The 112326-nt window shown below is 68.5% G+C and carries 104 protein-coding genes, 3 tRNA genes and 5 pseudogenes (2 of these 112 only partly in view); 56 read left to right on the forward strand and 56 right to left on the reverse strand.

The genetic code is table 11. The annotated features are described in order from the left end of the window. The 4 genes and pseudogenes from QSU92_RS02525 to QSU92_RS02540 form a co-directional block, all read left to right on the forward strand. Positions 1–1207, forward strand: partial view of a sugar ABC transporter substrate-binding protein gene (locus tag QSU92_RS02525; protein ID WP_289264619.1) — the 3' portion only. It extends 53 nt beyond the left edge of the window; the window shows 1207 of its 1260 coding nt (coding positions 54–1260); its start codon lies beyond the left edge, outside the window; the stop codon is at positions 1205–1207. Between the two features lies 1 nt (position 1208). Then, positions 1209–2305 (forward strand): annotated as a pseudogene (locus QSU92_RS02530) (carbohydrate ABC transporter permease). Continuing rightward, entirely contained in the window at positions 2302–3216 is a 915-nt protein-coding gene (locus QSU92_RS02535; RefSeq protein WP_289264620.1) for a carbohydrate ABC transporter permease, read from the forward strand. The pseudogene QSU92_RS02530 and the gene QSU92_RS02535 overlap by 4 nt, the downstream one beginning before the upstream one ends. After that, a complete protein-coding gene (locus QSU92_RS02540; RefSeq protein WP_289264621.1) occupies positions 3213–5135 on the forward strand; it encodes a glycogen debranching N-terminal domain-containing protein in 1923 nt (640 codons plus the stop codon). The genes QSU92_RS02535 and QSU92_RS02540 overlap by 4 nt, the downstream gene beginning before the upstream one ends. A gap of 12 nt (positions 5136–5147) precedes the next feature. Here the strand turns inward: QSU92_RS02540 and QSU92_RS02545 are convergent, their stop codons facing one another. Beyond that, positions 5148–5624: a YbaK/EbsC family protein gene (locus QSU92_RS02545; RefSeq protein ID WP_289264622.1), complete on the reverse strand. Its 477-nt coding sequence runs from the start codon at positions 5622–5624 to the stop codon at positions 5148–5150. 71 nt (positions 5625–5695) lie between these two features. Between QSU92_RS02545 and QSU92_RS02550 the strand changes: the two genes are divergently transcribed. Together QSU92_RS02550 and QSU92_RS02555 are read left to right on the forward strand one after the other, a co-directional pair. Further along, entirely contained in the window at positions 5696–6133 is a 438-nt protein-coding gene (locus tag QSU92_RS02550; RefSeq protein WP_289264623.1) for a pyridoxamine 5'-phosphate oxidase family protein, read from the forward strand. A 131-nt stretch (positions 6134–6264) separates the two neighbouring features. Continuing rightward, entirely contained in the window at positions 6265–7338 is a 1074-nt protein-coding gene (locus QSU92_RS02555; RefSeq protein WP_289264624.1) for a Glu/Leu/Phe/Val dehydrogenase family protein, read from the forward strand. A 141-nt stretch (positions 7339–7479) separates the two neighbouring features. On the opposite strand, the gene QSU92_RS02560 is transcribed toward QSU92_RS02555, so the two are convergent. The 6 genes from QSU92_RS02560 to QSU92_RS02585 form a co-directional block, all read right to left on the reverse strand. Then, positions 7480–7555: transfer RNA gene (locus QSU92_RS02560), tRNA-Ala, on the reverse strand. 65 nt (positions 7556–7620) lie between these two features. Further along, a complete protein-coding gene (locus QSU92_RS02565; RefSeq protein WP_289264625.1) occupies positions 7621–8520 on the reverse strand; it encodes a large exoprotein in 900 nt (299 codons plus the stop codon). Between the two features lie 60 nt (positions 8521–8580). Then, a complete protein-coding gene (locus tag QSU92_RS02570; RefSeq protein ID WP_289264629.1) occupies positions 8581–9447 on the reverse strand; it encodes an LLM class F420-dependent oxidoreductase in 867 nt (288 codons plus the stop codon). Between the two features lie 193 nt (positions 9448–9640). Then, complete coding sequence (locus QSU92_RS02575) at positions 9641–11011, reverse strand: HNH endonuclease signature motif containing protein (protein ID WP_289264631.1); 1371 nt, start codon at positions 11009–11011, stop codon at positions 9641–9643. 141 nt (positions 11012–11152) lie between these two features. Next, positions 11153–11782 carry a GNAT family N-acetyltransferase gene (locus QSU92_RS02580; RefSeq protein ID WP_289264634.1) on the reverse strand — a complete coding sequence of 210 codons (630 nt, stop codon included), beginning with the start codon at positions 11780–11782 and terminating at the stop codon, positions 11153–11155. A 36-nt stretch (positions 11783–11818) separates the two neighbouring features. Then, complete coding sequence (locus QSU92_RS02585) at positions 11819–12631, reverse strand: UTP--glucose-1-phosphate uridylyltransferase (RefSeq protein WP_289265794.1); 813 nt, start codon at positions 12629–12631, stop codon at positions 11819–11821. Positions 12632–12798: 167 nt separating this feature from the next. On the opposite strand from QSU92_RS02585, the gene QSU92_RS02590 reads away from it, so the two are divergent. Genes QSU92_RS02590 through mscL form a run of 3 tightly spaced genes read left to right on the forward strand, consistent with a single transcriptional unit; the run spans position 12799 to position 14231 of the window. Further along, complete coding sequence (locus QSU92_RS02590) at positions 12799–13395, forward strand: 5-formyltetrahydrofolate cyclo-ligase (RefSeq protein ID WP_289264635.1); 597 nt, start codon at positions 12799–12801, stop codon at positions 13393–13395. Positions 13396–13427: 32 nt separating this feature from the next. Further along, positions 13428–13754 carry an FmdB family zinc ribbon protein gene (locus tag QSU92_RS02595; protein WP_289264637.1) on the forward strand — a complete coding sequence of 109 codons (327 nt, stop codon included), beginning with the start codon at positions 13428–13430 and terminating at the stop codon, positions 13752–13754. A 36-nt stretch (positions 13755–13790) separates the two neighbouring features. Continuing rightward, the gene (gene mscL, locus QSU92_RS02600) at positions 13791–14231 is read left to right on the forward strand and encodes a large conductance mechanosensitive channel protein MscL (RefSeq protein WP_289264639.1); all 441 of its coding nucleotides are present in this window, start codon (positions 13791–13793) and stop codon (positions 14229–14231) included. A 14-nt stretch (positions 14232–14245) separates the two neighbouring features. Here the strand turns inward: mscL and QSU92_RS02605 are convergent, their stop codons facing one another. Beyond that, complete coding sequence (locus tag QSU92_RS02605; RefSeq protein WP_289264641.1) at positions 14246–14440, reverse strand: hypothetical protein; 195 nt, start codon at positions 14438–14440, stop codon at positions 14246–14248. 4 nt (positions 14441–14444) lie between these two features. Beyond that, on the reverse strand, positions 14445–18143 hold the full coding sequence (locus tag QSU92_RS02610; RefSeq protein ID WP_289264643.1) for an AAA family ATPase: 3699 nt from the start codon (positions 18141–18143) through the stop codon (positions 14445–14447). 199 nt (positions 18144–18342) lie between these two features. Between QSU92_RS02610 and QSU92_RS02615 the strand changes: the two genes are divergently transcribed. After that, positions 18343–18864: a methylated-DNA--[protein]-cysteine S-methyltransferase gene (locus QSU92_RS02615; protein WP_289264644.1), complete on the forward strand. Its 522-nt coding sequence runs from the start codon at positions 18343–18345 to the stop codon at positions 18862–18864. Positions 18865–18946: 82 nt separating this feature from the next. Here QSU92_RS02615 and QSU92_RS02620 read toward each other — a convergent pair whose 3' ends face one another. Further along, positions 18947–20578: a solute symporter family protein gene (locus tag QSU92_RS02620; RefSeq protein ID WP_289264647.1), complete on the reverse strand. Its 1632-nt coding sequence runs from the start codon at positions 20576–20578 to the stop codon at positions 18947–18949. Beyond that, entirely contained in the window at positions 20575–20928 is a 354-nt protein-coding gene (locus QSU92_RS02625; protein WP_289264648.1) for a DUF485 domain-containing protein, read from the reverse strand. The genes QSU92_RS02620 and QSU92_RS02625 overlap by 4 nt, the downstream gene beginning before the upstream one ends. A gap of 192 nt (positions 20929–21120) precedes the next feature. On the opposite strand from QSU92_RS02625, the gene QSU92_RS02630 reads away from it, so the two are divergent. From QSU92_RS02630 to QSU92_RS02645, 4 genes are all read left to right on the forward strand, one after another. Next, complete coding sequence (locus QSU92_RS02630) at positions 21121–21927, forward strand: LuxR C-terminal-related transcriptional regulator (protein ID WP_289264650.1); 807 nt, start codon at positions 21121–21123, stop codon at positions 21925–21927. A 61-nt stretch (positions 21928–21988) separates the two neighbouring features. After that, positions 21989–22336, forward strand: a complete 348-nt coding sequence (locus QSU92_RS02635) for a histone-like nucleoid-structuring protein Lsr2 (RefSeq protein ID WP_289265795.1) — start codon at positions 21989–21991, stop codon at positions 22334–22336. Positions 22337–22460: 124 nt separating this feature from the next. Further along, positions 22461–22745: a Fe-S cluster assembly protein HesB gene (locus QSU92_RS02640; RefSeq protein ID WP_289264651.1), complete on the forward strand. Its 285-nt coding sequence runs from the start codon at positions 22461–22463 to the stop codon at positions 22743–22745. Positions 22746–22822: 77 nt separating this feature from the next. Further along, positions 22823–22894, forward strand: a tRNA-Arg gene (locus tag QSU92_RS02645). Positions 22895–23113: 219 nt separating this feature from the next. Here the strand turns inward: QSU92_RS02645 and QSU92_RS17455 are convergent. Continuing rightward, positions 23114–23360, reverse strand: a pseudogene (locus QSU92_RS17455) (tyrosine-type recombinase/integrase); the annotation flags it as partial. 51 nt (positions 23361–23411) lie between these two features. Next, positions 23412–23594, reverse strand: a complete 183-nt coding sequence (locus QSU92_RS17460; protein WP_333783438.1) for a hypothetical protein — start codon at positions 23592–23594, stop codon at positions 23412–23414. 412 nt (positions 23595–24006) lie between these two features. Between QSU92_RS17460 and QSU92_RS02655 the strand changes: the two genes are divergently transcribed. After that, a complete protein-coding gene (locus tag QSU92_RS02655; protein WP_289264655.1) occupies positions 24007–25185 on the forward strand; it encodes a restriction endonuclease in 1179 nt (392 codons plus the stop codon). A gap of 123 nt (positions 25186–25308) precedes the next feature. On the opposite strand, the gene QSU92_RS02660 is transcribed toward QSU92_RS02655, so the two are convergent. The 8 genes from QSU92_RS02660 to QSU92_RS02695 form a co-directional block, all read right to left on the reverse strand. After that, positions 25309–26376, reverse strand: coding sequence for a PD-(D/E)XK motif protein (locus QSU92_RS02660; protein ID WP_289264657.1), 1068 nt, complete (start codon positions 26374–26376; stop codon positions 25309–25311). 8 nt (positions 26377–26384) lie between these two features. Then, the gene (locus QSU92_RS02665; RefSeq protein WP_289264659.1) at positions 26385–28925 is read right to left on the reverse strand and encodes a Z1 domain-containing protein; all 2541 of its coding nucleotides are present in this window, start codon (positions 28923–28925) and stop codon (positions 26385–26387) included. Between the two features lie 265 nt (positions 28926–29190). Further along, positions 29191–31104, reverse strand: a complete 1914-nt coding sequence (locus QSU92_RS02670) for a DUF262 domain-containing protein (protein ID WP_289265796.1) — start codon at positions 31102–31104, stop codon at positions 29191–29193. A 27-nt stretch (positions 31105–31131) separates the two neighbouring features. Next, positions 31132–32616, reverse strand: coding sequence for a DNA cytosine methyltransferase (locus QSU92_RS02675; protein ID WP_289264660.1), 1485 nt, complete (start codon positions 32614–32616; stop codon positions 31132–31134). Positions 32617–32655: 39 nt separating this feature from the next. Continuing rightward, the gene (locus tag QSU92_RS02680; protein ID WP_289264661.1) at positions 32656–33645 is read right to left on the reverse strand and encodes a hypothetical protein; all 990 of its coding nucleotides are present in this window, start codon (positions 33643–33645) and stop codon (positions 32656–32658) included. Continuing rightward, complete coding sequence (locus QSU92_RS02685) at positions 33642–34160, reverse strand: hypothetical protein (RefSeq protein ID WP_289264664.1); 519 nt, start codon at positions 34158–34160, stop codon at positions 33642–33644. Before QSU92_RS02685 ends, QSU92_RS02680 begins: the two co-directional genes overlap by 4 nt. Before the next feature lie 29 nt (positions 34161–34189). Further along, positions 34190–35188, reverse strand: a complete 999-nt coding sequence (locus QSU92_RS02690; RefSeq protein ID WP_289264665.1) for an IS481 family transposase — start codon at positions 35186–35188, stop codon at positions 34190–34192. A 79-nt stretch (positions 35189–35267) separates the two neighbouring features. Then, positions 35268–35807, reverse strand: coding sequence for a ParB N-terminal domain-containing protein (locus QSU92_RS02695; protein WP_289264667.1), 540 nt, complete (start codon positions 35805–35807; stop codon positions 35268–35270). Between the two features lie 611 nt (positions 35808–36418). Here QSU92_RS02695 and QSU92_RS02700 point away from each other — a divergent pair. Further along, positions 36419–38965: an NB-ARC domain-containing protein gene (locus QSU92_RS02700; RefSeq protein ID WP_289264669.1), complete on the forward strand. Its 2547-nt coding sequence runs from the start codon at positions 36419–36421 to the stop codon at positions 38963–38965. 201 nt (positions 38966–39166) lie between these two features. Beyond that, entirely contained in the window at positions 39167–39661 is a 495-nt protein-coding gene (locus QSU92_RS17545; protein WP_422880429.1) for an HD domain-containing protein, read from the forward strand. 972 nt (positions 39662–40633) lie between these two features. Here the strand turns inward: QSU92_RS17545 and QSU92_RS02705 are convergent. After that, entirely contained in the window at positions 40634–41149 is a 516-nt protein-coding gene (locus QSU92_RS02705) for a general stress protein (RefSeq protein WP_289264671.1), read from the reverse strand. A gap of 174 nt (positions 41150–41323) precedes the next feature. On the opposite strand from QSU92_RS02705, the gene QSU92_RS02710 reads away from it, so the two are divergent. From QSU92_RS02710 to QSU92_RS02745, 8 genes are all read left to right on the forward strand, one after another. Continuing rightward, positions 41324–42709, forward strand: a complete 1386-nt coding sequence (locus tag QSU92_RS02710) for an LLM class flavin-dependent oxidoreductase (protein WP_289264672.1) — start codon at positions 41324–41326, stop codon at positions 42707–42709. Positions 42710–42841: 132 nt separating this feature from the next. Further along, the gene (locus tag QSU92_RS02715) at positions 42842–44404 is read left to right on the forward strand and encodes a sulfatase-like hydrolase/transferase (protein ID WP_289264673.1); all 1563 of its coding nucleotides are present in this window, start codon (positions 42842–42844) and stop codon (positions 44402–44404) included. Between the two features lie 133 nt (positions 44405–44537). Then, positions 44538–45203: a peroxiredoxin-like family protein gene (locus QSU92_RS02720; RefSeq protein WP_289264674.1), complete on the forward strand. Its 666-nt coding sequence runs from the start codon at positions 44538–44540 to the stop codon at positions 45201–45203. Positions 45204–45232: 29 nt separating this feature from the next. After that, a complete protein-coding gene (locus QSU92_RS02725; RefSeq protein WP_289264675.1) occupies positions 45233–46060 on the forward strand; it encodes an isocitrate lyase/PEP mutase family protein in 828 nt (275 codons plus the stop codon). Continuing rightward, on the forward strand, positions 46033–46464 hold the full coding sequence (locus QSU92_RS02730) for an SRPBCC family protein (protein ID WP_289264676.1): 432 nt from the start codon (positions 46033–46035) through the stop codon (positions 46462–46464). The genes QSU92_RS02725 and QSU92_RS02730 overlap by 28 nt, the downstream gene beginning before the upstream one ends. A 61-nt stretch (positions 46465–46525) precedes the next feature. Continuing rightward, on the forward strand, positions 46526–46696 hold the full coding sequence (locus QSU92_RS02735; protein ID WP_289264677.1) for a hypothetical protein: 171 nt from the start codon (positions 46526–46528) through the stop codon (positions 46694–46696). Between the two features lie 46 nt (positions 46697–46742). Next, entirely contained in the window at positions 46743–47468 is a 726-nt protein-coding gene (locus tag QSU92_RS02740; RefSeq protein WP_289264678.1) for a VIT1/CCC1 transporter family protein, read from the forward strand. Positions 47469–47574: 106 nt separating this feature from the next. Next, positions 47575–47853: a hypothetical protein gene (locus QSU92_RS02745; protein WP_289264679.1), complete on the forward strand. Its 279-nt coding sequence runs from the start codon at positions 47575–47577 to the stop codon at positions 47851–47853. A gap of 16 nt (positions 47854–47869) precedes the next feature. On the opposite strand, the pseudogene QSU92_RS02750 reads toward QSU92_RS02745, so the two are convergent. The 7 genes and pseudogenes from QSU92_RS02750 to QSU92_RS02780 all read right to left on the reverse strand — a co-directional run bounded on the left by QSU92_RS02750 (position 47870) and on the right by QSU92_RS02780 (position 57689). Beyond that, positions 47870–51281: pseudogene (locus tag QSU92_RS02750) on the reverse strand (error-prone DNA polymerase). A gap of 21 nt (positions 51282–51302) precedes the next feature. Continuing rightward, positions 51303–52871, reverse strand: a complete 1569-nt coding sequence (locus tag QSU92_RS02755) for a DNA polymerase Y family protein (protein WP_289264681.1) — start codon at positions 52869–52871, stop codon at positions 51303–51305. Continuing rightward, a complete protein-coding gene (locus QSU92_RS02760) occupies positions 52871–53587 on the reverse strand; it encodes a hypothetical protein (protein ID WP_289264683.1) in 717 nt (238 codons plus the stop codon). The genes QSU92_RS02755 and QSU92_RS02760 overlap by 1 nt, the downstream gene beginning before the upstream one ends. Before the next feature lie 108 nt (positions 53588–53695). Beyond that, complete coding sequence (locus QSU92_RS02765) at positions 53696–54958, reverse strand: endo-1,4-beta-xylanase (protein WP_289264684.1); 1263 nt, start codon at positions 54956–54958, stop codon at positions 53696–53698. 75 nt (positions 54959–55033) lie between these two features. Continuing rightward, positions 55034–55531 (reverse strand): HNH endonuclease, encoded by a 498-nt coding sequence (locus QSU92_RS02770; RefSeq protein ID WP_289264685.1) that lies wholly within the window; start codon positions 55529–55531, stop codon positions 55034–55036. A gap of 356 nt (positions 55532–55887) precedes the next feature. Then, the gene (locus tag QSU92_RS02775) at positions 55888–56799 is read right to left on the reverse strand and encodes a M23 family metallopeptidase (RefSeq protein ID WP_289264686.1); all 912 of its coding nucleotides are present in this window, start codon (positions 56797–56799) and stop codon (positions 55888–55890) included. Positions 56800–56972: 173 nt separating this feature from the next. Next, on the reverse strand, positions 56973–57689 hold the full coding sequence (locus tag QSU92_RS02780; protein WP_289264688.1) for an iron-dependent transcriptional repressor DtxR: 717 nt from the start codon (positions 57687–57689) through the stop codon (positions 56973–56975). Between the two features lie 130 nt (positions 57690–57819). Between QSU92_RS02780 and serC the strand changes: the two genes are divergently transcribed. Next, entirely contained in the window at positions 57820–58932 is a 1113-nt protein-coding gene (gene serC / locus QSU92_RS02785; protein ID WP_289264689.1) for a phosphoserine transaminase, read from the forward strand. 23 nt (positions 58933–58955) lie between these two features. Here serC and QSU92_RS02790 read toward each other — a convergent pair whose 3' ends face one another. Together QSU92_RS02790 and QSU92_RS02795 are read right to left on the reverse strand one after the other, a co-directional pair. Then, positions 58956–59534 carry a DUF3027 domain-containing protein gene (locus QSU92_RS02790; RefSeq protein WP_289264691.1) on the reverse strand — a complete coding sequence of 193 codons (579 nt, stop codon included), beginning with the start codon at positions 59532–59534 and terminating at the stop codon, positions 58956–58958. After that, positions 59518–59901 (reverse strand): cold-shock protein, encoded by a 384-nt coding sequence (locus QSU92_RS02795; protein ID WP_124293764.1) that lies wholly within the window; start codon positions 59899–59901, stop codon positions 59518–59520. Before QSU92_RS02795 ends, QSU92_RS02790 begins: the two co-directional genes overlap by 17 nt. 153 nt (positions 59902–60054) lie before the next feature. Here QSU92_RS02795 and QSU92_RS02800 point away from each other — a divergent pair, with 153 nt between their 5' ends. Genes QSU92_RS02800 through QSU92_RS02820 form a run of 5 tightly spaced genes read left to right on the forward strand, consistent with a single transcriptional unit; the run spans position 60055 to position 64976 of the window. Next, positions 60055–60321, forward strand: coding sequence for a multidrug ABC transporter ATPase (locus QSU92_RS02800; protein ID WP_289264692.1), 267 nt, complete (start codon positions 60055–60057; stop codon positions 60319–60321). After that, positions 60321–60587 carry a hypothetical protein gene (locus QSU92_RS02805; RefSeq protein WP_289264693.1) on the forward strand — a complete coding sequence of 89 codons (267 nt, stop codon included), beginning with the start codon at positions 60321–60323 and terminating at the stop codon, positions 60585–60587. The genes QSU92_RS02800 and QSU92_RS02805 overlap by 1 nt, the downstream gene beginning before the upstream one ends. Continuing rightward, positions 60584–62053, forward strand: coding sequence for a helicase-associated domain-containing protein (locus tag QSU92_RS02810; protein ID WP_289264694.1), 1470 nt, complete (start codon positions 60584–60586; stop codon positions 62051–62053). Before QSU92_RS02805 ends, QSU92_RS02810 begins: the two co-directional genes overlap by 4 nt. A 57-nt stretch (positions 62054–62110) precedes the next feature. After that, positions 62111–63754, forward strand: a complete 1644-nt coding sequence (locus tag QSU92_RS02815; protein WP_289264695.1) for a DNA repair helicase XPB — start codon at positions 62111–62113, stop codon at positions 63752–63754. A 7-nt stretch (positions 63755–63761) separates the two neighbouring features. Further along, a complete protein-coding gene (locus QSU92_RS02820; protein WP_289264696.1) occupies positions 63762–64976 on the forward strand; it encodes a saccharopine dehydrogenase family protein in 1215 nt (404 codons plus the stop codon). 19 nt (positions 64977–64995) lie between these two features. Here the strand turns inward: QSU92_RS02820 and QSU92_RS02825 are convergent, their stop codons facing one another. Continuing rightward, positions 64996–65892: an alpha/beta fold hydrolase gene (locus QSU92_RS02825; protein ID WP_289264697.1), complete on the reverse strand. Its 897-nt coding sequence runs from the start codon at positions 65890–65892 to the stop codon at positions 64996–64998. A 96-nt stretch (positions 65893–65988) separates the two neighbouring features. Between QSU92_RS02825 and QSU92_RS02830 the strand changes: the two genes are divergently transcribed. The 6 genes from QSU92_RS02830 (at position 65989) to QSU92_RS02855 (ending at position 72372) form a co-directional block, all read left to right on the forward strand. Beyond that, entirely contained in the window at positions 65989–66537 is a 549-nt protein-coding gene (locus QSU92_RS02830) for a TetR/AcrR family transcriptional regulator (RefSeq protein WP_289264698.1), read from the forward strand. Positions 66538–66622: 85 nt separating this feature from the next. Next, the gene (locus QSU92_RS02835; protein ID WP_179560582.1) at positions 66623–67315 is read left to right on the forward strand and encodes a response regulator transcription factor; all 693 of its coding nucleotides are present in this window, start codon (positions 66623–66625) and stop codon (positions 67313–67315) included. A gap of 113 nt (positions 67316–67428) precedes the next feature. Beyond that, complete coding sequence (locus QSU92_RS02840) at positions 67429–69120, forward strand: sensor histidine kinase (protein ID WP_289264699.1); 1692 nt, start codon at positions 67429–67431, stop codon at positions 69118–69120. Between the two features lie 127 nt (positions 69121–69247). Continuing rightward, on the forward strand, positions 69248–69535 hold the full coding sequence (locus QSU92_RS02845; RefSeq protein WP_179560583.1) for a WXG100 family type VII secretion target: 288 nt from the start codon (positions 69248–69250) through the stop codon (positions 69533–69535). A 147-nt stretch (positions 69536–69682) separates the two neighbouring features. Then, positions 69683–71410, forward strand: a complete 1728-nt coding sequence (locus tag QSU92_RS02850; protein ID WP_289264700.1) for an AMP-binding protein — start codon at positions 69683–69685, stop codon at positions 71408–71410. Further along, positions 71407–72372, forward strand: a complete 966-nt coding sequence (locus QSU92_RS02855; protein ID WP_289264701.1) for a bile acid:sodium symporter family protein — start codon at positions 71407–71409, stop codon at positions 72370–72372. Before QSU92_RS02850 ends, QSU92_RS02855 begins: the two co-directional genes overlap by 4 nt. Before the next feature lie 58 nt (positions 72373–72430). Here QSU92_RS02855 and groL read toward each other — a convergent pair whose 3' ends face one another. The 5 genes from groL to QSU92_RS02880 all read right to left on the reverse strand — a co-directional run bounded on the left by groL (position 72431) and on the right by QSU92_RS02880 (position 76505). After that, the gene (gene groL / locus QSU92_RS02860) at positions 72431–74050 is read right to left on the reverse strand and encodes a chaperonin GroEL (RefSeq protein ID WP_289264702.1); all 1620 of its coding nucleotides are present in this window, start codon (positions 74048–74050) and stop codon (positions 72431–72433) included. 156 nt (positions 74051–74206) lie between these two features. Then, positions 74207–74407 carry a cold-shock protein gene (locus QSU92_RS02865; RefSeq protein WP_124293776.1) on the reverse strand — a complete coding sequence of 67 codons (201 nt, stop codon included), beginning with the start codon at positions 74405–74407 and terminating at the stop codon, positions 74207–74209. Between the two features lie 130 nt (positions 74408–74537). Beyond that, positions 74538–75140, reverse strand: a complete 603-nt coding sequence (locus QSU92_RS02870; protein WP_289264703.1) for a LytR C-terminal domain-containing protein — start codon at positions 75138–75140, stop codon at positions 74538–74540. A gap of 78 nt (positions 75141–75218) precedes the next feature. Then, on the reverse strand, positions 75219–75470 hold the full coding sequence (locus QSU92_RS02875; RefSeq protein WP_141939308.1) for a DUF3263 domain-containing protein: 252 nt from the start codon (positions 75468–75470) through the stop codon (positions 75219–75221). 9 nt (positions 75471–75479) lie between these two features. Beyond that, a complete protein-coding gene (locus QSU92_RS02880; RefSeq protein WP_289264705.1) occupies positions 75480–76505 on the reverse strand; it encodes a DUF2332 domain-containing protein in 1026 nt (341 codons plus the stop codon). Positions 76506–76625: 120 nt separating this feature from the next. Here QSU92_RS02880 and msrB point away from each other — a divergent pair, with 120 nt between their 5' ends. After that, the gene (msrB, locus tag QSU92_RS02885; RefSeq protein ID WP_289264706.1) at positions 76626–77033 is read left to right on the forward strand and encodes a peptide-methionine (R)-S-oxide reductase MsrB; all 408 of its coding nucleotides are present in this window, start codon (positions 76626–76628) and stop codon (positions 77031–77033) included. Between the two features lie 5 nt (positions 77034–77038). After that, positions 77039–77599: a nitroreductase family protein gene (locus QSU92_RS02890; protein ID WP_289265797.1), complete on the forward strand. Its 561-nt coding sequence runs from the start codon at positions 77039–77041 to the stop codon at positions 77597–77599. 19 nt (positions 77600–77618) lie between these two features. Here the strand turns inward: QSU92_RS02890 and QSU92_RS02895 are convergent, their stop codons facing one another. Further along, positions 77619–78566 carry a DMT family transporter gene (locus QSU92_RS02895; protein ID WP_289264707.1) on the reverse strand — a complete coding sequence of 316 codons (948 nt, stop codon included), beginning with the start codon at positions 78564–78566 and terminating at the stop codon, positions 77619–77621. Positions 78567–78639: 73 nt separating this feature from the next. Here QSU92_RS02895 and QSU92_RS02900 point away from each other — a divergent pair, with 73 nt between their 5' ends. Beyond that, a complete protein-coding gene (locus QSU92_RS02900) occupies positions 78640–79302 on the forward strand; it encodes a hypothetical protein (RefSeq protein ID WP_289264708.1) in 663 nt (220 codons plus the stop codon). 201 nt (positions 79303–79503) lie between these two features. Here QSU92_RS02900 and QSU92_RS02905 read toward each other — a convergent pair. Beyond that, a tRNA-Thr gene (locus QSU92_RS02905) sits at positions 79504–79579 on the reverse strand. A gap of 58 nt (positions 79580–79637) precedes the next feature. Beyond that, positions 79638–80600 carry a DsbA family protein gene (locus tag QSU92_RS02910; protein WP_289264709.1) on the reverse strand — a complete coding sequence of 321 codons (963 nt, stop codon included), beginning with the start codon at positions 80598–80600 and terminating at the stop codon, positions 79638–79640. A gap of 260 nt (positions 80601–80860) precedes the next feature. Between QSU92_RS02910 and QSU92_RS02915 the strand changes: the two genes are divergently transcribed. After that, positions 80861–81967 carry an ABC transporter ATP-binding protein gene (locus tag QSU92_RS02915; protein ID WP_289264710.1) on the forward strand — a complete coding sequence of 369 codons (1107 nt, stop codon included), beginning with the start codon at positions 80861–80863 and terminating at the stop codon, positions 81965–81967. Between the two features lie 67 nt (positions 81968–82034). Next, complete coding sequence (locus QSU92_RS02920; RefSeq protein WP_289264711.1) at positions 82035–83342, forward strand: DUF4032 domain-containing protein; 1308 nt, start codon at positions 82035–82037, stop codon at positions 83340–83342. 8 nt (positions 83343–83350) lie between these two features. On the opposite strand, the pseudogene QSU92_RS02925 reads toward QSU92_RS02920, so the two are convergent. The 3 genes and pseudogenes from QSU92_RS02925 to QSU92_RS02935 form a co-directional block, all read right to left on the reverse strand. Beyond that, a pseudogene (locus tag QSU92_RS02925) lies at positions 83351–83991 on the reverse strand (NAD(P)-dependent oxidoreductase). Between the two features lie 60 nt (positions 83992–84051). Further along, the gene (locus QSU92_RS02930) at positions 84052–85353 is read right to left on the reverse strand and encodes a dihydrolipoamide acetyltransferase family protein (protein WP_289264712.1); all 1302 of its coding nucleotides are present in this window, start codon (positions 85351–85353) and stop codon (positions 84052–84054) included. Next, positions 85353–87542 (reverse strand): alpha-ketoacid dehydrogenase subunit alpha/beta, encoded by a 2190-nt coding sequence (locus QSU92_RS02935; RefSeq protein WP_289264713.1) that lies wholly within the window; start codon positions 87540–87542, stop codon positions 85353–85355. The genes QSU92_RS02930 and QSU92_RS02935 overlap by 1 nt, the downstream gene beginning before the upstream one ends. Before the next feature lie 177 nt (positions 87543–87719). On the opposite strand from QSU92_RS02935, the gene QSU92_RS02940 reads away from it, so the two are divergent. Beyond that, entirely contained in the window at positions 87720–88220 is a 501-nt protein-coding gene (locus QSU92_RS02940; protein WP_289264714.1) for a VOC family protein, read from the forward strand. Further along, positions 88217–88900, forward strand: a complete 684-nt coding sequence (locus QSU92_RS02945; RefSeq protein WP_289264715.1) for a GntR family transcriptional regulator — start codon at positions 88217–88219, stop codon at positions 88898–88900. The genes QSU92_RS02940 and QSU92_RS02945 overlap by 4 nt, the downstream gene beginning before the upstream one ends. Here QSU92_RS02945 and QSU92_RS02950 read toward each other — a convergent pair. Next, positions 88893–89918 carry a ketopantoate reductase family protein gene (locus tag QSU92_RS02950; protein ID WP_289264716.1) on the reverse strand — a complete coding sequence of 342 codons (1026 nt, stop codon included), beginning with the start codon at positions 89916–89918 and terminating at the stop codon, positions 88893–88895. The genes QSU92_RS02945 and QSU92_RS02950 overlap by 8 nt on opposite strands. 125 nt (positions 89919–90043) lie before the next feature. Here QSU92_RS02950 and QSU92_RS02955 point away from each other — a divergent pair, with 125 nt between their 5' ends. Then, entirely contained in the window at positions 90044–90400 is a 357-nt protein-coding gene (locus QSU92_RS02955) for a Dabb family protein (RefSeq protein ID WP_289264717.1), read from the forward strand. Positions 90401–90405: 5 nt separating this feature from the next. Continuing rightward, entirely contained in the window at positions 90406–91524 is a 1119-nt protein-coding gene (locus QSU92_RS02960; protein WP_289265798.1) for a zinc-dependent alcohol dehydrogenase, read from the forward strand. Here QSU92_RS02960 and QSU92_RS02965 read toward each other — a convergent pair. Further along, positions 91446–92156, reverse strand: a complete 711-nt coding sequence (locus QSU92_RS02965; RefSeq protein WP_289264718.1) for a cupin domain-containing protein — start codon at positions 92154–92156, stop codon at positions 91446–91448. The two genes, QSU92_RS02960 and QSU92_RS02965, sit on opposite strands and share 79 nt — an antisense overlap. Before the next feature lie 17 nt (positions 92157–92173). Continuing rightward, positions 92174–92881 (reverse strand): SDR family NAD(P)-dependent oxidoreductase, encoded by a 708-nt coding sequence (locus tag QSU92_RS02970; protein ID WP_289264719.1) that lies wholly within the window; start codon positions 92879–92881, stop codon positions 92174–92176. Positions 92882–93060: 179 nt separating this feature from the next. On the opposite strand from QSU92_RS02970, the gene QSU92_RS02975 reads away from it, so the two are divergent. The 3 genes from QSU92_RS02975 to QSU92_RS02985 all read left to right on the forward strand — a co-directional run bounded on the left by QSU92_RS02975 (position 93061) and on the right by QSU92_RS02985 (position 96803). After that, positions 93061–94443 carry a M24 family metallopeptidase gene (locus QSU92_RS02975; RefSeq protein WP_289264720.1) on the forward strand — a complete coding sequence of 461 codons (1383 nt, stop codon included), beginning with the start codon at positions 93061–93063 and terminating at the stop codon, positions 94441–94443. Continuing rightward, positions 94440–95309, forward strand: coding sequence for an NAD(P)-dependent oxidoreductase (locus QSU92_RS02980; protein WP_289264721.1), 870 nt, complete (start codon positions 94440–94442; stop codon positions 95307–95309). Before QSU92_RS02975 ends, QSU92_RS02980 begins: the two co-directional genes overlap by 4 nt. A 66-nt stretch (positions 95310–95375) precedes the next feature. Further along, positions 95376–96803: an amidohydrolase family protein gene (locus QSU92_RS02985; protein WP_289264722.1), complete on the forward strand. Its 1428-nt coding sequence runs from the start codon at positions 95376–95378 to the stop codon at positions 96801–96803. A 64-nt stretch (positions 96804–96867) separates the two neighbouring features. Here the strand turns inward: QSU92_RS02985 and rlmB are convergent, their stop codons facing one another. After that, the gene (rlmB, locus tag QSU92_RS02990) at positions 96868–97866 is read right to left on the reverse strand and encodes a 23S rRNA (guanosine(2251)-2'-O)-methyltransferase RlmB (protein ID WP_289264723.1); all 999 of its coding nucleotides are present in this window, start codon (positions 97864–97866) and stop codon (positions 96868–96870) included. Then, the gene (cysS, locus tag QSU92_RS02995; RefSeq protein WP_289264724.1) at positions 97859–99265 is read right to left on the reverse strand and encodes a cysteine--tRNA ligase; all 1407 of its coding nucleotides are present in this window, start codon (positions 99263–99265) and stop codon (positions 97859–97861) included. The genes rlmB and cysS overlap by 8 nt, the downstream gene beginning before the upstream one ends. 80 nt (positions 99266–99345) lie before the next feature. Between cysS and QSU92_RS03000 the strand changes: the two genes are divergently transcribed. Both QSU92_RS03000 and QSU92_RS03005 read left to right on the forward strand, forming a co-directional pair. After that, a complete protein-coding gene (locus tag QSU92_RS03000; protein WP_289264725.1) occupies positions 99346–100275 on the forward strand; it encodes a DMT family transporter in 930 nt (309 codons plus the stop codon). Further along, positions 100275–100739: a GNAT family N-acetyltransferase gene (locus QSU92_RS03005; protein ID WP_289264726.1), complete on the forward strand. Its 465-nt coding sequence runs from the start codon at positions 100275–100277 to the stop codon at positions 100737–100739. Before QSU92_RS03000 ends, QSU92_RS03005 begins: the two co-directional genes overlap by 1 nt. A gap of 20 nt (positions 100740–100759) precedes the next feature. On the opposite strand, the gene ispD is transcribed toward QSU92_RS03005, so the two are convergent. Next, complete coding sequence (gene ispD / locus QSU92_RS03010) at positions 100760–101962, reverse strand: 2-C-methyl-D-erythritol 4-phosphate cytidylyltransferase (RefSeq protein ID WP_289264727.1); 1203 nt, start codon at positions 101960–101962, stop codon at positions 100760–100762. A gap of 16 nt (positions 101963–101978) precedes the next feature. Beyond that, positions 101979–102461 carry a CarD family transcriptional regulator gene (locus QSU92_RS03015; RefSeq protein WP_124293803.1) on the reverse strand — a complete coding sequence of 161 codons (483 nt, stop codon included), beginning with the start codon at positions 102459–102461 and terminating at the stop codon, positions 101979–101981. A 163-nt stretch (positions 102462–102624) separates the two neighbouring features. Between QSU92_RS03015 and QSU92_RS03020 the strand changes: the two genes are divergently transcribed. Next, entirely contained in the window at positions 102625–103149 is a 525-nt protein-coding gene (locus tag QSU92_RS03020) for a DNA modification methylase (protein ID WP_289264728.1), read from the forward strand. A gap of 15 nt (positions 103150–103164) precedes the next feature. On the opposite strand, the gene QSU92_RS03025 is transcribed toward QSU92_RS03020, so the two are convergent. Together QSU92_RS03025 and QSU92_RS17600 are read right to left on the reverse strand one after the other, a co-directional pair. After that, positions 103165–103848 carry a response regulator transcription factor gene (locus QSU92_RS03025; protein WP_289264729.1) on the reverse strand — a complete coding sequence of 228 codons (684 nt, stop codon included), beginning with the start codon at positions 103846–103848 and terminating at the stop codon, positions 103165–103167. Then, a pseudogene (locus tag QSU92_RS17600) lies at positions 103845–105081 on the reverse strand (sensor histidine kinase). The gene QSU92_RS03025 and the pseudogene QSU92_RS17600 overlap by 4 nt, the downstream one beginning before the upstream one ends. Positions 105082–105256: 175 nt before the next feature. Between QSU92_RS17600 and phoU the strand changes: the two are divergent. After that, on the forward strand, positions 105257–105940 hold the full coding sequence (gene phoU / locus QSU92_RS03035) for a phosphate signaling complex protein PhoU (RefSeq protein WP_124293807.1): 684 nt from the start codon (positions 105257–105259) through the stop codon (positions 105938–105940). Between the two features lie 64 nt (positions 105941–106004). Here phoU and QSU92_RS03040 read toward each other — a convergent pair whose 3' ends face one another. Further along, complete coding sequence (locus QSU92_RS03040) at positions 106005–106757, reverse strand: phosphoglyceromutase (RefSeq protein ID WP_289264730.1); 753 nt, start codon at positions 106755–106757, stop codon at positions 106005–106007. Positions 106758–106813: 56 nt separating this feature from the next. Here QSU92_RS03040 and QSU92_RS03045 point away from each other — a divergent pair, with 56 nt between their 5' ends. Next, positions 106814–107638, forward strand: coding sequence for a class I SAM-dependent methyltransferase (locus QSU92_RS03045; RefSeq protein ID WP_289264731.1), 825 nt, complete (start codon positions 106814–106816; stop codon positions 107636–107638). Between the two features lie 48 nt (positions 107639–107686). Here QSU92_RS03045 and ygfZ read toward each other — a convergent pair whose 3' ends face one another. The 3 genes from ygfZ to QSU92_RS03060 form a co-directional block, all read right to left on the reverse strand. Continuing rightward, entirely contained in the window at positions 107687–108793 is a 1107-nt protein-coding gene (gene ygfZ / locus QSU92_RS03050; protein ID WP_289264732.1) for a CAF17-like 4Fe-4S cluster assembly/insertion protein YgfZ, read from the reverse strand. A gap of 1 nt (position 108794) precedes the next feature. Then, a complete protein-coding gene (locus QSU92_RS03055) occupies positions 108795–109403 on the reverse strand; it encodes a nitrobindin family protein (protein WP_289264733.1) in 609 nt (202 codons plus the stop codon). A gap of 153 nt (positions 109404–109556) precedes the next feature. Continuing rightward, the gene (locus tag QSU92_RS03060; protein ID WP_289264734.1) at positions 109557–109847 is read right to left on the reverse strand and encodes a hypothetical protein; all 291 of its coding nucleotides are present in this window, start codon (positions 109845–109847) and stop codon (positions 109557–109559) included. Between the two features lie 145 nt (positions 109848–109992). Here QSU92_RS03060 and QSU92_RS03065 point away from each other — a divergent pair, with 145 nt between their 5' ends. Both QSU92_RS03065 and QSU92_RS03070 read left to right on the forward strand, forming a co-directional pair. Then, entirely contained in the window at positions 109993–110709 is a 717-nt protein-coding gene (locus tag QSU92_RS03065; RefSeq protein ID WP_289264735.1) for a winged helix-turn-helix domain-containing protein, read from the forward strand. An 83-nt stretch (positions 110710–110792) separates the two neighbouring features. Beyond that, positions 110793–112326, forward strand: partial view of an RNA degradosome polyphosphate kinase gene (locus QSU92_RS03070; protein WP_289264736.1) — the 5' portion only. Its footprint extends 632 nt past the window's final position; the window shows 1534 of its 2166 coding nt (coding positions 1–1534); its start codon is at positions 110793–110795; its stop codon lies off the right edge, out of view.

Below are 112326 nucleotides of genomic sequence, written 5' to 3' on the forward strand. Positions count from 1 at the left end.
CGGAGCGCTGGTGCTCACCGGATGCGGCGGTGGAAGCTTCGACGACGACGGCGGCGGCGGAGCCGCGGCCGACGGCGAGCTGACCTCCTCCGACGACCCGATCACCGTCCTCATCGCCTCGAGCGGCGAGGCCGAGGCCACCGCCGTCGAGGACGCCGTCGCCGCGTGGTCGGCCGAATCGGGCGTCGAGGCGAGCGTCGAGATCGCCAGTGACCTCAACCAGCAGCTCGCTCAGGGATTCGCCGCGGGGTCGCCGCCCGACCTGTTCTACCTCTCCCCCGACGCCCTCGCCGGCTACGCCGACAACGGCTCGCTGCGGGCGTACGGCGATGAGCTCTCCAATGCCGGCGACTTCTACGCGCCGCTGGTGGAGAACTTCACCTACGAGGACGAGTTCTACTGCGCCCCGAAGGACTTCTCGACCCTCGCGCTGATCATCAACACCGACCTGTGGGAGGCCGCAGGACTGACCGAGGACGACGTGCCCACGACGTGGGACGAGCTCGCCACCGTCAGCCAGACCCTCACGACGGGCGGTGTCACCGGCCTCGCCTTCGGTCCCGAAGTGCAGCGTGTGGGCGCCTTCATGGCGCAGGCCGGCGGCGGACTCGTCACCGACGGCGCAGCGACCGCGAACAGCGACGAGAACGTCGAGGCGCTCGAGTACGTCAAGACCAACCTCCAGGGCGGCAACTTCGCCTACGCCACCGACATCGGCGCGGGTTGGGGCGGTGAGGCGTTCGGCCTCGGCTCCGCCGCGATGGTGATCGAGGGCAACTGGATCGAGGGGGCCATGCGCAACGACTACCCCGACGTGAACTACCTCGTCGCCCAGCTCCCCGAGGGCCCCGGCGGCCCCGGCACGCTGCAGTTCACCAACTGCTGGGGCATGGCCGCCGACAGCCCCAACCAGCAGGGTGCGCTCGAGCTGGTGGAGTACCTGACCGCCTCCGAGCAGCAGCTGGCCTTCTCCGAGGCGTTCGGCATCATGCCGTCGCTGGAGACCACCGCCGATGCGTGGCGCGAGGCCAACCCCGACCTCGCCGCCTTCATCGACGGCGCGGAGTACGCGCAGTTCCTGCCGACGCAGGCCGACGCCGCCGCGGTGATCACCGACTTCAACGCTCAGCTGGAGTCGCTCGCCGAGTCCGACCCCGCGACCATCCTCGACTCGGTCCAGGGCAACCTCGAGGCCGTGGTCGGCTGACATGACCGCCACGGTCACCACCCCCCGCGCCGGGTCCCGGAACAACGGGATCCGGCGCGGGGAGGCCGCCGCGGGGTGGGTGTTCGTCCTCCCCGTCATCCTGATCCTCGGGCTGTTCCTGCTGATCCCGGTGCTGATGGCGCTCTGGGTGAGCTTCTCGGACTGGGCGGGACGGGGAAGCCCCTGTCGGGGACGGTGAATTTCGTCGGCCTGGAGAACTATGCGTCGGTGACGACCGGCGGCGGGCTCGCCGAGCGCGACTTCGGCATCTCGCTGCGCAACATCGCCTGGTACGTCCTGCTCGTCGTGCCGCTCCAGACGGCGCTGTCGCTCTTCCTCGCCGTGCTGGTCAATCGTGCGGTGCTGCGCGGGCGCGGCTTCTTCCGCACCGCCTTCTACTTCCCCTCGGTCACCTCCTCGGTGGCGATCACGATCCTGTGGCTGTTCCTCTTCTCCCAGACCGGTGTGGTCAACGCCGTCCTCGCCTGGATCGGGATCAGCGGGCCGAACTGGTTCCAAGAGCCGAGCGGCATCGTCCACAACGCCCTCACGGGGCTCGGGATCACGAGCGGTCCGCAAGCCCTCACCCAGACAGACGTGCTCGGCGTGAGCCTGTGGGAATGGCTCGCCGGCCCCTCCGTCGCGCTGTCGGCCTTCATCCTCATGGCGGTCTTCACCACCAGCGGCACCTTCATGCTGCTCTTCATCGCGGCCCTGCAGAACGTCGGCGGCGAGCTCGGAGAGGCCGGGATGATGGACGGCGCCAACGGCTGGCAGCGGTTCTGGCAGATCACACTCCCGCAGCTGCGCCCGACGATCTTCACCGTCGTGACCCTCGGGGTCATCGGAGGCTGGCAGGTCTTCGATCAGATCTACACCGGCACCGAAGGCGGGCCGGCCAAGACCACGGTGACCCCGGCGTATCTGTCCTACGAGGCGGCGTTCACCCGTCAGGAGTGGGGCGAGGGGTCGGCGATCGCCTTCCTGCTCTTCCTCATCATCATCTTCTTCACGCTCATCCAGCGCTGGGTGCTGCGTGAACGCGGGGTCTCCAAGCGACGCGCCGCACGCTACGAAGTGAAGGGTGGCCGGTCATGAGCGAAACGGTCCCGCCGCAGGCGAAGGTCGCCCAGGTCGATCCCGACCGGTCCGCCCCCGCGCCCCGCACCCGGCGGGGCCTCTCCCGCCGGGTCAGCGGTCAGATCTTCCTGTACGCGCTGCTGGTGATCCTGGCGATCATCTACATCTTCCCGTTCCTCGTGCAGGTCGCGACGTCGTTCAAGACCGATTCCGAAGCGGCCAGCAACGCCCTGTCGCTCATCCCGCAGACGGTGACCTTCGCCGCCTACGAGACGCTCTTCGGTCGAAGCGACTTCCCGCTCTGGTTCGTCAACTCCACGATCGTCACGGTGGTGGTGACTCTCGGCCGGGTGTTCTTCGTCTCCCTCGCCGGCTATGCTCTCGCGCGGCTGCACTTCCGGGGCCGGGGTGCCATCTTCGCCCTCGTCGTGGCTGTCATGGCGGTGCCGGCGGTGGTGCTCCTCATCCCGAAGTTCCTGGTGCTGAACCAGATCGGCATCTACGACACCTACGCGGCGATGATCCTGCCGCTCCTCGTCGACGCAGCCGGGGTGTTCATCATGAAGAACTTCTTCGAGTCGATCCCGGTTTCGGTCGAAGAGCAGGCCCGTATCGACGGCGCCGGCGCGTTCCGTGTGTTCTGGTCGGTCGTGCTGCCGATGGCGCGGCCCGCCCTCATCACCATCGTCATCCTGTCGTTCCAGGGGTCGTGGAACGAGCTCAGCCACTTCATCGTCGCCACGCAGTCCCCGGAGCTGACCGTGCTCACCAAGGGTGTCGCGTCACTGGCATCCGGTCAGCTCAGTCAGGGCACGCAGTACCCGATCAAGCTCGCCGCGGCGCTGATCATGACGATCCCGGTGGCCGTGCTGTTCTTCATCTTCCAAAAGCGCATCATGAACACCAGCGAAGGAGCCGTCAAAGGATGAACCCCCTCACCGAGCCCGCGACCCGCACACGCCAGCCTCTGCTCGACGACGCGGTGATCGCGCTGCGCGCCCCCACGCAGGTGTGGTCGCGCGAGACCGGCGACGCCGGTGCGGGGGCGATCGACGGCATCTACCACGGCGACGTCCGCCACGTGCGCGACCTGGAGCTGACCTGCGACGAGTCCGAGATCGAATGGATCTCCGTCGCCCCCGACGGCCCGTCGCGGGTGGTCTTCACCGCGGTGCTGCGCGGCCTGGATGACGACACCCCCGACCCCAAGGTGCGGCTGCTGCGCGAGCGGGTGGTCACCCCGGGCAAGGTCAGCGAGATTTGGACGCTGCGGTCAGCGCGGGACGAGCCGGTCTCGGCGACTCTCCGGCTGCGTGCCGGCGCCGAGTTCGCGTCCCTCCACGACGTCAAGGGCGGCGCTCCCGAGGCTGCGGTGTCCGACGTCCACGGGACGGATGCCACGGCATCGGCCCGCTCGCAGACGGCGTCGTTCATTCTCGAGGCGGCCGGCGGCGTCGTCGAGACGAGCGGATCCGACATCCGGGCGGCATGGTCGATCGCCCTCCCCGCCCGCGGGGAGGGGACGGTGTCGTGGCGGATGGTGCTGGACGACACCACCCTGGTCGTCCGGGGGGCGGCCCGCCCGACCCGCGTCGACACGAACGCCGCGATCGCGGCCGCCCAGGGCGGCGATCCGCGTCTCGGCCGGTGGCTCGAGGTGGCCCTCGGCGACCTCGACGCCCTGCGGCTCACGCTTCCCGACGAGACCGGCGACGCGTTCTACGCGGCGGGCGCTCCCTGGTTCTTCACGCTGTTCGGGCGGGATTCGCTGTGGGCGGCACGCCTCGCCCTTCCGCTCGACGTCGGCATGGCGGCATCCACCCTCCGTGTCCTCGCCCGGCTCCAGGGTGATCGGGACGAGCCCGATTCGGCGCAGGAGCCGGGGAAGATCCTCCACGAGCTGAGGGCGACCACGCTCGAGCAGCCGGGCGAGGGGATCGCCCTCCCCCCGCTGTACTACGGCACGGTCGACGCGACCGCGCTGTGGGTGTGCCTCCTCGCCGACGCGCGGCGCGCGGGCATGCCCGAGGCCGAGGTCGCCGCCCTCGTGCCGGCCCTCCGCGCGGCGCTGAGATGGCTCGTCGACCACGGCGACAACGACGGTGACGGCTTCATCGACTACCTCGACCGCACCGGCCACGGCCTCGCCAATCAGGGGTGGAAGGACTCCGGCGACTCCATCCAGTGGCGCGACGGCCGCCTGGCGGAGGGTCCGATCGCGCTGTGCGAGGTGCAGGGCTATGCGTACGAGGCCGCTCTGGCCGGGGCCGAGATCCTCGAGGGCCTCGAGGGGGACGACGAGGAGGCTGGCCGGCTGCGCACCTGGGCCGCCGATCTGCGCGAGCGCTTCGCCGCGTCGTACTGGGTCGACACCCCCGAGGGGCGGTACCCGGCGGTGGCCCTGGACCGCCACAAGCAGCCCGTGGACACCCTGACCAGCAACATCGGTCACCTCCTCGGAACGGGCATCCTCGACGCCGACGACGAGGCGCATGTCGCGCGGCTCCTTCTGGACCCCTCGCTGTCGAGCGGATTCGGCATCCGCACCATGTCGACCGGAGCCACCGGGTACTGGCCGCTGTCGTACCACGGTGGGAGCGTTTGGACCCATGACACCGCCATCGCCGCGCACGGGATGCTGCGGGCCGGCCTCCGCGCGGAGGCCGAGCAGGTCGTCGCCGGCCTGCTCGCTGCGGCGGAGGCGTTCTCGTACCGGGTTCCCGAGCTTCACTCGGGCGACCCGGTCACCGAGACGTCTCGCCCCGCGCCCTACCCTGCGGCCTGTCGTCCGCAGGCCTGGTCGGCAGCTGCGGCCGTCGTCGCACTGACGGCACTGCAGGGACGCTGACGCGGCGCCCGCTCAATCGACCTTGCTGACCGTTCCGCCGGTGAGGCGCACCAGCTCGTCGAAGGTGAGCGGGAAGACGGTGTGCGGCGTTCCGCCGGCGGCCCAGATCTCGGGGTACTGCGCGAGATCCTCATCCACGACGGTGGTGAGCGCGGCCGGGTGACCGGTGGGGGCCACTCCCCCGATCGCCTGGCCCGTGGCATCCCGCACCTGCTCGGGGGTCGCACGCTTGATGCTCTCTCGACCGAGGCGGGCGGCCAGCGCGGCGGTGTCGACACGGTGCGCGCCGCTGGTCATCACCAGGAGCGGTTCGCCGTCGCTCCAGAACACCAGGCTGTTCGCGATCGCCCCCACCTCGACACCCAGCGCCTCGGCGGCGAGGACCGCGGTGGAGGCGGCGTCGGGGAGCACGACGATGTCACCGGCGATTCCGGCGGCGCGGAGGGCGTCATGGACCAGGCGGCTGCGGGCGGGAAGCGAGGACGTCATGACCGCCAGCCTAGGGTCGGAGGTCGCCGATACCGTGACGGCGATCTGACCCAGACGAGACAAGGAGCACGATGATGGCCCTTCTCACTCCCGGAGACCCGGCGCACGACAAGGCACGACGACTGCTGACCTCCGAGCTGATCGCGTGGTTCACCACGGTCGCGGCCGATGGCACCCCCCATGCCGTGCCGGTGTGGTTCCTCTGGCACGACGAGGCGGTGTGGGTTCTCACGCGTCACGACTCGGTGAAGGCCCGGCACGTGAAGCACGGTTCCCGGGCGCTCGTGCACCTGAACACCCAGGGGCGGTTCGGGGCGGATGTGGTCGTTCTGACCGGTTCCGCCGAGATCCTGGAACAGTCGGCCGCCGAGTGGATCACCCCGGTGCGCGACACCTGGGAGGCGAAATACGCCGAGGGGATCGAAGACTTCGGGATGCCGGCGGACACCATCCTGGAGGAGTTCTCCGCAGTCATCCGCATGCAACCGGAGAAACTGCTCACCTGGTGACCTCGTGGCGAGCGTCGTCGCGGCGCGGCGTGGTTGAACCGCGGCGTCGGCGGTGATGCAATGGAGTCGGATGCGGCGAAGCGGCCGCATCCGAAAGAGCATGCCCACAAGGCCCGCCGAAAGAGGACGCGATGTCGCACACCCTGCCCCTGCCCGATTTCACCCACGAGCGCGTGGAGGTGATCACGGGGCGGCGGAGCGGTCTGTTCCTCGCCGTGGCCCTGCATTCCTCCGTGCTCGGTTCCGCGCTCGGCGGCGCGCGGCTGTGGACGTACCCGCACTGGAGCGACGCCCTCGGCGACGCCCTGCGCCTCTCCGCGGCGATGACGCTGAAGAACGCCGCGGCCGGGCTCGATGCGGGCGGCGGCAAAGCAGTCATCGCCCTCCCCGAGGGGACGATGCTCGACGCCGATCGTCGCCGCGCGGCCTTCCTCGACCTCGGCGACGCCGTCGAGTCGCTGAACGGCCTGTACCGGACCGCGGAGGACGTCGGCTCCACCACGGAGGACATGCTCACGGTCCGCGAGCGCACGGAGCACGTCGTCGGCCTCCCCGATGCCGTCGGCGGCTCGGGTGAGCCGGCAGGACCCACGAGCCTCGGTGTCTACGCATCGCTCCAGGCGACGCTCGAGCGCGTGACCGGCAGTGCGGATGTCGCGGGCCGGCGCATCACGATCTCCGGCCTCGGACAGGTCGGCAGTCGCCTCGCCCTGCGCCTCGCCGCGGAGGGAGCCGTCCTCACGGTGACCGACGTGAACCCCGCCAAGCGCGACCTCGCCCGCGAGCTGCAGGCATCCTGGAGCGAGCCCGGATTCGAGCACCTCGTGCCGGCCGACGTCTTCGTGCCCGCGGGGATCGGCGGCATCCTCACCTCCGAGGTGATCGACGACCTCGACACTCAAGCGGTGTGCGGCCCGGCGAACAACCCGCTGGCCGAGCACGCCGGCGCCGACCGGCTCGCGGCGCGCGGCATCCTCTACGCTCCCGACTTCGTCGTCAACGCCGGCGGGGTGATCTACCTCGACCTCGAGGCGAAGAAGCTCGGCACGAGGGCGGAGATCATGGACCGGGTCGCCGGCATCGGCGACACCCTCCGCCGCGTGTTCGACGACGCCGCCGAGCGTGGCATCACCCCGCTCATGGCCGCCGAGGGTCTCGCCGCGCAGCGGCTGTCCGTCGGCCACCGAGCACCGGCACTGGCCTGACCCGCGCCCCGCGCGGGCCCGCCGCGACCCGTCAAGAAATGCTGCCTCCTTCGAATCCGAGCAGCAGTTTTTGACGGGTCGCGGCAGATGCTGCCGTCGAACGAAAGAAGAGCCCGCCCTGCGGGCGAGCTCTTCTCGGATTGGTGGACCTGAGGGGATTCGAACCCCTGACCTCTTCATTGCGAACGAAGCGCGCTACCAACTGCGCCACAGGCCCGAGAACCTCCGTTACATTATCACCCTCGTCGGGCAGCCGACGAATGCGGCCGGTCGCTTGGGCGGTCAGGCGCCGGCGGCGCGACGCTCGAGCAGCCGACGGACGTGATCCTCGATCTCGGCATCGTCGACATAGCCCATCCGGGCGAAGTCCGGACCCGCCTGCGCGGCGCGCGCCGCGCGCGCAACCTCGATCGACGGGGGCCGCTGAGCTTCTGCGCGCATCCGCGCCGCCTCGGCGACCGCGGCTTGACGGAGCTCCTCGCGGGCATCCTCGACATCGCGCACAGCAGCGGCCTGCGAGCCGGCCGACACGGTGAGCGGCTTCGGCAGCTCGCGCGGCGCCCATGCCGTCCGTTGGCGGGCCGCCGGCAGCGCGACATCCTGGACAACCGGCGCCTGACGGACGGCAGGAGCAACGGATGCCGCGGACCGGCGTGCCACGCGAGCGGCGACACGGGCCATCTGCGCCAGGACCGCGAGAGACACAACGACGAGGCTCAGACCGCCGATGAGTGCGCCGACCGCTCCGGTCGCGACGGTCAGCCACGCGCCCCATCCGGCGAGACCCAGCCCGCCCAGACCCAGCGACGTCGCGACGAGCCGCACGCGGCGACGAGCGCGAGCCTGCCGGGCTTCCGGAGCCGCCTTGGCTGCGGCCTTCTCGGCGCGTGCCCGTTCGAGATCGATGCGGGCCTGCTCGAGTGCGGCCTCCTCGCGTTCGGCCATCGCGCGCTTCGCGAGTTTCTGCTGCGCTGTTGCCGTACGGGCGGACAGCTCAAGGCGGACCTCGGCCGGCGTCTCACTCGTCTCGGCGAGGACGCGCAGAGCCTGGTTCAGACGGACGGCGTTCCGCTCCGCAGCGTCGAACTGACGACGGCTGTGCCATGAGGGCAGGAGGTAGACCATCCACAGCAGCACCGCCACGAGCACGATCACCCCGCCGCCCAGCACCTGTCCGCCCATGCGCCTAACGGTATGCGACGGTGGCACCCGTTCCCGGCAAGGCGGTTGCGTGTCGTCGCCTCAAATCTGCGCGAGGGTGGGCAACACCTCATCGGCCAACCGCGCCACCTGGCCCACCGGGTCGGCCGGGCGCACCCCGAGAACCACCTGTGTGATGCCGAGCGCAGAAAGCTTCTCCATCTGCGTGAAGAACCCGGGGTCGTGCGGATCCGAGAAGGCACTCACCACCGTCTTCTCGATGGCGTCGTAGTCGGTGCCGAGACGCTCGCAATGACCGCGCAGGACGTCGAGCAGGTGGGCGACGCGCTCAGGGTCATCGGTCGTGAGGTTCACGATCTGGGCGTACTGCGCCACCAGCCGCAGGGTCTTCCGCTCGCCCTGGCCGCCGATCATGATCGGCGGGTGCGGCCGCTGGATGGGCTGCGGGCTCGACAGGGTCTCCGCAAGCTCGTAGTGGGTGCCCCGGTAGGGCCCGTTGTCATCGCTCCACATCTGCTGGGCGATCTGCAGTGTCTCCTCGAGCCGCTCGAAACGTTCTGCGATGGGCGGGTAGGGCACTCCCAGCCCGTGGTGCTCGCGGTCGTACCAGGCGGCCCCGATCCCGAGCATCGCGCGACCCGTGCTCAGCACATCGAGGGTCGTGACGATCTTCGCCAGCAGACCGGGATAGCGGTAGGTGACCCCGGTGACGAGCGGACCGATCCGCATCGTATGGGTGTGAGCCGCGACGAACCCCAGGGTCGTATAGGCCTCGAGCATCGGCTCTTCCGCCGGGGCGACTCGCTCCATCTGGAACCAGTGGTCCATGACGGTGAACTGCGAGAACCCGCCCTGTTCGGCGGTTCGAGCGGTGCGAGAGAGCACATCGGGGATGGTGTCGGGCGCGCCGGGGATCGAGAAATTCCAGAAGTGGAAACCTGCCTGCATGGCGCCACGCTACGACGGCAGGGCGGCATGCGGGCCGGGTTTCGAAGAGTTTCCCCAGACGTTCACCGTCGGCGAAACGAATCAGGCGGACCCACGGTCGCAGGATCGGTTCGTGTGCCGCACTCCACAGTACGACGCACCCGCAGGTACGCCGCACTGCGCGGTACGCCCCGAGCACCAGCTCGCCGATCGCTCAGAAGGGTGCGGGTTCGTAGGGGTTGTCGGTGGGTTCGTCGGTGATCCGGAACTCCAGACCCGGGTTCGTCCACTTCGCCCACAGATCATCCGGGAGATCCTCTTCCGGGGTGAAGTGCACCCCGTGACCGGGTGGGTTGTCGGTGTAGATCCGCCCGGTGGGTGAGGTCCACTCCATCACTCCACCGGGGAGTTGTCGGACTTTCCAGGCGGTGAACTGTTTCATGCTGTGGTGTCTTTGGCACAGGCAGCAGAGGTTGCAGATCTCGGTTTTCCCGCCGAGGGCGGCGTCGTGGTTGTGGTCGACTTCGCATTTGCGGGCGGGCATGCGGCATCCGGGCCACCGGCAGTGTTTGTCCCTGCCTTTCAGGAATCGGTCCATCGGTTTGGTGCGCTGGTAGGTGTCCACCGCCATCGTCAACCCGGTGATCGGGTGGGTCAGCAGCCGCTCCCACGTCCCGTGACTGTTGCCTGCGAGCAGCCGGGCGGTCTTCGCGTCGATGGGTCCGACCCCGGCGAGGTCGCAGGGGACGTCGCTTCGTCCCATGAGGGCCATGACGGGGATCACGACCTGCACCTTCGCCGTGATCGCCCCGAGCCCTCCCGGCTGGTCGCCGGTGGGGTCGATCGCGGGAGTGGAGGTGAGGAGCATGTCGGTGAACAGGTCGGCCCGGACCTCGTCCAGGGACCGGGTGTCGCCCGATCCCGGTTCCCGGGCGGCGATGACCTCATTCGCCTGGTCGGTGACCCGCTGGAAGATCCCCTCGATCAGCACCGTGGAATGCACAGACCGCAACTCCGACATCCCCTCCCCGATCGAGTACCGGACGATCTTCCGCTGCCGGAACGCCTCCCCATGCCGTTCGGTGAGCGACCTGGGGTGCATCCGCTCGGCGATGATCTCCAAATCCGCACGAGCCCGCCCGGGGGTCTCGTCCAGGCAGATCTCCGCAGCGAGCTGATCGAACTCGCCCTTCAGCTCCAGCGGCAGCCGCCGGCCGACGTCCTCGACCACCGCGACATGCGCGCGGGTGATCAGACCGTCCTCCAGGCAGTGCACCGTCGCCGGGTAGTCGTTCACCAACGCGAACGCACTATCGATCTGGCGCTGCACCGACCGGTCCGAGAGCCGCACCGCTGCGGCGATCTCGGCCGCGACACCCCGGAGCGCCATGTCCCGGTCTCGCACCACCGCCGACGACCCCTCGGCCAGCCGTGCGGCGAACGCGCCCGCCTCAGCCAGCGCACGCGTCTGCTCCGCCTCCGCCGCGGCAAGCGCCTCTTGAGCGGCTTCCACCCGCGTGAGCACGCCAGTCAGCTCAACCCGGTCCTCCTCACTGAGGAGGGTGAGCCGCGGGTTCGAACGCATGTATGAAGCATCCCACCCACCTCCGACATTCGACGTCGAAACCTTGAACCACAGGTTGAAGCAGATCGGCGACGGCAGGGGCGGCATCGGGACACCATGCACGCCGTGGGCGGAGGCGGCACGAACCGCAGGCGATCCGGATCAGGCGTGCAGCCGATCCGCCGGCGGAATCGTCGCCGCGTCCTGCGGCACCCGCCCCTCGACCCAGCGAGCGAGCACGCCGCCCGGCACCTCCTCGCGCACCAGCGCGAAGCAGTAGTGGTCGCGCCAGTCACCGTCGATGTGGATGTACCGGCGCCGGAGACCCTCGTAACGGAACCCGAGCTTCTCCACGATCCGCAGACTCGCCCGATTCTCGGGCCGGATGCAGATCTCCATCCGGTGCAGCCGCGCCTCGGTGAAGCACACGTCGGTCGCGAGCGCCACGGCGGTGGGCGTGATCCCGCGTCCCGCGAAGCGTTCGCTCACCCAGTACCCGATGGTGGCGGTCGCCAGCGAACCCCGCGCGATGCCCCACACATTGAGCTGACCGGCGATCTCACCGTTGTACTCCATGACGAAGGGGACGCCGGTGCCGTCACGGTACTGCTGCAGCAGCCGGCGGATGCCCGAGCGCATGTCGAACGAGACCGGACCGTCAGGACTGGTGGCCTCCCACGGCCGCAGCCACGACCGGTTGCTCAGCAGCTCGTTCTGCACGACCCGCGCGTCGCGCTGGCGGATGAGCCGGATCGCGATCGGGCCGTGGTGACGAGGGGCTGACAGGTCCACACACCCCCCTCGCTACGGCGATGGCGCCGTGTCAGGTCACAGCTTCGCCGCGAACTCCTTGAACCAGGGACGCAACTCCGGACCGAGGTCATCTCGGTCGGCGGCGAGCTGCACGATGGCCTTGATGTAGTCCACTCTATCGCCGGTGTCGTAGCGCCGGCCACGGAAGACCACGCCGTAGACGCCCGGTCCCTCGGGGTCGGCAGCCATCTCCTGGAGGGCGTCGGTCAGCTGGATCTCGCCGCCCTTGCCGGGCTCGGTGCGCTCGAGGATCTCGAACACCGACGGCGAGAGCACGTAGCGCCCGATGATCGCGAGATTCGAGGGCGCGTCCTCCTTCGCGGGCTTCTCGACCAGCCCCGTGACCTTCACGACACCGTCGTCGTCGGTCGCTTCGACCGCGGCGGCGCCGTAGAGGTGGATGGAGTCGGGATCGACCTCCATGAGCGCCACGATCGCCGCGCCACGCTTGGTGTGCTCGTCGAGCATCTTGGTCAGCAGCGGATCGCGCTCATCGATGAGGTCGTCACCCAGGAGAACGGCGAAGGGGTGGTCGCCCACGTGCGCCCTGGCACGCAGGACCGCGTGACCGAGACCCTTCGGCTCGCCCTGGCGGACGAAGTGGATGTCGGCAAGGTCGCTGGAGTGCTGCACCTTCGCGAGCTTGGAGTGGTCACCCTTTCGCTCGAGCGTGGATTCCAGCTCGGGAACCGAGTCGAAGTGGTTCGACAGGTTGTTCTTGTTCCGCCCGATGATGATCAGCACGTCGTCGATGCCGGCCGCGGTGGCTTCCTCGACGACGTATTGGATCGCCGGTTTGTCGACGACGGGGAGCATCTCCTTGGGCATCGCCTTGGTGGCCGGAAGGAAACGCGTTCCGAGTCCAGCGGCGGGAATCACGGCTTTGAAAGAGCTACGAGGCACGCCCCCGATTGTAGGGGGTGGATGTTTCCGGGAAAGCACGAGCCGGGCCCGATCGCCGCGCTTCGCCAGGGCCGTCCGCCTAAGATCGACCCATGTCAGACGCGATCGCCGATGCCAAACGGGCGCTCCGCGCCGACCTGCGTGAGCGCCGGAACCTGATGTCGTCGGCCGCTCGGGAAACCGCAGAACAAGGCATCGCCGCGCAGCTGGACGCCCTGGTCGAGCGCTTCGGTGTCCGGTCGATGTCGTGCTTCCTCTCCACGACGACCGAGCCGGGTACGCGGCGATTCGTGTCCGAGGCGGTGCGCCGCGGCATCCGGGTGCTCCTCCCGATCACCCGCACCGACGGGCTGCTCGACTGGGCGGTCGCCACGCCCGACCTCGACATCGCCGAGGGGATGTTCGGCCTGCCCGAACCGGTCGGCGATGTACTCGGCCCCATCGCCGTCAACGACGTCGACCTCCTCGTCATCCCTGCGGCTGCCGTCGGACAGGACGGGATCCGCCTCGGCTGGGGTCGGGGGTTCTTCGACAAGACGATCGGGTCGATGGAGCGCTGCCCTCCGGTCTACGCCGTCATCTACGACACCGAGCTGCTCGACGAGGTGCCGCGCGACGTGCACGACCAGCCGGTGACGGGTGTGGTCACTCCGACGCGTACGATCGATCTCGCGCCCGCCCGACGCTGACCCCCGGCGCACCCCTGACGAAAGACACCGCCATGCCCACCTACGCCTACGCCTGCAAGCAGTGCGGGCACCGTTTCGACGCCGTGCAGTCCTTCGCCGACCCGGCCCTGACGACCTGCCCCGAGTGCGAGGGACCGCTGCGCAAGGAGTACGGCTCGATCGGCGTCACCTTCAACGGCTCGGGTTTCTACCGCACCGACTCGCGTGCCGGCGGCGGCGAGGGCTCCAAGAGCGAGGGCACCAGAAGCGAGAAAAAGAAGAGTGAGAGCGCACCGGCGAGTTCCGGTGGCGAATCGAGCGGGTCTTCGACATCATCGAAGTTCGAGGCGAAGGCCTCCCCCGCGTCCAGCGGTTCGTAGCCCGGCGGTGGCCGGCGACATCGGAAGGCAGCATCGATGATCAAAGGCTTCAAGGAGTTCATCCTCCGCGGGAATGTGATCGACCTCGCGGTCGCCGTCGTGATCGGCGCTGCGTTCACCGGCATCGTCAACGCGATCGTCTCCGGTCTGATCAACCCGTTGATCGCCTTGATCTTCCAGGCCGAGAGCCTCAACGACGTCGTCATCGCCATCCCGAACATCCGGGGCACGACCACCGACTTCGGCATCGGCCTCATCATCGGCGCGGTGATCAACTTCCTCGCCGTCGCCGTGGTGGTCTACTTCGTCTTCGTCATGCCGATGAACCACTGGAAGAAGCGCCAGGAGGCACGCGCCGGGACGGCGACCGAGGCCGCAGCCGACCCCGTGCCGACCGAGCAGGAGCTGCTCATGCAGATCCGCGACCTGCTCGCGTCGCAGCCCGGCACCGGTTCGACCCGCACCCCGACCCCGTAGGCGCCGGGCCCCGCTCAATAGTGGGGCGGCTTCTCGCGCAGCATCCGTTCGTCATTCGGCCCGGAAAGAGCATCGGATGCCGCCGGCGCGGCGTCTTCGCTCTCGTCCGCACTCGCGGGCTCGGCCACCGTGTCGGGCGCGGGCGTCAGCCGCGCTCGTCGCGACCCGGGAACCCGTTCGATGCGCTGGCGGGGCTGGTCCTCGGGCATCGACTTATTCGATGAAGTCGACCGGCTGCGTGTCGGGGTCGGCGGTGATCGCCGGCGCCCCGAGCAGCTCCGCGATCCGCGCGGCGACCCCGGCCGGATCGCTGTACAGGTCGAACGAGTGCACGCGCACGTAGTGCCATCCGAGACGCCGCAGAATCTGCGGGCGGAGGCGCAGCGCCTCACGCAGCGACTCCCCACGGGTTTCGGGGTCGGTCTCGGCGACCACGGCCTTGCCGTTGTACTGGGCGACGAGGGGCAAGAGCCCCCGGTACTGCACGTCGACCGAGACGCCGAGGCGGCGAAGCTCGCGGGCGAGTGACCGGGTGAGCGGGTCGGCGAGATCCTCCAACCGCGCTTCGCGCGCACGGGCGGCGAGGCCGCCGAGGATGCCCATGAGCGTGGCCGCCCCGTGCTCGAGCCGTCCCTCGTCGAACGCGGAGGGACGGATGGATGACACGATCACCATCGACCGGCGCGCACGGGTCATGCCGACCGTGAGGAGACGCTCGCCGTCGGGGGTCGAGAGGTCGCCGAAGTCGCTGAGCACGCGACCGTGCTTGGTGAGGCCGAATCCGAGCGAGAAGATGACGCGGTCGCGGCTCTCGGCCACCGACTCCTCGAGGCTGAGCACGGCGAACGGCTCGGCGGTGTCGCGTCCGACGAAGTCGGCCACATCGGTTCGTCCGGCGAAGGCGGCTCCGACCGCGGCACGGATGCGCTCGGCGTGACGCCGGGACGCCGTGACGACCATCAACGACTCCGACGCCCGGTTCACGGCGTGCTCGACAACCAGGGTGACCACGCGGGCCACCTCGGCGTCGGGGCTCTCGACGGCGCCGCTGATGGGGTCGGGCGCGCCCGTGCCGCCCTCGACGTAGTCGACACTGAGGCTCCCGCGGCCGAGATACGACCCCGCCCAGGGCAGCGACACGATCTCGCCGCCGTAGAAGGCGTCGTTCACCAGCGCGGCGAGGTCTTCGCCCCCGGCGCGGTAGCTGCGGGTGAGAGTCTCAACGGGGAACAGCTCGGAGAGCCGGACGAAGACGCTCTCCTCGTCGAACGGCTCGTCGGGCGCGTCGGGATCGTCGGTCGGGATGGCGGATGCCACCCGGAACGGCGTGGGCTTCTGGGTCACCGGGTCGCCGAAGACCACCAGCTGACCGCCGCGCCGGAGCGCCGGTGCCGCCTCGGCGAGACAGAGCGCCCCGGCATCCGCGATGATCACGACATCGAAGCGGAGGGAGTCGGGAATCAGCGGCACGTCGTAGGGCGAGGCGAGCCACACCGGCGCCAGGGCGCGGGAGAGGGTGGGCGCGGCATCGACGAACTGGGCCGGGCTGATGTCGCCCGACTTCAACGCGCTGCGCAGCGCCGCAGCCTCATCGGCCTCGTCGACGATGCCGATGCGCCACTGGGTGGCCAGCTGCGACGCCAGGAGCGGGCCTGAGGCGCCGGTGTGCGCCTCGTCGACGAGCCTGAAGTCGCGCTCGAGACGATCGACGACGGCCGTGTTGGCACCCAGGAGCGCACGGTCGGTGCGCAGCAGATACTCAAGGGCCGACTGCCACCACGCCCACTCGAGCTCGGCGCCGACCTGATCCTCGGGAACGTGCCGCACCGACAGCTCGGTCAGGAGCGGCTCGAGGCCGAGGGCGGCCAACGCCGAACGCAGCGTCGCGCGTTCGACGAGGTTGTCGAAGACGTCGGACTCGGCGGCGAGTTCGGCAAGCGTACGCACCAGCTGCGACACCGGAATCGACGCGAGCGCGTCGGCACCCGAGCGCCCGAGCACCTCGTCGAGCTCCGCCAGATCGGCGTCGACCCGCTGCCACGCGACCTGCACGTCGGCCAGACCGAAGGGCACCTCGGGAATCACGCCGGCCTCGACATACCGGTGCCACTCGGTGCGCTGCTGCTGCACGCGCAGCAGGGCCTCGTGCATGTCGACGATGTGGACTCCGGGCCGGATGTACTCCCGCGACAGCCGCTTGAGCCGGCGGCGGTTGGCCGCGTTCATCGACGCGGCGTCGCGACGCGGACCGTGGGCCTGGATCAGCTCGCCGAGAGGCCGCTCGAACACGGTCGGACTGAAGCGGTCGAGCGAATCGCGGATGCCCGAGAGCAGGCGCAGCTGCACACCGAGCTCGGCGATGCTCTGGAACGGCCGCATGTGGGTCTGACCCACCACCGCATAGCCGCGCTCGAGGAGGGCCGGAACGTCGGTGCGATGAAGACGGGCGGCCAGGCCGTGGGCGCGACGGGCGTCGGCGGTGGTGGCGAACGAGACGCCGAACCACGGCGAGTCGTGCGGACCGAAGCGGAACTCCCCCAGCCGGGCGACGGCGGCGAGCTTCGCCGCGGCGTCTCTGCGCTTTCCGGCCAGGCGGATGAGCGTGCTGACGTCGAAGCGCGCGGCGGTCGAGGGCGCGGGCGTCAGCGCCGAGAGCTCGGCGAGCCTGCGCAGCACGTCGAGGGTGCAGACGCCGAGGTCGGAGTGCGTCGTCGTGAGCGCGTGACGGTAGTCGCGCAGCACGGTGCGGAGGCGCACGAGAGCGTCATCGACCTCGGCGACGGACGGCTTCTCGGCCTTCTCGTTGCGCCCGATCGCGCGGATCAGATCGCGACGCACGTGACGGGGCGAGACGGTGAGGCCCGGCAGGCCCACCCCGGCGAGGCGGTGTCGGACGCCCTCGAGGGTGGCACGGCGAGCGCTCACGACCAGGACGCGTCGCCCGTCGCGCACGAGCGATCCGACAGCGTTGATGACGGTCTGGGTCCCGCCGGTGCCGGGGAGCGTGTGCACGACGAGTGACTGACCCGACGCGATCCGTGCGAGCACCCCCTCCTGCTCGGCGTCGGCGTCGAGCAGCAGCGCGTCAGCGGCGGGGGGACGTTCGTCGGCGGGGAGGATCGAGGGGACCTCGCGACGGTGCATGACCCGTTCGCGATCGGCAGGATGCCCCGCCAGGGCGTTGAGCACAGGGTGATCGAGGTGCGCGGCGTCACGCGACATGACCGACGCGACGTCGGCGAAGGTCGACACCACCAGTCGCGGCTGCACCTTCACGTTCGGGAGCGAGGCGGTGAGCGCTCGCAGGTGGTCGATCACGGGCTGCGGCTTGAAGACGCCTCCGTCGTACGCGAGCGCGGCGAGCGCCCTCGCATCGACGGTGATGCCGAAGTGGGTCTTCAGCGCCCGGATGAGCTCGGGGTTGACGTGGAACGAGCCGCGCAGCTTGAGCTCGAAGTCGGAGTGGTGCCGCCGGATGGCGAGCGGTCGCAGCAGAACCGGTGCGGTGCAGGCGAGCCCGCCCAGTCGCCAGGAGGCGAGGCCCACCGCGAGGTGAACGGCGTCGATTCCCCGCGACGTGCGCAGCTCGACGTTCTTGGCGGTGATGCGCTCAGCGGCGAGTCGGGCGTTTCGCAGCGCCACCTCGTCGCGGAAGAGGCCCGACAACAGGGTCGAGCGTCCGGTGATGAACTGCGGAAGGCTCCCGGGGTGGGCACCCGTGATCTCGATGCCCTCTTCGCGGGAGTCGCTGTAATGCAGCAGCGTCGATCGTCCACCCAGCTGCGACGCTTGGCGACGCAGTCTCTCCCGCGCGGGGTCGGCGATATGCGCGACCGTGACACCCGGTTCGGAAAGACCGAGGTCGCCGGGGTTCACGGCCGCACCGGGCACGGTTCCTCCCCGGTTCTCCATGACATCGGACTCGACTCGCCACACGACTGCCACACTAAGCGTCCACCTCCCTCCGCGCCGTTAGGCGAGGCGGGTTTTCACGGTATTGGCGACACGCCGAGTGATCGGCCTTTCCTGCACAGGAGCCCGCGATGACCGATCACTCACAGATGGGGCCCCGGCACCCGCGGGCCGGGGCATGACGGGCGAGGATGTCGTCATGATCGCCGCCCTTGCTCCCCGGTTCCTTTTGCACCGCTCCCCCATCGGCGAGGTGCTGATCGTGACGTCGGATGAGGCCCTGCTCACCGTGCATCCGATCCATGGGCCGGCAGAGCCGGAGCTCGAGGGCCTCGCCCGCCGATACGGCGATGTGGAGCACGGCCCCGATCATCCACTCGCCCTGCGAGCCGCCGATCAGCTCGACGAGTACTTCGCCCGTGAGCGCCGGCAGTTCGACCTGCCTCTCGACCTCGGAGCGACGACGGGCTTCACCCGGCTCGCGCTGGAGGCGATCCGGCGGATCCCCTACGGCGAGACCGCCGGCTACGGCGAGGTGGCCATTGCCGCGGGACGCCCCGGCGCGGCACGGGCGGTCGGCACCGCCTGCGCGACCACGCCGTTCTCGATCGTCATCCCGGTGCACCGGGTGGTGCGGGCCGACGGGTCGCTCGGCGAGTACGGCGGCCATCCCGAGGTGAAGCGGTTCCTCGTCGACCTCGAGCGCGCGGCCGGCGTGTAGGCCGCCGGTCGCACGCAGCGGCCCCGCGGGAGTTTCCTCTCCGTGGGGCCGCCGGTCCTGTGGCATCCGTATCGAAGACGCCCTAGTGGCTCGTCGCCTTCTCGGCGCCGAAGCCGGTGAGCGAGCGGACCTCCATCTCGGCCGCCTTCTTGCGGTCTTCGCTGCGACGCGAGGTGACCGAACCGAGCCAGCCGAGGAAGAACCCGAGCGGGATCGACACGATCCCCGGGTTGTTCAGCGGCCAGATCGCGGTGCCCACCTTGAACACGCTCGTCTCCGTTCCCCAGAACACCGGCGAGAGCACGATGAGGATGATCGCGGCGGCGAGTCCGCCGTACATGCTCCACACCGCGCCGCGGGTGGTGAACTTCCGCCAGAACAGCGAGTACAGGATGGTCGGGAGGTTCGCCGATGCCGCCACGGCGAACGCCAGCGCCACCAGGAACGCGACGTTCTGACCCTGGACTGCGATACCGCCGAGGATGGCGAGGATGCCGATCACGATGACGGTGCGCCGGGCGACCTTCACCTCTCCGTCGGGAGGCACGTTCCCCTTCTTCACCACGTTGGCGTAGATGTCGTGCGCGAACGACGCCGCCGCGGTGATCGTGAGCCCCGCGACCACCGCGAGGATCGTCGCGAAGGCGACCGCGCTGATGAATCCGAGGAGCAGCGGTCCGCCGAGCTCGAGCGCAAGCAGCGGTGCGGCCGAGTTGACCCCGCCGGGCGCCGAGGCGATCCGTTCCGGACCGACGAGCGCTGCAGCGCCGTAGCCCAGCACGAGGGTGAGCAGGTAGAACAGGCCGATCAGCCAGATCGCCCACACCACGGAGCGACGGGCCTCCTTGGCGGTCGGCACCGTGTAGAAGCGCATCAGCACGTGTGGGAGGCCCGCGGTGCCGAGCACCAGCGCGATCGCGAGGGAGATGAAGTCCCATGGGTTGCCGCCGTACTGCAGGCCCGGGCCGAGGATCGCATCCGCCGGCTCGGTGACCGAGGCGGCGACGGCGTTCTCGAGCAGCGTGTTCAGGCTGAAGCCGTTGATCGCGAGCACCCAGATGGTCATGATCAGCGCGCCGCCGATGAGCAGGAACGCCTTGACGATCTGCACCCAGGTGGTGCCCTTCATGCCGCCGACGAGGACGTAGACGATCATGATGACGCCGACGACGGCGACGACCACCGACTGCCCCACCGCTTCGTTGATGCCGAGGAGCAGGGCGACGAGGCCACCGGCCCCCGCCATCTGTGCGAGCAGATAGAAGAAGCACACCGCGAGGGTCGTGATCGCCGCGGCCATGCGCACGGGGCGCTCCTTCAGGCGGAAGGAGAGCACGTCGGCCATCGTGAACTTGCCGGTGTTGCGCATCAGCTCCGCCACGAGCAGCAGGGCGACGAGCCACGCGACGAGGAACCCGATGGAGTAGAGGAAGCCGTCGTATCCGTTGATGGCGATCGCGCCGCAGATCCCCAAGAAGGATGCTGCGGAGAGATAGTCGCCCGAAATGGCGAACCCGTTCTGCGGGCCGGTGAAGGAGCGTCCGGCGGCGTAATAGTCCGCGGCGGTCTTGTTGTTCCTACTCGCGCGAATGACGATGAACAGCGTCACCGCGACGAAGGCCCCGAAGATCGAGATGTTCAGCACGGGATTGTTCTCGGCGGTGTCGACCGCGGCGCTGACCGCCGACCCGACGGAGGCGAAGAATTCGTTCATGCGCCGGCCGCCTCTCGCTGCTCGAGTTCTTCACGGATCTCTTCGGCGATGGGGTCCAGCTTCCGGTTCGCGAACCAGACGTAGAGCATCGTGATGCCGAAGGTGGTGACGAATTGGCCGAGCCCGAACAGCAGGCCGACGGTGATGTCACCCCACACGCGCTGCGACATGAAGTCCACCGCGAAAGACGACAGCAGAACGTAGGCGAAGTACCAGACGAGGAACGCGATCGCGAAGGGAAAGATGAAACTGCGTTGCCGCCTCTTCAATTCACCGAAACGCGGCGATTCCTCCACCGCGATGCAGTCGATTCCACCCGGCGGGGCGGACTCGGTACGTCGATCGGACATGTGGCCTCCTTGCACACAATCCCTGGGCGCTGATCGCGCCGGTCCCGAACTGAAGACGCCCACCATCGACGGAGAGCGCCTGCTAGGGTCGACGCTACGAAAGGCGGCGACGCAGCCGTCACCCCCGGAAGTAGGTAGTTCGTGGTCGGTTCGTCAAGCGCTCCGAGCGACGTGCAACTCGTTTCCCGTGCCGTGGGAGACCTGACCCGCCGCACCGGCTTCCCCGTCGCGTTCGGCGGCCTCTCCCGCGACGACGCGATCCATGTCTCAGCCATCTCCGGTGCCCGCACTCGGTACCTCGAGGGGCTTGTCGTTCACCCAATGCGCGGTCTCGGCGGTCGCGCCTACGTCGAGAAGCGCCCGCGGCTCGCGCTCGATTACCGCACCGCGCGCAGCATCACGCACGATTACGACCGCGCCATCCTCGGCGAGGGCATCGCGACCCTCTTCGCCGTGCCGGTCCTGGTGTCGGGGAAGCCGCGCGGCGTCATCTACTGCGGATCGTGGGGCGAGCGCCGCGTCGGCGACGTCGTCGCCCGTCCGGCCTTCCAGGTCGCCGAGGAGCTCGCGACCGAACTCCGCGTCCGCGACGAGGTGGCGCGGCGACTCGAGACCTTTACCCCGTTGCAGCTTCCCGCGGCCGCGATGCCCGCCGCGGCGCGCGAGGAGCTGCGGGAGAGTTACGCCGAACTGCGCAGCATCGCCGCGGGAGTGGATGACGACGGGCTGCGCCAACGCTTGGCGCGCGTCGAGCAGCGGCTGGCCGCGCTCACCCACGACGAGCCGAATCCAGCGACCACCGACATTCACCTCTCCCCCAGAGAGATCGACGTTCTCGCTCGCGCGGCACTGGGTGAGACCAATAGCGAGATCGGCGAGACCCTCGGGCTTCGCGAAGCGACGGTGAAGTCATACTTGAAATCGGCCATGGCGAAACTGGATGTCTCGACCCGCCATGCCGCGGTGATGCAGGCGCGTCGCGCGGGTCTTCTCCCCTGAGAAAGCCCTAATTCGTCGGTGCCGCGCCTTTCGCATCTTCCGCACGCCATAATGTGTGACCATGGCCCGAAAAATTGTGCACCAGCTCGTCGATGATCTGGACGGAACCGTCCTCGAGATCGGCGAGGGTGAAACCGTCCTCTTCTCGCTCGATGGCGTCGCTTATGAGATTGATCTCACCGTTGACAACGCCGCCGAATTCCGGAACGCATTGTCCCGCTATGTCGACGCCGCCCGAACGGTGTCGACCGGCCGGCAGGCCGAATCCGCGGCATCCCGAAAGCGCCGTCGTACCGGACAGACTGATTACACCGCGGTCCGTCAGTGGGCGAAAGACAACGGGTACTCGGTCTCAGAGCGGGGTCGCATTCCGGCGTCGGTGATGGAGGCGTACGAAGCCGCGCAATAAGGAATTGCGCTGTTTTGGTGTGGCGTGAGTGTTGCGTGAGAGAACCCTGGGTATCAGCGCTCTCGCTTGCGATCGCGCGTGAATCTCGGAAACGTGGCTGACTCAACCACGGAAGGAGAAGCACATGCTCACTCTCACCGAGAACGCCGCCACCGCCGTCAAGGCTGTGGTCGCAGGCACCCCCGACGTCCAGGCTGCCGGAATCCGCATCCGCGGAGCCGAGGCACCCACCTCCGGCTTCGAGCTGACCCTGGCCCCGCAGCCCGAGCCTGCGGACGCCGTCGTCGAAGCGGATGGCGCGCGCGTCTTCCTCGACAGCACCGCGCAGGCGGCGCTGGATGACCAGGTGCTCGACGCGCAGATGAACGAGGACGGCTCGGTGCGCTTCGCCCTCGCTGCGCAGGCGTAACGACCTGAAGCTTTACGACGGGCCTCGGTGCAGACGCACCGAGGCCCTCGTCGTCGGCGGATAGACTCGATCCGCCAGCCTCTGTAGCTCAATGGAAGAGCAGTTGCGTCCTAAGCAAACGGTTGGGGGTTCGAGTCCCTCCAGGGGCACAGTTTATTTTGCCTCCGACCAGGTATTTCTCTTCTGGCCAGACCGCCGAGAGGACGTCTTTGGCCGGGTTTTGGCCGCATTCTGAAAATCTCGAGACCGATCCGAGGGCGCCGACAAGCCCCTTCAGCGCACTCCGTCGGACGTCGCAGAACGACGAAATCGACCGTTTCGAGCGTCTCGAGCCCTAGTCGAAGAATTGAGCAATCTGCTCTATACGGCTACTGCGGTCGGGCGTAGCCGGGCTGCGGACCCGCCGGCAGCGCCACGAGCGGCATCGCGTCGTCGAGGCGCGATGCGACGGCAATCCAGCTCGTCGTCGAAGAGGTCGGCGTAGGTGTCGAGCGTCATCGCGGCCGACCCGTGGCCGAGCATCCGCTGCACAGCCTTCACGTTTGCTCCCTAGCTGATCGCGAGCGATGCGGCGGTGTGGCGGAGGTCGTGAGGCGTCAGCCGCGGGATTGATGCGTTGACAGCCTGCGCGCGGCGGACCGCGTTCGCGAACCGCCCCTGTGCGCCTCAGTTGCGCATGTGGTTGACGCCGTCGCCGAACAGCAGTCCTTCCGGGCCCTTGCCGGCGCACGCCTGCTCGATCATCGGAGCGAGCCGCGCCTGGTAAGGGACCGAGCGCTTCTCGTGCGTCTTTGGCGTGCCGCCGACAACGGACATCGTCTTCAGGCGCTCGAAGGTCGCCGTCTTCATCGACGGCTGCTACTGGCATGCCTGTCCCGACCAATTCAAGCCAGCAACCAACGCCACGTACTGGCGTGACAAGATCGCCCGCAACCGAACACGTGACCTGGACACGCGCATTCGACTGGGAAAGCCGGGGATGGCGGGTGCTGCGAATTTGGGAACATGACGACCCCGCATTCGCGGTACAGCGAATCGCCGATGTGGTCACGCAGAGGCGCTCGGGTAGCAGCAGTTGAACCGCTGGATACCGGGGCCTTGACATAGAGGGGATCCCGACGCCGTCCCTGCACCCATGCAAGCATGCAGGTGAGTCCGAGGCGACCGCGTGAGACGTTATCACGCCGTCCGAGAAAAGTTCCAAGGCCTCTCCAGATGCATCGAGTTCTCTGCCACGATCAGAGGATACGAGGAGCGCTGAATGGCCGTTGATTTTGATTCCCTGGATACCGCTGACCTGGTGGTTGACGAGGTGTACGAAGGAGGCCAAAGCACCAATCTTGGCGCTGAACCGCTCAGACGATTGCTGTCGGTAAAGGCGTCGGGGGGCATCCGCTACCTCGGCTCGGCGAGCCGGCCCTTACTGGTCGTCCTGACCACAACAGGACGTAGCGCGGACTGGCCCGATCACCTCGACGCGGAAACTGGCGTCTTCACTTACTACGGCGACAACAGGCGCCCGGGCCGCGAACTGCACAACACTCCCATCCGCGGAAATGAGGTTCTCCGTCACCTTTTCCAGGCCGCCGCGAGCAAAGAGGGACGGGCTGACTTCCCGCCGGTGCTGGCTTTTGCATCGACTGGTGTAGGGCGAGGCCAGCGCTTCCTTGGGCTGGCGGTCCCGGGAGTCCGCGGGCTTCCTTCATCGGAGGAGCTCGTGGCCATCTGGCATTCGACCGGGGGCGAGCGATATCAGAACTACCGCGGGCTATTCACGATACTCGATGCACCGATTCTCACTCGCAGCTGGCTGAACAGTGTCATCAACGGGGCCGTCGCGAATACTGTCGAGGCGCCAGCAGCATGGCGAAAGTGGATCAAGACTGGCGTGCCCGCTCCTCTAGTGGCCCCGCGTACGCGGGAGGTCCGCACCCCAAAGGAGCAAGAGCCTACAACAAGCGCCCAGCGAGAAATCCTGAACTCGCTTTATGGTTACTTCTCTGGGCGTCCTCACCACTTCGAACATTTCGCCGCGCATCTTGTGCAGTTGTATCTGCCCAAGGCATCGGAATTGGAGGTGACGAGGCCAAGCCGGGATGGCGGCCGCGATGCGGTCGGAAAGTATCGACTTGGCACTGGCTTGAGCGGGATTGAGATCGACTTCGCAGTGGAGGCGAAGTGCTACGCGCCGTCCAAAGGGGTAGGCGTGAAACAGCTGTCACGACTCATCTCGCGACTGCGCCATCGGCAGTTTGGGATTCTCGTCACGACCAGCTATCTGGACAGGCAGGCATACGCCGAGTTGAAAGAAGATGGTCACCCGATAATCGTTCTGTCAGGGCGTGACATCGTCGAACTCCTCTTCCAGACGGGCGTGACCGGGCAGGGCTCTATAGAGGAGTACATTGAATCGATTCTTCCGGCCACTTCGCCTGGATAATCCGCGAGGCCCCTGATTACCCACAGCCTCGCAACTCCGAGCTTTCGTTCATCGTCGATCGTCGATCGGAACCGCTCGTTCGATATATCTGAGGCGGATTCCTAATGCGCCGCAGTCCGCCTGTCATGGCACTGCGCCAAGAATCGCCGTAGCGACCTCGTGAAGCCCCGAGGTGGGATTAAGGTCCCCCGACACACGATCTGGGAGTTCGATTCTGAATGAGACGGAGTCAGTGAGCACGTGCTGGTGGGGCGCGATGTCCCTTGATCTGAGCACCTGGATCTGCGGGTCAGTCATGTCGTAGGCGCGTACGAAGCGCGGCACAAAAGTCCGAGTGAAGCGAAGATCGGTCGACATCGTCTTATGGTCGTAGCCGACATCGGCGTTCGCCCCGTACTCACGAACATGCGCCAGAAAGGTATCGATCGCGTCTCGCGCTTCGACCTCGTGAAGTCGACGGACGATCGAATCCACGAGGCCTGGGACGCTGAACGCCCCGTCCCGGTTCTCCCAGGCCAGACCCACGCTGACCAAGAACAACATGGCTTCGCTCTCGCTACCGTCTTCGCTATCGAAGAGTTCAACCTGATGCACCCCCTGAATCTGGTGCGCCGAGGTCGCCCGAGTCGTCGCCTTTACCTCTACGCCGACTCCTCCCAGCGCGAAGTCGCGGCGGGACTCCTTCCAACCGTCCCAACTGCTGACAACGCCGATGACTTGATTGCCGACTGCTCCTTGACAAAGTGCGTCCAAGACAAGGAGTTCGCCCGCGAGACCGACCAATACTTGATCGGATAGCCGAAGCCGTCGGATCGCCAACTCGATGATCGGTTCGGTGCGTCGGAACGCCCCGGCAAGGTCAACGTCCGCGCCGTTGCGCAGTAGCTCAGTGCACACGAATGCCGCGACGTGGGCGAAGTGCCCTGCCGCCGGCAGAAGGAGACGGCTGGCTTCAACCGGGGGGAGCCCAGCGCGACGGAACCACACCTGGTGCTCGAGCAACTCTCGGATGGTTCCCGAAACCGCGACGAGCGGATCGCCTCGCATGAAGATCTCGATCTTTCCGTCGTGAGCTCGCGCAACGCCAACGGCCCCGGCCCGCGTCGCCCACGTGACAGCACGCTCAGTCGCATCTGAGGGATGCAGGCCCTCAATCACAGCTAGGAGATCTTCGTAGTGTGCGGTGTTCATTCGACCTCCTACGCTCGTAACGGTGCTGGAGCCGAAAACGCCGCCGCGAACTGATCCGGCCCGCCGATCGGGATGCACACTCCTGTGATGATCGTCGGATGCTTCTGACCCGTTGGCTGATTCACATAGAAGAGGATCTGGCCGTCAGAGCCAGCGGGCCGCCATGTGTGGCCCGCGACATCAATTCCTACAACCGGCTCGCCCCGGAAGTAGTAGTCCATATAGTCGTCGCCCCGATAGCCATCCGGCCCAGCCGAAGGATCCTGCGATCCCCACGGGCCTCCAAGCTGACCACCTGCAACATGTCGGCCTGCGGCTGGCACCTCGAAAGTCAGGTCCGACATTGGACCGCGAGACACCGCAGACTCGCCGCCGTACCGTATTCCGACCCAAAACCGCGGCCGCCGACTCCGGCGCAGGCTCAAGTCAACTGCCGACCACGGAAGAGAGGGATCGTCCGTCGGGAACAGTCCGCGCACACGACGAGTGAGGCAAGCATCCCAAAGGCGGAGGTAGGCGCCGAGGGTATACGGGCAATCCTTCCGTGCCGGATCCGGAGCGCGACCCGCGGAAGGCTCCGGCGGTCGGTAGAGAGGCTCCGAGTATGCCAAGGCCCCTTGTTCTTCCACCCGCGCCTGGACTTCGTCCCAAAGAACTCCCTGCCAGCTGTCGTATCCCGGGACGTAGCCGTCAAACCGCAGGCTATCGAGCAGATCCGCAGCCTGCGCCAGCGGCAACGGTTCTTCGAGCATCCGCCCCCTCAGTGTGCCGCCAGCATAGACATCTCGCGACGGGTTCTTCGCGAACAGCTCGGCGACGACAAAGGTGTTGGGGTCTTCCTGCTCGCCTGAGTTGACGATTCGTATGAGCGGCTTGCTACCCTGACACAGCGGTTGATTTCCTAGGTTCGCGATCTTTCCTGTAGCCAAGAAGCCCGCGCCCTGCAAGACGTTAGGGGACGGCGCAGCCGACTCGCCTGTCATCTCAGACGCGATGATCTGCCGCATGCCTTCATCCACGTCGTGGTACTTGGCGAAGAAGCGCAACTGGCTTGAGGATGCGAAGAGCCTGCATAACTCAAAGTATGAGCCCCGGTAACCGAACCATCTCTGCATCTGCATCTGGCTATCCGCGAGCGGCTGGTCGCTGGTCCTGAGGAACAACGTAGTCGTAAGCCCCTCGAGCGTCAGCCCTCGCGCCATCACATTGCCGGACACAAAGATCGTGCAGAGATCTCTGGCAGCGAGCCATCCTTCCTGGCTCGGCGTGGGCTCGTATTCAGGGCGATCGTCGGCAGCGGCATCGCTGTTGACGACGGCAACCCTCGTGCTCGGAATGATTTCTCGCTGAAGGACATACTTGACCTCGGCCCACTCGGGGACCATCGCGGGAACCGGTGTGGTGAATGCTCGCTGCAGTTCGACCGCCGACTTCCGGTATCGATCAACCCATGTCACCCACTCCGATTCCTCCTCGTCGACCTTGCTCGCGAGCGACGCGGGCAGGTAAGCCCGACCCGACTCGATGAGCTCGGCCGCCTCCTCGTCTGACTCGATACCCGCCCAGCGGAGGACCCTCGCCGCGGTGCTGAAGTGGTCGTCAACTGATGCCGAGGGATGGATCAGCATGGAATGAGGCTCGGGCGATAGGCGCAGTGCTTCATCCCTGCTCTCAAAAGAGTGCGTGCGAGCGGCCATCGGACCCAACCGGTCGCCAACTCGGAGGAGACGAATAGCACCAGCAACCAAGAAGGCGCGGACCGCGTCCGCCAGGTCGTCGGCCGGGTTCGTACCGACCGGCACACATATCTCTGCGGCGCGGCCACGTTCGTAATATGCCGTGCCGCCCGTGTAGTAATTCCGGAGGCCGCCCGGTTCAAAGTACGTGGACGACCTTGGTTCAATGGCTCCGGAGTCGAACGGCGTGCGGAGGGAAACCACGAAGTCCCGTGGGAATAGCGGATTCTGATCCTCCTGCAGGAAGTTCGCTTGTGGAGTTGCCGTATACCCTACGTACGTCGTGAACAGATCTCGGGGCGCCGCCGACACGCGAGGCGCCCACAGATCGGCGATCGCTCGCGGGACCTGCTTTAGGTGGCCGAAGACCGGATTCAGTGAGTTCTCGATGCGCGCATCGAGTATCGAACCGTCGTCGGCTTCATCATCGAGCACGATCATGTGGGCCGCTCGACCGCGTCGTTCGATCGCAGGAAACACGCTCTCCCGCAGACTTTGGCCTAGTGCCCGCAAATGGTCCGTCTGCTTCATGGCGACGACGATCAACGGCTGGCCGCCAGCCACTGCCCTCCGCACTTGGGCCGGCTGGAGCCGGTACAGCGTGGAAAGGGGGATGCTGCTACCTTCTCCTGCGATAACGCCGGGGGCAGGCGCCAGGATACGGCGCCGCTGCTTTGCGACGGAGTCCGCGCCGACATCGAGTTGAGCCTGAAGCCGCCCGAACGTCTGCCGCCACAGCGAGAGACGCGTACCGGCCAGGATCACGACGACGTCAGCACCGCGATCAAGTGTTTTTGCTGCGACGGCGAGCATGGAGGCAGTTTTTCCGGACTGGACAGATCCCATCACTAAGCCCCGGCGCACACGGCTCTCGGGCCAAGCTGCGGGATCGGGCGATCCGACTCCGAAGATGCCTCGCTCGACAATGTAGTCTGCGTCTCGTGAGAGCACCTCGCTCGTCGTGGAACTTAGATTGCTTAGCGTCGTCAGGTAACGGTCCCACCAACCGTCGGCCTGTTCGCGAGCGCCTTGCGGATCTACATAGAGGCGCTCGTGGTAACCCGGGGTAGCAGCCCCATCACTCGCGGGAACCGTCACCAGTCACCGCCAGCAGGGCATCAACACCCGACGAGCCGAATCTGTCCCTGAGCGAATCCGACGCCTGCTTTGGATCGACTCCGACGATCTCGAGGATCGACCTTGTGACCCGAGAGATGTACTCCCATTGAGTCTTGGTTTGCGTCTTCTCCGGTCGCCGCCACGCTTCCGACTTGCTCGCTGAGTAAAAAGCATCTGAATGAACTAGGCACAGTTCTTCAAAGTCGTCCGGCCGTACCGCAGCCACGATCGCGATCCCGAGCACGCTCCCGACCAATTGCAACTCCTGCCACTTCGTCCCGGCGCCGCCATCGCGGAACACGGCTGCCCAGAGTTCTGCGTGGCCGGCGTGGAAGTCGACGGCGTCCGAGATCAGGTGGAAGAGGTCTCGAAGCGCCGCGGGGTCCCGAAGCCGATCGCGTGGATCGTTCTGTACGCGCTGGAGCAGGTTGTCGATATGCCTTGCCGTGGAGGGCAGGTTGTCCCCCGTCTTCTCACCGAGGAGCGTAGCGATAATCCAAGAGAGCACTTTCGTTCGCCGATAGCGCGAGGTGCCGAACTCGTACGCTGAGAGGGTCTCCTGAAGGATTCCGATCTCGTCCCAGTCCTCTAGCAGAGAGGGAGCAACGCTCTCGATTGGGATTCGCGGGTCCGAATCACCCGCAGCAACAAGGATCGTGCGCGTTAGTTCGAGTTCGTGGAAAATCGCATTCCTGATTTCTTCGGCATTCAGATGAGTCCCCTGCTTGTTGTACAGGTTGAAGACCTCGTGAATCTGCGCCTGCGTCGCCCTGTTGTAAACGATGATCGGCACGAGATACTCGCTGAAGCCCTCGAAGACGTCGGCGACTGTGACCGCATCGTCGGCAACCTTGATTGAACTGTCCTTGATTTGGGTGTAGTACTTGCCGCGGAGCGGTTCCAATGCCTCCCCGGCGAGACCTCTGACATCAGCCCGAAGCTTGAAGGGGAAGAAGTACTTTTCCTCGAGCGACGAGGTGATCGGCTCGCCGAAAAGTCCCTTCCATGCGCGCTTAAATCTCGGGTAGTCGGTCGCGAAGAGATCACGCAGATTGTTGCCCGGGTGAGTTCGATCAGCATCAGCGACGATCTCAATCGCCAACGGATGCTTGCCGACGAAGCGCAGGATGGATGTCAACCGCTGCTTCCCGTCCACAACCTCGTACGGTTTGCCCGCACCGCCCGACGGCTTCAACAAGATGACGGACGGAAGTGGGATCCCGCGGAGGATGGACTCAATGAGAATTTGGCGTGCACCCGTGCCCCACACATCGCCGCGCTGATAGGAGGGAGCCAGATTCAGACGACCTGCCTTCGCCGCTTCCACGAACTCGTTGATGCGCCACGTCGCTGCCTTGGCGGACACCGGCACAGGCGTAAGGGTCTCTGCGGAGTCGTCCTCCTCGTCCTCCCACGCCGCGATCCAATTCCGGGTCGCCGACTCACGCGTACCGCCGTCAGCTTCATAGTTCTCGAGAAACACTTGCTGGAGACGGACTGCGCGCTCCGCCCGGTCGCGCAGACGATCAAGACCTACCAGTGTCAGGTGCGGCGATTCCCTCGGCCCGGAAACCACATCGGCAACGTCGCGGAAACCCAGGAGACCGGCGAGGGAGCGAACGAACTGCTCCGTGCTCTGCAGAGCTAAGGGTTCGTCGAAACGAAGCCAGCCCTGTACGTCGGCTACTCGGGCAATCCATGCATCTGTCGAGAAGTCCACTTCCTCTGAACTGAAGGACGCGGCCACAGCATCGAACTCAGTCGGAGCGTCACTTGCCTGCGACAGGGTCGCGAGCAGTTCGGATACATCCGCCCGCGACTGGACGATCGGATCCTCGGCGACTTCATCGTCGATCTCATCAAGTTGCTGCATCACAATCCGTGCCTTCCAGTTGGCAGACTAGGCGGCCTTGTTAGCTGAAGCCATTCGGGATTCCACCACGTCGATTCCGCGGAGCAACGGCTCTGCGATGGCCCTGACCACGCTCGCGTTGACTGCGTTCCCGAGGGCTTTGTACGCTGCGACGTCGCTTGCAGGAAGTCTCACCCCATCGAGGCTCTGCAATTCCGCACACTCTTCGGGCGTCATGTACCGACGAACGCCCAGGATGCCTCTGCCCAGGATCGGCACCTGGGTGCTAGTCATGGCGATGAGGCTCGGTGCGGTCGTTGTGCGCTTTACTCGTATGCCGGATGCGCGAACCTGTAGTACGTAATTGTCAATCCGTCGTTCGCCGCCCTGGGCGTTCCACTCGAACTTTTGCAGGCTCTGCGGTAGCAGCCAGGGCTCCCACTTATTCATCCAGGGGACAATCCATGAGTGGTTGTCGCTGAAGAACTGCCGGTTTTGCCGGATGAATGATTGTTTCCAGCGTGGAAAGGACAGGCTTCCGTCCCGGCGCGCGTAACTCGGAAGAGCATCATATTGCTGACGGCGTGTTAGCCCAGCGAGTTCACGTCCGAAGCTGCCCTGGAATCTACCGAGTCCGCTAGCCCCTTCCGCTTCCCAGATGGCGACAGGCGTGCCCTCGTCGACGAACGGGTAGGTGGCGCCAAACTCCATGGACCAGATTGGGAATGACGGAAGCTTGACTTCTGCCGATGAACGTACGAGGAAGTCGTCCCACATGTCGATTGCCCGTTCCGTTTGGGCGGGGATCGCGCGACTGGGCGTCGCGGCCGCATCGAGCACTGTTCGAATGTCTGTAGTTGCCCTTGTCGGCTCGGGCCAGTCGAAGTCATCCAGTCCGTCAAGAGACCCGACGAAATACGCCCGCTCTCGAATCTGCGGGACCCCGAACTCATGGGGCGAGTACTGCCGCCACTCAACTTCGTACCCGGCTTCGCTTAGTTCCGACAGCATGGTTTGGAGCGTTGCGCCATTCTTGTGGCGCAGAATGTTTGGGACGTTTTCGAGGATGAAGCGACGAGGTTGCTTCTGCTTCAGGATGTCAAGCACTCTGAAGAACAGTTGCCCCTGCAGCGTGTGCTCGAAACCGAGTTGCTCTCCCGCTTTGGAGAACGGTTGACATGGGAAGCCCGCCGTAAGTACCTGATGGTCGGGCACGTGCGCGGCGATGGCTTCCGGAGTATTGAGTTCGTTGACGTCAGACCATACAACGGTGCCAGGGAAATTGTCTGCGTACAGCCGGTTGAGGGTCGGCTCCCACTCCGCTGCGAAGACTCCACGGCCGCCGAGCTGCTCCAGCGCGACATGGAAGCCGCCGAGGCCGGCGAAGAGGTCGATGAAGTCAAACCGCTCCATAGCCTTGGTCACACACACCCCTCTCCTATTCGATTGCCAACCTATCGTCGACTGCGGACAGCAGACGCCGTCCTCGCCGCTGATCCCCGAATCGATCTTGCGGCCGACGCGCGCGAGCACTCTGGCATTGGATGGGAGGGCGTGCTGCGGTGGCGCCAGCTACGAGTCCTCGTCCAAGCCCTGACCCGTTGCCCGCTCGGCCGGCTGCCTCGTGACGGCGTCGCGGAGCGCAGATCGCATCGGCTTTCGGCGCCGAACGATGCGAACGTCCTCAGCTTCTGGTTGGTCCTGTGACTCGTGATCAACAAAAGCCTTGATCTGCGGCCAGAGTTCCCAGCCTGTTGGCACCTCCGAGGAGAGTTCGTGCATGAGGCGCCCTCGGTCCATGATGACGTCCACGTCCAGATTGATGTGATCCCAACGCGGATCGCTATAAGGCATCGCGAATGGGATTGCGAACCCAATATGAGGCTGAGCGCCCACCGTAATCCAGTCACGCCACTGCGAGGGCCGTACGTCGCGCGGCTTGTTGCGGTATTCGAACTCCACTGTGTTCTGCACGAGGATGATCGGAAACGCGTTGCGCCCGTCCGGGTAAGCCCTCCACGCAATGACGTCAACACCGGCATCCTGATAGTCATCATTGATGGCGGTGGTTCGCATCTCGAGGCCTAACGCGTCCGCAACCCACGCCACCGCCAGCGAGAAGCGGCCCGGTCGCCCCCCTCGAGGCGGGGTTCCGAACGTTAAGGCTCGCGCGCCGGATCCTAAGTGATTGCGGAAGGCGACGCGAACGATCTCGTCAAAAACCTCGTCGGAAGTCCTGTAATCCCCGGACGCGCGAAGAGGTGTCCCCCTCAAGGACAGCAGCAAGAGGCAGGCGTAAAGGCTGCTCGAGTCACGTCGGTCGAGTCGAACCCCGCGGTGTTCCGACCTGAATGGGTAGAGCGCCCCGAAGTCTGCGGAACGCCGCTCCACCTCCGCCAGCGCATCCTCTAGTTCAAGGTCGTTAGGTTTGCTCCCGCTTGGGAACTCCCCTCGTATCTCGGCGATACTAAGAAAATCGTCTTCTCCGAGAAGCAGCCTCGCCTCGATGAACTCGGCCAACGAGTGGCTGTCGAAGTCGATGGGAACTGCGACGGACCTCACGCTTCTGTCTCCGTCGATGCTGCGATCTCTTCCAGGATGCGCCGGACCTTCGCTAGGAACTCATCCACCCGGCCCTTCCCAACCTTGTTTCCATCAAGAATCTTCTCGAGTTCCCGAAGGACGCGCGCAGACGAGCGTGAAAACTGCTCGTGAGCGTCGGCCAATGAGTCGACCGCGTCGACCAAACTGCCGGTTTTCCGGAGCGTGTCGGCGGCGGAGGGCTTGGCGAGGACTTTTGAGAGGTCGCCGAGCTGCCGGCTATCCGTGATGACTCGTCCTTCCCCTCGACTGTTCCCGAACACCCAACGGAGGAGATCCCGCAGGTTCTGTTGGCGGTCATCCGGAATTGGATATTCCGTAGTTTTCACATGCCGAGGTTGGGGTGCGCCAATGAACGATTGAATGCCCCGCCGACCCAGCGCATTGGTGAAGACACCGAACGCGGCCCGGGCGCGAGACGTGTCGATTTTCCACATCTCGTCGGCCTGCTGCAGGATTTCGTGGTCTCGGTACATCGAGCGAACTTCCGAAACGTCCCGGCCCACTAGATGTAGTGCCCAGGCAGGTTGTTTGAGATCCGGCTGATGGGCGGGAGCTTTCCGATGGCGGTGTGGGGCCTGTGGTGATTGTAGAAGTGCAGCCAGGCGGGAAGAGCGGCGCGGCGGGCTGACTCGGAGTTGTAGTGCTTCGAGTAAGCCCAGCCGTCGGCCATGGTGCGGTGGAAGCGCTCGATCTTCCCGTTGGTCTGTGGGCGGCGGGGGCGGATGAACTTCGGTGTGATCGCCAGCTCTTGGCAGGCGTGCCGCCAGGCGTGGGATCGGTAGGCCGATCCGTTGTCAGAGAGCACCCGTTCGACGATGACGCCGCGGTCGGCGAACCAGGATGTGGCGCGTTGCAGCACGCCGATCGCGGTGGTCGCGCGTTCGTCGTCGTGGATCTCGGCGTAGGCCACGCGGGAGTGGTCATCGATCACGGTGTGGACGAACGCGTGCCCGAGGAGAGGGTCGCGGTTCTTGCCCTTGCGGCGGTTCAGGTCGGACGCGGCCCTGTTGCGGTCCCCCTGAGCGCGCCCGACGAACCGCCAGCCACCGCCGATCGGGATGTTGCCGAGCTTCTTCACGTCCACGTGGATCAGGGCGCCGGGGCTGTCGTGCTCGTATCGTCGGGCCGGTTCCCCGGTCCTCACGTCGACATGCGAGAGCCGGTTGAGTCGGCAGCGCACCAACACCGCGTGGACCGTCGACGCGCTCAACCCGAGCCGGCCAGCGATCTGCACCGGCCCGAGACGCTTGCGCAAGCGCAGATGCACGATCTTCTTCACGACGGGCCGGGGAGTCTGGTTCGGGTGCACGTGCGGTCTGCTCGAGCGATCGACCATGCCCTCCGGCCCGAGCTCGACATACCGCCTGGCCCATTTCGTCGCGGTCGGATACGACACCCGGAAGAACCGGGCGGCCGCCGCCACGGACCAACCCTCATCGACGATCTGCTTTGCCAGGCGCAGCCTTTGGCGCGGCGTGAGGGCCGCATTAGCGTGAGACACGAGAACCTCCCGGGTTTCAGAGCGAAGTGGTAGCAGCTCCACTCTGCCGGGAGGTTCTCGTCACATCACGGCAACCAGGTCAAACAACGTCCCTGGGCACTACAACTAGATCTGCAACGTGCTCAAGGGTGTCGTTCTCGTTTACGAGCCGAGCGATGTATCGCGCCTGGGCGTAGGGATCCCACGGCTCGATGCCTGAGATATGGCGATAGCCGAGTAGGGGCGCGACCGAACGTTCATCGTCGACCACTAAGACGGGAAGCATATGGGGGACGCCAGTCGGGGCAATACGCTTCCAACCTTTGTTCTCCTCGGCGAACCGCTCGCGCAGCGCTTGGCCAGCTAGTCCCATGAGTGCGGTAAGGCGGCGGTTGCCCTCGATGACCCGGAAGCCCTCGCCCTCGGGCACGGCGATGAGAGGCTCGCTCTGGAAGAACTCGTGCGTCGCGATGCTTTCCGCGATACGCAGCGGGTCATAGTGCTTGTTGATGTAGGTCGCCAACTCCTCCTGAGAGACTTCGGGTCTCTGCATCGAGGGGGGAAGTCGCGGATTATTCCAGTCCAGCCTCAAAGATTCGAGCGGTAACTGTAGGAGCTTTCCGCTCGCGGGATCGGTCACCGGCACATGCTATCCGCAGCCAAGCTCAGACTGCCATGAGCGGCAGGGCTGAGGACAGAGACAGCGGAATAGCCCGTTCGACGTCCACTTCGTTCCCCACGATCGGGGACTTTGACGTCCCATGCCTAAAGAATGGACCGATCAACGGTCGGTGGTGGCCCCCACGCGGCAGGAATGCGCCCGACCACGCAGGCTGTACGTCGATCGCGTGGACGAGAACCCTCTGTTCAGCGGCGCCGTCGCGGCCGAGTTCGACGATGACCATTGATTCGGTTGCCTTGTTCTCATTTGAGAGTGGTGCTGCCTGACCGACCACGACCTGGCGAGTACTCGGGTGAATCGCGGCGTGCTGATCCGCCCCGACAACTTGGGAGTGATCGTCGGACAGTTGGTTGTGAACGTCTAGCGCTCGATGACCCTCGCCATGCGAGACGGATAACATCCGCGGAAATTACAAGGGGTCTGAGGCGATCTTGCCCGCAGCCTCCGACATCCCCGTAGTGGGCCCGTGGTAACGACCATGCCCATTCGAACACCGTGCGAGCCGCAGCGCCGCTTCCCGCGCGGTTGCCCTCTACTGTTGACCAAGAATCACGTCGACAGGGGATCAGATGAGCTTCAACGCCACTCGCCTTACGTGCTTTGCGTTGATTTCGGCGATCGAGACCGACTGTCGTGAGGCGATACTTGCGCTCGACGCAGACATCGACGTCCAGATCCCCGATGGTGCGCGACAAGCGGCCGCACACCGTTTGGCGCGTGACCGCAAATCCATCGGTGATGACCTCGATGTGTTGGTTCAGTATCTCGACTTCGCGGACTCCTACCAGGCGTTGCTCGCCAACAAGCAGCATCTGAGCGACTCCCTTCGTGACTCACTTGGCACGATCGCATCCCAGTTGCAGGCCCTCATTCAGGTGCGAAATCGAGTTGCGCACTCGCGACCGATGGAACTTGGGGACTTGGCGTTGGCACTCGATGTAGCCAACGCGCTAGTCGCACACTCGCGCTTCGACTGGAGCGCGACAGACGAGGTGGTCACGCGCCTTCAGCGCGAGCCATCATTCGTGCTTGGCCTGACCGTCGAACTGCCTGCTGATCCTTTGAAGCAACCGCAGCATAATCTCCCGATTCCAGACTTCGATGAAACCGGCTTTTTCGGGCGAGCGGCGGAACTGAAGCGCATCAAGAAGGCTTTACTGGGCGCGTACCCGGTCGTGTCCGTGCTCGGCGACGGCGGCATCGGGAAGACAGCGATTGCGCTCAAGGTCGCGTACGACCTCCTGGACGCGCAGGACAGCCCGTTCGACGCGATCGTTTGGGCAACGGCAAAGTCGACGACCCTGACTGATCGGGAGATCAGCACGATTGGAGGTGCGATCCAGGATTCGCTAGGACTGTTCGAGGCTGCCGCCAAGGAACTGGCGGGAAACAGTCAGTCTGACCAATCTACGGATCCCATGGAGGAACTCCTCGAATACCTCGAACAGTTTCGCGTACTGCTTATCCTCGACAACCTCGAAACGGTTACTGATCACCGCCTTCGCTCGTTCCTCCTGGACCTGCCGGTGGGGAGCAAGGTGTTGCTGACGAGCAGAATCGGCCTTGGCATTGAAAATCCCGTGAAGCTTGACCCGCTCACAAACGAAGAGTCCAAGCGTCTCCTCCGTACGCTTGCCGGTATCCGCGGGGTCGACGCTCTCCGAACGTTGGGAGACGATAGCCTCACTCGCCTCGTGGCGAAGCTACGCGGTCACCCGCTCTACATTAAGTGGCTCGTCTCTGGTGTGCAGGCCGGCCGCCGGCCGGCCGAGCTCGTGAACGACAACAGCCTGCTCCTCGACTTCTGTATGTCGAATGTCTGGGACAAGCTTCCACAGCCCGCTCGCAACGTCCTCCAAACAATGCAGATTGCCCGCGGGCCGCGCAATCTAGCGGAACTTGCCTTCCTTTCGACGATGTCTGCCGAGAAGATCCAAACGTCGGTGCTCGATCTGATGACGACAAACTTCGTGACGATGCGCCACGCCGCGGAGGGGGATCTCGAAGGCTCATTCGAGCCCGGCGAGTTCGCGGCGCAGTATCTCTCGAGACATCAACCTCCCTCGACCGGCCTCCGGTCACAGGTGACGGCCAGGTTGCGAGAACTTGAGGACATGGGCCGAGACTTCATGGCGCAGAGCCGGTCGAATCCGCTTGACCCCTTCATCATCGACGTACGTGATCGCGCCGATGTCCCGACAGCACGGCTACTTCATGCGGCAGTCCGCGAGTTGCGCGACGGCAACTTCGACCTCGCGCTGGAGCACTGCGCCGAGGCCCAGGTTCTCTCGCCCACGTATGGCGAGGTGTGGCGGGTCCAAGGGATCGCTCACTATTATCGCGAGGACGTTAGCACCGCGGCCGAAGACTTCGAGCGCGCTCTGGAGCACGCTGACAAGTCCGCGGTAATGGCCTTTCACGTAGCCAATTTCTTTGCCGACGCCACCAACGACCTGGAGCATGCGCTGAGGGTTGTCAACGACGCGCTTAAGACCAACTCACGCAATCCTGCGCTTCTGCACCAATTGGCGGATGTGAGTTTTCGCATGGCCCGATACGGCGACTCCGTCGGGGCATGCTCGCTCCTTGGAGGCATTCCACAATCTATGATCTCGGGACACGCGATCGCTATCCTGTGTCTCCGCGCCGCCGTGTTCGGAGCGGAGGACGCGCTGTGGAACAGCAATCTCGGCGCGGCGGCCGAACTGCTCGAAGACGCACTCGCTGCGCTGGAGAAGTTGGACCCGTCAGACCTGGACGTCGTGGCTGCAGACTGGCTAATTCACCTCAGTGAGCTTTCGGCGCGTCTCAGACGAGATTCCGATGGAGATGAGTTTCTCGTGAAGCGGGCCGGTGAATTTCAGCTGGCATTTGCGCAGCGCGCAAGAACGATCGATCCAGCGAAGCTGTCCAGGCTGACTGGACAGATCAAGCATCTCGACGACACAAAGAGGTTCGGTTTCATCCGGCGCGGCGAGCAGGATTTCTTCTTCCATCGCAATGATCTGATCACCCGCGACGACTGGAATGAACTGGCGACAAGCACCCTGGTTGCCTTCGATCCGGAGACGACACAGAGGGGTAAGCATGGCGTCCGCGTGCAACCACTGCTGTGACGAACCCCGGAGCATACCCGGCATGATCTATGCCGGTGCGGGTGTGCAGCCGTTGGCTCGTACTTCGCCATGATGTCGAGCAGCAACGCCTCGGACCGGGAGGTGGGCGCGACACTCCGGAGAATCGCACGCAACTCGAGCCATCCGTCCCAGAGTCTCCGTCGAACGGGGTTGGCTGACATGGTCCCCGAACTGGCTAGCATGCGGGTGCCTCAAGATCCGCGCTGGCACCCGGAGGGCGATGCACTGACGCATTCTCTACTTGCCGCGGACTTAGCTGCCGAGTTGTACGACCGATCAGACCTCCCGCTGGACCGCAGAGAGGTCGTGGTGTTGGGTGCGCTGCTACACGATGTGGGGAAGCCTGCGACGACGCGCGTGAGGGATGGGCGGATCACTTCCCGAGGGCACGCTGAAGTTGGCGAAAGCCTAGTCATAGAAATGGGTGCACGGATGGGCTGGCCGGCTTCGCTGACGAATGCGGTTGCTGCGCTCGTTCGACATCACATGGCCCCCGTATCAGTGGCCGGAGCCCCAACCCGCGGCGCAGTCAGGCGGCTACGTGCTCGATTGCTAAAAGCGAACACTTCGCTCGAAGAGTGGGGTATCGTGGTCGACTCGGACGGCGCATCCCGTGGGCCCGGTGCCATACCGAATCGCTCGGAACCTTGGCTTCGCGTAGGTTCTCTCCTTTAGGGGCCGACTCGGCCAGGCCCCCCGCGTCGTCCAAGGGCACTCATAGGAGAATAAGTTCGCTGTGCGCGTGTAGTTGTGCTCGCGATCTCGTCGCTATGGAGTTCCGCCCCGGGCGGTGACCCGGACTCAGGCGGACCAGCTGACATCTGCCGGATGTCAACGACGCCCTGCGTTCAAGCGTTGCCGACCGCAGTTCCGCGGCATGCGCCCGTGTCCGGCGTCCTCACGCGGCGCGTTCTACCGATCACCGGCCAGGCCGACAACGGTGATACCTGGCTCAGTGAACTCTCTGGCCCAGTGCGCGAAGTTGCACTCGTGAGATTCCACTGGAAGGGGCGGCCGTCAGGCGTCAGGCCGAAGGCGCGCAACAGCCCGGCACGTGGAATCATCACGCGCGTCCGAGCTGCACCATGGGGATCGTCCCGTTCTCGATGCCGAGCTTGATTGTGCGGTAGTCGACGCCGACGAGCTTGGCGGCATCCTTCATCGTCAATGCGAGCGAGTTCGCAGACCTGCTGTTGTCTCTCTCCTTACCGCGAGCAATGCCTGACATAGATTGCCCACGCCTTATTTCTGCCATATGCAATACGCGACATCAATTGCTTACTTGCTCGAAATCGTGGGACACTCACCACACGAGCGAACCAAGAGACGCGTTTGCGCACTCTGACAGCAAATCGCGCCAAAACGTGCAGAGGACGCAAATCGGCCTTCTGAAGAGGGGCCGAAAGCAGTCGTGGCCGCATTCTATTGCGGGCTGGGCCGGAGCGGCGTTTTGCGATTGGCGATTCTCGACCGCATCTTGGCCGCATTCCATCCGCCGCTGGCCGCTTTCGGACGTCGCTGAATAACTCTGCGATCTCGGAAACCCGTGTAATCCCGCGGAATATGCCGCTGGAGGTCGCTAAACAAAAAGCTCAAACCGTGTTCGAGTCCCTCCAGGGGGTACCGTCACAACGAACACGTTGCGCATCACACCCGCGGGGTCGGCGCGCCGCCCTCGGCCGGAGCAGCCGACGCACCAGGCGCCGTGTTCACCAGAAGGCTCTGGGCCCGCAGCAGCTCATCAGCCCTGACGGTGACGTCCCACCGCTCCGCGAGGAACTGCTTCACGGAACTGAAGTCACGACGACCCCGGGTTGCCGCATGCCCGACGAAGCCGAACACCGCGCCCCAGAGCGCACCAAGTCCGAGGCCGAGGAACAGCAGCAGGATCCACGCCGCGATGTTGTCGGACAGCAGCCCGAAGAGCAGGCCGATGAGGAGGCCGAACCAGGCGCCGGAGGCGGCGCCGTAGCCGGCGGCCGTCCAGTTCGTCATCCTCCCGGTCACCTGCTCTTCGATTCGGACGTTGTAGCCGATGATCGCGACGTGCTCGACGGGGAACTGCTTATCCGACAGCCTGTCGACCATCGCCTGCGCGTCGGCGTACTCGGTGAAGCTGGCCAGCACGGAGCGTGCTTGGCTGGAAGGTGCTGCGTCGGTCACGGTCACTCCCCGGTTCCTGCGGTGTCGGACCTCACCGAACACCTCGGCTGGTCCCTGGGCCCATCGTCCGCCACGGTGTCGACCGCGTCAACGGCTCCGTAACGGCCACCCCCCTGTGTGACGCTCGATGACGGCCGGTTCGGCCACCGCAGGCTCGGTCCCGATGCTGGAGGCATGAGCAAGCAGATCCGGTTCAACGCCTTCGACATGAACTGCGTCGCGCACCAGTCATCCGGCATGTGGCGGCATCCCGATGACCAGTCCGCCCGGTACAAAGACCTGTCGTACTGGACGGACCTCGCCCGCCTTCTCGAACAGGGCACCTTCGACGGCATCTTCATCGCCGATGTGCTCGGCACCTACGACGTTTACGGCAACTCGAACGAGGCCGCGATCCGTCACGGCGCGCAGGTGCCGGTGAACGACCCGATCCTGCTCGTGTCGGCGATGGCCGCCGTCACCGAGAACCTCGGGTTCGGGGTGACCGCGGGCACCGCGTATGAGCACCCCTACCCGTTCGCCCGACGCATGTCGACGCTCGACCACCTCACGAAGGGCCGGGTCGGCTGGAACGTCGTCACCGGATACCTGCCGAGCGCCGCGCGGAACATGGGGCACGACGACCAGCTCGAGCACGACCAGCGCTACGACGTCGCCGACGAGTACCTCGAGGTGCTCTACAAGCTCTGGGAGGGATCTTGGGAGGATGACGCGGTGGTCCGCGACCGCGAGAGCGGCGTCTTCACCGACCCGACCAAGGTGCACGAGATCGGCCACTACGGCACCCACTACACCGTCCCCGGCATCCACCTCAGCGAACCGTCGCCGCAGCGGACGCCGGTGATCTACCAGGCGGGGGCCTCGCCGCGCGGCATCGCGTTCGCGGCGGGCAACGCCGAGGCGATCTTCGTCGCCGCCCCCACCAAGCACGTCCTGAAGGCGACCGTCGCGCGCATCCGCGACGCCCTCGAAGCCGCAGGGCGTCCGCGCGATGCTGCGAAGATCTACACCCTGCTGACGATCATCACCGATGAGACCCCCGAGAAGGCGCGGGCCAAGCACGCCGACTTCCTGCAGTACGCCAGCCCTGAGGGCGCCCTGGTGTTCATGTCGGGGTGGATGGGCGTCGACCTGTCGGAGTACGACCTCGACGACCCGATCGGCAACGTCAAGAGCAACGCCATCCAGTCGACGGTGTCGAACTTCCAGGCCGCGAACGACGACGGCGAGGAGTGGGTCGTGCGCGACATCGGCCGTCACAGCGCGATCGGCGGTCTCGGCCCGCTGATCGTGGGAGGCCCCGAGGAGATCGCCGACGAGCTGCAGGCCTGGGTCGACGAAACCGACGTCGACGGCTTCAACCTCGCCTACGCGATCACCCCGGGCACGTTCGAAGACATCGTGAAATGGGTGATCCCCGAGCTGCGGCGCCGGGGCGTCTACCCCGAGGCGTACGAGCCCGGCACCCTGCGGCAGAAGCTGCACGGGCGCGGCGACCGCCTTCCGGGCGATCACCACGGATCGCGCTACACCGTCGGGCAGGCCCTCCCCGTCGGGTAGCGTCGCGGTATCGGACAGGATGCCACGGCTGCCGCGCCGCACCCGCAGAATCGTCACCTCGGTGGCGGGTCTGCCGTTGCACCGCGGCCCACGGCGAGTTGGAGGGCGTCGGTCGTCACGGCTCTCGCCTGGGTGACGGTCATCGGCGCGCCGCTTCTCGCGGGTGCGCTCGATCCCGGCACGGGCCTCGCGCTGCGGCTGCCGGTGGAGGCGATCCTCGTCCTGCTGCTCGCCGTCGCCGTTCCGAACGGCGTGATCCGCCGGGTCGCCGCGTATGCGTTCGGGGCGGTCACCGTGATCGCGGCCCTCGTCGCCCTGCTCGACCTGTCGTTCCGAGGAACGATCGACCGCGGATTCGCCGCCACCGAAGACTGGCGCGCCGTCATCAACGCCTACAAGGTCGTTCAAGACGTGGTGGGCCCGATCACCGCTGCGCTCGCGGCGCTCGTGGTCATCGGGGTCGCGGTCGCGGCAGTGTTCGTCGTCGGCCGGTGCGTGCTGCGGTGCGCGTTGACGGTGACGCGGCTCGGGGCACGGGGGCGCACCGCGGTCGCCGCCGCGGCGACCGCGTGGGTGATCCTGTCGGTCGTCGGGGCGCAGCATCCCACCGGAGCCGCTGTCGCCGCGGCGGACGTCACGAGAACCCTCGTCGGCGAAGCCGTGCAGGCGGCGGAGAGCATTCCTGAGCAGGTGGCCTTCGAACGTGCGATCCAGGACGACTCGCTCGCCAACAGCGGTCGCGACGATCTCCTCGCCGGGCTCCGCGGAAAGGACGTCGTCATCGCGTTCGTCGAGAGCTACGGCGAGGTCGCGGTGTCGGGCGCCGGGCCAATGGCAGGCATCACCCGGCTGATCGACGAGAGCGCCGAGCGGCTGACCGAGAACGGGTACCGCGCCGAGAGCGCGTTCCTCACCTCCCCCACCTTCGGCGGTGTCAGCTGGCTCGCCCACGGCACGCTGCAGAGCGGCGCGCGGGTCGACACCCAGCAGAAGTACGACACGCTGCTCTCGAGCGAGCGGATGACGCTGAGCCGCCTGTTCGGCGACGCCGGCTGGCGCACGGTCACGGTCAACCCCGCCCACACCGAGCCGTGGCCCGAGGGTGCGGCGTTCTACGGCTTCGACAGGATGCTCGACGAGCGAGAGCTGGCGTTCGACGGGCCTGCCTTCGGCTTCGCGCGCGTGCCCGATCAATACACCTGGCAGCGCTTCTTCGACGAGGAGCTCGCCCGGGGCGGCGCACCGATCATGGCGGAGGTCTCCCTGGTCTCGTCGCACACGCCGTGGACGCCGACACCCCGGCTCGTGCCGTGGTCGGACCTCGGCGACGGCAGCATCTTCGCCGGCCAGCTGGATGACGGCGCTACGGCAAGCGTTTGGCCCGACGAGCACCGCGTCCGCGCCGATTACGCCGAGTCGATGGAGTACTCGCTCGGCGCGACCCTGTCGTTCCTCGAGACCTACGACCCGGCCGATCTCGTGCTCGTGCTCGTCGGCGATCACCAGCCCTCCCGCGTCGTCAGCGGGCCGGATGCCGACAGCGACGTCCCCGTCACGATCGTGTCGAAAGATCCCGCGGTGTTCGGGCGGATCGAGGCGTGGGGATGGGATGCCGGCTTCCGTCCGTCAGCGAACGCGCCGGTGTTGCGCATGGACGCGTTCCGCGACCGGTTCGTCGACGCGTTCAGCGGATGAATCCGCAGTGTTACGGTTCGTGACTGCGATTCCGGCCGTTCGGATCCGGCCCGTGGGGGGCGTCGAATAATCGGAGCAACCCGCCATCGGTGCGCTCCCCTGCCGACACCCGATCTTCGACACAGGAGTCCGCATGACAAGCACCTCGACCACGACCATCGCCGCCGAAGTCGCCGACTTCGTGCCCGGCTTCTCCGAGGCCGTCGGCTCCAAGCTCTCCGCCGTCTTCGACGGTGAGCAGCGCGACCTGCGGGAGGGCGGCGTTCCCGACGGCGTCGTCTCGGTCGGCGACACCCTCCCGGCGGCCACCGTCTTCGACGCGCAGGGCCAGGCTCACGACCTGGCTGCGCTGCTCGGCGAGCGCCCTGCCGTGCTGGTCTTCTACCGCGGCGCGTGGTGCCCGTTCTGCAACATCACCCTCGCGCACTACCAGCGCACCCTGGCGCCCGCGCTCGCGGAGCGCGGTGTCGCCCTCATCGCGATCAGCCCGCAGACTCCCGATGGCACAGCAGCGGCGGTCGAGAAGGGCGAGCTCGGGTACACCGTCGTCTCCGACCCCGGCAACGCGCTCGCGCACGAGCTCGGCATCGTCACCGCGCCGAGCGCGGCCGCGCAGGAGGCGCACATCGAGCTCGGCTTCGCCGTGAAGGACAGCAACGCCGACGACACCCCCGCGATCCCGTTCCCGTCGGTGATCGTGCTCGACAGCTCGCGCACCGTCGCCTTCGCCGACATTAAGGTCGACTACACCGAGCGCACCGAGACGAGCGAGATCCTCGAGGCGGTCGACGGGCTCTGACCCCCTCACGGTCGGGTAGCGTCGCGAGTATGAGCAACGGCACCACCATCCAGGACAAGGCACAGACGCTCCAGTCGCTCCACCAGGCACCCGAGATTCTGCAGGTGGTGAACGTGTGGGACGTCATCAGCGCGCGAACGATCGCCGGCCTTCCCGAGACCCGCGCGCTCGCGACCGCCGGGCACTCGATCGCCGCGAGCCTCGGGTACCCCGACGGCGGGATGCCGCTCGACACCGCTCTGGAGGCGGCGGGAAGGATCGCGCAGTCCGTCGACCTGCCCGTCAGCGCCGACCTGGACGACGGCTACGACGAGCCGGGCGAGACGGTGCGCCGCGCGATCGGACTCGGCATCGTGGGCGCCAATGTCGAAGACCGCATGCGGCCCTTCGATGAGGCCGTCGCGCGGGTCCGCGCGATCGTGCGGGCGGCGGAGGCCGAGGGCGTCGCCTTCCAGTTGAACGCCCGCACCGATGCCCTCCTGCGCGGCGGCGATGCGCCCATCGATGAGCGGATCGACGAGGCCATCCGACGCGGACGGGCGTTCCTCGACGAGGGCGCCGCGGTGGTGTTCGTCCCGGGCGCGATCCAGCGCCCGCACGTCGAGCGGATCGTCGAGGGCCTGGGACGCGGGAAGCTCTCGGTCATCGGCTTCCCCGGTGCCCTCCCGGCGAAGGGGTACGAAGAACTCGGCGTCGCCCGCATCTCGTACGGTCCGCTCACCCAGCGCGCTGCTCTCCGAGCCCTCCGCGATCTCGGCGAGTCGCTCTACGCCGGCGGGGTCATTCCGGCAGACACCCCCGAGCCTGAACTGACGCCGGTACTGTCGTCGTGTTCACCGTCACTGAGGTCGTCGTGATCGCGCGTTCGCGCTCCGACGTGTTTGCCTACCTCACCGATGCGGGCCGGCGCCCGGAGTGGGATGACACCGTCATCTCCGAGTCGCTGACCTCCCCGCCCCCGGTCGGGGTGGGGAGCACGATCCACAGCGTCATGCGCGTGATGGGCCGCGAGGTCGAGTTCGACTGGCAGGTCACCGAGTACCTCCCCCCGGGACGGATGGCCATCGTCAGCACGAGGGGGACATTCCCGACATCCCTGCTCTTCGATCTGGCCGACCACGGCGACGGAACCCGCGTGAGCGCCACCATCGACGGCGAGCCCTCGGGAATGCTCCGGCTCGTGGAACCGATGATCGAAGACACCATCCGCTCGACCCTGGCGACGGGGCTCGGCCGGGTCGTTCGGATCCTGGAGGCGTGACCAGGCCGATCGTCGAGACATCCTCGGGCATCGGATGCCACGGATGCTCCATGATGGAGGGGTGACCTCCCGCCTTCCGCTCCTGCTGTCCCTGGCCTCGCTGGGCATCCTGTTCCTGTCGATCATCTTCGTCTTCGCACTAGTGATCGGCAGCTTCTTCGGCTTCGTCCCGCTGGAGACTGATCACGCGTCGACCGAGTCACTCGCCGACGCGCTCGCTCTCATCGCCTGATCCGTCACCCCTGGTCGCGGCACCGCCGCGCCGGTAACGTCGGCACATGACCGAGGATCGGGTGACGGCGGGACATCCCGGCGAGCCGCACCGGCCCGGGCTCGCCCAGCGACTGAACGGACTGCGCGCCGGCGTCCTCGGTGCCAACGACGGCATCGTCTCCACCGCCGCGGTGGTCGTCGGTGTGGCGGGAGCGACAGCGCAGGTCGGGCCGGTGCTGCTCGCGGGGACTGCGGCGCTCGTCGGCGGTGCGGTCTCGATGGCCCTCGGCGAATACGTGTCGGTGTCGAGTCAGCGCGACAGTGAGCACGCACTCATCGAGAAGGAGCGGCGCGAACTCGCCACCGACCCCGACGCGGAGTTCACCGAGCTTGTGGGCCTCTATCGCGCCCAGGGGCTGAGCGAGCAGACGGCGACCGCGGTCGCCAAGGAGCTCACCGAGAGCGACGCCCTCGCCGCGCACCTCTCCATCGAGCTGAACATCGATCAGAGCGACGTCGTGAGCCCCTGGTCGGCCGCCATCGCCTCGGCTGTCGCCTTCACGATCGGCGCGCTCCTCCCCCTCGCCACGATCCTCCTCGTCCCCCACCCCGCACGCATCTGGCTCACCTTCGCGAGTGTGCTCGTCGCCCTGGCGATCACCGGGTACGTCGCGGCGTGGATCGGCGGGGCGCGTCGAGGGCGCGCCGTCATCCGCACGGTCATCGGCGGGGCGCTCGCGCTCGGCGCGACGTTCCTCATCGGCACACTGCTCGGCACCGGAGTGGCCTGACCGCCGGGAGGCGGATTTTGCCACAACAGCGCCCGAAGCGAAAGGGAGCAGTCAGCACGCAGGAAAGGCGCTTCACTGGTTTTCCAGGCAGAAGGACGAGGACGCCATGCTGACCGAGTCACCGCGCACATCGCCGGAGCCGTTCGACAGAGATTCGTTCGGCGCACACCAGTTCGAACTGGTGCGGCTTGCGGCCGGAGGGTGGGTCATCACCGATCTCGCCCTGCCCCACGACGATCCCGCCTGCCTCCTCGCCTATGTGCAGGAGGACGGGTCGAGGTTCGAGGTCGTCTGGGTCCAGGCGCCGGTGCGGACCGCCTGGTTCGACTCCCTCGACGCGATCCTCGACGAGGCGCGCTCTCGCCGTCACCGCCGCATCGCCTGAGCGGGAAACGGCGCCGTCAGCGGAAATCCCTCGACCGGTGCCCGACGCCCACCCGCAGGTCTTCGAACCTGTCGGCGACGAGATTCGTCACCCCCTCCTCCGATCGCTCCAGCATTCCTCGCACGATGAGCGCCGGCGCATCCCGCGCCACCCGCCGGTAGCGGTTCCAGACCCCGACGGAGCAGATGACGTTGACCACGCCGTGCTCGTCCTCGAGGTTGAGGAAGGTGATGCCCGACGCCGTAGCGGGCCGCTGACGGTGGGTCACAAGCCCCGCCACCTCGACGCGTCGGCCGGGGTCGTGCGTCCGCATCTCGCGTGAGGTCAGCACTCCGCGAGCATCCAGCCCCGAACGGAAGTGCGTGAGGGGATGGTCGTCGGTGGAGATCCCGGTGGCCCACAGGTCTGCGGCGAGGATGTCGTAGCTGGACTGGTCCGGGAAGAGCGGCGGCTGCACCGCAACCATCGAGTCGGGGAGGAACTCCGCGCGATCCTGAGCGGCGGAGCCGGCGATCCACAGCGCCTCGCGCCGAGTGATGCCGAAGCACTCGAACGCTCCCGCCGTCGCGAGCGCCTCCAGCTGCGCCGCGGTGGCGCCGGTCCGGCGGACGAGATCCCGCATGTCGCGGAAATCGCCCCGCTGCCGACGCTCGGTGACGATCTTCGTCGCGAGGGCCTCGCCGATCCCCTTGATCGCCGCCAGTCCCAGCCGCACGGCGTGATTCCCGTCGCGCCGATGCGCGGCGGACTCGTCGGGCGCGGTCGGGTCGAACACCGGTACCGGAGGCTGGTTCCGGTGCGCGCACTCGGGGCGGCCGGTGACGCCGCTCTCGTCACCGACGGGTTCGAGCGTCGCGTGCACGTCGGAGCGGAGGAGGTCGGGGCGCTGCACCTCGACCCCGTGCCGGCGCGCATCGGCGACGAGGGTGGCCGGTGAGTAGAAGCCCATCGGCTGCGCCCGGAGAAGCCCGGCGAGGAAGGCGGCGGGATAGTGCAGCTTGATCCAGGAGCCTGGCGTAGACGAGGAGCCCGAACGACAGCGAGTGCGACTCGGCGAATCCGAAGTTCGCGAAGGCCTGGATCTGACGGTAGATCGCGTCGGCATCCTCCCCCACCAGGTTGTTGCGGGCCATCCCCTCGTACAGGCGCTCACGCAGCGACTCGATCCGCTCGACTCCCCGTTTGGAGCCCATCGCGCGACGCAGCAGGTCGGCATCCTCTCCCGAGCAGTCCCCGATGGCCATCGCCATCTGCATGAGCTGCTCCTGGAACACCGGCACCCCCAGGGTGCGCTGCAGCACAGGTGCGAGCTTGGGATGGGCGTAGGTCACCGGTTCCTGACCGAGCTTCCGACGCACGAACGGATGCACCGCCCCGCCCTGGATGGGACCGGGGCGGATGAGGGCAATCTCCACCACGAGGTCGTAGAACCGCCGCGGCTGCAGCCTCGGGAGAAGTCCCATCTGGGCGCGGGATTCCACCTGGAACACCCCGATCGAATCGGCGCGGCAGAGCATGTCGTACACCGCCTGCTCCTCCTTGGGCAGGGTCGCCAGCTCCCACCGCTCCCCCGTGGCGGTGTGGATCATGTCGAAGCAGTACTGCAGGGCCGCGAGCATCCCCAGGCCCAGCAGGTCGAACTTGACCAGTCCCATCCAGGCCGCGTCGTCCTTGTCCCACTGGATGACGGTGCGATCCTCCATCCGGGCGTGCTCGATGGGCACGACCTCGCCCACGGGGCGGTCGGTGAGCACCATCCCCCCGGAGTGGATCCCGAGGTGGCGCGGAGCCTTGAGCAGCTCGGAGGCGTACTCGATCACCTGGGCCGGGATGTCGTTGTCGGGGCCCGACTCCAGCGACGCCCCCCAGCGCTCGACCTGCTTCGACCACGCATCCTGCTGGCCGGTGGAGTAGCCGAGGGCCTTGGCGACGTCGCGCACGGCGTTCTTCGGCCGGTACTGGATGACATTGGCCACCTGGGCGGCGCGGTCACGGCCGTAGGTGGCGTAGACCCACTGGATGATCTCCTCACGGCGATCGGAGTCGAAGTCGACGTCGATGTCGGGCTCTTCGTCCCGGAGGCTGGAGAGGAAGCGCTCGAAGGGCAGCTCGTAGGCGATGGCGTCGACGGCGGTGATGTCGAGCAGGTAGCAGACCGCGCTGTTGGCCGCCGACCCGCGGCCCTGACAGAGGATGCCGCGGCGCCGCGCCTCCTGCACGATGCCGTGGACGATGAGGAAGTAGCCGGGGAAGTCCTTTGTCTCGATGACCTGCAGCTCGCGCTCGATGCGGGCGCGGTTGTCGGCTGACAGGTCGGGATACTTTCGGGGAACGGCCTCCCACACCAGATGCCGCAGCCACGACATCGGCGTGTGCCCCTCGGGAACCTTCTGACGCGGCAGCGCCGGACGCGCGCGACGCAGGGGGAAGGCGAGCTCGTCGGCGAGCTCCACCGTGCGCGCCACCGCTCCGGGGTACCGGGCGAAGCGCTCGGCCATCTCGTCTCCCGAACGCAGGTGAGCAGCGGCATGGGCGGGCAGCCATCCGTCGAGCTCGTCGAGCCCCCGGCGCGCGCGGATCGCCGCGACGGCGGCGGCGAGCCGTGCCCGCTCGGGGGCGGCGTAGTGGACGTTGTTGGAGGCCAGCACCGGGAGCCCCCGCTCCCGGGCGAGGGCGGCGAGGATGTCGTTGTCGCGGGTGTCGGTCGGGTTGCCGTGGTCCATCAGCTCCACGTTCACCGCCTCCGGGCCGAACAGCGCGACCAGCCGGTCGAGGGCGGTGGCCGCGGCATCCGGTCCGTCCTCGGAGAGCGCCTGACGGACGGCTCCCTTGCGGCATCCGGTGAGGATCGCCCAGTGCCCATCCGCCCGCTCAGCCAGCTCGTCGAGATCATAGACGGGACGCCCCTTCTCCGACCCGGCGAGCTGCGCGCGGGTGAGGGCGGCGGCGAGCCGGTGATAGCCCTCCTCCCCCCGGGCGAGGACCAGCAGGTGCGACCCCTCGGGGTCGGCGTCGCCTGCCCGCGAGGGCGTGGGCGCGCGATCGTCGAAACCGAGCGACAGTTCCGCTCCGAACACGGTCTTCACCTGCAGGTTCTCGGCGGCCTCGGCGAACCGCACGATGCCGTAGAACCCGTCGTGGTCGGTGACGGCGAGCGCATGAAGGCCCAGACGCTCGGCTTCCTCTGCCAGCTCCTCCGGCGAAGACGCGCCGTCGAGGAACGAGAACGACGAGTGCGCGTGCAGCTCGGCGTAGGGCACCGTCTCGGCGGGGCGCTCGATGGCGGGCGGGACGTAGGGGCCGCGCTTGTGCGACCAGGCGGGGCTATCTCCCCCGTCGGCACCCGCGGGGATGTTGCGCGGTCGACGCCGGTCGCTGAGGACGCGCTCGAGCTCCGACCAGGGGACGCCGGGATTGTTGAAGCCCATCAGCGGGGCCGTCCGCATCGATCAGTCATAGCGGCCCTCGGCGATCCACGAGCCACCGGCGCAGACCAGCAGCCAGGCGGTGCGGTCGGCGTCGACGACCTGGAACCGGTGCGCACGACGGCTGCGGGCGGCGTCCCAGCTGCGCTCCACGATCGGCCAGGGACCCGCCCACTCCCTGATCGCCCGGGGGCGCCCCGACTCCACCAGCACCGAGGGCGTCGCCGTCATCCGGTCGCGCTCGTCGACGGCGACCGGCGACCCCTCTCCGGTGACGACCTGCACCGGCACCGGGTCGGGGAAGACGGTGCCCGGGAGGGGGTCGGGGAGGCTCCCCGGCCAGGGGCGGGTGCGCTCGGCGGCCACGACGGTGCGGTCTCCCCACGGCACGAGCACCTGACGCTCGGTGAGCCACCGCCCCCCTCCCACCTCGGCGGTCAGCACGCCGCGATGACCGAGCATCGCCTGCACCCGGGAAAGGACGTGGTGGACCCGCTCATCCGTGCCGGCGCCGAACATCGCCGGGGCGTGGTGGGAGGCGGCATCCACCGCCTCTGGTGAGATGCGCACGAGCGCCACACCGCTGGCCAGCACTCCCCCGTCGTCGCCGGTAGCCTCCTCGGCGAGCTGCCACCTGACCCGGTCCACGACCGCCGCCGCATCGAAGGAATGCGGATGAAGCCAGACCCGTTCGCTGCGCTCTCCGCGGTCTCCGGTGAGCTCGACCCTCAGCTCGGTGCAGACGAGGTCGATCGCGCCGAGACGCGAGATGAACTCGTCGGCGGCGATGCGCAGGGCGAACGCCACCTGCTCGGCGATCTCGAGGGGCGGCTCGAAGGCGACCTCGCGGTGCAGCTCGGGAGGAGGCACGCGCGGCTCGACGGGACGCGAATCCAGGCCCGACGCCAGCCGGTGCAGCCTCATCCCCGGCTCGCCCAGTCGTTCCCGCACCCGCTCGGCGTCGAGGCGACTGAAGTCGCCGAGTGTCTGCACTCCCAGACGCGCCAGCAGCGCCACGACATCGGGATCGGCGAGGGCGGTGATCGGAAGAGGCGCGAGGAAGCCCGCCGCACCCCCGGTGGGAACGACCGAGACCGGATCGGACGCGCGAGTGATGCGGGCGGCCTGTTCGGCGGTGAAGGGGCCGTCGGCGATGCCGGCGCGCACGTCGGTGACGCCCTGCGCGCGGACCGTGCTCACGAGCACGCGGGCGGCCTCGGTCTCACCCCCGTAGTACCGGGCAGGTCCGCGGGCGCGCAGCGCGCACAGCCCCGGGCGGATGATCTGCACCCCCGGCGCGCGCTCCTCCAGCGCCGCCACCAGCGGCGCGAACGCGCGGTGATCGCGGGCGTCGTCGGCGTCGACCACGCGCAGTCCCGGGCATCGGGACTGCGCATCCCGGCGACGCTGCCCGCGACGGACCCCGTCCGCCCGGGCGGTCACCGAGCAGGCGGTCACCATCCCCCCGGCGATGATGGCCACCGGGGCGTCCTCGGCGGCCGGTGCGGAGCCGGCGGCATCCCGCGCCAGCGCCGCCACGGGCCAATCCGGGAACCACAGCACGAGGCTGCGCACCGGGGCGTCGGGACGCATCAGCCGACCGCCTCGAGGCGGGGAAGGGCCGGGACCGCCGACGCCGCCGACCGGACGGCGTCGACGCCGCCGTCAGCCGCGGGAAGGGCCATCCGCGCCCGCCGGGGCATCGGCCACCGTCGGCTGCGCACATCGATCGTGACCTCGCGCGCCGCCAGGTACCCGTGTCCTCGCCCCACCCCCGACCACTCCGGCTCTGCGAGGTCGAGCGAGGCCTCGGCCTGAGGCCACGGCCCCTGCACCAGCAGCACCGCACCGCGATCACGCAGGCGCGCCCCCAGCCGAGACACCTCGGCATCTGCCGCTCTGGCCGCCGGGCGCACCGCCACCACGGGGATGACCTCGGCCAGGGTCGCGGCGACCGCCAGCCACCGAGGGCCGGGATCGGGGACGAGCACGAGATGGGACAGGTCGACCCCGGCGCTCTCGGCGGCCTCGATGCCGAAGTCGGGCATGCCCACCACGGCGCACCAGGTGCCGTCCTGCGAAGGGCCGGACAGCAGCGCGGCCAGCAGCGCGGCGGAGCGGGTGAGGGAGTACGCCGACCCGGTGCGCAGACCTCCACCGGGCAGGACCTCGGCGAGCGGTTCGAGAACCGGCAGCACCGGAGCATCCATCCGACGCCCCTGCACCCTCTCGAGCTGGGCACGCAGACGATGGACCTCGCCGCGAACGTCGTCGCGGGTCGTCGTCTCGGTCTGCACGATCGCCCTCACCTCCACAGGCTAGAACATGCGTTCTATGATCTCAACGCCTGTGGCGAGCGTATGCGGGCCCTCCGACATCCTCCAGGGCGGGAACAGCGGAGGATGTTCGAAAGAAGATCAGTGCGAGGCGGTCCGCACCGTCTCGCGCAACTCCTCACGCCCGATCGTCAGCGGAACCGCCGGCTGACCCTCGACGGCCACCTCGTAGTCGCCCCGGAACCCCGAGAGCCGCACACGCCCATCCGCATCCGTGCGCACGGTCGTCGGCGACACCCACCACTCCTCCGCGATCATCCGGCGGAGAGCCTCATACGCGGGCTTCGGTGACCCATCGGCCCGGACCAGCCCGCCGGGCGCGCCCAGCCACATGCCGCGGTCGCTGAACCCCCAGTAGGTGATCGCCTCGACGGCGGGATGCGACACCAGCGACCGGTAGTGACGTTCGATCTCGTCGGCCTGCCGGGCCTCGCCCTCGGCGGTCGAGGGCCAGGAGGTCACCTGGTAGTCGTTGAGGTCGTCGATCTCGGCGGGCATGAGATCTCCCGACAGCAGCGTCGTCTCGGTGAAGTGCAGCGGCAGGCCGAAGCGCGCGAAGCGGTCGGCGACCTCGAGGATCTCCTCCTCACCGCGGTACCCCTGGTGCATGTGCGTCTGCAGTCCGATGGCGTCCGGCCGGATGCCGGCATCCAGCATCTCCTCGATGACGCGCTCGTACGCCGGCGACAGGTCGAAGTCGTTCACCAGCAGGACCGCGTTCGGGTTGGTCTCCCGCGCTTCCTCGAACGCCAACCGCAGCATCGCCAGGCGCCCCCGGTCTTTCGCGAGCCGGGTGATGCCGTTGTCGCCGTTGTCGAACACCGGCATGATCACCGTCTCGTTGATGGCGTCCCACGTGTCGACGAGCCCGGCGAAGTCGGCGACGTCGCGCCTGATGCGCTCGCGCTGCGCGCGTTCGATCTCATCGAGCTCGAGATCGAGGAGCCACGACGCGGTCACCGTGTGCCAGACGAGCGGATGCCCCTTCAGCGCCACGCCGTGCTGGCGAAGCCACTGCGCGGTCCGGCGCATCTCGTCGGTGCGCGGAGCGCCGCGGGTCGGCTCGAACCGACCCCAGTAGAACGGCAGAGTCGCGGCGTTGTGGATCTGCAGCCACAGATCGGCCTCCGCGGCGGTCAGCTGCCACTCCCCGGTCAGGTCCTCGCCGTCACCGACGTCGAATCCGGTGTTGCCGAACGCGAAATCGTGGCGCGTCTGGGTGACGGTGACCTCGGCGCCTGTGATCGGCTGGCCGTCGACGTCGACGACCGTGATGACGGCCTCACCGAGGCGGTGTGCGGGAACGGTGCCCAGGGCGGCGGCGGGTGGCGCGACAGTGTGCATCCGTCGATGCTACGAACCGCGCGGTCCGGCACCGGCATGCCCGCCCTCTTTTCGAAAGAGCTTGCGTCGGGGCGCTCAGGCCGCCAGAGCCAGATACGGCTCCCACCGCGGGTCGGAGCGCTCGGTGCCGCGCACGGTCCACTGCCCGCCGCGCGGCGGCTGCGGGGTGATCCGCAGCTCCCACGCCATCTCCTGGGGTGTGCGATCGCCCTTGACGTTGTTGCAGCGAAGGCAACAGGCCACGAGGTTCTCCCACGAGTCCGCTCCCCCTCGCGAACGCGGCAGGATGTGATCGATCGTCGAGGCGGACTTCCCGCAGTACCCGCAGCGGTGTCCGTCGCGGCGCAGCACGCCCCGGCGGGTGACCGGCACGCGACGGCTGCCCGGTACGCGCACATATCTGGTCAGCAGGATGACCGCGGGGCGGTCGTACGCCCCGGTCGCCCCCCAGACCGGTTCGTCGCGGATGTGCTCCACGACGGTGGCCTTGTCGTTCATTACGAGCACGAGCGCCCGCTTGAACGACACGACGGCAAGGGGCTCGTAGCCCGCATTCAGCACCAGAGTGCGCATTCCTGTTCCCCTCGAATGGCCGGAACGGCTTTCACGGTTATTCGACTCGTGACGTTTTCGAGGGGCTGAGGGTATGAAAAAAGGCGCCGTCTACAGACAGCGCCTCGGCGCCACGGTCATCCCGTGGCCTCCATCGACATGATGCCGAAGGACGAGCAGGCCCAACGCATCCATGGTTCGGATACGTGGTGCGCCGTCCATCGGCTCCCTCCGCTTCTCTAGAGCGTCAGCTGACCTCAGGCTAATACACGCGACACGCCCGGGGGTTCAGCGGCGTGAACATCCTGTGACGTGTCGGAGAACGACGAGGGCGCCGGGGATATCCCCCGGCGCCACTCGTTCGTTCAGACCGCGCGTCATCCTGCGTTGGCGAGCAGCCATTCGTAGGAGTCGACGACGGAGCCGTTGATGTAGGTCTCGAAGTGCAGGTGGCAGGCGGTGGAACGCCCGGTGCTGCCCACGAGTCCGATGATCTGCCCGGCCGACACGGTCTGGCCGGCCTGAACGGCCCGGCTGCCGTAGGTCATGTGGCCGTAGAGCGTCGACACGCGCTGGCCGTTGATGACGTGGTCGATGGTCACCGCGACCCCGTAGCCGCCGTAGCTCTCCTGGGAGACGCGGACGACACCGGCGGCGGCAGCGAAGAGCGGCTCGCCGCAGGGGGCGAGCATGTCGGTGCCCATGTGGGCGCCGCCGCGGGAGAATGTGCGGTCGCCGACGGTGAAGCCCGAGAGCGGCCAGCGCACCTCGCCGGTGCCCGGAGCCACCATCGAAAGATCGACGTTGGCCCGGCTGCCGCCGGACGAGGACGACGTCGGAGCGGCGGCGGCGAGCTCGGCGGCGATGCGCGCTCGCTCGGCGGCCGCTTCTTCGGCCTTCTTCTTCTCGATCTCCTCCGCGGTGGTGGCGGAGTAGCTGCTGCGCGAGAGCTCGGTCGCGCCGGCATCGGAGGCGACGACGAGCGACTGGGCGTCATCGACGGCCACCTGCTGCAGCGTCATCGGATCGGCGGTGGCGCTCTCGACGGCGGCGTAGGCCGGCAGAGCCACGGTGGCGATGAGGCCGCCGACCATCGTCAGGATGACGAGGGTGCGTGCGGGCTTGCGTCCCGATTTCGGCCGCCTGCGCTTGGGCGGGGCGGCGACCGCCGGGCGAACGGTCTTGGTGGTCGCGGTGCGGGCCGGCTTGCGTCGGCTGCGGTCTCGGCGTTGGAGTCCCGATCCGTCGGTCGCCGACGGTGTCTCGGGGGTGTGGTACGTATCGGCCAATTGTCCTCCGGCGCCTCTGCGCGGTCTGCGCTGGCTCGTCGACACTCAGTGTGGGGGCACGATGTGCGGGGCGGGCCGCGTGAACGACGAACCGATGAGGCAATTCACGCGGAGTCCGTCGGCGGGCTTCTCGCCTGTGGACCCTCAGAGGCTACCCGAAGGTAACGAATAAGTCACGTTGCGAGGATCTGGACGTCGTCGTCGACGAGGAAGATGTGCGAGGCGACTTCAACGGGAAGCTCCAGCGCCTCGTCGTTGTCGTCCATCTCCACCAGCACGTAACCCTCGCTGTAGCGGTAGCTGCCGGCGCGACCCGGAACGACGCCGGCCGCCTTGAGCTGCTGCAGCAGTTCGGGGTCGACCTGGGCGGGCTCGGCGAGCCGCCGCACCGTCCCGCGCAGCGGTCCCCCCGCGGCGTTGAGCTTGGTCACCAGTCCGATGACGCCCTGCTCGAAGGTGTTCGCCGGGACGTCGCCCAGCTGGTCGAGCCCGGGGATGGGGTTGCCGTAGGGAGACTCCGTGGGGTGGCCGAGCAGCTCGACCAGGCGACGTTCGACCTGCTCGCTCATGACGTGCTCCCAGCGGCACGCCTCCTCGTGGACGTAAGCCCAGTCCAAACCGATGACGTCGGAGAGGAGCCGCTCTGCCAGACGGTGCTTGCGCATCACGTCGACCGCCTTCTGACGTCCCGCGTCGGTCAGCTCGAGCCGGCGGTCTTCGGACACCACGACCAGTCCGTCGCGCTCCATGCGCCCCACGGTCTGCGACACCGTCGGGCCCGAGTGACCGAGGCGTTCGGAGATGCGGGCGCGCAGCGGCACGATCCGCTCCTCCTCGAGCTCGAGGATGGTCCGCAGGTACATCTCGGTGGTGTCGATGAGGTCGGTCATGTGGCGGTGTCCTCGCGGGTCTCAGGGGCCTTTCCAGCCTAGTCGTCGTCGCCGACGCCGAGCCCGGGCCGGCACCGGCCGCGGTGCCCGGCGGAAACGGCGCGCAGGCGACATCCCTAGAATCGCTCGCATGGCCCACGTCGCACTGCCCCACGACCTGCTGCCCACCGACGGCCGATTCGGCTGCGGTCCATCGAAGGTCCGCGGCGCACAGCTGGAAGCCCTGGTCACCCGCGGCGCGACCCTGCTGGGCACCTCGCACCGCCAGTCGGGCGTGAAGAACCTCGTGGGATCGGTGCGCGAGCGACTCGGCTCCCTCTTCTCCCTGCCCGACGGCTACGAGATCCTCACCGGCAACGGCGGCTCGACCGCGTTCTGGGACGCTGCCGCGTTCGGGCTGATCGAGCGACGCAGCCAGAACCTCGTCTTCGGCGAGTTCGGCGGGAAGTTCGCCGCCGCCGCGCGCGCGCCCTGGCTGGAGGCGCCGGATGTCCGCACCGCCGACCCGGGCGCTCGCTCCCGGCCCGAAGCCGTCGAGGGCGTCGATGTGTACGCCTGGCCCCACAACGAGACCTCCACCGGAGTCGCCGCGCCCGTCGAGCGCGTCGTCGGCGATGACGGAGCGCTGACGGTCATCGACGCGACCAGCGCCGCAGGCGGGATCGACGTCGACATGTCGCAGGCGGACGTGTACTACTTCGCCCCGCAGAAGAACCTCGGCTCCGACGGCGGCCTGTGGTTCGCCGCGGTGTCACCGGCCGCGATCGAGCGGATCGAGCGGATCGCCGCCTCCGACCGCTACATCCCCGAGTTCCTCAGCCTGAAGAACGCGCTGGACAACTCCCGTCTGCAGCAGACCCTCAACACGCCCGCGGTGGCGACCCTCGTGCTGCTGGACGAGCAGCTCGCGTGGATCCTCGACAACGGCGGCCTGGCGTGGGCCGACGCGCGGACGCGCGAGTCGTCGGAGGCGCTCTACGCGTGGGCGGAGGCGTCGCCGGTGGCCACTCCTTTCGTCCACCACCCGGCCGACCGATCGCCGGTCGTGGTGACGATCGACTTCGATGACACGGTGGATGCCGCCGCCGTCGCCGCCAGCCTCCGCTCGAACGGGATCGTCGACACCGAGCCGTACCGCAAACTCGGCCGCAATCAGCTGCGGGTGGCCACGTTCGTCTCGATCGAGCCCGACGACGTCCGCACCCTCACCCGCGCGATCGACTACACGCTCGAGCGGATCTGAGCTGGGAGAGCGGGTGCAGGGACTCAGTCCTCGTCGCCGCTCTCCTCGTCGGCGGTGACGTCGTCGCCGTCGCGGTCACCGTCCTCGTCGCCGCCATCTTCGTCGTCTTCGTCGGCATCGTCCGCGAGCTCGTCGATGTCGACACCGTCGAGATCGCCGGCGTGGAGGATGGGCGACCCGTCCTCGTCGAAATCCGTCGCGTCGAGGTCGTCGAGGTCGTCGTCATCCTCATCCTCGTCGTCGGCGTCGTCGTCCTCGGGGTCGTCACCGTCTGCGGCGGCCGCCTGCGCAGCCTGATACTCGGCCAGGCGGACCGCCCACGGAACCCACTCGGGAGCCAGCAGCGCTCCGTCGCCGGGGAGCAGTTCCACCTCGAGCACGGTCGGCTCGGCATCCTCGACGCGGGCGAGGCTGGCGGTCCAGTACCACCCCGGATAGCCGTGCAGTCGGTTCTCGAACCGGAGCGAGACGACCCCGTCGTCCTCGACCCGCACGTCCGCGGGCTCGCCGATCGTGTCGGCCGGGGTGATCTCGCGAAGTGCCGCGAGTGCGAGGTCGTGAGCCTCGAGCAGCCGGGGATCGACCTCAGGCTTCGAAGTCATCGGCGACCTTGCGGAGGACGGCGGCGACCTTCTTCGACTGCGATGAGCTGGGGTAGCGACCGCGACGCAGATCGGCGCCGATGCCGTCGAGCAGCTTCACGAGGTCCTCGACGATGACGGCCATGTCGTCGGCGGGCTTCCGGGCGCGCTTGGCCAGGCTCACCGGAGCCTCCAGGACCCGCACCGACAGCGCTTGCAGCCCGCGCCGGCCGTCTGCGACGCCGAACTCCACGCGCGCACCGGGCTTGGGCGCCGCCGAGCCCGCGGGGAGCGCGGTGGCGTGCAGGAACACGTCCTGGCCCTCATCGGTGGTGATGAAGCCGAAACCCTTCTCCTCGTCGTAGAACCTGACCTTGCCGGTGGGCATGAGACCTCGCTGAATTCGGTGCCCGCATGACGCGGGCATGACGGATGGCGGGCAGGGTTGTGCCCTCCCCCAGCCTACGCGGGCGGGCGCGAGCTCGTCACCGCGACGCATCCGATCTCCACGGCCGGAAGGCACCCGATAGGCTGAGCGACGATGAGCAAGCCGATTTCGAACGCCGACCTGCCGGTGCGGCGGATCGACCGCATCCTGGCCTTCATGTCGCTGGGACTGATTCTGCTGTCCATCGTGTGCTTCCTCGCCATCATGATCGGTTCGGCGGCGGGTGCGGAGATGTCCGGCGGTCTCTGGCCCACCGTCGGTGTCGTCGTCTGGATCGCCCCGCCTCTGGCGTTCGTCCTGATGCTGACGGTGCTCATCATGAGCTTCGTGCGAAGGGCACGGGCCAACCGGGCAGGGTGATGGCTTCCGACGAGCGCGCCCTCGCGACGTGGCTCGCGAGTCGCGACGACCGCGAGCTCGCCGACATCTTCACGGCCCGCAGCGTGTCTCCCTCGGCGCCCTGGAAGGACTTCTTCGACGCCGCGGACGCACTGCTGGAGGCGACGTCGGTCGAGCGCGCGATGGTCCACCTCACGCGGGGTGAGCTGATCAGCCTTGCAGCGACCGTCGACGGCGGGCCCCTCCCCCGTCCGCGACGGCGCCGTCGACGCGCCTGGCGCTCGTGAGCGACGAGGGCGCACCGTGGCATCCGGTGGTGACCGCCCTTCGTCGCCTCCGCGCGGAGCACTCCGACGCGTTCGAACCGGTCGAGGGCGAGACCGCCCCCACACCGGCGTCGGAGGAGGAGACACTCGCTGCCGCCGAGCGCGTGTTCGCGACCGTCGGGTCGCTCGCCGATGTGCTCGTGGCCGCCACGCACGCGCCGCTCACGCGCATCACCTCGGGCGGCATCAGCGCCGCTGACCGACGGAAGCTCCTGGATGCCGGAGCGCTCGGCGAGTCCGATGAGCTCGACGACATCGTCGCGGCGGCAGCGGCCGCGGGCCTGCTCATCTCGGGCGGACGCGATTGGGAGGTCTCCGACGCCGGGACCGCGTGGCTGGAGGCCTCGACCCCCGAGCGCTGGCGGATCGTCGTCACCGGGTTCCGGGATGCCCTGCCGCCCGGCGTGCGGACCCCGAGCGGGGGCTATCTGCCGGTGACGGCGTGGACGACACGCTATCCGCTCGATGGGGAGTGGAAGCGCCGATCCGAGGACCTCACCCGCATCGCGCTGCACTGGGGCCTCATCACCCCCGAATCGCGGGAACCCGCTTGGGCGAGGCCGCTCCGCGGCGGCGACGACCCGCAGACCGACGCATTGACACGGCATCTCCCCGCAGAGATCGACCGCGTCTACCTGCAGGCCGACCTCACGGCGATCGCGCCGGGTCCGCTGACCCCGCGTCTCGAGCTGCGTCTGCGCCGCCTCGCCGTGCGCGAATCGCGGGCGCAGGCCTCGACATACCGGTTCACCGCCGAATCGCTGACCGCAGGCCTCACCGAGGGCGAGACCGCCGACTCGATCCGCGAATTCCTCACCGGTCTGTCCCTGACCGGCCTTCCCCAGCCGCTCGGCTATCTGATCGACAGCACCGCAGCCCGGCACGGTCTGATCAGGGTCAGGACGGATGCGACGTCGCGACGCACCCTCGTCGAAAGCGGCGACCCTTCGCTCCTCGACGCTGTCGCCGTCGATCAGGGGCTGCGCGCACTCGGTCTCGTGGCCGACGGCTCCGCGCTGACGACGGGCGTCTCGCAGGAGACGGTGGCCTGGGCCCTCAGCGACGCGCGGTATCCCGTGGTCTCCGTCGGGGACGACGGCCGCCCGGCGGTGCTGCGTCATCGAGTTCGACAGAACTCCGACCGGCCTGATGCGCCCCCCGAACCGCTCGCGGCTCTCATCCGCGTGCTGCGCGGATCCCACGACGACGACGCCGAGAACGCATGGCTCGAACGCGAGATCGTCCAGGCCGTGCGAAGCCGCGCCGTGATCGACGTCGTCGTCCGCATGCCGGACGGGGCCGAACGCACCTTCACCCTGGAGGCGACCGGATTCGGCGGGGGTCGCCTGCGCGGCCGCGATCAGTCGAGCGACGTCGAGCGCACCCTCCCGCTCTCGCACGTGGTCACGGTCCGCAGCGGGGCCTGAGTCCGCGAGCCCACCCCGCGGGGCCTGTCGCCCCCGTCGGCGGTAGACTCGAACGCTATGGCTGACGGACCCCTCATCGTGCAGAGCGATCGGACGGTGCTGCTGGAAGTCGCCCATCCCGAGGCGGAATCCGCGCGTCACGAGCTGGCGATCTTCGCCGAGCTCGAGCGCGCACCCGAGCACATCCACACCTATCGGATCACGCGCCTGGGCCTGTGGAACGCCCGGGCGGCCGGCCACGCCGCCGACGACATGCTCGCCACCCTCGAGCGGTGGTCGCGCTTCCCGGTGCCGCCGTCGGTGTCTCTCGACATCCGCGAGACCGTCGGGCGGTACGGGCGCCTCGTCATCGAGCGCGACGACGAGGGGACTCTGGTGCTGCGCTCCGGCGACGCGCCGGTGCTGGCGGAGGTGTCGCGGAACAAGCGCATCCAGCCGCTCCTCATCGGCCACCCCTCGCCGGACACCTACGTCGTGGACGCCTGGGCCCGGGGTCAGATCAAGCAGGAGCTGCTGAAGATCGGATGGCCCGCGGAAGATCACGCCGGGTACACGCCGGGCACGCCGCATCCGATCGATCTGGCCGAGAACGGCTGGCACCTGCGCCCGTACCAGCAGAAGGCCGTCGAGACCTTCGCCGACGGGGGCTCGGGCGTCGTCGTCCTCCCCTGCGGCGCCGGGAAAACGCTCGTCGGGGCCGGAGCGATGGCCGAGACGAAGACGACCACCCTCATCCTCGTCACCAACACCGTCAGCGCCCGTCAATGGCGCGACGAACTGCTGCGGCGCACGAGCCTCACCCCGGAAGAGATCGGCGAGTACTCGGGTCAGGCCAAGGAGGTCAAGCCCGTCACCATCGCGACCTACCAGATCCTCACCGCCAAGCGGAAGGGACAGTACGCCCACCTCGCGCTGCTGGATGCGCTGGACTGGGGGCTCATCGTCTACGACGAGGTCCACCTTCTCCCCGCCCCGGTGTTCAAGCTCACCGCCGACCTTCAGGCGCGTCGGCGCCTCGGCCTCACCGCGACGCTCGTGCGCGAGGACGGTCGCGAGGGCGATGTGTTCAGCCTCATCGGCCCCAAGCGGTTCGATGCGCCGTGGAAGGAGATCGAGTCGCAGGGCTTCATCTCCCCCGCCGTCTGCTACGAGGTGCGGGTCGACCTGCCCGCCGACGAGCGTCTGGAGTACGCCGCAGCGGCGGACGAGGAGCGCTACCGCCTCGCCGCCACAGCGCCGGCGAAGATCGACGTCGTCCGGCAGCTCGTCGCGCGCCACCCCGGCGAGCGCATCCTCGTGATCGGGCAGTACCTCGATCAGATCGACGAGCTCGCCGACGCCCTGCGGGCGCCGAAGATCACCGGGGCCACCCCCGTGGACGAGCGCGAAGAGCTCTACGCGGCCTTCCGCGAGGGCGAGATCTCGCTCCTCGTGGTGTCGAAGGTGGCGAACTTCTCGGTCGACCTGCCGGAGGCATCCGTCGCCATCCAGGTCTCCGGATCGTTCGGTTCGCGTCAGGAGGAGGCGCAGCGCCTGGGCCGGCTGCTGCGGCCGAAGGAGTCGGGGCGCACGGCGAGCTTCTACACCCTCATCGCCCGCGACACCGTCGATCAGGACTTCGCGCAGAACCGCCAGCGCTTCCTCGCTGAGCAGGGCTACAGCTACACGATCCTCGACGCCGACGAGGTCGTGGCGGCGTAGCCGGATCATGAGCAGCGGGGAGCGGCAGTACGACGTCGTCCTGGTGGGCGCCACCGGCTTCGTCGGGCGCCTCACCGCCGCGCACCTGCGGCGCAGCGCCGGAGACGGCGCACGCATCGCCCTCGCGGGCCGCTCCCCCGAGCGTCTCGCAGCCCTTCGCCGGGAGCTGGATGTCGCGTGGGACACCCTCACCGTCGATGTCGACGACGCCGCGGCGCTCGATGACCTCGCCGCGTCCACCCGCGTGATCGCCTCCACCGTCGGGCCGTACGCGCGGCACGGCCTGCCCCTGGTGAAGGCCTGTGCCCGCGCGGGCACGGCCTACGCCGATCTCACCGGGGAGAGCACCTTCGCCGCGCGCAGCGTCGCGGAGGCGCACGCGACGGCCCGCGACAGCGGTGCGCGGATCGTCCACTCGTGCGGGTTCGACTCGATCCCCTCCGATCTCGGCGTCGGACTCGCCCACGCCGCAGCCGGCGGCGGGCCGCTCGCCGAGGCGACCGTGCAGGTGCGCGCGATCAAGGGCGGCGTGAGCGGCGGGACGATCGACTCCCTCCGCCAGCAGCTGCTCGACGCCCGGACGGATCCCTCCGCCCGCCGCGTCGTGGGCGACCCGTACGCGCTCACTCCCGGTCCCTCACGGCGCCTGCCCGCGAGCAGCCGCCCCCGCGGGATGCGCCTGGACGAGACATCCGGAATCTGGCAGGCCCCGTTCGTGATGGGCGCGTACAACCAGCAGATCGTGCAGCGGACGAGCTATCTCGGCGGCTGGTCGTACGGCGAGCTGATGCGCTACCGCGAGGTCGTCGACACCACGACCGGCCTGTCGGGGCGCGCCATCGCCGCCGCGGTCTCCGCGGCGACCGGAGCCCTCGTCGCAGGACTCCTGTTCCCTCCCACCCGCGCCATCCTCGACCGCGTCCTCCCGGCACCCGGCGAGGGACCGAGCACGCAGACGAGAAAAGCCGGCCGGTTCACGGTCGAGTCGGACGTCTACCCCGTCGAGGGCACCCCGACGCGCACGCGGATCTCGGCACCGTACGATCCGGGCTACGACGGCACGGCGGTGATGCTCGGCGAGTCGGCGCTCTGCCTCGCGTTGGACGACCTGCCGGTCGGTGGCGGCGTTCTCACGCCGATGGCGGCGATGGGCGAGGCTCTTGCCGTACGGCTCCGTCGTCATCGCTTCACGGTGGAGACCGGACCCCTTCCGATCGGTTGAGCCCCGGGGCCGGCGAACATCACGCCGCGCGAGCGAAGAACTCCTTCGCGAGCCCGGTGACGGCGCCGGGGTTGTCGTCGGTGGCGAAATGCGCGGCATCGGGAATGGATGCGAACTCGACGTGGTCGGCGAAACGCGAGACATCGCCGCTCTGCTTCCGCACGAAGTCGGCCGTCAAGGGCTCGTCCCTGTCGCCGAAGCAGTACAGGGCAGGGACGGCGAGCCGGCGTCGGCGATAGGTCCCCATCGCGAGCGTCGGCATCTCCCCGCCGATCAGCAGCCCGCGATAGACCTCGCTGATCGCGGCGTCCTTCGCCGGGTCGCGCAACGGACGCAGGTACGCCTCCTTCGTCGGCTCGCTCATCGGGGTGGCGACGTACGGCGGCGCCAGGACCCAATCCAGCGAAGAGCCCGCCCGGCGGTATCGGAGCTTCGGCACATGACGCATCGCCGGCAGCATCCCCAGTCCCAGCCTCATGAAGGGCGGCGGCACGCTGAGGATGACCATCGCCTGCACGCGGTCGGGGTGCGCGTAGGCAACCTGCGCGGCCACCACCGCTCCCATGTCGTGCGCCACCAGCCGGACCCGCTCCAGCTCCAGGGCGTCCAGCAGGGCCAGCACGTCGTCGCGCATCGAATACCGTGCGATCCGCGGAGATGCAGCCTGAGACCACCCGAAACCCCGCGCATCGGGACAGATCACGCGGTACCGCTCACCGAGGGCCGAGCCGACCGCGCGCCACTGCCACCAGTGCTGCGGCAGGCCGTGGAGCATGAGGACCGGTTCGCCCTCTCCACTGGCCGCCACGTGCACCCGGAGCCCCGGGATGTCGACGAATCGGTGCGCGAAGCCCGGCACCACAGGCATCTGCGGCACCTCAGCCGAGGGACCCGCCTCCGTCATCTTTTCGTCCATGCCCGCACAATACTACTTCTCTAGTACCGTGTCACTACTTCTCTAGTACTAATTCACTACTTCTCTCGTAGCGCGCGCGCCTTTAGGGTCGTGGATGTGGCCACCACCAGGGACCGAGCCCTCGACGCAGCACTCGCGCTCGTCGGCGAGCAGGGCATCCGTGCCCTCACCCATGCGCGTGTGGACGAGCGTGCGGGTCTGCCGAAGGGGTCGGCATCGAATTGGTTCCGCACCCGCGACGCCCTCGTCGCCGGGGTGGTCACGCACCTGGCTGAGAGCGAGCGCGCCGATTTCGCCGCCGCGCAGCGGCCGCCGGTGGAGTCACCGGAGCAGCTGACGGACGCTCTGACCGCCATGGTCGACATCGAGACCGGCCCCTTCGCCGCTCGCACCCGTGCCCGATTCGCGCTTTTCCTCGAGGGCGCCGCCGATCCCGAGCTGCTGGCGCCTCTCCTGGAGCAGCGCCGCGCCTACGTCGAGTGGATGATCCGACTGCTGGCCCAGGTCGGTGCCCGGTCGCCCGTCGAGGCGTCCCGGTCACTCATGGCCGCCGCGGACGGTCTGGTCCTCCACCGCGTGACGGTCGATCCCGACGCGGCCATCCGACCCGTGATCCAGCGCGCGGTGCGGGCCAGCCTCGACTGACAGGGCGCGGCCGTGGAGGACCGCTCATCCCGCCTCTCCGCGTGATATCCAGACAGCACGTAGCCCACCTCGACATAATGAGGAGATGACTGCACCCCGCATCCTCGTTGTGGACGATGAGCCGAACATCCGCGATCTGCTCATCACGAGCCTCCGCTTCGCCGGCTTCCAGGTCAGGGCCGTCTCCAACGGTGCGCAGACGATCTCGGCCGTGCTCGAGGAGGAACCCGACCTCATCGTGCTGGACGTCATGCTTCCCGACATGAACGGCTTCAGCGTGACCAAGCGCCTCCGGGGCGCCGGCTACACCGCCCCCATCCTGTTCCTCACCGCCAAGGACGAGACCGAGGACAAGATCACGGGCCTGAACGTCGGCGGCGACGACTACGTCACCAAGCCCTTCAGCCTCGATGAGATCGTCGCCCGCATCCAGGCGATCCTGCGTCGCACGATGCAGGCCGACGAGGAGTCGGTCATCCGCGCCGGAGAGCTGACGATGGATCAGGACACGCACGACGTCCGCGTCGGCGACGTCTCGATCGACCTCTCCCCCACGGAGTTCAAGCTGCTGCGGTATCTCATGCTGAACCCCAACCGGGTGCTGTCCAAGGCGCAGATCCTCGACCACGTCTGGGAGTACGACTTCAACGGCGACGCGGGGATCGTCGAGAGCTACATCTCCTATCTGCGTCGCAAGATCGATCCGCACTCGTCCGAGGCGCTCATCCAGACCAAGCGCGGATTCGGTTACATGCTGAAGGCCGGCAAGACCGCCTGACGCCCGGCCACCCCGCGCGCAGGCGCGGCGCCCGATTCGACGAGGAGCAGACCCTGGGCACACAGCCGGACGCGATCACGCGATGGTGGCGCGGCACGAGTCTGCGCACGAAGGTGACCGGTGTCACGGTCGCGCTGCTGGTCGTCGGTCTGTTCGCCGCCGGCATCGGAACCGCCATCTTCCTCCGCAACAGCCTCATCGCCAGTCTCGATACGCAGGTGGAGGCTCTGGCGACAACGGATTCCACGGATCCGCTGATCGACATCGGCGTCGAAGACGGGGTCCTGACCGCCCGCGCGATCCAGGGCGCGCCCCTGGCGGACTACTTCGTCGCGGTCTACGACCGCAACGGTGAACTGCTGACGACGGCGGGGGGCCGGGGAGGGACGCAACCCCAGCCGGCGTTCCCCGCGAAGTACCCGGTCGCCGACGCGCAGACCAATCAGCTGAACATCGTGACCCTCCTCTCCCGCAACGGCGAGGCGGAGTTCCGCGCGACGGTCGCCGTCAGCGAGTACCCGGGCGGGGGCGGTGTCTACTCCGAGATGGTCGCGCTCCCCGTCTCGTCGGTGAACCGCACGATCGCCAACTACATCGCGATCTACGGCATCCTCGCCGTCATCATCATCGCCGTCGCCGCCGCCCTCACCCGGTTCCTCGTGACCCTGACCTTCCGCAGCCTCGGACAGGTGGAGACGACCGCCGACGCCATCGCCGCCGGGGATTTCAGCCAGCGGATGACCGACATCGAGCCGAAGACCACCGAGGTGGGAAGGCTGAAGACCGCCATCAACGCGATGCTCTCGCGCGTCGACGCCGCGATCACGCAACGCGACGCCACGGTGCGCCAGATGCGTCGTTTCATCGGCGACGCGAGCCACGAGCTGCGGACGCCGCTCGTGACGGTGCGCGGCTACGCCGAGCTGTATCGCATGGGGGGGATCTCGGGAGACGAGGCGACCGGCCAGGCGATGGAGCGCATCGAGAAGGAGGCCGTGCGCATGGGCCTTCTCGTCGAGGATCTCCTCGCCCTCGCCCGCCTGGACGAACGGAAAGACGTCGCGATCGCGCCGGTCGATCTGGTGCCGATCGCCCGGGACGCGGGCCTGGATGCTCGTGCCGCGTCGCCGCAGCGCACGGTGACCGTGCTCGATGCCACCGTCCACGAGCTCCGTCCCGCCGTGACGGCCGAGGTCGACCCGGGTGTCGCAGGCACCGGGCGCCGCGGTGGCTCGACCCCCACCGCGCCCATCCCCCGGCGCGGCGCCTCGTTGTCACGCCTGCGCCGACGACCACGCACTGCCCCGGACGCTCCCGCGGCCGCGGCTGACATCGCGCCCCCGCCCGCGCCGACGGCCGCCCAGGCGACGGCGGCCTCCGCCGTCGTCGTCTGGGGCGACGAGAACCGTATCCGTCAGGTCGTCGCGAACCTCCTGGGAAACGCCCGCCGGTTCACGCCGGACGATTCGCCGATCGAGTTGAGGGTGGGAGTGGACCAGGAAGCCAATCTCGGCTGGATCGAGGTGATCGACCATGGCGACGGCGTCCCCGACCAGATCAAGGACAAGATCTTCCAACGGTTCTGGCGGGCCGACACCTCACGCACGCGCGAGACCGGGGGCACCGGCCTCGGTCTGTCGATCGTCGCGTCGATCATCAACGCTCTGCACGGATCGGTCGACGTGTTCGACACCCCCGGTGGCGGTGCGACCTTCCGGGTCGGCTTCCCCCTGGCAGAATCACGGGATGCCGCGGAGCACCTTCTGCTGGAGACGCAGCCGCTGCCACGTCCCCCTCGGGAGTGACACGCCGCCGTCCTCTCCTGCACAGTCGGGGCACCCCGGCCGGTTCTCCACCGATCCCTCCATCACCGAAGGCCGGAGTCTGCCGGCTCCCTAGCGTGGCGGGTGTCCACTTCGAAAAGGAGCACCCATGGCCACCTACTCCGTCGACAGCGATTCCCTTCTCGCGGCGACATCCACCATCCGCGGCACCATCGACCGGATCCAGGCCGACACGCAATCGATGCTGGCCCAGCTGACCCATCTGCAGGGCTCCTGGACCGGGAGCGCCGCCGTCGCGTTCCACTCCGTCGTCGACCAGTGGCGCGCCACGCAGCGTCAGGTCGAAGACAGCCTCAACGGGATCAACACCGCCCTGGCCTCCGCCGGCCGGCAGTATGCCGATGCCGAGCTCGCCACCGCCAGTCTCTTCCGCTGACCCCCACACGAAGCTGCAGCGGAAGACCGAACGGTCCCTCCCCCCGGGGAGGGACCGTTCACCCGTGCGGGCGTCGGCTACAGTCGAGATGAATCACCAGCGTCGGTGTGTTCGCCGGCGCTGCCCGCCCCCGGCAAAGGATCGATGATGACCCCACGGCCCTGGCTCGCCCACTACCCACCCGACGTGTCTCCCGACCTCGAGGAGACGCACTTCACCCATCTGCCCGCGATGCTCCGTCAGGATGCCGTCGACTACGCCGACACGATCGCCTTCACGCAGTGCATGCCGAACGGCATGAACGGCTCCCTCACCTACGCCGATGTCGACGCCCTCTCCGACGACTTCGCCGCCTACCTCCGAGAGGTCGTGGGACTGTCCGCCGGCGACCGCGTCGCCGTGCAGATGCCCAACTGCCTCAGCTACCCCGTCGTCGCGTTCGGCGTCTTGAAGGCCGGGTGCGTCCTGGTCAACACCAATCCTCTGTACACCGCCTCCGAGATGGCACGGCAGTTCGCCGACTCCGGCGCCACGGCGCTCGTCATCATCGACATGTTCGCCGATCGCCTGCCGGAGGTGCTGTCCTCGACGTCGATCGGCACGGTGGTCACGGTGCGGATCGCGGAGTTCTTCCCGCCCGTCATCGCCGGAGTCATCCGAATGGTGCAGAAGTTCTGGAATCGCTCGCTTCCTGCGATCAGCGTGGCGCACACACCCCTCCAGGATGCGCTCAAGGCCGGCCGCGCGCGCAAGACCGCGGAGGCCGTGGCGGCCTACCTCGATGACGTCGACCTCGATTCCGTCGCCGCCCTGCAGTACACCGGCGGCACCACCGGCATCGCCAAGGGCGCGATGCTCACGCACGGGAACCTCGTCGCCAACACGCTGCAGACGATCACGATGTGCAGCACCCACATGCGTCGCGGAAGCGAGATCGTGCTGACCGCGCTGCCGATCTACCACATCTTCGCGTTCACGGTGAATCTCCTCGGCTTCCACCACCTCGGTGCACGGAACATCCTCATCCCCACCCCGCGGCCGCCGAGCAACCTCAAACGGGCCTTCGAGAACTACCGCATCACGTGGCTCACCGGGGTGAACACCCTGTTCAACGCCCTGCTGAACGAACGGTGGTTCGTCGACAGCCCTCCCCGGCATCTGCGCGCCTCGGCCGCAGGGGGGATGGCGCTCCACGAGTCGGTCGCCGCCCGGTGGCGCGAGGTGACCGGCACTCCCATCGTCGAGGGGTACGGGCTCACCGAGTCCTCCCCCGTCCTGACGTTCAACCCGCTCGGGGCGCAGGGAAAGGACGGCAGCATCGGCATCCCCGTTCCCTCCACCGATGTGCGGTGCGTCGATGCGGAGGGCCGGGAGACCGCCGTCGGCGAAGCCGGCGAGCTCGTGGCGCGCGGCCCGCAGATCATGAGGGGGTACTGGCAGCGGCCCGACGAGACGTCGATCACCGTCGTGGACGGATGGCTGCATACGGGCGACATCGCCACCATGGACGCCGAGGGGTACTTCACCATCGTCGATCGCAAGAAGGACATGGTGATCGTGAGCGGCTTCAACGTCTACCCCAACGAGATCGAGGAGCGCATCGCCGCGATGCGCGACATCGTCGAGGTGGGCGTGATCGGGATCGACGATGACAAGACCGGCGAGGCGGTTCGGGCCTACGTCGTGGCGGCAACGCCGGCGCCCACCGAGGCCGAGGTGATCGCCCACTGCCGGCAGACCCTCGCGGCCTACAAGGTGCCGAAGTCGGTGGTGTTCGTCGAAGAGCCCCCCAAGAGCCCCATCGGGAAGATCCTCCGCCGGGAGCTCCGCGACAGCGCGCAGCCTGCGCCGACGACGAGCGGCGAGTCCCGATGATCGAGGTGTTCCTGGCCACGGGTCAGGCCGTGGTCGACGAGCAGGACGTCGTCACCCCGTTCGAGCAGGTGCTGCTGGTCGGACTGGTGTTCGTGATCATGTTCGGACTGGGCGCGGGGCTCACGCCGCGCGACTTCAAGCTGGCGCTGCGACGGCCCTACGGGCTGATCATCGGTCTGGTCACGCAGTTCGGCATCATGCCGCTGCTGTCCTACCTGCTCGTCGTCCTGGTGCTGTTCCAGCTCCCCCGGGAGTACGCCATCCCCGTCGCGATCGGTGCGCTGCTGATGGGCTGCGTGCCGGCCGGGACGACCTCGAACATCTTCACCTACTTCTCCAAAGGCAATCTGGCCCTGAGCGTCATCATGACCACCAACTCCACGCTCTGGGCCCTGCTGCTGACGCCGCTGATGCTCGCCCTCTACGGGTCGTTCATCTTCACCGAATCGACCGACCTGCAGATCCCCATCCTGAACATCGTCGTCACCCTGGCCACCCTCCTCATCCCGGTGGTCGCGGGGATGCTCGTGCGGAGGTTCAGTGCGAACGTCGGAGCGGTGATGGAACTGCTCGGCGGGTTCTTCGGGCTGTTCTTCATCGTGTTCCTCATGGCGACGTGGGTGCCGCGCAACTGGGCCCTGCTGACCTCGACGCCGTGGCAAACCTACCTGGTCGCGATCGGACTGGGTCTGTTCGGGATCGCCATCGCCTATGGGCTGGCCCGCGCCATCCGCCTGCATCCGATGAATGCGCGCACGATCGGTCTGGAGACGGGAATCCAGAACGGCCCGCTTGCGATCGCGATCGTGCTGCTGAGCTTCTCGGGAAACCCCGACATCGGGCTCATCCTCATCATCCCGGCGCTGTACTCGCTGTTCATCGTCATCGTGTCCACGTTCGTGACGCTGTGGTTCCGGCGCGCGAACCTCGCCGAGGAGCAGAAGATCCCGAGTCTGCTGTAGGCGGTGCAACGCAGAAGAGCCCCGGCCGAAGCCGGGGCTCTTCTGTGGGATCGACGGATCAGAAGTCCATGCCACCCGTGGGGTCGGCGGGCGCCGCGGCAGCCTTCTCGGGCTTGTCGGCGACCACGGCCTCGGTGGTGAGGAACAGGCCCGCGATCGACGCAGCGTTCTGGAGCGCCGAGCGGGTGACCTTGGCCGGGTCGATGATGCCCTGCGCGAACAGGTCACCGTAGTCGCCGGTCGCGGCGTTCAGGCCGTGTCCGACCGGCAGCTCCGCGACCTTGTTGGCCACGACACCGGGCTCGAGACCGGCGTTGAGGGCGATCTGCTTCAGCGGAGCCTCGATGGCGACCTTGACGATGTTCGCACCGGTGGCCTCGTCACCCGCGAGCTCGAGAGTCTCGAAGGCGATCTTGCCGGCCTGGATCAGCGCGACACCACCACCGGGGACGATGCCCTCTTCGACGGCGGCCTTCGCGTTGCGGACGGCGTCCTCGATGCGGTGCTTGCGCTCCTTCAGCTCCACCTCGGTGGCCGCACCCGCCTTGATGACGGCCACGCCGCCGGCGAGCTTGGCGAGGCGCTCCTGCAGCTTCTCGCGGTCGTAGTCGCTGTCGGTGTTGTCGATCTCGCGACGGATCTGGGTCACACGACCCTCGATCTGCGCAGCGTCACCGGCACCCTCGACGATGGTGGTCTCGTCCTTGGTGATGATGACCTTGCGCGCACGGCCGAGCAGGTCGAGGGTGGCGTTCTCGAGCTTGAGACCGACCTCCTCGGTGATAACCTGGCCGCCGGTGAGGATCGCGATGTCCTGCAGCTGCGCCTTGCGACGGTCGCCGAAGCCGGGCGCCTTGACGGCGGCCGACTTGAAGATGCCGCGGATCTTGTTCAGCACCAGGGTCGCCAGGGCCTCGCCCTCGACGTCCTCGGCGATGATGACGAGCTCCTTGCCGTCCTGGATCACCTTGTCGACGACGGGCAGAAGGTCCTTGATGTTCGAGATCTTCTGGTTGGCGATCAGGATGTACGGGTCTTCGAAGACCGCTTCCTGGCGCTCGGGGTCGGTGACGAAGTAGGGGTTGATGAAGCCCTTGTCGAAACGCATTCCCTCGGTGAGCTCGAGCTCGGTGCCGAACGTCTGCGACTCCTCGACGGTGACCACGCCCTCCTTGCCGACCTTGTCGATCGCCTCGGCGATCAGGTCGCCGATGGTGGGGTCGGCGGCGGAGATCGACGCGGTGGCGGCGATCTGCTCCTTGGACTCGACCTCCTTGGCGTCGGCCAGCAGCTGGTCGGTCACTGCCTTGACGGCCTTCTCGATGCCGCGCTTGAGCGAGATCGGGTCGGCACCGGCGGCGACGTTGCGCAGACCCTCGCGAACGAGAGCCTGGGCGAGGACGGTCGCCGTGGTCGTGCCGTCACCGGCGACGTCGTCGGTCTTCTTCGCGACCTCCTTGACCAGCTCAGCGCCGATCTTCTCGTAGGGGTCGTCCAGCTCGATCTCCTTGGCGATCGAGACACCGTCGTTGGTGATCGTGGGGGCGCCCCACTTCTTCTCCAGCACGACGTTGCGACCGCGGGGACCCAGGGTCACCTTGACGGCGTCGGCCAGAACGTTCAGGCCGCGCTCGAGGCCGCGACGGGCCTCCTCATCGAAAGCGATGATCTTTGCCATGTGTGTGTCGTCCCTCCCGGACGTTGGCTTTCGGACTTAGCACTCAACAATCACGAGTGCTAATCCATTCTGGCACTCGGCATGGGCGAGTGCAAGCCGCGGCACACACGGCGTGTGGCGGGGTCGAGCCGGGACGCCGACGGGCGTCATCCGCGCTCAGACCACGCGGACCGATTCGGCCTGCGGACCCTTCTGCCCCGACCCGACGGTGAACTCGACCGTCTGCCCCTCCTCGAGCACCCGGAACCCGGTCATGTCGATGTTCGAGTAGTGGACGAAGACATCCTGACCGTCACCGGCGGTGATGAAACCGTAACCCTTCTCGGCGTTGAACCACTTGACGGTGCCCTGTGTCATGGCGAACTCTCCTGTACTGCGGCGGGACAGGGCCCATGCTAGGGACCGCCGACAAGCCGGAACGGGGTCGCACGCGATTGTTGACATGCCCGCTGTCAAACATTTACGCAGGCGAAACACATCTCCCGATTCAGGGAGCGGGAGCCTCGTCATCGGGCGCCTCGGCCGTGCGGTCGAGTCCGATGACGACGGTCAGCTGCAGCGCCTGAGTCTCGTCCTCCGGGGTGTTCGGGTCATCGGCCAGCTGATAGACGTCGGTCTGCTCGATGCGCGCCCCGCCGAGCACGAGGTCGGCCAGCCCCGCGGCGGCCGCCTGGTCTCCCAGGAAGGCGTAGTAGACGGTGGTCTCGGCGAAGTCGGTCGTGCCGGCGCCGCTGGCCGAGACGGCGTCGGCGGACCATCCGGCCGCGACGATCTCATCCTTCACCTGCGTCGCCAGCCCCTGCTCCGGCGTGGCGTTGAGCACCTGCACGGCATAGGACGTGTCGATCACCGGCTCGACGGTGGGCTGCGGCGACGCCGTCGGCTCCGCATCGGGAGCCAGCTGGATGCGCCCCGACGTCAGGAGGGTGCCGAAGATGCCGACGACGATGAGCACGATGGTGGCCAGGCTCGCCCAGAGGATCACCGCCCACGGACGCATCCGAGGGTTCTCGGCGCGGTGCGCACCGAGACGTCCGCCGTCCGCGGGGAGGTCATCGAAGCGATCCCGCGGATAGGTCGTTTTCGGCACCAGAAGATGCTACCGAAGCGGGCAGGGGCAACCTAGGCGTCAGCTGGACAGAAGACCCCGGATGCCGCGTCGCGACCCTCAGCGCCCGGTGGCCGCGGTGCGGATGACCCGCGCGCGCAGGCGCGCGTCGCGGATGCGGCGGAGCCGCTTGACCAGCATGGGGTCGTACTCCTGCGCCTCCGTGGTGTCGATGAGACGCGTCAGCAGCTGGTAGTAGCGCCCCGGAGACATGCCGAGGCGGAGGCGGATGGCCTCTTCCTTGGCGCTCCCGTGCCGGGTCCACAGCGCTTCGAAGTCGAGGATCAGCCGATCTCTGTCGCTCAAAGGCACCCGCCCACGCTAACCCGGTGCCCCCGGCTCCCCCGCGCGCCACTCCACGAATGCGCCGAGCGGATCGACTGCGGCGCACGGAATCCCGTCGAGGGCGAGGACGAACCCCGACCATCGGCCCGGATCCAACGGCGGATGCCACTGATCGGCCATACCTGCAGGGGTGAGGCTGACCCAACGGGCCCCCGTCGTGGCGCGGAGGGTGTCGATCTCCGTCCGAAGGCGCGCCCGGCCCGCGCGGGGGATGTGCGGGAGGACGCCGGGCGTGGTGATCACGAGGGTGGCGTCCGCCGGAGCGGAGGCGGCGGCCTGCGCCACCACGCCCGGTTCCGATGCGTCACCCCGCCGCAACCGCGGCGGATCGGCCGCCGCGATGTCGAGCGCGGCGAGGACGCGCTGTCGTCGTCCCGTCTCACCCGGCCAGACCAAGGCGGCGAGGAACGTCCGGTCGGCCGGGTCCGCGGCATCCAGGGGTGTCAGATCGACACCTGCCCGCCAGACGACCTCGGGCAGGGCCAGGGTCTCGGCGATCCCTGCGGCGGCCGGCCCGCGGAGGGCGCTGTCGAGGACGACCGGGGAGGGCCCGTCGACGGGGTCGAGCGCAGGCCCATCGGCGTAGCGGTAGGAGTACCGGTCGGGATACAGGCACAGGCCGGCACTCGCCCCGATCTCCAGCAGGGCGATCGGCCCCGCGAGCGCGGAGAGTGCGGGAAGCAGTGCCGCGCAGCGGAGAGGCTCGTTCGTCTGCAGCGACCGGCTCGCGCACGCCTCGACGACGGCGCGGGCATGCTGCTGCGTCCACGCCGCCCACGCGGGATAATCCTCCTCGGGCGCGCCGAGGAGACGCGTGACGGCGAACACGAGCGGCGGCTGGCGGCGGGTCGGGGGTATCTCCGCCAGCATCCGCTGCATCGCCTGGTCGCCCGACACCCCCGCGGCCCAGGCCTTGTAGAGCGCCGAGCGCCCCGGCGCTTCGGTCTCGGCGAACCTGCGGTACCGCTCGGCGACGTCACGGACGGCATCGGAGTCTGGCACCTTCCCATCGTGCCGTGCTCGTGCCTCGCCGGCACCGTCGACGTGTCGCCGCATGGACGCGCCTGGCGGACCGCGCGCCCAGGGACGCGCGTCTGCGGTTGAATGGATGCAGGAGGTTCCATGTCTTACACGGTGGACAAGTCCGACGAACAGTGGCGGGCCGAGCTCAGCCCCGATCAGTACGCGGTACTGCGCGAGGCGGCGACCGAGCGCCCCTGGACCGGCGAACTGCTCGATGAGGAACGCGCAGGCCTGTACGCCTGCGCCGCCTGCGGGGCTGAACTGTTCAAGAGCGGCACGAAGTTCGACTCCCACTGCGGGTGGCCGAGCTTCTACGAGTCGATCCGACCCGAAGCCGTCGAGCTCATCGAGGACGACAGCCACGGGATGGTGCGGACCGAAGTGCGCTGCGCCGCCTGCGGATCGCATCTGGGCCACGTCTTCCCCGACGGCTTCGGCACTCCGACGGGCGACCGCTACTGCATGAACTCGCTCGCTCTGGACTTCACGCCCGAATCGCCCGCGTGAACGCGGTGAGCGAGGCGGTGTACGACGCCGTCGCCGGCCGACGCTCGTGGTCGCGCGTGACGGCTGACGCGCCGACCCATGAGGAGCTGGTCCGACTCGTCGCGGCAGCCGGGCGGGTGGCCGACCACTCGTCACTGCGTCCCTGGCGACTGATCGAGTTGCGCGGCGACGACCGCGAGCGGCTCGGCCGTGCGATGCACAAGGCCGAAGGCCACAAGGGCGCATCCACCAAACCGCAGCGCGCGCCCCTCCTCATCGCCGTCGTCGCGAGCTACCGCAAGAGCGGCAAGGTGCCGCGGTGGGAGCAGGAGGCCGTCGCCTCCGGCGTCGCACACGTGCTGAGCCTGCTGCTCGACGACGCGGGCTGGGGAGTGATCTGGCGGACCGGCCAGCACACGCGCAGCAAAGCGGTGGCCAAGGCTCACGGGCTGAAGAAGAACGAAGAGCTGCTCGGGTGGCTCTACGTCGGCGGCAAGCCGAGCGACGCCCGTCCGGGCCGGCGCACGCCGATCGAAGCCGACCGCTTCCTGTCGCGCATGCCCGCAGGCACGCGCGAGCCGCGCTGACACCGAGTCGGCGTGCGGGCTAACGTCGCAGCATCCGCCGCCACGGCACGCTCACGACGATCACCGACATCAGGGCGAGCGTGATCATGGCGATCGCCTGGAGGGCGTCGGGACTGCCGATCGCCGGCCAGAACGCGTCGATGAGGACGGATGTCGCGAGCTGTCCGACCACGACGCCGAGTCCGAGCAGCAGCACGCCGGTCGAGCCCACGATGGCCGCGGACAGGATGATGTAGACCACCCCGATCGCACCGCCGAGGTAGAGCAGCGGGTCGGTCGGGACGTGCGCGGGCAGACCGGAGAGAACGACGCTGATCGCCGCTCCCACCACAAGGATCGCGGTGCCGCCGATGAAGTTGACGAGGGTCGCCGTCAGGGGCGAGCCGACCCGCGCCCGGAGGCGACCGTTGGTCGCCTGCTGCCAGGCGATGCCGGCCCCGGTGAGGAGCGGAAGCACGAGCATCCACAGCGGCACGTCGGCGAGCGTGTCACCGCCGAGCGCGAACGCGACAGCGGCGATGGCGAGGGCGGCCCCCAGGAGCCGCGGAACGGTGACCGCAACCGCTCCAGCGGGTCCGTAGCCGGTGCGATCGAGGATGAGGCCCGACACCGCTTGACCGGCGACGACGCCCACGGTGAACAGAGAGACCCCGATGACGCCGACGGCGAGTCCCTGCGTCGCAACGGTGAGGGCGCCCGCAGCCCCGCCGAGGAGCATCCACCAGGGGATCGAGCGCTCCCTGATGCCCTGTCGAAGCGCGGTGAAGCCTCGGCGGCCGCCGGGGGTGACCGCCGTGAGGGCGGCCACGAGGAGAAGGCCCGATGCGAACGATATGACCGCGGCGACCACCCCGTCGCCGAGGCTCACCCCCAGTTGACCGTTCACGCGCGCCTGCAGCGCGGTCAGCACGCCGACGAGGACGGCGCCCGCGACGGCGAGGCTCAGCGGAAGGCGCGGGGCGGGCATCCCTCCATCATGCAGTCAGAGCCGGGGCTGTTCGGTGCAGGACGGGGCGGGGCCCACCGACGTACCCTGGAGTGTGCCCGTCACCCGTCGAACCCGAAGGCTGATCAGCTGGCTGCCCGCGACGCTTCTGGTGCTGATCATCGGCGCCGTCGTCGTCGGAACGTTCACGGTGCAGGCGTCGTGGTGGGCCGAGGACGACCCTGCGGCCTCGGCCGACCAGAAGGCGTCCGACGGCGGAAGCATGCTGACCGACGCCGGGTTCGACTACGTCAACGTCGAGGGTGTGCTGCGCGTCCGCGTCGGCGACGGGGCCCTGGCGGCATCCGATCTCGGGCTGCGCGCTAACGAGACCAAGGTCGCTGAGTTCCGCCGGCCGGTCCGTGCGCTCATCGCCGCCGGGGACGAGGTGCACGTCGTGGAGGACGTCATCACCGCCACCGCGAGAGCGGCGGATGACCGGCTGTCGTCGATCACCGTCGGAATCGACGGCGCGGGCTCGTGGCGCGGCGCTATCGACGGGCTGCAGGCGCGGGCGGCGGAGTTCGGCTGGGACGCCTCGCAGTTCGAGGGGCTGGACGAACGCCTGCTGGAGTTCAACTCGACGGGGTCGGGCGACGTGTTCGAGGTCGAGATCGGGCCGGGGTCGGATGGCGACACCGCCGTGACGGCGGAGGTCGCGTTCTTCCGCGAGGGAGGCGCGACGACGGTGTCGCTGCGCTTCGCGCCGCCGGAGTAGCGATCCGCGCCCGTCCTGCGCCCGCGCCCGCCCGTCCTACGCCCGCGCCTGTCCGCGGCGTCCTGCGCCCGCGCCTGTCCGCGGCGTCCCGCCGCGTCTGCGGCACGCGAGCCGTCAGAAAACGCGGCCCGCATCAGCCTGAGGCCGCGTTTTCTGACGGCTCGCGCCGCGTATCCGGCAACGTGCGCGCGAAGGGGGATCTGGAGCCGGCTGCGGGACTCGAACCCGCAACCCCCTAATTACAAGTTAGGTGCGCTACCAATTGCGCCAAGCCGGCAAGGCATCCCATCCTATCGATGGATGCGAGCCGGCGAGCGGCGGCGCCGGGAAGGCCGTCAGGGAGTCGGCGTCGGGGACGGCGTCTCGGTCGGGCTCGGCGAGGCCGTCTTGTAGTACGCGTCGCTGCCGATGGTCAGCACGAACTGGGAGAACTCCTGCGGGTCGTCGAGAGCGCCGACGTACGGCACACCGTTCACGAGCACCATCGGCGTACCGGTCAGGGTGACCCCGTCGGCCTCGGGGATTGCGTTGAGCGCCCGCTCGGTCGCATCCCGAGCCCAGCTCAGGAACGACTCCTCCTCGATGCACGAGCGCACGAGCCTCGGCGACTCGGCACCGGCAGCCTGGGCCAGGTCGGCGAGCTGGCTGTCGGTGAAGCCGTCGGTGTCGACCTCGGGCTGCTCACGCAGCAGCGCGTCGTTGAAGGCGAAGAACTCCTCGGGCGAGTGGGTCGCCACGCAGGCGGCCGCCGCGGCCGCGCGAAGGGAATACTTCGTGCCGTTGGACTTGGCCGTGAGCATCGCCACGGGGTGGTAGGTCAGATCCGCCGCGCCCTGCGAGACCCAGGTCTTCAGCTGCTGGACGTTGGCGAGCTGGAACTCCCGCGACCCGGTCGACAGGTAGTCGACGTACACCCGGATGTCGACGACCGCCGCCTCGGTGGGCGTCGGCGTGGGAGTGGGGGTGGCCTCGGGCGTCGCCTCGACCGTCGCGCTCGCGGCAGCGTCACCCGGAGCCGCCGCTACCTCGGGGGCCGCCACACCCGCGACGGAGGTCACAGCGAACCCGTCGTCGGTGACGTTCTGCGGGCGCAGCTCTGGGCGCGACATCGACGAGCCGACAGCCCACGTCACCATCACCGCTGCGACGGTCACGACGCCCACGGCCAGCAGCGTCAGGCCGCCACGACGCAGCCAGCGCAGACGCGACTGACGCGCCTGCACCTGCTGTGCCTTCTCGCGCACCGCATTCCGGCGTTCACGAGGGGCCGGAACGTTCGGTGACTGGTCGTGGGACATGAAACCTCTCGGACGAGTGGGGCTGCCGATGGGCAACGGGGGCGGGGCGCGGGCGAGGCGGGCCGGAGACGATGCTAATCAGGCAGGCTGGGAAAAGCCCAGACGGACACCCCTTCCCGCCCCCGCATCGCCGTCGTTCCCGCGCACGCGCACGCGTGACATACTGAGGGAGGGTGCCCGATGGTGGGCGTCTGCGGTCATACCGCTCCATTCACAACGGATCGTCCGGCACGTACCTGCCGGTGAAGGAGAAGAAAACAATGGCGTCCGTCACGTTCGACAACGCAACCCGCCTCTACCCGGGCGGCACCCGCCCCGCCGTCGACAAGCTCAACCTCGAGGTGGGCGACGGCGAGTTCCTGGTCCTCGTCGGCCCCTCCGGCTGCGGCAAGTCCACGTCGCTGCGCATGCTGGCCGGCCTCGAAGAGGTCAACTCCGGCCGCATCCTCATCGGTGAACGCGACGTCACCGACGTCCCGCCGAAGGACCGCGACATCGCGATGGTCTTCCAGAACTACGCGCTCTACCCCCACATGACCGTCGCCGAGAACATGGGCTTCGCCTTGAAGATCGCGGGCGTCGGCAAGGAAGAGCGCGCCCAGCGCGTTCTCGAGGCCGCGAAGCTCCTCGACCTCGAGCAGTACCTCACGCGCAAGCCGAAGGCGCTCTCGGGTGGTCAGCGTCAGCGCGTCGCGATGGGCCGCGCGATCGTCCGTCAGCCCCAGGTGTTCCTCATGGACGAGCCGCTGTCGAACCTCGACGCCAAGCTCCGCGTGCAGACCCGCACCCAGATCGCGTCGCTCCAGCGCCGCCTGGGCGTCACCACGGTCTACGTCACCCACGACCAGACTGAGGCCCTCACGATGGGCGACCGCATCGCGGTCCTCAAGGACGGCATCCTGCAGCAGGTCGGCACCCCGCGCGACCTGTACGAGCGCCCGAACAACGTCTTCGTGGCCGGCTTCATCGGCTCGCCCGCGATGAACCTGTTCCCGTCGTCGCTCGCGGAGGGTGGCGTCATGTTCGGCTCCGAGATCGTGCCGCTCGACCGCGACACCGTCGGCCGCGCCCACGGGTCGGAGGTCACCGTCGGCGTCCGCCCCGAGGACATCGTCGTCGGCCCCGCCGACGGCAAGGGCCTGTCCGTCACGGTGGACCTCGTCGAAGAGCTCGGCGCGGACGGCTACCTGTACGGCCACACCGACATCGCCGGCAAGCGGACCGACATCGTCGCCCGCGTCGACGGTCGCCGCCACCCGATGGCCGGTGACACCGTCACCCTCGCCGCGACCGCGGGCCACGTGCACGCGTTCGACATGGAGACCGGCGAGCGCCTCAACGACGCCCCGGTGGTCTCGAACTCCTGACACACCACGACGCGGCGCGGGCGGGTTCACTGAGCCCCCCGCGCCGCGGCATGTCCCCGGAGGAAAGATGGTCGATTCCCTGAGCATCACCGCCAGCGCGGTCGACCCGGAACTGCTGACTCTCCCCTGGTCGACACCGCTGGCCGACTGGCCGTCGCAGCACATCGTCTTCCTCCCGAAGGGCATCTCCCGCCACCTGGTGCGCTTCGCCACCCTCTCCGGCAGGGTGGTGGCGATCAAGGAGACCACGCAGGAGATGGCGCGCCGCGAATACGACATGCTGGGCAACCTGCACCGGCTCGACGCCCCCTGCGTGGAGCGCGTCGCAGTGATCGCCGGCAGGACGGATGCCGCGGGCGAGCCGCTCCCCGCCGCACTCGTCACCTCGCATCTGCGCTTCTCGCTCCCCTACCGCGCCCTATTCACGCAGGTCCTGCGTCCCGACACCGCCACCCGCCTCGTCGACGCCCTCGCGCTCCTGCTCGTGCGCCTCCACAACGTCGGCTTCTTCTGGGGCGACGTCTCGCTTTCCAACACCCTCTTCCGGCGCGACGCCGGCGCCTTCGCCGCCTACCTCGTCGACGCCGAGACCGGCGAGCTGCACGAGAGCGGTCTGACAGCGGGTCAGCGGGCTCACGACCTCGACGTCGCCCGCACGAACATCGCCGGCGAGATCATGGACCTCGAGGCGGGCGGACGTCTCGAGGGCGGTGTCGACGCGATCGCCATCGCCGACGGCATCATGGAGTCCTACCACTCCCTGTGGGGCGCTCTGACCGACACCGAGACGTTCCGCTCGGACGAGATCTGGCACATCACCGAACGCGTGCATCGCCTGAACGACCTCGGCTTCGACATCGGCGAGATGTCGATCGACACCACGCGCGACGGCACACGCGTATCGATCCAGCCCAAGGTCGTCGACGCCGGGCACCACCAGCGTCGGCTGCTGCGCCTCACGGGCCTGGACGTCGAGGAGAATCAGGCGCGCCGACTCCTCAACGACCTCGACGAGTACCGCGCCCGGGTCTCTCGGCTGGGAGCCGATGAGGAGATGGTCGCCCACGAGTGGCTCACGCGGGTGTTCGAACCCGTCGTGAAGGCCATCCCGTTCGAGTACCGGGCCAAGCTCGAGCCGGCCGAGGTCTTCCATCAGGTGCTCGAGCACCGCTGGTACATGTCACAGGCGCGTGGTCGCTCCGTGCCCCTGGCCGAGGTGCTGACGAGCTACATCGACGACGTGCTGCGCCATCGCCGAGACGAGGCGACGGTGATGGGCCCTCCCACCGAGACGACGGGGATCCCCGTCATCACCGGCGAGCTGGCCCTGGCTGAGAGCGATGAGGACGAGGTCGACTGGCGGGACCTCGTCTGAACCCCGCCTCAGTACCCGACGGTGAACCGCTCGCGGTGGTGCTTCGGCTGCTCGATCTCGTCGACCACGGCCACACCGAGGTCGGGACCGGAGATGAAGGACTCCCCGTCCGCGTCCGTCACGAGCACATCGCCGCCGTCGCGATAGGTCCCCGTCCGCTCGCCCGGGTTCCATGCCCCGAAGCCGCCCGCGGGATGCACGTAGAACCAGTCGCGATCCCCCGAGGCGGCCTGCAGGTCCTCGAGCACGCCGATCGCCTCGAGCGCCTCGGGCTTGTACTCCTCGGTGAACCCCGGCGTGTCGACGACGCGGGGCCCACCCGGCGACACCAGGCTCCCCCGGCTCCGCCGATCACACCGACGCGCACCGACGAAGGCAGCTCGCGCACGAGCTCGGCGACGGCGGGGCGCACCTGGCCCGCCATCTCGCCGCGGGCAGGAACACTGATGACGACGACGTCCACGCCCTCCAATTCGCCGACGAGACCCGGCACATCCAGGATCGTCCCCTCGATGTAGGTGACGTGGTCCATCCGTTCGCTCGGTACCGAGCGGGCGACCGAGACCACGGTGTGGCCCCGTGACGCGGCCTCCGCGGCGATGTGACCTCCGGCGTAGCCGGTTCCTCCGATGACGGCGATGCGAGCCATGGTGTGATCCTCTCCTGGTCCTGGATTCATTCAAGCCGACGATCGCTCCGGCGCCCGTCGTCACACGAGGATGCTGAGCGGATTCTCCATCTTCGCCACGAAAGCTGCCAGCCACTGGGCCGCCAGCGCGCCGTCGAGCACTCGGTGATCGGCCGAGAGCGTCACCGTCATGACCGTTCCGACGACGAGCTCGTCGTCGACCACGACCGGGGACGGGCGCGCCGCCCCGACCGCGAGGATGCCGGCATGCGGCGGGTTGATGATCGCGGCGAACTCCTCAGTGCCGTACATACCGAGGTTCGACACCGAGAAGCTGCCGCCCTCGAGCTCCTCCTGCTTCAGCCGCCCCGTTCGCGCGCGCTCGACGTGATCCGCGATCGCGGCGCTCACCTCTCCCAGCGACATCCGATCGACCCCCCGGATGACGGGGGTGACAAGACCTCCGGGAACGGAGACCGCCACGGCGATGTCGGCGTGCGAGAAGCGGTGCGTCGCCTGCTCGGTCCAGATCGCGTTCGCCTCCGGCACGTCGAGGAGGGCCGCCGCGACGGCCTTGATCACGAAGTCGTTCACCGAGATGCGCGTCGTCCTCCCCTCGTTGATCCGGGCGCGGAGCGCGAGGAGCTCGTCGACCCGGATGCGGGCGCGCAGGAAGAAGTGCGGCACGGTCGACGTGCTCTCCGTCAGCCGGCGGGCGATCGCGCGTCGCATCCCGGAGTGCGGGATCACCTCGACGTCGGCCGCGGGGGATTCCCCGGCGCGGGCCGCGGTGGGGTCAGCCGCGGGTGCACGCACCTCGGGAGCAGCCGGCGTCGAGGGAGACGGTGACGCGGGAGGGGTTCGCCCGTCCAGGTCGCGACGGACGATCCGGCCGTTCGGGCCGGTGCCGACGAGGGACGACAGGTCGAGGCCCCGCTCGGCAGCCAGGCGCCGCACGAGCGGCGAGGCGAAGAGACGGCGCGGGGGCTCGGGCGACGACGAGGGCGCGAGCTCCGCGACAGCAGGCGGCGGGAGGAAGGTGCCGTCCTCGGACGACTCCGTCCCCCCGGTCGCACCCGTCGTGACGGGTGTCTCCTCAGGCTCGTCGACGGACACGCTCTCCCCGGCGACGGCGACGTCCTCTCCCCTCGCGGCGAGCACCGCGATGGGAGAGCCGACATCGGCGGAGGCGCCTTCATCGACGAGGATCCGGGCGAGGACACCCGATTCCTCGGCCTCGTATTCGACGACGGCCTTCTCGGTCTCGATCTCGACGATCGGCTGTCCCGCCGCCACCTCGTCGCCCACGGCGACGAGCCAGCTCTGGACCGCGGCCTCGGTCGCCCCGGCGGCGAGCGCCGGCATCCGCACGACCGCGGCCATCAGCGGCCTCCCCACTCGGTCCGTACGCGTTCCAACCCGCGCACCACCTCCTCGGTGCGCGCGATGGCGGCACGCTCGAGCACTTTCGAGATACTGGGGCTCGCCTCTCCCCCGGTCACCCGCTGCACGGGCTGATCGAGCCAGTCGAAGAAGCGACGCTGGATCTCGTCCGACAGCCACGCACCGTACGACGGCCCCTGGGACCCCTGCTCGACGATGAGGACGTTGTTGGTCTTGCGGATGCTCTCACCGACGGTGTCCCAGTCCAGCGAAGCCCGGTCGAGCCAGCGCAGGTCGATCACCTCCGCGTCGATTCCCGTCTGGTTCACCGCCTCGAGACTGTGGCCGACCATCGAGAGGTAGGTGAGCACCGTCACCTCCTCCCCCGCGCGGCGGATCGCGGCGCTGCGCGGCGGGATCACGTAATCGAGGTCGCCCTCGGGAACGCGGTCTGCGGTGCCGTAGAGGTCGACGTGCTCGATGACGAGCACGGGATCGTCGAGGGCGAGCGCGGCGTTCATGAGCCCGACGTAGTCGGCGGCGCTGGAGGCCGCCACGATCCGCCAGCCGACGCTCGTGGCGAAGATCCCCGCAGGGTCCATGAGATGCTGCGAGCCGTACCCCGAGCCCATCGCGACCTTGGTGCGCAGCACAAGCGGGACGCGATTGTTGTCGCCGAACATGTGACGCGCCTTGCCGACCTGGTTGAACACCTGGTCGGCGGCGACCCACATGAAGTCGGGGTACATGAACTCCACGACCGGGCGGAACCGGCCATCCAGCGCGATGCCGCCGGCCAGACCGAAGAAGCCGTTCTCGCTGATGGGGGTGCCGATGATCCGATCGGGACCGAATGCCTTCGCAAGACCCTTGGTCGCGCCATTCGTCCCGCCGTTCAGGCGATGGACGTCTTCGCCGAGCACGATGATGCGCGGGTCTTCCGACATCCGCCGATTCATCGTCTCGGCGACGGCATCGACGAACTTGACCTCCCGCCACTCCCCGGCGTGCACGGCGGGCTCGGCCGCGACGAGACGGGCGAGCTCGCTCTCGTCGCCACGGATACCGCGGTCGACGTGGGCCGGGTCGGGCCAGAGCGCGGGACGAATGCGGGAGCGACCGGCGCTGTCGGGATCGTCCTCGATCAGCGCGGAGACCACGTCGGCCATCGCGCTGACGGCCTGCTCGCGCACCCCCTCGATCTCCGCCGGGGAGGCGACTCCCAGGGCGGTGAGCTCGCGAGCGGTCTTCTCCAGCGGGTCACGCGAGCGCCACTCGGTCTCCTCCTGCTTCGTGCGGTAGCCGAAGGCGCTGCCGGGATAGGGCCCGTTCTGGTGGAAGAACCGGTAGACCTCCGCCTCGATCACGGCGGGCCCCTCTCCCGCGCGCATGCGCGCGAGGGCTTCCTGGGTGGCGAGGTGGACGGCCAGGGGATCCATCCCGTCGACGCGCCAGGCAGGGATGCTGAACCCCTGAGCCCGGATCGAGAACCGCGGGTCCGCCGAGGCTTCGCTGGCATGGGTCGACACCGCGTAGAGGTTGTTCTCGATGAAGTACATCACCGGCAGCCGCCAGGTGGCGGCGAGGTTCATCGACTCCAGCACCGAACCGATCTGACTCGCCCCGTCACCGAAGTAGTTGATGCTGACGTCGGTGGTGCCCGCGTGCTTCTGCGCCCAGGCGTTGCCGGTCGCCAGCGGCGCGCCGCCGCCGACGATCGCATTGGTGCCCAGTGCCCCGGCCTCCAGCCACTGCAGGTGCATGGATCCCCCGCGACCGCCGGAGAACCCCTCCGCGAGGCCGAGGATCTCCGCGAGGGTGCGCTGCAGGAGGGCCCGCAGGTCGGCCGTGACCAGCGCGTCCAGGGCTAAGCCGCCGTCGGACACATGCGCGATGGCCTTGGCCAAGAACTGGTGGTGGCCCCGGTGCGACCCGTTGACCGCGTCGGATGACCGCAGCGTCACGATGGACCCGACCGCCCCGCCCTCCTGGCCGATGCTCGAGTGTGCCGGGCCGTGGACGAGGCCCTGCGCGGCGAGGTCGAGGACGGACTCCTCGAAGGCGCGGATCAGATGCAACTGACCGAGCATCGTCACCAGCAGCGCCGGGTCGGCTGCCCTCCAATCGGCGGCGGTGGTGCGCAGCTCAACCCACGGTGTTCCGGTGTCCAGCCGGCGACGTCGCGGCATCGCATCTCCTTCGATGGTCGGCGGCCGCGATCGGCGGCAATCGATACGGTACGACGGATTGGATCCAATATCAAGGCCACCGCGCCACAATCCGTGGTGATCCGGCCTCATCGGTGGCATCCTGGATCCAAACGGAAGGGGAACGCGATGGCGCGAGGGTTACCCGGGATGCGGGGGATGGACCACATCGGCATCACGGTGCCCGATCTCGACGAGGCCGAGCACTTCCTCGTGGAGGTCCTCGGTGCCGTTCCGGTCTACCGCCTCGGCCCCAAGCGCGCGGATGACGACTGGATGAGCGTCCAGCTCGGGGTGCACCCCCGCACGCAGATCCGCGAGATCCGCTTCTATCGACTCGGTCACGGGACCAACCTCGAGGTGTTCGCCTACGACGCCGCGGACGGGCAGGCCCCTCCCCCGCGCAACAGCGACATCGGCGGTCACCATCTCGCGATCTACGTCGACGACATGGATGCCGCGATCGCGCACCTGCGCGCGCACGACGTGGAGATCATGGGAGAGCCCGTCGCCAGTGCGGGAGCGAGTGCCGGACAGCGGTGGCTGTACTTCCGGGCGCCGTGGGGACTGCAGCTCGAGCTGGTGAGCTTCCCCGACGGCAAGGCGTACGAGACCAGCGCCGACACGCTCCTGTGGCACCCGGCGAGGCCGGCCGAATGAGCGCGACGGACGTCCGCAGCCGCGACGGCGACGCCGGAGCCCGCATCGCCGAGCAGGTGCGCGAGGGGATCGTGCGGGGGACCTTCCCCCCGGGAACGCGCATCCGCCAGGAGGATCTCGCCGAGCAGTTCGGCGCCAGCCGCGTACCGGTGAGAGAAGCGATCCGCCAGCTCGAATACGAGGGGCTCATCACCGTCGTCCCCAACGCCGGAGCCTGGGTGGCACGCCTCACCCTCGCGGAGTGCGAGGAGATCTATCGCATGCGCGAGCGCCTCGAGCCGTTGCTGCTCGGCTACAGCGCACCACTGCTGACCGGAGAAGCGATCGCCGAGCTCGGCGCGCTCGCCACGCGGATCAGCGAGGTCGGCGCCGACACCGACGCGTTCCTCCAGCTCGACACCGAGTTCCACCTGCGCAGTTACCGCGCCGCCCGCACCGCTCAGCTCGGAGAGCTGGTGGGCAGGCTCTGGAACGCGACGGCGCCCTACCGGCGGGCCTACGTCTCCTCATGGGCCGAGGAGTCCCGCCGCATCGCCCACGAGGAGCACCATCTCATCGTGGCCGCCCTCCAGGACGGCGACACCGAGGAGGCCGAACGGGTGTTGGCCGGCCACATCCGACGCACGCGCCGTCAGCTGGCGCGGAGCCCCGAGATCTTCGCCCCCGATCCGCTCACCTGAGCGCGTCGAGGAGGAGGGGGAGGTGAGAGGCCCCCGGCTCGATCTCCCCACGCTCGATCCGGTGGGCGATCTCGGTGATCGCCGCGTTGACGGGGGTGGGTATCCCGAGCTCGGCGCCTCGGCGCACCACCTCGCCGTTGAGATCGTCGACTTCGCTGTGCCGCCCCTTCCGCCAGTCCTGCAGTACGGTCGTCGTCGCACCGGGCACGACGAAGCCGGCGAAGAGGCGATCGGTCATCACCTCGACCGCCCCTCTCGGATCGTCGAGGTCGGCCGGTTCGAGACCGAAGATCGGCAGGATTCGGTGGCCGAGGGCTCCACCCACGGCCAGGGCTTCGTCACCGGCCGCGACCATGACGTCGCGGAAGCCGGGCTGATGGAGCGCGTCGAGCATCGGCAGACCGAGGATCGCCGATGTCACGAGAAGGGTGCAGTTGCTGACGAGCTTCATCCACTTGGCACTGAGGATGTCATCGAACCGCGCCACGGTGCCCGAGAGCGCGAGCAGATCAGCCACCGGCTCGATCGCCGCCGTCCCACCGGGAAGCGGGCCCACGGCGAACCAGGAGCGCTCCCGCGGGGTGTGCCGATGCACCACGGCGGGCTCGGTCATCGTCGCGGAGCACTCGATCACCGCTCCGACCGCCCGTGAGGCGCCCACCGTCTCGGTGACGGCGTCCGCGGTCATCCCGTTCTGCACCGCCGCCATCACGCCGTCGGCCTCAAGATACGGCGCGATCAACCGGCTCGCCCAGCCGGCGTCGTACGCCTTCATCACCAGCAGCACGACATCGAAGCCCGATCGCAGCTCGGCGACCTCGCAGAGATGGATGATGCGGGGGCGCACGTCAAGCTCGTCATCAGGGGTGATGATGCGCAGGCCCTCCGACCGGATCGTCTCGACGTGCGCCGGCCACTGCTCGACGAGTGTCACATCGACGCCCGCACGGTGCAGGTCCGCTCCGATCGAGGCGCCGTTGGCGCCTGCACCGACGACGGCGACGCGGGGACCGACCATGGTTCCTCCCGAATTCGGCGACAGGCGACGATGCCCGTCGAGCCAGCGTGTGTATCAAGCGAGAGTGTACAGTTCGGCTTGCCGCGCGGCACGCGCTCGGTCTAGCGTAGGAACGACGTCCGCTGATGCTGGACACTGCTCCGGCTTTCGACGAAGAGAGCGAGAACACCATGATCCTGCACCTGGTCACCTTCCGATGGGTCGACGGTGTCACCGACGAGCGCGTCTCCGCGCTGACGGAGGCTCTCAGCCGGATGGCCGAGGGCATCGACGTGCTCCGGTCCTACGTCGCGGGCGCGAACCTCCACCTGCGACCCGGCGGCGCCGACTACGCCGTCGCGGCAGTGGTCGACGATGCGGCCGCGCTCGACGCCTACCTCGACCACCCGCTGCACGCAGCGGTGTACCGCGACCACCTCGGTCCGATGATCGCCGACCGCTCGGCCGTGCAGCCCCCCCTGTCATCGGGCACTCTGACGTGACGACGATGCGCGCCGCCGTGCTGCGCGCAGTCGGCGATCTTCGCGTGGAGGACCGGCCCGTCCCCGTACCTGCACCGGACGAGGTGCTCATCCGAATCGCGGTGTGCGGGGTGTGCGGGTCGGATGCCACGGAGTTCGGGCGGGGGAAGGTGCTCGCCGAACCGCCGGTCGTCCTCGGCCACGAGTTCGTCGGCACGATCGAGGCGGTCGGCTCGGAGGTCACCGACCTCTCCCCCGGCGCCGTGGTCGTCTGCGGCGCGGGGATCTCGTGCGGTGGCTGCGCACCCTGTCGTGCCGGACGGACGAACCTCTGCCGCACCTACCGCACGCTCGGATTCCACCGCGACGGAGGCTTGGCCGGCTTCGTCGTCGCACCGGCGGCGATCGTCTACGACGTCAGCGCCACAGGGCTCACGGCCGACACGCTCGGGCTCGCTCAGCCCATGGCGATCGCGGTGCACGCCGTGCGCCGCAGCGGCCTGAAGACCGGGCAGGACGCCGTGGTCGTCGGCGCCGGGGGCATCGGCGCGTTCATCGCCTTCGCCGCCGCCAGCACCGGGGCGCGCGTGCTCGTACTCGATCGGAACGACGACCGGCTCGACCTCGCCCTCCGGCTGGGAGCCGTCGCCGCTCGGAATGCCCGGACGACCGGACTCACCACGGCGATCGAGGACGCCGGGCTCGAACCCGAAGTGTTCTTCGAGGTGTCGGGGAGCTCCGAAGGACTCGCCCAGGTGCTCGGCGCCGCGCGCCCCGGGGCAACGCTCGTCCCGGTGGGCATCCAGCGCGGCGAGCCCGCTCTGCCCCTCGGGTCGTTCACCCTGCGCGAATTCACGATCGTCGGGACCGTCGCCCATGTCTTCCGCGACGACATCCCCGAGGCGGTCAGACTGCTCGGCACCCGCCCCGACTGGTCGGATGTCGCGGGGACCGTCGTTCCGCTGGAGGATGTCGAGGAGGCGGCGCTCCGCCCGTTGCTCACCGGCGGACCACGCCAGATCAAGACGCTCGTCGACCCGTGGATCGGTTCCGCGCGCAGCGCCCGTCACCGCGACGCGGGGTCTGCCAGCCCTTCCATCGCCCGCAGCACGTCCACTGCCGAGGCGGGCGCGCCGGCGGAGTGACCGACCTCATCGGCGTGATGGCCACCGGGGGCGACGGGCATCTCCTGGTGGTGCTGGCGCCTCCCGACGACGAACCAGACCCCGCGCGCGGGCTCGTCGCCGCGGTTGGAGAACAGGTGGGGTCTCGTGGAGTCGAAGTGCAGCGAGTCCCCTGCACGCAGGACGTGGGTGTCGAATTCGAGCTGCAACGTCAGCGCCCCTTCCAGAAGGTAGGCGTATTCGACTCCCGCGTGCCGCATGAGCTTGCCCTCGATCGAGCTGCTCGCGCCCGGCTGATAGGTGACCAGCAGCGCATCGGCGGGGCCTCCCGGCCGTCCTGCGAGGCGCTCCCAGCGCACGCCGTTCTCCATCTCGATGGCCGGGTTCTCCGCGCCGCGCTGGATCGCCGACGCCGCCGCCTCGGCGGGGGCATCGGCCGGGGCGGTGGCCGCCGCGCCGCCGACCAGCTCGTCGAGGGACACCCCCAGGTGGCTGGCAATGGCGTACAGGGTCGAGACGGACGGCTGTGTCTTGCCGATCTCGACCTGCGACACCAGGCTCGCCGACACCCCCAGTGACTGGGCGACCGAGCGGAGGCTGAGCCCGCGACTCACGCGCGCGGCGCGGATGCGGGCTCCGAGATTGTCAGCCATCCCCTGATTCTCGCCGGTCAGAGCAGCGCCGTGCCACGATCGACCGGCAGATTGACCGCCGAGACGCCTCGATTGCGCAGCAGGAACTGCGTCGCATCCACCACATCTGCCATGGTGGCCAGCTTCCCGCCCGGCGTGTGTCGCTCGTACTGCTCGAGGACCCCGGCGGGTTTGGAGGCCCAGAACGGGCTGTCGCCGATGATCCCGGGGTGCAGGGCGTTGACGCGAATGGGCGCGAGTTCGAGGGCCAGGGTGTTGATGAGACCGGTCACGCCGCCGTTGATCGTCGACACGGTGGTCGAGCCAGGGTAGGGCAGGTCCTTCGCGCGGCCGCCGAACAGGACGATGCCGGTGTCGGCAGACACGGGCATGCGATCCAGCAGCGCGCGGATGGTCGCGGCGTAGCCGATGAGCTTCAGTGTCGTCAGCCGAATGGCGCGGTCGATGTCGTAGTCGCGGATGGTGTTCGCATCGCGCTCGATCGCCGCGAGCACGAGTCCATCGACGGCCTCGACGGAGGAGAGACGGTCGGCGACCGTGTGGGGTTCGGAGATGTCGAGGGCCACACCGCGGGCCCCGGATCCGAGTTCGGCGGCGATCGTCTCCGTGCGTGCGCGGTCACGACCGGTGATGACCACCCGGTCGCCGCGTCGCACGCAGTCCGCGGCGATCTCCCGCCCGATGCCCGACGTTCCTCCGACCACGACGATGGTGCGTTGGCTCACATCTCCTCCTTGCGATGTCGCCGACTCCCCGCTCGCCTCCCCGGCGAGTCGGGCTCGCGGATGGCGAAGGGAGTCAGAAGTAACACTGGACATCGGTGTCCAGTAACGCTTTACTGAGGAAGTAAACTCGACGCGAGAGGTGAAGTCAAGACACCCTCGCCGGCGAAGGAGAACACTCGATGAAGAGCACCGGTACGACGGGTCCTGCGGCGGTCGATTGGGAAGAGCGCGTCGACATGGAGCGGCTGCGTGATGCGCGGCTGGCCCGGCTCCACGTGGAACTCGATCGTTCTCACCTCGGGGCGGTGCTGGCCTTCGATTTCTCCAACATCCGGTACATGAGCGGTACCCATATCGGCACGTGGGCGATGGACAAGCTCATCCGCTTCGCGCTGCTCACCCGGAAGACCGACCCGATCGTGTGGGACTTCGGGTCGGCTGCCAAGCACCACGCGCTGTACAACCCATGGCTGGACGTCACCACCGCCGAGGCGGACGCCGACCCGCACGCACCGCACGAGGGCGCGAAACGGCCCCGGGCGGAGAGCGGCGCGCGGGCGGGGATCTCGACGCTGCGCGGAGCGTTCCCTCCCGACGCGGACCTTGCCGGTGATGTGGCCCGCAAGATCAAGCGGGAGCTGGAGAAGTTCGGGCTCGCGAACGAACCTCTCGGGGTGGACGTGGTCGAGATGCCGGTGCTGATCGCGTTGCAGCGGGAGGGCATCGAGGTCGTCGACGGCCAGCAGGTGTTCATGGAGGCCCGCCGCATCAAGACGCACGATGAGATCCGCCTGCTCACCCAGGCCGCGTCGATGGTGGACGCCGCCTATGAGGAGCTCTACCGGTTCCTACGCCCCGGCGTCCGCGAGAACGAAGCGGTGGGGCTTGTCGCGAAGACCCTGTACGACCTGGGGTCGGAGTACGTCGAGGGGGTCAACGCGATCTCCGGAGAGCGCTGCTCCCCCCACCCGCACGTCTTCTCCGACCGGCTGATCCGACCCGGCGACCCCGCCTTCTTCGACATCCTGCACAGCTACAACGGCTACCGCACCTGCTACTACCGCACCTTCGCCGTAGGCTCCGCCAGCCCGGCGCAGAAGGACGCCTATACCCGCGCCCGCGAGTACATGGACCGGGCCATCGCCCTGGTCCGCCCCGGCGCGACCACGGCCGACATCGTCGCGGTATGGCCCAAGGCCGAGGAGTTCGGGTTCCCCGACGAGATGGCCGCGTTCGCCCTGCAGTACGGCCACGGCGTGGGCCTGTCGATCTGGGAGAAGCCGATCTTCTCCCGCCTGACCTCCTTCGACCACCCCGAGACCCTCGAAGAGGGCATGGTGTTCGCCCTCGAGACCTACTGGCCCGCCGCCGACGGCTGGGGTGCCGCCCGCATCGAGGAGGAAGTCGTCGTCACCGCCGACGGCTGCGAGGTCATCACCAAATTCCCCGCCGAGGAGCTCATCGTCGCCGGGCGCCGCTACTACACCATCGACGGACCCCTCAACCTCAACCGCGACGCGCAGTCCCACCTGAACACCGTCTGGGGGCGCGGCGAAGCGTGAGTACCATCGCGTTCCTCGGTCTCGGCTCGATGGGATCGGCCATGGCCGGCCGCCTCATCGACGCCGGCCACGACGTCGTGCTGTGGAACCGCTCGCCGGACGCAGCCGCCCCGCTGATCGAACGCGGTGGCACGATGGCGCCGTCGGCGGCGGACGCCCTCGGCGCGGACGTCTCCTTCTCGATGCTCGCCGACGACGCGGCGATGACGGCCGTCCTCACCGATGATGCCGTCGACCGCGCGCGCGACGGCATCCACGTCGCCATGGGCTCGATCAGCCCCGCTCTGGCCGAGGAGCTCGACACCCGGTTCGGGGCGGTCGGCGCGCGCTACGTCGGCGCCCCGGTCCTCGGTCGCCCGGCCGTGGCCGCGGAGGGGAAGCTCAACATCCTCGCCGCGGGCCCCGCGGACGCGGTGGACACCGTCGCTCCCCTGCTGGACGTCCTGGGTGTGCGCACGTGGCGCCTCGGGACCCGTCCCGCCGTGGCCAACGCGGTCAAGGCGGCGGTGAACTACAACATCATCCACGCCATGCAGGCGATCGGCGAGACGGTGGCGATGACCGAACGCCTCGGCGTCGACCCCGGGCAGTTCACCCGGCTCCTCGCCGAGACGCTGTTCGGAGGGGTCGTGTACACCGGCTACGGCCGGATCATCGCCGAGCAGGCATACGATCCGCCGGGGTTCCACATCGCCCTCGGGCGGAAGGACCTCGATCTCGCGCAGCAGGTCGCGACATCCGTGGACGCCGACCCCGCCACCCTTCCCGCCCTCATCTCCGTGTTCGATCGCGCCCTCGCCGATCCCGAGCTGAAGGACCTGGACTGGTCCGCCATCGCGGAGGTGAGCAGACGCCGGCCGAGCTGAGACCCACACCCGAACCCGCTTCGCCCCACATCGCAACGAACCGCCCGTCAAGGAGGATGAGCGTTTATGCCTGAAACCCCGCTGCCGCAGAGCGGCCAGCCCATCGTGTTCCGTCACGGCATCGTCTTGACCATGGATGACGCCCACACGGTCCTTCCCGACGGCGATGTCCTCGTCGTCGACGGGAAGATCGCCGAGGTCGGAACGAACCTCTCGGTCCCCGACAACACCTTCGAGATCGACGCCGCCGGCGGCATCCTCATGCCCGGCATGGTCGACACCCACCGGCACATGTGGCAGACCGCCATGCGCGCCTACGGAGCGGACTGGACGCTGACGCAGTACTTCGTCTGGTACTACCTCCAGCACGGCGCGAAGTTCCGCCCCCAGGACTATGCGGCCGGCAACCTCATCTCGGCTCTGGACGCGGTCGAATCCGGCGTCACGACGAGCGTCGACTGGTCGCACGGCCTGCGCACGCCCGAGCACGGGTGGGCCGCCTATGAGGCCCTGGCGAACTCACCCGGGCGGTTCGTCTTCGCCTACGGCAACATCCACGTCTCCCCGTGGGAGTGGACCGCCGATCCGGAGGTGCAGAAGATCCTCACCGCCTCCCGGGACGACTCGCGCATGTTCGGCACGCAGATCGCCTTCGACGTGCCGAACCAGGACGAGAACTTCCCCGAGCTCGCCGCCTACCACGTCGCGAAGGACCTGGGGCTGCGCGTCACCACCCACGCGGGCGTCTGGGGCGCCACCAACGACTGGGGGATCCGCAATGCCTACGCCGCCGGGGTGATGGACGAGGGGTTCACCTACGTCCACGCCGCGACGCTGTCGGCCGACTCGTACCAGAAGATCGCGGCCACCGGCGGCAACGTCTCCCTCGCCACCGAATCCGAGGACACGTGCGGTCAGGGCTACCCGCCCGTGCACCAGCTGCGCAAGTACGGCATCCCCACCTCCCTCTCGGTCGACACCAGCGTGTGGTTCAGCGCCGACCTGTTCTCCGCCATGCGGGCGACAGTCAACGCCGATCGTGCCCTCGAGCACTACCTCGCCCACCAGCTCGAGCCGGCGGAGACCGTGACGCACGTGAAGCTGCGCGCCGAGGACGTCGTGCACATGGCGACCCGTGGCGGGGCGCAGGCCCTTGGAAAGGACGGCGAGATCGGATCGCTGGAGAAGGGCAAGCTCGCCGATGTCGTGCTGCTGAAGAACGAGCACTCCGCCACCTGGGCGCCGCTGGTGAACCCCTGGGGTCAGGTGGTGTACCAGGCTCAGCGTGGCGACGTGCACACGGTGCTCGTCGGCGGCGAGGTCGTCAAGGCCGACGGGCGGCTCGTGGCCGGCGACCTGCCGGATGTGAAGGCCAAGCTCGACGACACGGTGTCCTACCTCGAGCGCGAGGTCGGCGACGAATGGGTCGCCGGGATGCACCCCGAGATCCCCGAGGTCGAGGTGCTCTACAACCCGTACCAGTACAAGAAGTAGCGCGCCCCGCCTGCGGGTGACGTGCCCGGGGCGGCGTCTCGACGAAGCCGGACGCCGCCTCGGGTCATCCCGTCGGTTTCGGGGCGCGCAGCGTCGCGACCTGGTAGAGGGCGACGGATGCCGCGATGCCGGCGTTGAGGGATTCGGCAGCCGTGGAGATCGGGATCGACACGATCTGGTCGCACGTTTCCGTCACGAGGCGTGACAGGCCCTTGCCCTCCGAGCCCACGACGATCACCACAGGTCGATCTGCGAGCTGAAGGTCGGGGAGGGCGATGTCTCCCCCGCCGTCCAGGCCCAGGACGAAGACGCCCTGCTTCTTGAACTCCTTCAGCGTCGTGGTGAGGTTGGCCGCGAGCGCCACCGGCACACGGGCCGCCGCCCCCGCGCTGGTCTTCCACGCCGCCGAGTTCACTCCCGCCGAGCGGCGCTGCGGCACGAGGATCCCCTGTCCGCCGAACGCCGCGGTGGAGCGGATGATCGCTCCCAGGTTCCGCGGGTCGGTGATGCCGTCGAGGGCCACGAGCAGCGGGGTCTGACCGCTGTCGATGATCTTCTCGAGGAGATCCTGCGGGTGGGCGTACTCGTAGGGCGGCACCTTGAGCGCCACGCCCTGATGCACGCCGTCGAATCCCGCCATCCGATCGAGCTCGGGACGCGTGACTTCCAGCACCGGGATGTCGCGGTGCGTCGCGATCGCGAGCATCTCCTTCACCCGATCGTCCATCTCCACCCGCTGAGCGATGTAGAGAGCGGTGGCGGGGATCTTCGCGCGGAGCGCCTCGAGCACGGAGTTGCGGCCGGTGACGTTCTCGGTGTCTTCGTCCCTCTTCGGCGCCCGGCGCGCCGCGGAGGTGCCGGCGCCGCTCGAGCGTCCCTTGCCGCCTGCGGCGGCGTACCGCTCGGCTGCGGCTTTGCGCTTGCCCGCGGGGTGCCAGGCGCGATCCTCGGCCTTGGGTGTCGGTCCCCGACCCTCGAGAGAGCGGCGGTTCTTTCCTCCCGACCCTTTCGTGGCGCCCTTCTTCTTGCCGCGACCGGCGGAGGGGTTCCCTGGCTTAGCCATTCGTCAGACTCCAATGCGTTCCATCGGCGGTGTCCTCCAGGACCACGCCTGCTGCGGCGATCGCGTCGCGGATGCGGTCCGCGCTCGCCCAATCCTTCTCGGCGCGCGCCCGTGCGCGCTGCGCGATCATCGTCCGCACCAGTGCGTCCAGCGCCGCGGCCTCGGCGCCGCCCCCCGAGCGCCAGCGGGGGTCCTCCGGATCGATGCCGAGGATGCTCACCGAGACGGCGACATCGGCCCACGCCGCGCGCGCGGCATCCTTATCCCCCGCATCCAGTGCGGTATTGCCCTGGCGCACCCGCTCGTGGACGACGGCCAGAGCCTGCGGGACGTTGAGGTCGTCGTCCATCGCCGCGGCGAAGGCGTCCGGAACGGTCGCCGCCATCACCGTGTCGTCATCGGCCTGCGCGAGCGTCCGGGCGGCGCGCTCGAGGAACGAGCGGATCCGCTCCACCGCGGCGGCCGCCTCCTCGAAGCTCGAGGCCGTGATGTCCAGGCTCGAGCGGTAGTGGGCGGCAGCCAGGGCGTAACGCACGACGAGCGGGTCCTGCTCGCCGAGGACGTCGGCAGCCGGGAGGTAGTTCCCGAGCGACTTCGACATCTTCTGGTCGCCGACGGTCACGAGTCCGTTGTGCACCCAGTAGCGCGCGAAGCCGTCACCGGAGGCCGCGGACTGGGCGAGCTCGTTCTCATGGTGGGGGAAGCGCAGGTCCAGACCGCCGCCGTGGATGTCGAACGCCGGGCCGAGGTAGCGCCGCGACATCGCCGAGCACTCGATGTGCCAGCCGGGTCTGCCCGGCCCCCACGGCGATTCCCACGTCGCCGACTCGGGCTCATCGGGCTTGGCGCCCTTCCACAGGGCGAAGTCGCGGGGGTCGCGCTTGCCGCGCGGGTCGGCGTCGGCCGCGGGCTCCATCGCGTCGAGGCTCTGCCGGGTGAGGTCGCCGTACGACGGCCACGAGCGCACGTCGAAGTAGACATCGCCCTGCGCGGCATAGGCGTGCCCGCGCTGGATGAGCCGCTCGATGAGGGCGATCATCTGCGGAATCGACCCGGTCGCCCGGGGTTCGTAGGTGGGGGCGAGGATGCCGATCTCGGCGTAGGCGCGGGAGAACTGCTGCTCCATGCGGTAGGCCAGCGCCCACCACGACTCCGCGTCCGTCGCGTTCGCCAGCACCTTGTCGTCGATGTCGGTGACGTTGCGGACGAACGTCACCCGGCCGTAGCGGTGCCGCAGCCACCGCCGCAGGATGTCGAAGCTCAGGGCTCCGCGGAGGTGCCCGATGTGCGGCTCGGACTGAACCGTCGGTCCGCAGACGTACACGCTGACCTCGGCGGGGTCGAGCGGCACGAAGTCGCGCAGGGCCTGCGCTTTCGTGTCGTAGAGCCGGAGAGTCACCGACCCAGCCTACCGGCGCGCCCGTCGGTCCCACGCGGGGCTGTCCTGGCCGGAGGTGCCGGGGCCGGTAGAACTGTAGGGTGCACGTGTTCGCCGTCCTCGCCGCCGCGGTGCTGTTCGGCACGACCGGCACGTCGCAGGCCCTCGGTCCTGACGACACCACTCCCCTCTCCATCGGCGTGATGCGCATGGTCATCGGCGGCACCGGGCTCGCTCTGCTCGCCGGTCTCCTCGCACGACGCCATGCCCGGCGGCGTCCCGCAGACGCACGCCCTGCACCGCGTCTCGGCCTCCGCCCCCTTCTGCTCATGGCCGTCACCGGCATCTGCCTCGCGCTCTACCAGCCGCTGTTCTTCCTCGGCACCGAACGCAACGGCGTCGCCGTCGGGACAGTGGTGGCCCTGGGGTCGGCCCCGGTGATGGCGGGACTGCTCGAGTGGCTGCTCACCAGACGTCTTCCCACCGCCACCTGGGCCGTGGCGACCGGTGCTGCCACGATCGGCGTCGTGCTCCTGGGAGCCGGGGGTGATGTCGGCGGCGGCGGAACGGATCCGGCGGGCCTTGCGGGTTCCCTCGGCGCCGCGGCATCCTTCGCCGTCATCGCGAACGTGCAGCGGCGACTGCTGGATGCGGGGTGGGATCCCTTCACCGTCGTCGGCGGGATGGGTGCGAGTTCGGCCCTCGTGGCCCTGCCCGTGCTGCCGTTCGTGGACGTGTCATGGCTGGCCGAACCCGCGGGGCTCGCGATGGCGCTCTGGCTCGGTCTCGGGACGATCTCCGTCGCCTACGTCCTGTTCACCTGGGGACTCGGCGGCCTCACCGCAGCGACCGCCGCGACCCTCACGCTCGGTGAGCCGCTCACCGCCGCGATCCTCGGGCTCACAGTCCTCGGTGAACGGCTCTCGCTGCTCGCGGTGATCGGCCTCGTCGTGCTGGGGATCGGCCTGGCCCTCCTCGCCCGCGGATCGCGCGCACCGCGAGATCCCCGTCCGTTCGCAGTGGAGGGCTGATGACCGCCGTGACCCTCCGACCCGCCACCGTCGCCGATCCGGCGGTGCGCCGTCTCATCGAGTTCCACCTGCGCGACATGCAGGGCCTGTCGCCGGCGGAGAGCGTGCACGCGCTCGGCGCTGGGGCGCTGGATGTCGCTTCGGTCGAACTCTGGGGGGCGTGGGACGTCGATGCGCTGGCAGGCGTCGGAGCCCTGGCGGCCCTCGACGCCGTTCGGGGGGAGCTGAAATCCATGCGGGTCGCCGACGCCTACCGCGGCCGCGGGGTGGGGCGACTGATCCTCTGCCACCTCATCGAGCGCGCCCGACGGCTCGGAATGACGTCGGTCTGGTTGGAGACGGGCTCGGCGCAGGCGTTCGCCCCGGCCCGCGGGCTCTACCTCAGCGAGGGATTCCGCTTCTGCGCGCCGTTCGGCGACTACTCTCCCGATCCGCACTCGGTCTTCCTGACCCGGAACATCTGACCCCCGCCGAGCGGCCTCGCTCAGGCGGGCAGGACGAGGGCGACGGCGAAGGCGGCCACGCCGTCACCGCGACCGGTGAAGCCGAGGCCGTCCGTCGTCGTCGCCGACACCGATACGGGCGCCCCGCCCAGGGCGCGCGAGAGCACCGCCGCCGCTTCGGCACGTCGTGCGGCCAACCGCGGGCGCCGCGCCTGAACCTGCACCGAGACGTTTCCGATCCGGAAGCCTGCTTCACCGAGGAGCGCGTGCGTGCGGGCGAGGAAGGCATCGGCGTGCGCACCGGCGAACTCCGGTCGGTCGGTGCCGAAGTGCGTGCCGATGTCGCCGATACCCGCGGCCGCCAGAAGCGCGTCGACGATCGCGTGCGCGACCGCATCTCCGTCGGAATGCCCCGAGAGCGCCGGTTCACCCGGCCATTCGAGTCCGGCGAGCCAGAGGTTCCCGTCGCCGCCGACGGCATGGACGTCGGTGCCGATCCCCACACGGGGGGACTGGGGAACGTGCTGCAGGGACGACTCCACCGCCGCCAGCGGCTGGTCGGCGACGAGTCGGCGAGCGCGTTCGAGGTCATCGGGGGTGGTGATCTTGAAAGCCCTCGCGTCGCCCTGCACCGCGAGCACCGTGTGTCCCGCCTCACCGACGAGCGCCGCGTCGTCGGTGAACTCCGATGTCGCCGAGCGATAGGCCGTTTCGAGGATGTCGCGACGGAAACCCTGCGGTGTCTGCGCCGCCGACAGCTCGCTGCGATCGACCACCCCGACGATGAGGTCATCCTGCACGCGCTTGATCGTGTCGATGACCGGGAGCACCGGCACCGCGCCGGCATGACCGAGCTCGAGCGCGGCCATGACGCGGTCGAACACGTCGGACGGCGTCAGGCAGCGCGCAGCGTCGTGCACGAGGACGTAGTCGATGTCGGCCCACAGCGCCTCGATACCCGCCGCCACGGACGACTGCCGCGAGGCTCCGCCGGTCACGACGGTGACGAGGTCGCGCCGGTCACCCGCCGCCTCCAGCGCATCGGTGAGGGCATCCCCCTCGCGACCGGCCGGCGCGACGATCACGACCTGCGCCGCTCCCGCCTCGAAGACCCGGGCGAGGGCGTGACGGAGGATCGTGTGCTCGTCCAGTCCGACGAAGGCCTTCGGTCCGGCGCCGAGACGGGTGCCGGAGCCTGCCGCGACGACGATGATCGCGACGCGGGGAACGGGGGTGATGGTCACACCCCCACGCTATCGACTAGGAGGCCAGAACCTCGTCGAGGAGGACGCTGGCCTTCTCCTCGTCGGTCTTCTCCGCCAGCGCGAGCTCGGAGATGAGGATCTGCTTCGCCTTCGCGAGCATCCGCTTCTCACCCGCGGACAGACCGCGGTCCTGATCGCGGCGCCACAGGTCGCGCACGACCTCGCTCACCTTGATGACGTCACCCGAAGCGAGCTTCTCGAGGTTCGCCTTGTACCGGCGCGACCAGTTCGTGGGCTCTTCGGTGAAGGGAGCGCGGAGAACGTCGAAGACGCGCTCGAGGCCTTCCTTGCCGATCACATCGCGGACCCCGACCAGGTCGACGTTGTCAGCGGGAACCTCGATGGTGAGATCGCCCTGTGTGACGCGGAGCTTCAGATAGACCTTCTCTTCGCCTTTGATGATGCGGGTCTTCACTTCCGCGATCGTCGCTGCCCCGTGGTGGGGGTAGACGACCGTCTCGCCAACCTCAAAAAGCATGGAGTTATGTCCTTTCGGCAACGCCCAGAATACCACAGGCGACATGCGCTAGAGTTCGCCGGTCCACCGCCGCGCCGCGCCCGCCGGACTCCCGCTTGGCCCGTCCCGGACGGGCGCACCCCATAGAATGCAAGGGTTGCCGCCATCCGTTCCGGGAGGATCCGTGAATTCGTTGAACCGCACTTTCGGCACGGGACGCACCCGGACCGCCGCGCGCATGCTGGCCGCCGGCGCCCTCGGCGCTGCCGTCCTGCTCGGCGCGAGCGGGTGCGCCTTCATCTCCACGCAGGCCACGACCATCCAGTACTCCCCGTCGGACGGCATCATCATCTCGCCCGAGAGCGGGCCGGTGCAGATCCGCAGTGTGCTCATCGTGGCCAACGAAGACGGATCGGCGGGCAATCTCCTGGGCGCCTTCGTCAACTCCACCGACGACAACCACACCGTCAGCATGGAGTTCGGCGAGCCCGGCAGCGGCATATCCGAGACCATCCGCGTGCCCGCCAACACCGTGATCAGTCTCGGCGTCGACGGCGAGGACCCGATCCTCCTCGAGGGGATCGAGATGCTCCCCGGCACGGACGTGCCGGCGAGCTTCCAGTCCGGCGACGGCGAGACGGTCCTCGCCGACGTCCCGGTCCTCGACGGCGAGCAGGATTACCTCGCGCCGTTCGTCCCGGCCTCCTAGCGCGCCCGCAGCGGGTCAGCCCTCGAAGCGGTAGCCGAGCCCCCGCACGGTCACGAGCATCGTCGGGTCGGAGGGATTCTCCTCGATCCGCGAACGGATCCGCTTGATGTGCACGTCCAGCGTCTTGGTGTCGCCGAAGTAATCGCTCCCCCAGACGCGGTCGATCAGCTGACCGCGGGTGAGCACCCGGCCCGCGTTGCGCATGAGAACCTCGAGCAGCTCGAATTCCTTCAGCGGCATGTTGATCTGCGTGTCATCGACGCTCACCGTGTGCCGGTCGATGTCGAGCACGACGCGGCCGCCGACGAGCACGTGATCCTGCAGGTCCGAGTCGGTCTGCTGCTGACGGCGGAGGACGGCGCGCATCCGCGCCAGGAGCTCGCGCGCCGAGTAGGGCTTCGTGACGTAGTCGTCGGCGCCGAGCTCGAGCCCGACGACGATGTCGACCTCCGAGTCCTTCGCGGTGAGCATGATGATCGGCACCGTCGAGGTGGTCCGGATCTGCCGGCACACCTCTGTCCCGGGCATGCTCGGGAGCATCAGATCCAGCAGCACGATATCGGCCCCGCGCTCGCGGAATGCCGCGAGGGCTGCCGCACCGTCCTCAGCGATCTCGACCTCGTACCCCTCCCGCTTGAGCAGGTAGGCCAGCGGGTCGGCGAGATCGGGTTCATCCTCAACGAGCAGGACGCGGGTCATTCGGGTTCTCCGTTCGGAACGGGGCGGGAGGGGACGGATGCCGCGGTGCGGCCGACCCCGGAGGCGGGACGCTTGCGGCGGGGGCGACGACCGGGGCTGTCATCCAGGGGCGGCTCGACCAGGGGCAGCCGGATCGTGAAGGTGGACCCCCGCCCGGGCCGTGACCACAGCCGCACCTCCCCGCCGTGGCGCTGCACGGCGTGCTTGACGATGGCGAGCCCGAGACCCGTGCCGCCGGTGCGGCGCGATCGCGCCTGATCGGTGCGGTAGAAGCGCTCGAAGATGCGCTCCTGGTCGGCCTCGGGGATGCCGATGCCGCGGTCCGTGACCGCGATCTCGACGATGTCCTCGACGGCCTTGACCCCGACACCGACGCTCGACCCCTTCGGGGAGTACGCGATCGCGTTGGCGATGAGATTGCCGACGGCCTCGCTGAGGATCTGGCCGTCGCCGCGTACGTACAGACCGCGCGAGCCACCTCGGGTCAGCGCGACATCAGCGGATGCCGCCTGCAGGGTGTGCGCGTCGACCGCGGAGGCGATGACCTCGTCGACCGACACGCTGCGCTCCTCGGAGAGCCTCATCGGCCGACTGCAGCCGGGAGAGGTTCATGATGCGGGAGGTCAGGAGCGCGAGCCGATTGGCCTCGGCCGTCAGGCGGGAGGAGAACACCCGCACCTGATCGGGGTCGTCGGCGGCGGATTCGATCGCCTCCGCCAGCAGGCTCACCGCCCCCACCGGGGTCTTGAGCTCGTGGCTGGTGTTCGCCACGAAATCGCGCCGCATCTGCTCGACCCGTTCCCGCTCGGTGATGTCGCGGAGGACCAGGAGCGTCAGGCGCGGGGAGATCCGTGTCGCCCGTACCGAGACCAGTCGCGGCTCGGCGGGCGGCGCGCCCCGCTGCAGGCGCAGCGTGGCGGACGCCGACGTGGCGTCATCCTTCATCTTGCGCACGAGGACGCGCAGGTCGTCGCCGGGAAGGGCCGCACCCTCCCTCAGATGGAAAGGCGCCGCCGAGGCGGATGCCGCCAGGACGGTGAAGGAGTTGTCCACCACGACGGCCGGGTCGTCCATGCCGTGGAGCACCTCGCTCATGCCCTCGGGCAGCTCGCGGGAATCCGCCGCACGCAGGCGATCACGGGCGCGCATGGAAATGAGGACGATGCCGCTCAAGAGTGCCCCGATGACCACCCCGGCGAGGAGGGCCAGCAGCGCGAGCTGCGTCGTGTCCATGGGTTCCAGCGTAGAGTGCCAGGCACCAGCGCTCCGGCGCAACGGAAGACCCTGCGAGGGCGAGGTCGCTACTATTCACTGTTCGGGCACCGTTCGTTAACCTCCGCTGACGACAATCGCGGGGGTTACGCGTGCCCGCCCGACGCGGAAGACCATCACGAGGAAAGGTGCTGCGATGCGCGAAGTATTCCATCAGTCGCTGGAGGACGTGCAGTCGCGTCTGGTCGAGATCTCCGAGCTGGTCACGGTGGCGATCGACAAAGCCACCCGCGCCTTCGGCTCCAGCGACGTCTCGCTGGCCGAAGAGGTCATCGACGCCGACCTCATCATCGATCAGAAGACCGTCGAACTCGACGAGCTCGCGATCGAGATCCTCGCCCGGCAGCAGCCGGTCGCCCGCGATCTGCGCATCGTCGTCAGCGCCCTCCGCGTCAGCGCATCGCTCGAGCGCATGGGCGACATCGCCGAGCACATCGCTCAGCTCACCCGCATGCGCTTCCCCGAGCGGGCGGTCCCCAAGGGCCTGAAGTCGACGTTCTCCAAGATGGGTCAGCTCGATGTCGAGGCGGCGCGCCTGCTGACCGAGCTCCTGCGGACCATCGACCTGACCATCACCGACCGCATCCGTGACCTCGACGACAAGATCGACGACCTGCACGTCAGCGTCTTCGAGAAGGTGCTCTCCGACAGCTGGGAGGGCGAGGCCTCGGCGACGGTCGACGCCACCCTGGCGAGCCGGTACCACGAGCGCTTCGCCGACCACGCGGTATCCATCGGAAAGAAGATGATCTACCTCGCCACCGGTGACTGGGCGAGCCACGGCGAGGCGTTCGAAGAGGCCCAGGCCGCGAACGCCTGAACCCTCCCCTGACGAAAGAACGGGCCCGCGCATGCGCCGGGCCCGTTCCGCGTTTCCAGGATGCCTACTTCTTCGCGCCCTGAGCGGCGACGGCTGCGGCGCCGGCCGCCGCGGCCTCGGGGTCGAGGTACTGCCCCGGCCCGTCGGCCACGAGGTTCTCGTCGAGGCGGTACACCAGCGGAATCCCGGTCGGGATGTTGACCTCGGCGATGTCGGCGTCGCTGATGCCCTCGAGATGCTTGACGAGGCCACGCAGCGAGTTTCCGTGCGCGGTGACCAGGACCGTCTTACCCGCCTGCAGGTCGGGGACGATGTCGCTGTTCCAGTACGGCAGCAGACGTTCGATCACCAGCGCGAGCGACTCGGTGCGCGGCACCTCGCCGTCGATGCCCTCGTAACGGGGGTCGCCGATCTGGCTGAATTCGTCGTCGTCGGCCAGCGGCGGCGGCGGCACGTCGAAGGAGCGGCGCCAGAGCATGAACTGCTCCTGCCCGAACTCCGCCAGGGTCTGCGCCTTGTCCTTCCCCTGCAGTGCTCCGTAGTGCCGCTCGTTCAGGCGCCACGAGCGCTTCACCGGAATCCACAGCCGGTCGGCCGCGTCGAGGGCGATGTTCGCCGTCTGAATGGCGCGGCTGAGCACCGAGGTGTAGAGGATGTCGGGAGCCAGGCCCGACTCGGCGAGGAGCTGTCCGCCGCGGGTGGCCTCGGCCTTGCCCTGCTCGGTCAGGCGGACATCGACCCACCCGGTGAAGAGGTTCAGCTCGTTCCACTCGCTCTGGCCGTGACGAAGGAGGATCAGCGTAGAGGGCTCGGTCATACGTTCATGCTACTGAGCGCATCGGCCGCACCCGAACCCGCTGGCATCATGGAGGGATGACCGGCGGACGCGCTCCCATCGGTCGCGTCACGCGGGGGACGACCGGCACCAATCGCCTTCGCCGGGTGGACCGGTGGATCGCCAGGCACCCCGCCCTCCGACGCTCGGACGACCCCCTCGTCGTCGACCTCGGCTACGGAGCGCGGGGCTGGACGACGCTGGAGCTGTGGTCCCGCATCTCGCCGGTGCACCCGGCCGCGGAGGTCGTGGGCCTCGAGATAGATCCGGCGCGGGTGGACCGTGCCCGCGAGGAACTCGCACGGGTCCGCGCCGGGGAGACCTCTTTCGCTCGCGACGCCCGCGTGCGCTTCGACCGCGGCGGCTTCGAGGTTGTCCTTCCGAACGGACGCCGGCCCGCGGTCATCCGCGCCATGAACGTCCTCCGCCAGTACGACGAGACCGAGGTCGTCAACGCCTGGGAGCGAATGACCGCCCGCCTTCAGCCGGGCGGCGTGCTCGTCGAGGGCACGTGCGACGAGCGGGGCCGGATCGCCACCTGGGTCGCCGTCGACGACACCTCGCGCCCGCGCACCCTGACGATCTCCCTGCGCCTGGCCGATCTCGAGCGGCCGGGGGTCGTCGCCGAGCGACTCCCGAAGGCACTGATCCATCGGAACGTGCCCGGCGAGCGGATCCACGACGTGCTCCGGGCTGCGGACGACGAGTGGGAGCGCGCCGCCGGTCTCGCGCCGTTCGGCCCGGTCCAGCGGTGGGAAGGAGCCCTGCGGGGGCTGCAGGCGCGCGGGGTCGAGATCCTGGACCGTCGGCGCTGGCGCCTGGGCGAGATGACGGTCCCGTGGGAAACCGTCGCTCCCCGCTGACGGGGACCGATCAGGGTCTGACGGGGACCGATCAGGCCTGCGCCCGGATCACGCCCCGGCGACCTTCCGCCGTGAAAGTCGGGTGATGCGCGGAACTCCGGCGACCGCGCCCGCCTCCGGCGGCACGATGGCGACCTGCGCGGCCGCGATCGCACCGTCCTCGGTGTCGACGACGAGATCGACGTCGATGGGGGTGTTCCTGCGCACCAGAGCCAGGGCGATGGGCCCTTCCTCGTAGTGCAGCGCCGAGGAGGTGATCGCACCCACCACGTCCTCCCCCGTCCGGACCGGGGCTCCGGGCGCGGGAAGCGTGCTGTCGCTGCCGTCGAGGTGCAGGGCGACCAGGCGCCGCGGCGGATGGCCGAGGTTGTGCACCTTGGCCACCGTCTCCTGCCCGCGGTAGCAGCCCTTGCTCAGGTGCACCGCGGTCCGCAGCCAATCGGCCTCGTGCGGGAGCGCACGCTCATCGGCTTCGCTCCGCCAGCGCGGACGCCACGCGGCGATGCGCAGGGCATCGGCGGCGAGCGACCCGGCGAGGTCCCGCTCACCGCGGCGGGCGTCCTCGAGCATGCGAGCGGCGTCATCGGGGAGCACGAGCGCCTCGGTCCAGTCCCAGTCCTCACCGGCGTGCTGCTCGAGCGGTCCGTAGGCATGCCCCCCGACCTGAACGCGAGGCCACGGGTCCTGCCACGCGAGCCGGCGTCCTGTCACCTCAGCTGCGGGAACACCGCGCACCGCGGCATCCGTTCCCCCCACCACGACGACCTCGTCGGTCGCATCCCTGATCTCCACGCGCAGCCGGAACCGCATCCGCGTCAGCCACGACGCCAGCGGCCCGACGTCAGCGGCGTCGACGATCAACCAGGTCGTCTCGCCGTCGTCGAGGACGGATGCCGCGTGCTCGACGTGTCCGTGCGGATCGAGCACGAGCATCTCGGTGCTCTCGCCCGGCGAGAGATGGGCGACCGCCTGGGAGGTGAGCGAGTCCAGCCAGGACAGTCGATCGGGTCCGGCGACGGCGATGACCCCCCGATCGCCGAGGAGCGCGACGGCGCGGCCGTGTGCCAGCGCGCGCTGCTCTCCGAGCGGATTGCCGAGGTGCCGGAGCACCCCGTCTTCGACGACGGCACCGGGAAGATCGATGAGGGGAAGCATGTCAGTCCGCCTTCGCCAGTCGGGCCGACGCGTGCGCGCCCAGGCGGGCGCCGACGGCGGCGATGTCCCAGGCCCACAGCAGGTGGCCGTCCACGAGCCCGTACATCCGTGTGGCGGCGGTGTAGGGCTTGGCACCCGCGGTGCGGACGACGGCGTCGGTGGCGAGGTCGATGCGCGGACCACGCACGCGACCGAGGTACAGCTCGCTGACGCCGTCGGAGTGCACGATCGCCGCTTCCACCTCGAAGTCGCCCTCGGGCGTGCGCAGGGCCTCGACGTCGTCGACGGTGCGCGCGGGGGCGCTCGCGATCGGGGGAAGGAGCCCGGGGCCCGCGTCCGCAGCGGTCGCCGCGCGCGACAGGCGCCAGAATCCCATCTCGGAGACCAGCTCCTGCGGCCGCGGGTCGGGCGCAGGAGCGAGCAGCCACGCCCGGGCCGAATAGTTAAGGTGGTCTCCCCCGTCGTGACTGAAGCTCACCCGGTGACGGAACTCTCCGACGTAGTGGTGTTCAGGGGTGTCGTAATCGATGACGCCCGTGCCCTCCCACACGCCCAGTAGCCACGAGAGAGGAGCGAGATCGGCGGGGAGGTCGGTCGGCAGTTCGAGCACGAAGGGCTCGTCAGCGCTGACCGCGGTAGAGGTTCTTGATCACGACAGCCGACACGAACGCGATCGCGACCGACGCGAGACCCAGCAACCCCAGGTAGAAGATTTCCAGCGCAAGCAGGTCCATACCCCTGAGTCTAGCGCCGCCCGCGAAGGCTAGCCCGTCACGACGGCGGCGAGCGCGAAGCCCATGCTCAGCACGCCCAGCACCAGCAGGGCGCCGAGGACGCTGGCCGCCACCCGCTCGGTGAAACCCTGAGAACGCCCGTACCAGAGCTGCACCGCGAAGGCGAGGATCAGGCAGCCGCCGAGAGTCACCGTCAACCACGCGGCCCGCCACTCCACCGGCACGAGCACCCCGATCGCCACTCCCGCGACCGCCGCGAGCACCCATACGGCGATGATCCCGCCGATGGTGCGGCGGGGGACGAGCTCGATCTCGGACATCCCCTTCATTGTGTCCTATCCGACCGGAGAGAACACCCCGCTCGCCGACCGCGTCGGGCCGGTACCCGTCACGCCCTACACTGGGCTTCACGACGTGAAGTCAGAGTGCACGACGCCTCAGAGCGTCGGGAGGACGGTCCAGCGAGTGGCACAGCTTCTGGTGTTGAGCTCCACGCAGGGAGCAGGTCCTGTCCTGCCTGCCATGGAACTGCTCAGTCACCGCGTGCGGCTCATCCCGGCCGAGCCGGCGCAGCTGGTCAACGCCCCGGCAGCCGACGTCATCTTCGTCGATGCCCGCGTCGACCTCGTCGGCGCCAAGTCGCTGTGCAAGATCCTCAACACCACGGGCCTGGACGCACCTCTGCTCCTCGTCGTCACCGAGGGCGGCCTGACAGCGGTGTCCACCGATTGGGGTGTCGACGACGTCATTTTGGTGACCGCGGGCCCCGCCGAGGTCGACGCCCGCATCCGCCTGGCGATCGGCCGGGTCTCGAAGGAGCAGGTCTCCACCCGCATCCAGACCTCCGGCATCAGCATCGATGAGTCCTCGTACTCCGCCAAGGTGCACGGCAAACCCCTGGACCTCACATACAAGGAGTTCCAGCTCCTGCACTTCTTCGCCACGCACCCCTCGCGGGTGTTCACGCGCGAGCAGCTGCTGAGCGAGGTGTGGGGCTACGACTACTTCGGCGGCACCCGCACCGTCGACGTGCATGTCCGGCGGCTGCGCGCCAAGCTCGGCGATCTCGAGCAGCTGATCGGCACGGTGCGCAATGTCGGCTACCGGTTCAACGTCTACGAGGACGATCAGGTCCCCGCGCCCCGTGAGCGGACCACGAACCGGGAGCGCACGGACGCCTGACCCCGCCGCCGGAATCGGCGCCGACAGCGACGCCGGACGCGCCTGTTCACGCGAGCGACACCTCACCCTGCAATGATGTGGGGATGATCGAACACGACGTGCTCGACGCCGGCCTCGGCGATGCGGATGACGACGACTTCGACGTTCCCGAGGCGTTCGACTCCGAGCTCCCCGACGATCGCTACCTCGATCGCGAGCTGAGCTGGCTCGCTTTCAATCAGCGGGTCCTCGAGCTCGCCGAAGACCCCTCGCTCCCGGTGCTCGAACGGGCGAACTTCCTGGCCATCTTCGCCAGCAACCTCGACGAGTTCTTCATGGTGCGCGTGGCCGGGCTCAAGCGTCGCATCCTCACCGGCCTCGCCGTCCCCACCAACGTCGGCCGAGCCCCCCAGGAGGTGCTCGCCGACATCTCCTCCGCCGCGCACGCCCTCCAGCTGCGTCACGCCGACGCCTGGACGAGCCTGGTGAGACCGGAGCTGGCGGAGAAGGGGATCGAGATCCTCTCGTACGACGATCTCAGCACCGACGAGCGCATCGCCCTGTACGACTTCTTCCAGGCGCAGGTCTTCCCCGTCCTCATGCCTCTCGCGGTCGACCCGGCCCATCCCTTCCCCTACATCTCCGGCCTGTCGCTGAACCTCGCCATCCGCATCCGCAACGCCCGCACCGGCAGGCAGGAGTTCGCGCGATTGAAGGTGCCGCCGATGCTGCCCCGGTTCGTCGAGGTCGCCCGGGACGGCGAGCGCGTACGGTACCTTCCGCTGGAGGACCTGATCGCCCACAACCTCGACGACCTCTTCCCCGGCATGGAGATCCTCGACCATCACGCCTTCCGCCTCACCCGCAACGAGGACATGACGATCGAGGAGGATGAGACCGAGAACCTCATCCAGGCCCTCGAGGCCGAGCTCCTGCGCCGCAGGTTCGGACCGCCCATCCGCCTCGAGGTCACCGAGGACATGGACGACCTGACGCTGGACCTCCTTCTCAGCGAGCTCGACATCACCGCCCAGGAGGTCTACCGCCTTCCGGGGCCGCTGGACCTGCGAGGACTGTTCGACCTTTCCCGGATCGACCGTCCCGATCTGCGCTACAAGCCGCACCTGCCCACCACGGCGGTGGCCTTCCAGCCGGGCGACAACAACGAACGCGCCGACATCTTCGCCGCCATCCGCAAGGCCGACGTGCTTGTCCACCACCCGTACGAATCTTTCGCGACGAGCGTGCAGGCCTTCCTCGAGCAGGCCGCCAAAGACCCGCACGTGCTCGCCATCAAGCAGACGCTGTACCGCACTTCGGGAGACAGCCCGATCGTGCAGGCGCTCATCGACGCCGCCGAGGCCGGTAAGCAGGTACTCGCGCTGGTCGAGGTCAAGGCGCGGTTCGACGAGGCGGCCAACATCGTGTGGGCGCGCAAGCTCGAAAAGGCCGGCGTCCACGTCGTCTACGGCCTCGTGGGGCTGAAGACCCACTGCAAGCTCGCCCACGTCATCCGCGAGGAGGACGGGGTGCTGCGCTCCTACAGTCACGTCGGCACCGGGAACTACAACCCCAAGACCAGCCGCATCTACGAGGACTTCGGCCTGTTCACCGCCAACGATCAGGTCGGGCGGGACC

It is taken from the genome of Microbacterium sp. ET2 (genome assembly GCF_030347395.1).
Classification (GTDB): Bacteria; Actinomycetota; Actinomycetes; order Actinomycetales; family Microbacteriaceae; genus Microbacterium; species Microbacterium albipurpureum.

What these genes read in the sequence shown, in the direction of transcription:
- QSU92_RS02865 (WP_124293776.1), bottom strand. Translation starts at nt 74,407, where the DNA reads ATGACACAGGGCACCGTCAAGTGGTTCAACGCCGAGAAGGGTTACGGT.
- QSU92_RS02985 (WP_289264722.1), top strand. Translation starts at nt 95,376, where the DNA reads ATGCCTGAAACCCCGCTGCCGCAGAGCGGCCAGCCCATCGTGTTCCGT.
- QSU92_RS02660 (WP_289264657.1), bottom strand. Translation starts at nt 26,376, where the DNA reads ATGAACACCGCACACTACGAAGATCTCCTAGCTGTGATTGAGGGCCTG.
- QSU92_RS02535 (WP_289264620.1), top strand. Translation starts at nt 2,302, where the DNA reads ATGAGCGAAACGGTCCCGCCGCAGGCGAAGGTCGCCCAGGTCGATCCC.
- QSU92_RS17545 (WP_422880429.1), top strand. Translation starts at nt 39,167, where the DNA reads ATGCGGGTGCCTCAAGATCCGCGCTGGCACCCGGAGGGCGATGCACTG.
- QSU92_RS02965 (WP_289264718.1), bottom strand. Translation starts at nt 92,156, where the DNA reads ATGGCTGACAATCTCGGAGCCCGCATCCGCGCCGCGCGCGTGAGTCGC.
- QSU92_RS02910 (WP_289264709.1), bottom strand. Translation starts at nt 80,600, where the DNA reads ATGTCCCACGACCAGTCACCGAACGTTCCGGCCCCTCGTGAACGCCGG.
- QSU92_RS02800 (WP_289264692.1), top strand. Translation starts at nt 60,055, where the DNA reads ATGAGCAAGCCGATTTCGAACGCCGACCTGCCGGTGCGGCGGATCGAC.
- QSU92_RS02555 (WP_289264624.1), top strand. Translation starts at nt 6,265, where the DNA reads ATGTCGCACACCCTGCCCCTGCCCGATTTCACCCACGAGCGCGTGGAG.
- QSU92_RS02835 (WP_179560582.1), top strand. Translation starts at nt 66,623, where the DNA reads ATGACTGCACCCCGCATCCTCGTTGTGGACGATGAGCCGAACATCCGC.
- QSU92_RS02635 (WP_289265795.1), top strand. Translation starts at nt 21,989, where the DNA reads ATGGCCCGAAAAATTGTGCACCAGCTCGTCGATGATCTGGACGGAACC.
- QSU92_RS02625 (WP_289264648.1), bottom strand. Translation starts at nt 20,928, where the DNA reads ATGTCCGATCGACGTACCGAGTCCGCCCCGCCGGGTGGAATCGACTGC.
- QSU92_RS02825 (WP_289264697.1), bottom strand. Translation starts at nt 65,892, where the DNA reads ATGGACGAAAAGATGACGGAGGCGGGTCCCTCGGCTGAGGTGCCGCAG.
- phoU (WP_124293807.1), top strand. Translation starts at nt 105,257, where the DNA reads ATGCGCGAAGTATTCCATCAGTCGCTGGAGGACGTGCAGTCGCGTCTG.
- QSU92_RS02755 (WP_289264681.1), bottom strand. Translation starts at nt 52,871, where the DNA reads ATGCGTCCCGACGCCCCGGTGCGCAGCCTCGTGCTGTGGTTCCCGGAT.
- QSU92_RS02855 (WP_289264701.1), top strand. Translation starts at nt 71,407, where the DNA reads ATGATCGAGGTGTTCCTGGCCACGGGTCAGGCCGTGGTCGACGAGCAG.
- QSU92_RS02950 (WP_289264716.1), bottom strand. Translation starts at nt 89,918, where the DNA reads ATGGTCGGTCCCCGCGTCGCCGTCGTCGGTGCAGGCGCCAACGGCGCC.
- QSU92_RS02720 (WP_289264674.1), top strand. Translation starts at nt 44,538, where the DNA reads ATGACAAGCACCTCGACCACGACCATCGCCGCCGAAGTCGCCGACTTC.
- QSU92_RS02820 (WP_289264696.1), top strand. Translation starts at nt 63,762, where the DNA reads ATGAGCAGCGGGGAGCGGCAGTACGACGTCGTCCTGGTGGGCGCCACC.
- QSU92_RS02790 (WP_289264691.1), bottom strand. Translation starts at nt 59,534, where the DNA reads ATGACTTCGAAGCCTGAGGTCGATCCCCGGCTGCTCGAGGCTCACGAC.
- QSU92_RS02725 (WP_289264675.1), top strand. Translation starts at nt 45,233, where the DNA reads ATGAGCAACGGCACCACCATCCAGGACAAGGCACAGACGCTCCAGTCG.
- QSU92_RS02540 (WP_289264621.1), top strand. Translation starts at nt 3,213, where the DNA reads ATGAACCCCCTCACCGAGCCCGCGACCCGCACACGCCAGCCTCTGCTC.
- QSU92_RS02740 (WP_289264678.1), top strand. Translation starts at nt 46,743, where the DNA reads ATGACCGAGGATCGGGTGACGGCGGGACATCCCGGCGAGCCGCACCGG.
- msrB (WP_289264706.1), top strand. Translation starts at nt 76,626, where the DNA reads ATGTCTTACACGGTGGACAAGTCCGACGAACAGTGGCGGGCCGAGCTC.
- QSU92_RS02565 (WP_289264625.1), bottom strand. Translation starts at nt 8,520, where the DNA reads ATGGGCGGACAGGTGCTGGGCGGCGGGGTGATCGTGCTCGTGGCGGTG.
- QSU92_RS03015 (WP_124293803.1), bottom strand. Translation starts at nt 102,461, where the DNA reads ATGCTTTTTGAGGTTGGCGAGACGGTCGTCTACCCCCACCACGGGGCA.
- QSU92_RS17460 (WP_333783438.1), bottom strand. Translation starts at nt 23,594, where the DNA reads ATGAAGACGGCGACCTTCGAGCGCCTGAAGACGATGTCCGTTGTCGGC.
- QSU92_RS02935 (WP_289264713.1), bottom strand. Translation starts at nt 87,542, where the DNA reads ATGCCGCGACGTCGCCGGCTGGACACCGGAACACCGTGGGTTGAGCTG.
- QSU92_RS02940 (WP_289264714.1), top strand. Translation starts at nt 87,720, where the DNA reads ATGGACCACATCGGCATCACGGTGCCCGATCTCGACGAGGCCGAGCAC.
- QSU92_RS03045 (WP_289264731.1), top strand. Translation starts at nt 106,814, where the DNA reads ATGACCGGCGGACGCGCTCCCATCGGTCGCGTCACGCGGGGGACGACC.
- QSU92_RS02945 (WP_289264715.1), top strand. Translation starts at nt 88,217, where the DNA reads ATGAGCGCGACGGACGTCCGCAGCCGCGACGGCGACGCCGGAGCCCGC.
- groL (WP_289264702.1), bottom strand. Translation starts at nt 74,050, where the DNA reads ATGGCAAAGATCATCGCTTTCGATGAGGAGGCCCGTCGCGGCCTCGAG.
- ygfZ (WP_289264732.1), bottom strand. Translation starts at nt 108,793, where the DNA reads ATGCTTCCCCTCATCGATCTTCCCGGTGCCGTCGTCGAAGACGGGGTG.
- QSU92_RS02955 (WP_289264717.1), top strand. Translation starts at nt 90,044, where the DNA reads ATGCTGGACACTGCTCCGGCTTTCGACGAAGAGAGCGAGAACACCATG.
- QSU92_RS02780 (WP_289264688.1), bottom strand. Translation starts at nt 57,689, where the DNA reads ATGACCGACCTCATCGACACCACCGAGATGTACCTGCGGACCATCCTC.
- QSU92_RS02930 (WP_289264712.1), bottom strand. Translation starts at nt 85,353, where the DNA reads ATGGCCGCGGTCGTGCGGATGCCGGCGCTCGCCGCCGGGGCGACCGAG.
- QSU92_RS02845 (WP_179560583.1), top strand. Translation starts at nt 69,248, where the DNA reads ATGGCCACCTACTCCGTCGACAGCGATTCCCTTCTCGCGGCGACATCC.
- QSU92_RS02770 (WP_289264685.1), bottom strand. Translation starts at nt 55,531, where the DNA reads ATGCGCACTCTGGTGCTGAATGCGGGCTACGAGCCCCTTGCCGTCGTG.
- serC (WP_289264689.1), top strand. Translation starts at nt 57,820, where the DNA reads ATGGCCCACGTCGCACTGCCCCACGACCTGCTGCCCACCGACGGCCGA.
- QSU92_RS02605 (WP_289264641.1), bottom strand. Translation starts at nt 14,440, where the DNA reads ATGCCCGAGGACCAGCCCCGCCAGCGCATCGAACGGGTTCCCGGGTCG.
- QSU92_RS02915 (WP_289264710.1), top strand. Translation starts at nt 80,861, where the DNA reads ATGGCGTCCGTCACGTTCGACAACGCAACCCGCCTCTACCCGGGCGGC.
- QSU92_RS02615 (WP_289264644.1), top strand. Translation starts at nt 18,343, where the DNA reads ATGATCGCCGCCCTTGCTCCCCGGTTCCTTTTGCACCGCTCCCCCATC.
- QSU92_RS02575 (WP_289264631.1), bottom strand. Translation starts at nt 11,011, where the DNA reads ATGCGTTCGAACCCGCGGCTCACCCTCCTCAGTGAGGAGGACCGGGTT.
- QSU92_RS03040 (WP_289264730.1), bottom strand. Translation starts at nt 106,757, where the DNA reads ATGACCGAGCCCTCTACGCTGATCCTCCTTCGTCACGGCCAGAGCGAG.
- QSU92_RS02960 (WP_289265798.1), top strand. Translation starts at nt 90,406, where the DNA reads ATGCGCGCCGCCGTGCTGCGCGCAGTCGGCGATCTTCGCGTGGAGGAC.
- QSU92_RS02850 (WP_289264700.1), top strand. Translation starts at nt 69,683, where the DNA reads ATGACCCCACGGCCCTGGCTCGCCCACTACCCACCCGACGTGTCTCCC.
- QSU92_RS02805 (WP_289264693.1), top strand. Translation starts at nt 60,321, where the DNA reads ATGGCTTCCGACGAGCGCGCCCTCGCGACGTGGCTCGCGAGTCGCGAC.
- mscL (WP_289264639.1), top strand. Translation starts at nt 13,791, where the DNA reads ATGATCAAAGGCTTCAAGGAGTTCATCCTCCGCGGGAATGTGATCGAC.
- QSU92_RS02655 (WP_289264655.1), top strand. Translation starts at nt 24,007, where the DNA reads ATGGCCGTTGATTTTGATTCCCTGGATACCGCTGACCTGGTGGTTGAC.
- QSU92_RS02590 (WP_289264635.1), top strand. Translation starts at nt 12,799, where the DNA reads ATGTCAGACGCGATCGCCGATGCCAAACGGGCGCTCCGCGCCGACCTG.
- QSU92_RS02610 (WP_289264643.1), bottom strand. Translation starts at nt 18,143, where the DNA reads ATGGAGAACCGGGGAGGAACCGTGCCCGGTGCGGCCGTGAACCCCGGC.
- QSU92_RS02620 (WP_289264647.1), bottom strand. Translation starts at nt 20,578, where the DNA reads ATGAACGAATTCTTCGCCTCCGTCGGGTCGGCGGTCAGCGCCGCGGTC.
- QSU92_RS02670 (WP_289265796.1), bottom strand. Translation starts at nt 31,104, where the DNA reads ATGCAGCAACTTGATGAGATCGACGATGAAGTCGCCGAGGATCCGATC.
- QSU92_RS02595 (WP_289264637.1), top strand. Translation starts at nt 13,428, where the DNA reads ATGCCCACCTACGCCTACGCCTGCAAGCAGTGCGGGCACCGTTTCGAC.
- QSU92_RS03025 (WP_289264729.1), bottom strand. Translation starts at nt 103,848, where the DNA reads ATGACCCGCGTCCTGCTCGTTGAGGATGAACCCGATCTCGCCGACCCG.
- QSU92_RS03005 (WP_289264726.1), top strand. Translation starts at nt 100,275, where the DNA reads ATGACCGCCGTGACCCTCCGACCCGCCACCGTCGCCGATCCGGCGGTG.
- QSU92_RS02585 (WP_289265794.1), bottom strand. Translation starts at nt 12,631, where the DNA reads ATGCCCAAGGAGATGCTCCCCGTCGTCGACAAACCGGCGATCCAATAC.
- QSU92_RS03060 (WP_289264734.1), bottom strand. Translation starts at nt 109,847, where the DNA reads ATGTCCGAGATCGAGCTCGTCCCCCGCCGCACCATCGGCGGGATCATC.
- QSU92_RS02975 (WP_289264720.1), top strand. Translation starts at nt 93,061, where the DNA reads ATGAAGAGCACCGGTACGACGGGTCCTGCGGCGGTCGATTGGGAAGAG.
- QSU92_RS02570 (WP_289264629.1), bottom strand. Translation starts at nt 9,447, where the DNA reads ATGCAGGCAGGTTTCCACTTCTGGAATTTCTCGATCCCCGGCGCGCCC.
- QSU92_RS02545 (WP_289264622.1), bottom strand. Translation starts at nt 5,624, where the DNA reads ATGACGTCCTCGCTTCCCGCCCGCAGCCGCCTGGTCCATGACGCCCTC.
- rlmB (WP_289264723.1), bottom strand. Translation starts at nt 97,866, where the DNA reads ATGGCTAAGCCAGGGAACCCCTCCGCCGGTCGCGGCAAGAAGAAGGGC.
- QSU92_RS02895 (WP_289264707.1), bottom strand. Translation starts at nt 78,566, where the DNA reads ATGCCCGCCCCGCGCCTTCCGCTGAGCCTCGCCGTCGCGGGCGCCGTC.
- QSU92_RS02920 (WP_289264711.1), top strand. Translation starts at nt 82,035, where the DNA reads ATGGTCGATTCCCTGAGCATCACCGCCAGCGCGGTCGACCCGGAACTG.
- QSU92_RS02765 (WP_289264684.1), bottom strand. Translation starts at nt 54,958, where the DNA reads ATGCACACTGTCGCGCCACCCGCCGCCGCCCTGGGCACCGTTCCCGCA.
- QSU92_RS02745 (WP_289264679.1), top strand. Translation starts at nt 47,575, where the DNA reads ATGCTGACCGAGTCACCGCGCACATCGCCGGAGCCGTTCGACAGAGAT.
- QSU92_RS02700 (WP_289264669.1), top strand. Translation starts at nt 36,419, where the DNA reads ATGAGCTTCAACGCCACTCGCCTTACGTGCTTTGCGTTGATTTCGGCG.
- QSU92_RS02550 (WP_289264623.1), top strand. Translation starts at nt 5,696, where the DNA reads ATGATGGCCCTTCTCACTCCCGGAGACCCGGCGCACGACAAGGCACGA.
- QSU92_RS02815 (WP_289264695.1), top strand. Translation starts at nt 62,111, where the DNA reads ATGGCTGACGGACCCCTCATCGTGCAGAGCGATCGGACGGTGCTGCTG.
- QSU92_RS02685 (WP_289264664.1), bottom strand. Translation starts at nt 34,160, where the DNA reads ATGTACCGAGACCACGAAATCCTGCAGCAGGCCGACGAGATGTGGAAA.
- QSU92_RS02710 (WP_289264672.1), top strand. Translation starts at nt 41,324, where the DNA reads ATGAGCAAGCAGATCCGGTTCAACGCCTTCGACATGAACTGCGTCGCG.
- QSU92_RS02640 (WP_289264651.1), top strand. Translation starts at nt 22,461, where the DNA reads ATGCTCACTCTCACCGAGAACGCCGCCACCGCCGTCAAGGCTGTGGTC.
- QSU92_RS02795 (WP_124293764.1), bottom strand. Translation starts at nt 59,901, where the DNA reads ATGCCCACCGGCAAGGTCAGGTTCTACGACGAGGAGAAGGGTTTCGGC.
- QSU92_RS02665 (WP_289264659.1), bottom strand. Translation starts at nt 28,925, where the DNA reads ATGCTCGCCGTCGCAGCAAAAACACTTGATCGCGGTGCTGACGTCGTC.